84 protein-coding genes, 2 tRNA genes and 2 pseudogenes (1 of these 88 only partly in view) are annotated in these 106,368 nt (G+C 59.1%); 54 read left to right on the top strand and 34 right to left on the bottom strand.

Annotation, left to right across the window (positions count from 1 at the left end):
- On the bottom strand, positions 1-129 hold a 129-nt coding region (locus AC13DJ_RS17025; protein ID WP_417501988.1), incomplete at its 3' end, for a transposase.
- Between the two features lie 136 nt (positions 130-265).
- The gene (locus AC13DJ_RS17020; RefSeq protein WP_199457227.1) at positions 266-685 is read right to left on the bottom strand and encodes a MerR family transcriptional regulator; all 420 of its coding nucleotides are present in this window, start codon (positions 683-685) and stop codon (positions 266-268) included.
- 605 nt (positions 686-1,290) lie between these two features.
- On the opposite strand from AC13DJ_RS17020, the pseudogene AC13DJ_RS17015 reads away from it, so the two are divergent.
- The 5 genes and pseudogenes from AC13DJ_RS17015 to AC13DJ_RS16995 all read left to right on the top strand — a co-directional run.
- Positions 1,291-1,983: pseudogene (locus tag AC13DJ_RS17015) on the top strand (acyl-CoA dehydrogenase family protein); the annotation flags it as partial.
- A 32-nt stretch (positions 1,984-2,015) separates the two neighbouring features.
- Complete coding sequence (gene bktB / locus AC13DJ_RS17010; protein WP_232903048.1) at positions 2,016-3,203, top strand: beta-ketothiolase BktB; 1,188 nt, start codon at positions 2,016-2,018, stop codon at positions 3,201-3,203.
- Between the two features lie 104 nt (positions 3,204-3,307).
- Positions 3,308-4,069, top strand: coding sequence for a 3-hydroxyacyl-CoA dehydrogenase (locus AC13DJ_RS17005; RefSeq protein WP_474541185.1), 762 nt, complete (start codon positions 3,308-3,310; stop codon positions 4,067-4,069).
- A gap of 32 nt (positions 4,070-4,101) precedes the next feature.
- Positions 4,102-5,250: an acyl-CoA dehydrogenase family protein gene (locus AC13DJ_RS17000; protein WP_482933865.1), complete on the top strand. Its 1,149-nt coding sequence runs from the start codon at positions 4,102-4,104 to the stop codon at positions 5,248-5,250.
- 535 nt (positions 5,251-5,785) lie between these two features.
- The gene (locus tag AC13DJ_RS16995) at positions 5,786-6,964 is read left to right on the top strand and encodes a thiolase family protein (protein ID WP_482933864.1); all 1,179 of its coding nucleotides are present in this window, start codon (positions 5,786-5,788) and stop codon (positions 6,962-6,964) included.
- A gap of 543 nt (positions 6,965-7,507) precedes the next feature.
- Here AC13DJ_RS16995 and ilvD read toward each other — a convergent pair.
- From ilvD to ilvG, 3 genes are all read right to left on the bottom strand, one after another.
- A complete protein-coding gene (ilvD, locus tag AC13DJ_RS16990; RefSeq protein ID WP_482933863.1) occupies positions 7,508-9,184 on the bottom strand; it encodes a dihydroxy-acid dehydratase in 1,677 nt (558 codons plus the stop codon).
- Between the two features lie 316 nt (positions 9,185-9,500).
- On the bottom strand, positions 9,501-9,779 hold the full coding sequence (locus AC13DJ_RS16985) for an ACT domain-containing protein (protein WP_482933862.1): 279 nt from the start codon (positions 9,777-9,779) through the stop codon (positions 9,501-9,503).
- Positions 9,776-11,476, bottom strand: coding sequence for an acetolactate synthase 2 catalytic subunit (ilvG, locus tag AC13DJ_RS16980; RefSeq protein ID WP_482933861.1), 1,701 nt, complete (start codon positions 11,474-11,476; stop codon positions 9,776-9,778). Before ilvG ends, AC13DJ_RS16985 begins: the two co-directional genes overlap by 4 nt.
- A gap of 295 nt (positions 11,477-11,771) precedes the next feature.
- Here ilvG and AC13DJ_RS16975 point away from each other — a divergent pair, with 295 nt between their 5' ends.
- From AC13DJ_RS16975 to AC13DJ_RS16960, 4 genes and pseudogenes are all read left to right on the top strand, one after another.
- Positions 11,772-12,854 carry an efflux RND transporter periplasmic adaptor subunit gene (locus tag AC13DJ_RS16975; protein WP_474541142.1) on the top strand — a complete coding sequence of 361 codons (1,083 nt, stop codon included), beginning with the start codon at positions 11,772-11,774 and terminating at the stop codon, positions 12,852-12,854.
- A gap of 5 nt (positions 12,855-12,859) precedes the next feature.
- Positions 12,860-15,937, top strand: coding sequence for an efflux RND transporter permease subunit (locus AC13DJ_RS16970; RefSeq protein ID WP_482933860.1), 3,078 nt, complete (start codon positions 12,860-12,862; stop codon positions 15,935-15,937).
- Complete coding sequence (locus AC13DJ_RS16965) at positions 15,937-16,674, top strand: pseudouridine synthase (RefSeq protein WP_474543944.1); 738 nt, start codon at positions 15,937-15,939, stop codon at positions 16,672-16,674. Before AC13DJ_RS16970 ends, AC13DJ_RS16965 begins: the two co-directional genes overlap by 1 nt.
- A 33-nt stretch (positions 16,675-16,707) precedes the next feature.
- Positions 16,708-16,851 (top strand): annotated as a pseudogene (locus tag AC13DJ_RS16960) (hypothetical protein); the annotation flags it as partial.
- Here the strand turns inward: AC13DJ_RS16960 and AC13DJ_RS16955 are convergent.
- The 4 genes from AC13DJ_RS16955 to AC13DJ_RS16940 form a co-directional block, all read right to left on the bottom strand.
- The gene (locus AC13DJ_RS16955) at positions 16,841-18,301 is read right to left on the bottom strand and encodes an amidase (RefSeq protein WP_482933859.1); all 1,461 of its coding nucleotides are present in this window, start codon (positions 18,299-18,301) and stop codon (positions 16,841-16,843) included. The pseudogene AC13DJ_RS16960 and the gene AC13DJ_RS16955 sit on opposite strands and share 11 nt — an antisense overlap.
- A gap of 73 nt (positions 18,302-18,374) precedes the next feature.
- The gene (gene djlA / locus AC13DJ_RS16950; protein ID WP_474539540.1) at positions 18,375-19,157 is read right to left on the bottom strand and encodes a co-chaperone DjlA; all 783 of its coding nucleotides are present in this window, start codon (positions 19,155-19,157) and stop codon (positions 18,375-18,377) included.
- Between the two features lie 50 nt (positions 19,158-19,207).
- A complete protein-coding gene (locus AC13DJ_RS16945) occupies positions 19,208-22,009 on the bottom strand; it encodes an HD domain-containing phosphohydrolase (RefSeq protein WP_482933858.1) in 2,802 nt (933 codons plus the stop codon).
- Positions 22,010-22,079: 70 nt separating this feature from the next.
- Positions 22,080-23,360 carry an MgtC/SapB family protein gene (locus AC13DJ_RS16940; RefSeq protein WP_022989416.1) on the bottom strand — a complete coding sequence of 427 codons (1,281 nt, stop codon included), beginning with the start codon at positions 23,358-23,360 and terminating at the stop codon, positions 22,080-22,082.
- 192 nt (positions 23,361-23,552) lie between these two features.
- Here AC13DJ_RS16940 and AC13DJ_RS16935 point away from each other — a divergent pair, with 192 nt between their 5' ends.
- From AC13DJ_RS16935 to AC13DJ_RS16925, 3 genes are read left to right on the top strand one after another with little or no spacing between them, the layout of a single operon-like run.
- A complete protein-coding gene (locus tag AC13DJ_RS16935; RefSeq protein WP_482933857.1) occupies positions 23,553-25,043 on the top strand; it encodes a SulP family inorganic anion transporter in 1,491 nt (496 codons plus the stop codon).
- A gap of 2 nt (positions 25,044-25,045) precedes the next feature.
- Positions 25,046-25,921 carry a universal stress protein gene (locus AC13DJ_RS16930; RefSeq protein WP_482933856.1) on the top strand — a complete coding sequence of 292 codons (876 nt, stop codon included), beginning with the start codon at positions 25,046-25,048 and terminating at the stop codon, positions 25,919-25,921.
- Positions 25,922-25,933: 12 nt separating this feature from the next.
- The gene (locus AC13DJ_RS16925; RefSeq protein WP_482933855.1) at positions 25,934-27,484 is read left to right on the top strand and encodes a phospholipase D family protein; all 1,551 of its coding nucleotides are present in this window, start codon (positions 25,934-25,936) and stop codon (positions 27,482-27,484) included.
- A 5-nt stretch (positions 27,485-27,489) separates the two neighbouring features.
- On the opposite strand, the gene AC13DJ_RS16920 is transcribed toward AC13DJ_RS16925, so the two are convergent.
- From AC13DJ_RS16920 to AC13DJ_RS16910, 3 genes are read right to left on the bottom strand one after another with little or no spacing between them, the layout of a single operon-like run.
- Positions 27,490-28,680 (bottom strand): BaiN/RdsA family NAD(P)/FAD-dependent oxidoreductase, encoded by a 1,191-nt coding sequence (locus AC13DJ_RS16920; RefSeq protein ID WP_482933854.1) that lies wholly within the window; start codon positions 28,678-28,680, stop codon positions 27,490-27,492.
- Between the two features lie 43 nt (positions 28,681-28,723).
- A complete protein-coding gene (locus AC13DJ_RS16915) occupies positions 28,724-29,371 on the bottom strand; it encodes a response regulator transcription factor (RefSeq protein ID WP_058341075.1) in 648 nt (215 codons plus the stop codon).
- A complete protein-coding gene (locus AC13DJ_RS16910; RefSeq protein WP_482933853.1) occupies positions 29,361-30,866 on the bottom strand; it encodes a sensor histidine kinase in 1,506 nt (501 codons plus the stop codon). The genes AC13DJ_RS16915 and AC13DJ_RS16910 overlap by 11 nt, the downstream gene beginning before the upstream one ends.
- 147 nt (positions 30,867-31,013) lie before the next feature.
- On the opposite strand from AC13DJ_RS16910, the gene AC13DJ_RS16905 reads away from it, so the two are divergent.
- The 4 genes from AC13DJ_RS16905 to AC13DJ_RS16890 all read left to right on the top strand — a co-directional run bounded on the left by AC13DJ_RS16905 (position 31,014) and on the right by AC13DJ_RS16890 (position 36,468).
- Complete coding sequence (locus tag AC13DJ_RS16905; RefSeq protein WP_482933852.1) at positions 31,014-32,642, top strand: acyl-CoA synthetase; 1,629 nt, start codon at positions 31,014-31,016, stop codon at positions 32,640-32,642.
- A 94-nt stretch (positions 32,643-32,736) separates the two neighbouring features.
- On the top strand, positions 32,737-34,107 hold the full coding sequence (locus tag AC13DJ_RS16900) for a solute carrier family 23 protein (protein ID WP_482933851.1): 1,371 nt from the start codon (positions 32,737-32,739) through the stop codon (positions 34,105-34,107).
- A gap of 239 nt (positions 34,108-34,346) precedes the next feature.
- Positions 34,347-35,297 carry a DegV family protein gene (locus tag AC13DJ_RS16895; protein ID WP_289101644.1) on the top strand — a complete coding sequence of 317 codons (951 nt, stop codon included), beginning with the start codon at positions 34,347-34,349 and terminating at the stop codon, positions 35,295-35,297.
- Positions 35,298-35,436: 139 nt separating this feature from the next.
- Positions 35,437-36,468, top strand: a complete 1,032-nt coding sequence (locus AC13DJ_RS16890) for a hypothetical protein (RefSeq protein WP_482933850.1) — start codon at positions 35,437-35,439, stop codon at positions 36,466-36,468.
- A gap of 83 nt (positions 36,469-36,551) precedes the next feature.
- On the opposite strand, the gene fdxA is transcribed toward AC13DJ_RS16890, so the two are convergent.
- The gene (fdxA, locus tag AC13DJ_RS16885; protein WP_022989403.1) at positions 36,552-36,875 is read right to left on the bottom strand and encodes a ferredoxin FdxA; all 324 of its coding nucleotides are present in this window, start codon (positions 36,873-36,875) and stop codon (positions 36,552-36,554) included.
- Between the two features lie 163 nt (positions 36,876-37,038).
- Positions 37,039-39,663: a DNA mismatch repair protein MutS gene (mutS, locus tag AC13DJ_RS16880; protein WP_482933849.1), complete on the bottom strand. Its 2,625-nt coding sequence runs from the start codon at positions 39,661-39,663 to the stop codon at positions 37,039-37,041.
- A gap of 103 nt (positions 39,664-39,766) precedes the next feature.
- On the opposite strand from mutS, the gene pncC reads away from it, so the two are divergent.
- From pncC to AC13DJ_RS16860, 4 genes are all read left to right on the top strand, one after another.
- On the top strand, positions 39,767-40,267 hold the full coding sequence (gene pncC, locus AC13DJ_RS16875; protein ID WP_289101641.1) for a nicotinamide-nucleotide amidase: 501 nt from the start codon (positions 39,767-39,769) through the stop codon (positions 40,265-40,267).
- A gap of 124 nt (positions 40,268-40,391) precedes the next feature.
- Positions 40,392-41,435, top strand: coding sequence for a recombinase RecA (recA, locus tag AC13DJ_RS16870; protein WP_058341159.1), 1,044 nt, complete (start codon positions 40,392-40,394; stop codon positions 41,433-41,435).
- 22 nt (positions 41,436-41,457) lie between these two features.
- Positions 41,458-41,919, top strand: a complete 462-nt coding sequence (locus AC13DJ_RS16865; RefSeq protein ID WP_473802095.1) for a flavodoxin family protein — start codon at positions 41,458-41,460, stop codon at positions 41,917-41,919.
- Between the two features lie 24 nt (positions 41,920-41,943).
- A complete protein-coding gene (locus AC13DJ_RS16860; RefSeq protein ID WP_473802096.1) occupies positions 41,944-42,249 on the top strand; it encodes a hypothetical protein in 306 nt (101 codons plus the stop codon).
- Here AC13DJ_RS16860 and AC13DJ_RS16855 read toward each other — a convergent pair.
- Positions 42,246-42,623 (bottom strand): PilZ domain-containing protein, encoded by a 378-nt coding sequence (locus tag AC13DJ_RS16855; RefSeq protein ID WP_036219667.1) that lies wholly within the window; start codon positions 42,621-42,623, stop codon positions 42,246-42,248. The two genes, AC13DJ_RS16860 and AC13DJ_RS16855, sit on opposite strands and share 4 nt — an antisense overlap.
- A gap of 236 nt (positions 42,624-42,859) precedes the next feature.
- Here AC13DJ_RS16855 and AC13DJ_RS16850 point away from each other — a divergent pair, with 236 nt between their 5' ends.
- The 3 genes from AC13DJ_RS16850 to AC13DJ_RS16840 are packed head-to-tail and all read left to right on the top strand — an operon-like array spanning position 42,860 to position 47,550.
- On the top strand, positions 42,860-45,268 hold the full coding sequence (locus AC13DJ_RS16850; protein ID WP_482933848.1) for a Lon protease family protein: 2,409 nt from the start codon (positions 42,860-42,862) through the stop codon (positions 45,266-45,268).
- Between the two features lie 38 nt (positions 45,269-45,306).
- Positions 45,307-45,927 (top strand): response regulator FixJ, encoded by a 621-nt coding sequence (gene fixJ / locus AC13DJ_RS16845; RefSeq protein WP_058341163.1) that lies wholly within the window; start codon positions 45,307-45,309, stop codon positions 45,925-45,927.
- 51 nt (positions 45,928-45,978) lie between these two features.
- Positions 45,979-47,550 carry a response regulator gene (locus AC13DJ_RS16840; RefSeq protein WP_482933847.1) on the top strand — a complete coding sequence of 524 codons (1,572 nt, stop codon included), beginning with the start codon at positions 45,979-45,981 and terminating at the stop codon, positions 47,548-47,550.
- Positions 47,551-47,554: 4 nt separating this feature from the next.
- Here AC13DJ_RS16840 and AC13DJ_RS16835 read toward each other — a convergent pair whose 3' ends face one another.
- Positions 47,555-48,427, bottom strand: a complete 873-nt coding sequence (locus AC13DJ_RS16835; RefSeq protein WP_482933846.1) for a MaoC/PaaZ C-terminal domain-containing protein — start codon at positions 48,425-48,427, stop codon at positions 47,555-47,557.
- Between the two features lie 177 nt (positions 48,428-48,604).
- On the opposite strand from AC13DJ_RS16835, the gene AC13DJ_RS16830 reads away from it, so the two are divergent.
- Complete coding sequence (locus AC13DJ_RS16830) at positions 48,605-49,636, top strand: AraC family transcriptional regulator (RefSeq protein WP_482933845.1); 1,032 nt, start codon at positions 48,605-48,607, stop codon at positions 49,634-49,636.
- 119 nt (positions 49,637-49,755) lie between these two features.
- A tRNA-Asp gene (locus AC13DJ_RS16825) sits at positions 49,756-49,832 on the top strand.
- Positions 49,833-49,884: 52 nt separating this feature from the next.
- On the opposite strand, the gene AC13DJ_RS16820 is transcribed toward AC13DJ_RS16825, so the two are convergent.
- On the bottom strand, positions 49,885-50,928 hold the full coding sequence (locus AC13DJ_RS16820) for an AraC family transcriptional regulator (RefSeq protein WP_474540320.1): 1,044 nt from the start codon (positions 50,926-50,928) through the stop codon (positions 49,885-49,887).
- Positions 50,929-51,066: 138 nt separating this feature from the next.
- Between AC13DJ_RS16820 and AC13DJ_RS16815 the strand changes: the two genes are divergently transcribed.
- The 21 genes from AC13DJ_RS16815 to AC13DJ_RS16715 all read left to right on the top strand — a co-directional run bounded on the left by AC13DJ_RS16815 (position 51,067) and on the right by AC13DJ_RS16715 (position 77,792).
- Complete coding sequence (locus AC13DJ_RS16815; RefSeq protein ID WP_474540319.1) at positions 51,067-53,130, top strand: oxidoreductase; 2,064 nt, start codon at positions 51,067-51,069, stop codon at positions 53,128-53,130.
- A 133-nt stretch (positions 53,131-53,263) separates the two neighbouring features.
- Complete coding sequence (locus AC13DJ_RS16810; protein WP_482933844.1) at positions 53,264-54,514, top strand: DNA repair protein; 1,251 nt, start codon at positions 53,264-53,266, stop codon at positions 54,512-54,514.
- A gap of 83 nt (positions 54,515-54,597) precedes the next feature.
- On the top strand, positions 54,598-55,482 hold the full coding sequence (locus AC13DJ_RS16805; RefSeq protein ID WP_022989386.1) for an NAD(+) kinase: 885 nt from the start codon (positions 54,598-54,600) through the stop codon (positions 55,480-55,482).
- Positions 55,483-55,484: 2 nt separating this feature from the next.
- Positions 55,485-56,474: a metallophosphoesterase gene (locus tag AC13DJ_RS16800; RefSeq protein ID WP_482933843.1), complete on the top strand. Its 990-nt coding sequence runs from the start codon at positions 55,485-55,487 to the stop codon at positions 56,472-56,474.
- Positions 56,471-57,166 carry a rhomboid family intramembrane serine protease gene (locus AC13DJ_RS16795; RefSeq protein ID WP_482933867.1) on the top strand — a complete coding sequence of 232 codons (696 nt, stop codon included), beginning with the start codon at positions 56,471-56,473 and terminating at the stop codon, positions 57,164-57,166. The genes AC13DJ_RS16800 and AC13DJ_RS16795 overlap by 4 nt, the downstream gene beginning before the upstream one ends.
- 176 nt (positions 57,167-57,342) lie before the next feature.
- A complete protein-coding gene (locus AC13DJ_RS16790; RefSeq protein ID WP_094625324.1) occupies positions 57,343-57,642 on the top strand; it encodes a YeaC family protein in 300 nt (99 codons plus the stop codon).
- Positions 57,639-58,475, top strand: a complete 837-nt coding sequence (locus AC13DJ_RS16785) for a DUF2797 domain-containing protein (protein WP_482933842.1) — start codon at positions 57,639-57,641, stop codon at positions 58,473-58,475. Before AC13DJ_RS16790 ends, AC13DJ_RS16785 begins: the two co-directional genes overlap by 4 nt.
- Before the next feature lie 31 nt (positions 58,476-58,506).
- Positions 58,507-61,149, top strand: coding sequence for an aminopeptidase N (gene pepN, locus AC13DJ_RS16780; protein ID WP_482933841.1), 2,643 nt, complete (start codon positions 58,507-58,509; stop codon positions 61,147-61,149).
- A 210-nt stretch (positions 61,150-61,359) separates the two neighbouring features.
- Complete coding sequence (locus AC13DJ_RS16775) at positions 61,360-62,748, top strand: DUF1329 domain-containing protein (RefSeq protein WP_482933840.1); 1,389 nt, start codon at positions 61,360-61,362, stop codon at positions 62,746-62,748.
- 65 nt (positions 62,749-62,813) lie between these two features.
- Entirely contained in the window at positions 62,814-63,959 is a 1,146-nt protein-coding gene (locus tag AC13DJ_RS16770; protein WP_474540313.1) for a WD40/YVTN/BNR-like repeat-containing protein, read from the top strand.
- A 50-nt stretch (positions 63,960-64,009) separates the two neighbouring features.
- Positions 64,010-66,400, top strand: a complete 2,391-nt coding sequence (locus tag AC13DJ_RS16765; RefSeq protein WP_474540312.1) for an efflux RND transporter permease subunit — start codon at positions 64,010-64,012, stop codon at positions 66,398-66,400.
- Between the two features lie 183 nt (positions 66,401-66,583).
- A complete protein-coding gene (locus AC13DJ_RS16760) occupies positions 66,584-67,567 on the top strand; it encodes a TAXI family TRAP transporter solute-binding subunit (RefSeq protein WP_482933839.1) in 984 nt (327 codons plus the stop codon).
- Between the two features lie 81 nt (positions 67,568-67,648).
- Positions 67,649-70,249: a TRAP transporter permease gene (locus AC13DJ_RS16755; RefSeq protein ID WP_482933838.1), complete on the top strand. Its 2,601-nt coding sequence runs from the start codon at positions 67,649-67,651 to the stop codon at positions 70,247-70,249.
- 150 nt (positions 70,250-70,399) lie between these two features.
- Positions 70,400-72,325, top strand: a complete 1,926-nt coding sequence (thrS, locus tag AC13DJ_RS16750) for a threonine--tRNA ligase (RefSeq protein ID WP_482933837.1) — start codon at positions 70,400-70,402, stop codon at positions 72,323-72,325.
- The gene (gene infC, locus AC13DJ_RS16745) at positions 72,322-72,867 is read left to right on the top strand and encodes a translation initiation factor IF-3 (protein WP_081697581.1); all 546 of its coding nucleotides are present in this window, start codon (positions 72,322-72,324) and stop codon (positions 72,865-72,867) included. The genes thrS and infC overlap by 4 nt, the downstream gene beginning before the upstream one ends.
- A 95-nt stretch (positions 72,868-72,962) precedes the next feature.
- The gene (gene rpmI / locus AC13DJ_RS16740; RefSeq protein ID WP_007151842.1) at positions 72,963-73,154 is read left to right on the top strand and encodes a 50S ribosomal protein L35; all 192 of its coding nucleotides are present in this window, start codon (positions 72,963-72,965) and stop codon (positions 73,152-73,154) included.
- Positions 73,155-73,204: 50 nt separating this feature from the next.
- On the top strand, positions 73,205-73,558 hold the full coding sequence (gene rplT, locus AC13DJ_RS16735) for a 50S ribosomal protein L20 (protein WP_022989373.1): 354 nt from the start codon (positions 73,205-73,207) through the stop codon (positions 73,556-73,558).
- A gap of 138 nt (positions 73,559-73,696) precedes the next feature.
- Positions 73,697-74,695, top strand: coding sequence for a phenylalanine--tRNA ligase subunit alpha (pheS, locus tag AC13DJ_RS16730; protein ID WP_482933836.1), 999 nt, complete (start codon positions 73,697-73,699; stop codon positions 74,693-74,695).
- Between the two features lie 72 nt (positions 74,696-74,767).
- Positions 74,768-77,140: a phenylalanine--tRNA ligase subunit beta gene (gene pheT, locus AC13DJ_RS16725; RefSeq protein ID WP_482933835.1), complete on the top strand. Its 2,373-nt coding sequence runs from the start codon at positions 74,768-74,770 to the stop codon at positions 77,138-77,140.
- Positions 77,141-77,143: 3 nt separating this feature from the next.
- A complete protein-coding gene (ihfA, locus tag AC13DJ_RS16720) occupies positions 77,144-77,446 on the top strand; it encodes an integration host factor subunit alpha (RefSeq protein WP_022989370.1) in 303 nt (100 codons plus the stop codon).
- Entirely contained in the window at positions 77,427-77,792 is a 366-nt protein-coding gene (locus AC13DJ_RS16715; protein WP_022989369.1) for a MerR family transcriptional regulator, read from the top strand. Before ihfA ends, AC13DJ_RS16715 begins: the two co-directional genes overlap by 20 nt.
- A gap of 174 nt (positions 77,793-77,966) precedes the next feature.
- Here the strand turns inward: AC13DJ_RS16715 and AC13DJ_RS16710 are convergent, their stop codons facing one another.
- Both AC13DJ_RS16710 and AC13DJ_RS16705 read right to left on the bottom strand, forming a co-directional pair.
- Positions 77,967-79,106: a glycerate kinase gene (locus AC13DJ_RS16710; protein WP_474543867.1), complete on the bottom strand. Its 1,140-nt coding sequence runs from the start codon at positions 79,104-79,106 to the stop codon at positions 77,967-77,969.
- 1 nt (position 79,107) lies between these two features.
- The gene (locus AC13DJ_RS16705) at positions 79,108-79,560 is read right to left on the bottom strand and encodes a winged helix-turn-helix transcriptional regulator (RefSeq protein ID WP_022989365.1); all 453 of its coding nucleotides are present in this window, start codon (positions 79,558-79,560) and stop codon (positions 79,108-79,110) included.
- A 201-nt stretch (positions 79,561-79,761) separates the two neighbouring features.
- Here AC13DJ_RS16705 and putA point away from each other — a divergent pair, with 201 nt between their 5' ends.
- From putA to AC13DJ_RS16685, 4 genes are all read left to right on the top strand, one after another.
- Positions 79,762-83,391, top strand: a complete 3,630-nt coding sequence (gene putA, locus AC13DJ_RS16700; protein ID WP_482933834.1) for a bifunctional proline dehydrogenase/L-glutamate gamma-semialdehyde dehydrogenase PutA — start codon at positions 79,762-79,764, stop codon at positions 83,389-83,391.
- Between the two features lie 191 nt (positions 83,392-83,582).
- Positions 83,583-84,779 carry an MFS transporter gene (locus AC13DJ_RS16695; protein WP_482933833.1) on the top strand — a complete coding sequence of 399 codons (1,197 nt, stop codon included), beginning with the start codon at positions 83,583-83,585 and terminating at the stop codon, positions 84,777-84,779.
- 114 nt (positions 84,780-84,893) lie between these two features.
- On the top strand, positions 84,894-85,457 hold the full coding sequence (locus tag AC13DJ_RS16690; protein WP_339649924.1) for an NADPH-dependent FMN reductase: 564 nt from the start codon (positions 84,894-84,896) through the stop codon (positions 85,455-85,457).
- The gene (locus AC13DJ_RS16685) at positions 85,454-86,257 is read left to right on the top strand and encodes a DODA-type extradiol aromatic ring-opening family dioxygenase (RefSeq protein WP_482933832.1); all 804 of its coding nucleotides are present in this window, start codon (positions 85,454-85,456) and stop codon (positions 86,255-86,257) included. Before AC13DJ_RS16690 ends, AC13DJ_RS16685 begins: the two co-directional genes overlap by 4 nt.
- A gap of 77 nt (positions 86,258-86,334) precedes the next feature.
- On the opposite strand, the gene AC13DJ_RS16680 is transcribed toward AC13DJ_RS16685, so the two are convergent.
- A tRNA-Pro gene (locus AC13DJ_RS16680) sits at positions 86,335-86,411 on the bottom strand.
- Between the two features lie 111 nt (positions 86,412-86,522).
- Positions 86,523-88,166 carry an FMN-binding glutamate synthase family protein gene (locus AC13DJ_RS16675; RefSeq protein ID WP_482933831.1) on the bottom strand — a complete coding sequence of 548 codons (1,644 nt, stop codon included), beginning with the start codon at positions 88,164-88,166 and terminating at the stop codon, positions 86,523-86,525.
- A 272-nt stretch (positions 88,167-88,438) separates the two neighbouring features.
- Between AC13DJ_RS16675 and AC13DJ_RS16670 the strand changes: the two genes are divergently transcribed.
- Positions 88,439-90,031, top strand: coding sequence for a BCCT family transporter (locus tag AC13DJ_RS16670; protein WP_482933830.1), 1,593 nt, complete (start codon positions 88,439-88,441; stop codon positions 90,029-90,031).
- A gap of 71 nt (positions 90,032-90,102) precedes the next feature.
- Here the strand turns inward: AC13DJ_RS16670 and AC13DJ_RS16665 are convergent, their stop codons facing one another.
- The 4 genes from AC13DJ_RS16665 to AC13DJ_RS16650 form a co-directional block, all read right to left on the bottom strand.
- Entirely contained in the window at positions 90,103-91,053 is a 951-nt protein-coding gene (locus AC13DJ_RS16665) for an alpha-L-glutamate ligase-like protein (RefSeq protein ID WP_474541083.1), read from the bottom strand.
- 1 nt (position 91,054) lies between these two features.
- Positions 91,055-92,572 carry an inactive transglutaminase family protein gene (locus tag AC13DJ_RS16660; RefSeq protein ID WP_482933829.1) on the bottom strand — a complete coding sequence of 506 codons (1,518 nt, stop codon included), beginning with the start codon at positions 92,570-92,572 and terminating at the stop codon, positions 91,055-91,057.
- Entirely contained in the window at positions 92,569-93,372 is an 804-nt protein-coding gene (locus AC13DJ_RS16655; RefSeq protein ID WP_482933828.1) for an ATP-dependent zinc protease family protein, read from the bottom strand. Before AC13DJ_RS16655 ends, AC13DJ_RS16660 begins: the two co-directional genes overlap by 4 nt.
- Before the next feature lie 124 nt (positions 93,373-93,496).
- Positions 93,497-93,883 (bottom strand): hypothetical protein, encoded by a 387-nt coding sequence (locus tag AC13DJ_RS16650; RefSeq protein WP_022989354.1) that lies wholly within the window; start codon positions 93,881-93,883, stop codon positions 93,497-93,499.
- 248 nt (positions 93,884-94,131) lie between these two features.
- Here AC13DJ_RS16650 and AC13DJ_RS16645 point away from each other — a divergent pair, with 248 nt between their 5' ends.
- On the top strand, positions 94,132-95,529 hold the full coding sequence (locus AC13DJ_RS16645) for a DNA recombination protein RmuC (RefSeq protein WP_473802132.1): 1,398 nt from the start codon (positions 94,132-94,134) through the stop codon (positions 95,527-95,529).
- A 4-nt stretch (positions 95,530-95,533) separates the two neighbouring features.
- Positions 95,534-96,415 (top strand): tetratricopeptide repeat protein, encoded by an 882-nt coding sequence (locus AC13DJ_RS16640; protein ID WP_473802112.1) that lies wholly within the window; start codon positions 95,534-95,536, stop codon positions 96,413-96,415.
- Positions 96,416-96,422: 7 nt separating this feature from the next.
- Here the strand turns inward: AC13DJ_RS16640 and AC13DJ_RS16635 are convergent, their stop codons facing one another.
- On the bottom strand, positions 96,423-97,442 hold the full coding sequence (locus AC13DJ_RS16635) for an AraC family transcriptional regulator (RefSeq protein ID WP_482933827.1): 1,020 nt from the start codon (positions 97,440-97,442) through the stop codon (positions 96,423-96,425).
- A 189-nt stretch (positions 97,443-97,631) separates the two neighbouring features.
- Between AC13DJ_RS16635 and AC13DJ_RS16630 the strand changes: the two genes are divergently transcribed.
- Entirely contained in the window at positions 97,632-98,690 is a 1,059-nt protein-coding gene (locus AC13DJ_RS16630) for a CaiB/BaiF CoA transferase family protein (protein ID WP_482933826.1), read from the top strand.
- Positions 98,691-98,762: 72 nt separating this feature from the next.
- Here the strand turns inward: AC13DJ_RS16630 and AC13DJ_RS16625 are convergent, their stop codons facing one another.
- From AC13DJ_RS16625 to AC13DJ_RS16590, 8 genes are all read right to left on the bottom strand, one after another.
- Positions 98,763-99,035 (bottom strand): hypothetical protein, encoded by a 273-nt coding sequence (locus tag AC13DJ_RS16625; protein WP_482933825.1) that lies wholly within the window; start codon positions 99,033-99,035, stop codon positions 98,763-98,765.
- A gap of 208 nt (positions 99,036-99,243) precedes the next feature.
- The gene (locus AC13DJ_RS16620; protein WP_482933824.1) at positions 99,244-99,672 is read right to left on the bottom strand and encodes a hypothetical protein; all 429 of its coding nucleotides are present in this window, start codon (positions 99,670-99,672) and stop codon (positions 99,244-99,246) included.
- A gap of 9 nt (positions 99,673-99,681) precedes the next feature.
- Complete coding sequence (locus tag AC13DJ_RS16615) at positions 99,682-99,996, bottom strand: hypothetical protein (protein ID WP_482933823.1); 315 nt, start codon at positions 99,994-99,996, stop codon at positions 99,682-99,684.
- Positions 99,911-101,344, bottom strand: a complete 1,434-nt coding sequence (locus AC13DJ_RS16610; RefSeq protein WP_482933822.1) for a reverse transcriptase/maturase family protein — start codon at positions 101,342-101,344, stop codon at positions 99,911-99,913. Before AC13DJ_RS16610 ends, AC13DJ_RS16615 begins: the two co-directional genes overlap by 86 nt.
- Positions 101,345-101,728 carry a diversity-generating retroelement protein Avd gene (gene avd, locus AC13DJ_RS16605; RefSeq protein WP_482933821.1) on the bottom strand — a complete coding sequence of 128 codons (384 nt, stop codon included), beginning with the start codon at positions 101,726-101,728 and terminating at the stop codon, positions 101,345-101,347. It abuts the gene before it with no gap.
- 58 nt (positions 101,729-101,786) lie between these two features.
- Positions 101,787-103,367: an SUMF1/EgtB/PvdO family nonheme iron enzyme gene (locus AC13DJ_RS16600; protein WP_482933820.1), complete on the bottom strand. Its 1,581-nt coding sequence runs from the start codon at positions 103,365-103,367 to the stop codon at positions 101,787-101,789.
- Positions 103,364-105,310 carry a hypothetical protein gene (locus tag AC13DJ_RS16595; protein WP_482933819.1) on the bottom strand — a complete coding sequence of 649 codons (1,947 nt, stop codon included), beginning with the start codon at positions 105,308-105,310 and terminating at the stop codon, positions 103,364-103,366. The genes AC13DJ_RS16600 and AC13DJ_RS16595 overlap by 4 nt, the downstream gene beginning before the upstream one ends.
- Positions 105,307-106,368: the final stretch of a hypothetical protein gene (locus AC13DJ_RS16590; protein WP_482933818.1), read on the bottom strand. 2,547 nt of this gene lie beyond the right edge of the window; the window shows 1,062 of its 3,609 coding nt (coding positions 2,548-3,609); its start codon lies off the right edge, out of view — the gene reads right to left on this strand; its stop codon occupies positions 105,307-105,309. Before AC13DJ_RS16590 ends, AC13DJ_RS16595 begins: the two co-directional genes overlap by 4 nt.

Here is a 106,368-nt window from a genome sequence, read left to right as displayed (position 1 = left end):
TAGCCGGTGTTGTTTATCGACTTCGCGCAGTAACAACACACCGGCATCCGAGGTGATATGGCCTCCGGAGAAATCGGCTTCAATCTGGCGGCGGGAGAGTGGCGAGAAGGTCAGTTTTTGAGGTACCATTTTGGATAGCGGTTGTTGGTGTTGATTGATGGTGTAAGGTCCTGAAATTTTAACACTTTCAGCCGCTTTCTTTTATCCCCTCATGAGAAATTCGGGCTAGTGCGTGTCGTTAAGCGGCCCGCTGCGGGTTGTTGCCCTAGTCGGCGGCCAGGCTTTGTTGTTCTTTCTTTTTCTGAAGTTCGTCCAGGGCTTCGCGGCATCGGGTTTCTGCGGTGTCTATTTCCATCTCCGCCTGCGCGATGTCGTCTTTTTGTTGTTCAAGGTGCGCGCGCCGGTCGCCCAGGATCTCGAGCATTTTCAGCAGCTGCTTTTCATTGCCGGTGAGAGTTTCATCCCAAAGGTCGAACAGCTCCTTGGTCTGGGCCAGGGAAAACCCCATGCGTTTGCCACGCAGGATCAGCTTCAGGCGGACCCGGTCTTTGTTGCTGAAGATGCGGGTCTGCCCGCGCCGGGTGGGGTTCAGAAGCCCCTGGTCTTCGTAGAAGCGGATGCTTCGTGTGGTTACGTCGAACTCCTGGGAGAGCTCGCTGATATTGAAGGTTTTCTTGTCGCTCATGTGCGGTCCGGAACGGTTGTGTTATTTTTGCTCAGGGTAATTCAAGTTTACGTTAACGTAAAGCATGGCTTATGGCTGGCTTGGGCTCCCAGACTTCCGGTTGTGCGGGCGGGTACGCGGGGTGTGGGGTATTTTTCTTCGGGGAAAAACAACTCGCTTCGCTCAGACATCTTTTTCCCTGTCAGAAAAATACCCCACACCCCCCTACCGACGGGCAGCACAGGAATACCAAGAAAAAAGCAACGAGAGCACCCAGAAATAGGTGTGAACGTTGCACTAGTCCCGATTAGGCACAAAAATACTGCTGCTGTTATCTCGCGACTACCCGCCAATGCCCGTCGGCGCGGGGTGGCTGTTGGATTTTTTGCCGGAAAAAGATGTCTGAGCGAAGCGAGTTGTTTTTCCAAAAAAAATCCAACAGCCACCCCGCAAGCCCGCCCGCACAACCGGAAGGCTAGGAGCCCAACCCAAGGCAGAGTGGACTTGTCCGAACGGGTCAATTTTTTGGGCCAGAAGGGTCATTCCAACAGGTCCTGCACCTTTGCCTTAATGGCCGGCAGCCGGTTACAACAACAAGGAAATGAGGTAAGCATGTCAGACTCAACAACGGCGCCAAGGTGTTTATCACCAACGGCTTGCATGCCGATATGGTGATTGTCTGCGCCAAGACTGATCCAAAAGCCGGGGCCAAGGGGGTGTCGCTGTTTCTGGTGGATACCAGCCTGCCAGGCTTTAGCCGGGGCAAGGGCATCAAGAAAATCGGGCAGCACGCCAGTGATACTGCCGAGCTTTTTTTCTCGGATCTGATTGTGCCCGAGGAGGCTTTGCTCGGGGAAGAGGGAAAGGGCTTCGCCTACCTGATGCAGGAACTGCCCCGGGAGCGGCTGGGTGTGGGTGCCCAGGCAATCGGTGCATCCGAAGGCGCACTGGCGCTGACGCTGGATTACGTGCAGCAGCGCCACGCCTTCGGCCAGCGCATTGCCGATTTCCAGAACACCCGGTTCAAGCTGGCGGAAGCCCGGGCTCGTATTGATGTGGCCCGCGCTTACCTGAATCAGTGCATCAGCAAGTATCATCAAGGCGCCATGACGGCGACAGACGCGGCCGTCCTGAAGCTGATGCTGACTGAAATGCAGTGCGATATTGCCCATGAATACCTGCAGCTTTTCGGCGGCTACGGTTATACCCTGGAATATCCCATTTCGCGGTTCTTTGTGGATGCCAGGGTGCAGACCATTTACGCTGGCACCTCGGAAATCATGAAAGAGGTGATTGCCCGCTCCATGCTGGGCAAATGAGCCTTTCTAACACTTATATTCAGGAGAAGAACATGAAACTGACAGACGTAGTCATTCTGGACGGTGCCCGCACCGCTATCGGCAGCTTTGGCGGCAGCCTGAGTTCACTGGCTCCGGCCGAGCTGGGCACCGCCGCCGCCCGCGAGGCTATCAGCCGCGCTGGCGTAGAAGCCGCGGATATCGACCATTCGGTATTCGGCCACATCATCACCACCGGCCCGCAGGACGCTTACCTGGCCCGGCACATTGCCCTGAATGTGGGTATGGAGAAAAGCTCTGCGGCGTTCAACGTAAACCGCCTGTGTGGCTCTGCCGTGCAGTCGGTGATCAGCGCGGCCCAGCTGATTGTGATGGGCGACAGCCGCATGGCGCTGGCTGGTGGTGCCGAATCCATGAGCCAGGGTGCTTACCTGTTGCCGAACGTTCGCAAAGGCCTGCGCATGGGCGATGGCCGGGCGGTAGACCTGACCCTGGGTATTCTGAGCGATCCGTTTGGCAGTGGCCACATGGGCATGACCGCCGAGCGTATTGCCGCAAATCAGGGCCTGACCCGGGAAGAACTGGACGCGTTTTCTGCGGAAAGCCACCGCCGGGCCGCGAATGCCATCGAGAAAGGTTATTTCGATGGCCAGATCGTGCCGGTTACCGTCAAACAGGGTCGCAAGGAAGTCGTGTTCGATAAAGACGAGCACGTACGCCCGGGCACCACGGTAGAAAGCCTGGCAGGCCTGAAACCTGCGTTCCAGAAAGACGGCATTGTGACCCCGGGCAATGCCTCCGGCCTTAACGACGGTGCCGCAGCCATGGTACTGACCAGTGCCGCAGAAGCCGAAAAGCGTGGCCTGAAAGCCCGCGCCCGGTTGGTAGGCTATGCCTTTGCCGGCGTAGATCCGGAAGTGATGGGCGTGGGCCCGATTCCGGCGGTTCGCCAGGTTCTGAAGAACACTGGTTTGTCTGTGGCAGACCTGGATGTGATCGAATCCAACGAAGCTTTCGCCGCCCAGGCCATGGCCGTCAGCCGCGAGCTTGGCCTGCCGGAAGACAAGGTGAATCCGAACGGCGGCGCGGTCGCTCTGGGCCACCCGGTGGGTGCGACCGGCTCCATCCTGATTATCAAAGCCCTGGCGGAACTGGAACGTACCGGTGGCCGTTACGGCCTGATCACCATGTGTATCGGTGGCGGGCAGGGTATTGCACTAATTGTTGAGCGCCTCGGCTGAAACGTGTGTTGTTTCAGCTAGGGTATCCGGGTTAAGTTTACGTAAACGTAAACTATGCGCGGCCAGTTTTCGGCCGCGCTAATACCAATAACAGGACACAAGTTATGGATTTCAAAAACACTCCCGCCATCGTCACCGGCGGTGCATCCGGCCTGGGTGAAGGCGCAGCGCGTGCCCTGGCGGCTGCCGGTTACAAAGTGGCCATCCTGGACCTGAACAAAGAGCGCGGTGAACAGGTGGCCGCCGAGATTGGCGGTGTTTTTATTGAATGCAACGTGGCCTCGGAAGAAAGCGCGGAAGCTGCACTGAAAGCCGCTCGGGAAGCCCATGGCCCCTGTGGTGTTGCGGTGAACTGTGCGGGCATTGCCCCGGCGTCGAAGATTCTGGGCCGCGAAGGCGTGATGCCGCTGGACAGTTTCAGCAAGGTGATCCAGGTAAACCTGATCGGCACCTTCAACATCCTGCGGCTGGCGGCAGCAGACATGGCCCAGCGCGAACCCAACGCCGACGGCGAACGGGGTGTGATCATCAACACCGCATCGGTTGCCGCCTACGAAGGCCAGATTGGCCAGGCGGCCTACAGCGCATCCAAGGGTGGCGTGGTGTCGCTGACCCTGCAATCGGCCCGGGAACTGGCCCGTGAAGGGATCCGGGTGAATACCATTGCTCCGGGCCTGTTCATGACCCCGATGATGGCTGGCATGCCCCAGGAAGTTCAGGACAGCCTGGCCGCCACCTTGCCGTTCCCCAAGCGCCTCGGTAAGCCGGAAGAGTTCGGCATGATGGTCGACCAGATGGTACGGAACCCCGTTCTGAACGGCGAAGTCATCCGGCTCGACAGCGCCCTGCGCATGGCGCCCCGATAAGGCACGGATAACAAGGATAAAAGGTGAGCGAAATGACCAACACCGTTGATCAGGAAGAACTGGCACTGTTCCGGGATGCCGTCATCAAGGCCCTCGAAACCGAAGTGGCGCCCCATTATGAAGCCTGGGAAAAGAGCGGCATCGTACCCCGGGAACTCTGGAACACCCTGGGCGCAGCCGGCATGCTGTGTGTCGACGTAACGGAAGACTGCGGCGGCTGCGGTGCGCCGTTCCAGTATTCGGTTGTGGTGGGCGAAGAACTGGCCCGGATGGGATTCGGTGCGCTGTCCACCAACGTGATGGTGCATTCCGACATCGTAGCGCCGTATCTCAGCCACATCGGCAACGACGAACAAAAGCAGCAATGGCTGCCGAAAATGGTCTCCGGCGAAGCCGTCGGCGCAATTGCTATGACCGAACCGGGAGCAGGCAGCGACCTGCAGGCCATCCGCACCAGCGCCGTGAAAGACGGTGACGACTACATCCTGAACGGTTCCAAAACCTTCATCACCAACGGCCAGCACGCCGACATGGTCATTGTCGCCGCCAAGACCGATCCCAATGCCGGCGCCAGGGGCATCAGCCTGTTCCTGGTCGACACCTCGTTGCCTGGCTTCAGCAAAGGCCGCAACCTGGACAAAATCGGCCAGCATTCCGGCGATACCTCTGAACTCTTCTTCTCCGATATGCGCATCCCCGCCTCCGCCCTGCTGGGTGAAGAAGGGCAGGGCTTTGTGTATCTGATGCGCGAACTGCCAAGGGAGCGACTGGTCATCGGCGCCTTGGGTGTTGCCGCCGCCCGTGGCTCACTGGACATGACCATCCAGTACACCCAGGAGCGGGAACTGTTCGGCCAGAAGCTCAGCCAGCTGCAAAACACCCGCTTCGAAATCGCCCGCATGGAAACCGACTACCGCATTAACAAGGCATTCGTCGACCAGTGCATCCGCGAATACGAAGACGGCAAGCTGGATGCGCCGACAGCGTCCATGGCCAAGTACAGCGCCACTGAGATGCAGTGTCGCGTGGCGGATGGATGTTTGCAGCTGTTCGGCGGTTACGGTTACACCACCGAGTATCCGATTTCCCGCAATTTCATCGATGCGCGGGTGCAGAGGATTTATGGCGGCACTTCGGAGGTTATGAAGGAGATCATTGCCCGTTCGGTGCTTGGGCGCTGACTTTGGTGCTTTGGTCTGGCTTGGGCTCCTAGCCTGTTGGTTGTGGGGGCGGGGTTCTGCTTGGGCTCCTAGCTTTCCCGTTGTGCGGGCGGGCTTGCGGGGTGGCTGTTGGATTTTTTTTTGGAAAAACAACTCGCTTCGCTCAGACATCTTTTTCCTGCAAAAAATCCAACAGCCACCCCGCGCCGACGGGCATTGGCGGGTTTTCGCTTGATAAGAGCAGCTGTACGTTTTGCGCTGAGAGCGGGTAGCGACCAGTTTGATGCAACGTTCAATAGTGCTTCAGGTTACTCTCGTTGCCTTTTGCTTTTTGCTTTTTACATTCAGCACTCCTGTGCTGCCCGTCGGTAGGGGGGTGTGGGGTATTTTTCTGACAGGGAAAAAGATGTCTGAGCGAAGCGAGTTGTTTTTCCCAGAAGAAAAATACCCCACACCCCGCGTACCTGCCCGCATCACCAGAAAGCTGGGTGCCCAAACGAGACCATACGGCCAGATAAGAACACCAACTCGATTCTGTTGAAGGAGAACAAAACTCATGAACAACGACATCGTTATTGCAGGCTCCGCCCGGACTCCGATGGGGGGAATGATGGGCTCGCTGAGCTCTGTGCGCTCGCCGGAACTGGGGGCGGTTTCCATTAAGGCAGCCATTGAACGCGCAGGGCTGCAGCCGGCGGACGTTCAGGAGGTCATTATGGGCTGTGTGCTGCCCGCGGGCCTGGGACAGGCGCCGGCTCGGCAGGCGTCTCGTGCGGCCGGGATCCCGGATAGCTCCGGGTGTACCACCATCAACAAAATGTGCGGCTCTGGGATGCAAGCCATTATCATGGCCCACGATCAGATCAAAGCGGGCACCAACAGCATCATGATTGCCGGTGGCATGGAAAACATGAGCCAGGCGCCGTACCTGCTGCCTAAAGCCCGCGCAGGCATGCGCATGGGTCATGGTCAGGTGATGGACAGCATGTTCCTGGATGGCCTGGAAGACGCCTACGAAGGCGGTCTGATGGGCGTTTTCGCACAGCGTACGGCTGATGAGTTCAACATCACCCGTGAAGCCATGGACGAATTCGCCATTGGCTCCCTGCAAAAAGCCCTGGCGGCTATCGAGAATGGCTGGTTCCGGGATGAGATCGTACCGGTGACGGTCTCCGGCCGTGGTGGAGATACCCAAGTCGACATCGACGAACAACCGGGCAACGCCAAGCCGGAGAAAATCCCCCAGCTGAAACCGGCGTTCGCCAAAGACGGTTCCGTAACCGCTGCCAACTCCAGCTCCATCAGCGACGGTGCTTCGGCCCTGGTGCTGACAACTGCTGAGGAAGCTCAGAACCGTGGCCTGACCCCACAGGCACGAATCGTGGCCCACGCAACCCACGCCCGCTTGCCAGCGGAGTTCACCCTGGCGCCGATCGGTTCCATCGAAAAGGTACTGAAAAAAGCCGGCTGGAGTCTGGATGACGTCGACCTGTTCGAAATCAACGAAGCCTTCGCAGTGGTTACCCTGGCGGCGATCAACGAACTCAAGTTGCCGGCTGAAAAGGTCAACATCCACGGCGGCGCCTGCGCTCTGGGCCACCCCATCGGCTCGTCCGGCTCGCGCATCATCGTGACGTTGATCAATGCACTGAAGCAGCGTGGCCTGAAGCGCGGCGTGGCGTCCCTCTGCATTGGCGGTGGTGAGGCGACTGCGGTGGCTGTGGAGCTGATTTAAGTCTGAGTTCCCGGGGCTCGGCTTGGGCTCCCGGACTTCCCGTTTGGTGGGCTGGCTGGGTTTGGGCTCCCAGACTTTCGGTTGTGCGGGCGGGCTTGCGGGGTGGCTGTTGGATTTTTTTTGGAAAAACAACTCGCTTCGCTCAGACATCTTTTTCCGGCAAAAAATCCAACAGCCACCCCGCGCCGACGGGCATTGGCGGGTTCTCGTTTGGAAAGACATTTTTGGGAAAACCTAGTGCCTACCCTTGTGAGTGGCAGCTAACCCACACAATCTTTGCCTTTGCCTTTGCCTTTGCCTTTGCCGGTATCTGAGTTTGTATCTTTCGCTTTGTCTTTAAACTTTCCTATTCCCTTTAGGCCCGTCGGTAGGGGGGTGTGGGGTATTTTTCTGGCAGGGAAAAAGATGTCTGAGCGAAGCGAGTTGTTTTTCCCAGAAGAAAAATACTCCACACCCCGCGTACCCGCCCCCAAAACCAATAGGCTAGGAACCCAAGCCCAACGGCCAGGAACCCAAGCCCGACGGCTGGGAGCCCAAGGCAGACTATGGCAAGTCAGTAACGGCCCCCGTAGAAGCCGAACTCACGGTGCGAGCATATTTCGCCAGCACACCCCGGCTGAATCGTGGCTCGGGCGGGGTCCAGGCTTCTCGCCGTTTGGTCATCTCCTCGTCAGAAATCTCCAACAAGATTGAGTTGCTGACCGCATCGATGGTGATGGTATCGCCGTCTTCCACCAGGGCAATCGGGCCGCCCACCGCGGCTTCCGGGGTAATGTGGCCTACCACGAAGCCGTGGCTGCCGCCGGAGAAACGGCCATCGGTGATCAGGGCGACGTCGCTGCCCAAACCCTTGCCCATGATGGCGGAGGTGGGGCTGAGCATTTCTCGCATGCCGGGGCCGCCTTTGGGGCCTTCGTAGCGGATCACCAGCACATCGCCGGCGACCACTGTGCCGTCGAGGATGCGTTCCTGGGCTTCTTCCTCGGAATGGAACACCCGTGCCCGGCCCGAGAAGTGGGTGCCTTCCTTGCCGGTGATTTTCGCCACCGAGCCTTCCGGCGCCAGGTTGCCGAACAGGATACGTAAATGACTGTCGGCTTTGATGGGGTTTTCAAAGGCGCGGATGATCTGCTGGTCTTCCGGGTAGGGGGTTACGGCCTCGAGGTTTTCAGACAGGGTTTTGCCAGTCACGGTCAGGCAGTCACCGTGCAATAAGCCCCTGTCCAGCAGCATCTTCATCAACGGCTGAATGCCGCCGATGGCGACCAGCTCAGACATCATGTAGTGACCGGACGGGCGCAGGTCGGCCAGTACCGGCACCTTTTTGCCAATGCGCACGAAATCCTCCAGCGACAGCTCAACACCGGCGGTACTGGCCATGGCCAGCAAGTGCAGCACCGCATTGGTAGAGCCGCCCAGGGTGATCACCACGGTAATTGCGTTCTCGAACGCCTCGCGGGTCATGATGTCGGAAGGCTTGATATCTGCTTCCAATAGCTTCAGCACGGCCGCACCGGCAGCCTCACAATCGGCCAGCTTGGTATCAGACACCGCATTCTGCGCCGAACTGCCCGGCAGGCTCATGCCCATGGCTTCGATAGCCGAGGCCATGGTGTTGGCGGTGTACATGCCACCACAGGAACCCGGCCCCGGAATGGCGGTTTCCTCGATCTGCTTCACCTCAATCAGATCCATATTGCCGCGGGCATGGGCACCCACCGCTTCGAACACCGAAATGATGTCGGTGTGATTCTCACCGGGCATGATGGTCCCGCCATACACAAACACCGACGGCCGGTTAAGCCGCGCCAGCCCCATCATGCAGCCCGGCATGTTCTTGTCACAGCCCCCGATCGCCACCAGCCCGTCAAAACCCTCACAGCCGGCCACCGTCTCAATCGAATCCGCAATCACCTCCCGCGACACCAGCGAATACTTCATCCCCTCGGTACCGTTGGCAATGCCGTCTGAAATCGTGATGGTGTTAAAAATCAGACTCTTGCCGCCCGCTGCATCTGCCCCCTTGGCTGCTTCCCGGGCCAGACCGTCAATGTGCATATTGCAGGGCGTCAGATTACTCCAGGTAGAGGCAATACCCACCTGCGGCTTCCGAAAGTCCTCATCCTGAAACCCCACCGCCCGCAACATCGCGCGACTGGCAGACTTGTTAATACCATCCACCACCGGTGCGGAATAACGACGTCGTTTATCCGTGGTCATAACAAAACCTCCCAATCAAAAGTCGTTAACGAAATCAGTCTCTCACCAGCAAAACCCACAAAGCCCCAAAGTGCAACCCTGTTAAAAAAGCGCCGCAGGCAAAAAGCAGCCCATACCAGAGTTGCCCGTCGGCAGTGGGGACAACTCAGGCCCGGTAAGTTTTCCTGTGAACCCGCCAATGCCCGTCGGCGCGGTGTGGCTGTTGGATTTTTTGCCGGAAAAAGATGTCTGAGCGAAGCGAGTTGTTTTTCCAAAAAAAATCCAACAGCCACACCGCAAGCCCGCCCCCACAACCGGAAGTCTGGGAGCCAGACCCTCAGGCAGAAACCGAACGAACAGCCGCCTGTTCCTGAAGGGCCACCTCAACAACCGTATGCAGCTTCTCCAGCTGCGAACGTAACATACCGATAGGCCGGCTGCCGGAGAGGGTCAGGGCGATGTCCAGATGGTCATCGGCGGCCTCCATAGACATGCGCGAAATCCGGAAACCCCGAACCCGAACCACCTGGCACAGGCGCTCCAGTGCAGCCGCTTCCTGATTCATGCGGCAGTTTAACGTGTAGCTTGGCATAGCCGTTTGGGATTGCGGGTTCATGCTACGTTCTCCTTGTTTGCAGTGCTGGTGCGCTTGGTTTCGTCGATCATGTCACGGTTGCTGCCGCCGGGTTTAACAATCGGCCATACGTTTTCTTCCCGGCTGATGGCCACGTGCAGCAGCATCGGGCCATCGTAGGCCAGGATGGTTTCTATGCCCCGGCGAATCTGGTCGGTGCGGTCTATGTGCAGGGCCGGGATGTCGAAGGCGCGGGCCATGGCTACAAAGTCCGGGTTGTCGTCCAGGTTTATGTGGCTTTCCCGGTTGTTGTAGAACAGCTCTTGCTGCTGGCGCACCATGCCCAGACACTGGTTGTCGAGGATGATCAGCTTCAGGGGCAATTTGTACCGGCGGATGGTCGCCAGTTCCTGGGCGTTCATCATGAACGAGCCATCGCCGGTTACGTTGATGACGGTGCTGTTCCGGTCGGCAAACTGCGCGCCGATGGCCGCCGGCAGGCCGAAGCCCATGGTGCCCAGGCCGCCGCTGGTGAGGTGTCGGCGGGGGTGGTCAAACTCGTAATGCTGGGCAACCCACATCTGGTGCTGGCCTACGTCACAGGCGATGACAGTGTCATCCGGGGCGGTGCGGGACAGCTGGCGGATGAAGGCCGGGCCGGTGATGGGGGCCATGGGCTCTTCGTTATCCGCGGCCTTGAAACCACCGGTGGTGTGCCAGGTCTGGCATTGCTTTTGCCAGTCGGCGATGGCCAGCGACTCGCTTTCCAGAGCGGCAATGAATGCCACCAGAATGGCGTTCAGGTCGCCGCGCAGGGCCAGGTCGGCTTCCCGCAGTTTATTGATCTCGGCGGCATCGGTATCGATGTGGATCATTCTCGCGTTGGGGGCGAAACCGTCCAGTTTGCCGGTGGCGCGGTCGTCCAGGCGGGCGCCGACTACGAACAGCAGGTCGCATTCGTCGACTGCCTTGTTGGCGGCGCGGGAGCCGTGCATGCCTAACATGCCCAGGTTATGGGGATTGTGCTTACCAGCGTTGCCGATGCCTTTAAGGGTAACAACGCCCGGCAGGCCGGAGGTTTCGGCAAAGGCGCGGAAGCTGTCTTCGGCCTGGGCCAGGGAAACGCCGCCGCCACTGTAGAGCAGGGGGCGCCTGGCTGAACGCAGCATGGCGAGGGCTCGGGTGATGTCCGGGCAGTGGGCGTCAGATGCGGGCGCAGTGGCCGGTGCGGCAGTCGCCACTTCCGTCAGCAGGACGTCTTTGGGAATATCAATCCACACCGGCCCCGGGCGGCCACTTTGGGCCAGCTGGATGGCTTCTTCCATGATCGCCGGCAGTGCTTCGGCATCGTCCACCAGGTAGCTGTGCTTAACGATGCCCAGGGTCATGCCCAGGATGTCGGTTTCCTGGAAGGCATCGGTGCCGATCATGCTGGTGGCTACCTGCCCGGTGATTACCAGCATGGGGATGGAATCCATATAGGCATTGGCAACGCCGGTGATCAGGTTGGTAGCACCGGGGCCGGAGGTGGCGATGCACACGCCAATCTCGCCACTGGCGCGGGCATAGCCGTCGGCGGACAGGGCGCAGGCCTGTTCGTGGCGGCACAGCACGTGCTCCACACCGACATCGTCCACCAGGGCATCGTATAGCGGCATGATGCAGCCGCCCGGATAGCCGAAAACGGTGTTGATGTTATGGCGGTGGAACGCTTCAAGAATGTGCTGTGCGCCGTTCATGGTCGTTTTTCCCTTTTTCTTTGCCGCAAAAAAGAAACCCCCGGGACCTTTCGGTGCCGGGGGTTTCTGGTGTTTGAGTCAGGTTGTCGCTATCTCACCCGCTTGTCCACGCAAAAGCCCCCGGACGGTACCACGACCACCAGGACTAGCTTTACAAGGACAATCACTGCGTTGAGATTCATAAAATCGGCAATCTGCTCTGAATTCGTAAAAACAATGTGTGTAGAATCTAACCCACGTTTTAAAGCGGTTGCAACCCTTTTATTGCCTCAAATACGGAAGTGATGAGCATTTCATGACAAAAGCAAAACTCGGATCCCTCGGTTTATCTCTTCTGGTTGTTGTTCTTCTGGTGATCTGGATGGCTACGGGTGAGCTCAAAGTGGCCAGTGATGATGCCCCGGCCGAACCCGGGCAGGAGCAGCGCCAGCCCACCCGGGTAGAGGTGGAAATGCTGGAAGCCACCAACTACCGGCCGGTACTGAAACTGCAGGGCCAGCTGCAGCCCTGGCAGTCGGTGATGGTGGGTGCGCGGGTGGCCGGAACGGTAGAGCAGTTGCACGTGCAGCTGGGGGATCAGGTAAAAGCCGGGGAGCTGTTGCTGACGTTGTCAACCGATGGCCGGGAGGCCGTGGTTGAGCGCTGGCGAGCCAATATCCGCAAGCTGGAAGCCGACCTTGCCGGCGCTCGCCGGTTGCGTTCGAATAACCTGGCTTCCGAAACCGAAGTGTTGCGGCTGCAGAGTGAACTGGCAGCCGCCAAGGCCGAGCTGACTGCCGCAGAACTGGCGTTGCAACACCTCAAACCGGCCGCTCCCTTTGATGCGGTAGTGAATCGTCGGGAAGTAGACCCCGGTACATTGGTGCAGGTGGGCACGCCCCTGTTCGAGCTGGTTCAGGTTGATCGCCTGAAAGCCACCGGGCAGATTCCCCAGCAGTCGGTGTCTGCGGTCGAGCCCGGGCAGGCGGTGGAGATCAAATTGCTGGATGGCACCGCCATGGCGGGTGTGGTCAGCTTTGTCGCCAGTGCGGCAGACCCGGAAACCCGCAGCTTTGCGGTGGAAATCCTGGTGGAGAACCCGGATTTACTGCGGGCGGCTGGCGGCACCGCTACCCTGAACATCCGCTTGCCGGAGCAAAAGGCCCAGTTCATTTCACCGGCCTACCTGACGCTGGACGACGACGGCCGGCCCGGTGTGAAGTACGTCAACGGGCAGGACCGGGTGATGTTCCAGACCGTCAAACTGCTCAACGTAGCCACCGATGGCGCCTGGGTGTCCGGCCTGCCGGATCAGATCCGGCTGATTACCCGGGGTGGCGGGTTTGTGGCCGAGGGTGAGGCCGTGCAGCCGGTCGACCGCTCAGACCAGCGGGGCTGACCAGCATGAGAGCACTGATCTCTGCGGCCATGGACCGCAGCCGCACCACGCTGCTGACCTTCCTGTTCCTGCTTCTTGGCGGCATGGCAGCCTACCAGGCGATTCCGAAGGAATCGAATCCGGACGTCACCATTCCCATGATCTATGTGTCCATGACACTGGATGGCATCAGCCCCGAGGATGCGGAGCGCCTGTTAGTGCGCCCCATGGAACAGGAGCTGAGGGCGCTCGAAGGCATCAAGGAAATGCGCAGTACCTCCGCCGAAGGCCATGCCTCGGTGATGCTGGAATTTGACGCCGGTTTCGACCCGGATAAAGCCCTGCAGGATGTGCGCGAAAAAGTGGACACCGCCCGCTCCAAGCTGCCGCAGGAGGCAGATGAGCCCCGGGTGCATGAAATCAACGTGTCCCTGTTTCCGGTGCTGTCCATCGGCTTGTCCGGCCCCTTGTCTGAACGGGAGCTGATCACCATTGCCCGCCGTTTGCAGGACGCCATTGAAGCCATTCCCGATGTGCTGGAAGTGGAGATTGGCGGCGACCGGGAAGACCTGCTGGAAATCGTGGTGGATGCCCAGGTGCTGGAAAGCTACGGCATCGATTTCGACCAGCTGGCGCAACTGGTTACCCGCAACAATCAGCTGGTGGCCGCCGGCTCGCTGGATACCGGCAACGGTCGCATGGCCCTGAAAGTACCCGGGGTCATCGAGAACATTGAAGATGTGATGTCCATGCCCGTGAAGGTGGATGGCGATACCGTGGTGACTTTCGGCGACATTGCCACGCTGCAGCGTACCTTCAAAGACCCCACCGGCTTTGCCCGGATTAACGGCGAGCCGGCGTTGGTGCTGGAGGTGTCCAAGCGCTCCGGGGCCAACATCATCGAAACCATCGAGCAGATTCGCACCCTGATTGATGACGCCCGCCCGCGGCTGCCGGAGACGCTGGAGATCCGCTACATCATGGATCAGTCCGAGGAAGTGCGGGACATCCTCTCGGACCTGCTCAACAACGTACTGACTGCCATTGTGCTGGTGATTATCGTGGTCATCGCCGCCATGGGCCCCCGTTCGGCACTGCTGGTGGGCCTGACCATTCCCGGTGCTTTCCTGACCGGCATCCTGGTGATCTGGGGCATGGGCCTCACCCTCAACATTGTCGTACTGTTCAGCCTGATCCTGGTGGCCGGCATGCTGGTAGACGGCGCCATTGTGGTGTCGGAACTGGCGGATCGAAACCTCAGCGATGGTCAGACGGTCAAGCAAGCCTGGGTAGAAGCCGCGTCCCGCATGGCCTGGCCGGTGATTGCTTCCACCGCCACCACCCTGGCGGTGTTTGTGCCGCTGTTGTTCTGGCCCGGAGTGGTGGGGGAGTTCATGAAATTCCTGCCCATGACAGTGCTGATCTGCCTGATTGCGTCCCTGGCTATGGCACTGGTGTTTCTGCCGGTGCTTGGGGGCGTTAGTGGTGGCAAGCGGTCGCACCATGATCCGGAAGAAAGCCGGTTTGTTCAGGGCTACCGCAAGGTGCTGGCGACCCTGCTCAAGCGCCCGGGGCTGACCCTGCTTGGTTCCCTGGTTTTGATAATCCTGATTTATGCCGCCTACGGCCGCTTCAATCACGGTGTGGAATTCTTTCCCAGTGTTGAACCGGATTCTGCCCAGGTGCAGGTGCGTGCCCGGGGCGACCTTTCCATCCGGGAGCGGGATGCCATTGTGCGGGAGGCAGAACAACGCCTGCAGAATATGCCGGAGGTGAAAGCGCTGTACGCCCGCTCCATGCTGTCGACCAGTACCCAGATGGCACCGGATGTTGTCGGTGTGCTGCAGTTCCAGTTCAATGACTGGTTCACCCGCCGGACGGCCACCGAGATCCTGGAGGATTTCCGTGAACGTACCGCAGACATTCCCGGGGTAGAGCTGGAATTCCGCAAACAGGAAGGCGGCCCCGCTGAGGGCAAGCCGGTGGAGTTATTGGTCAGCAGCATGAACAGCGGCGACCTGGACGGCTATGTGGACCAGATACAACAGCAAATGCGCGCCCAGGGTGGCTTTGTCGACATTGAAGACGACCGCAGCCTGCCCGGCATTGAGTGGCGCCTGAAGGTAGACCGGGAGGCCGCCGCCCGCTTTGGTACCGATGTGTTGAGTATTGGCAGCGCCGTGCGCCTGGTAACCAACGGCCTGATACTGGCCACCTACCGGCCTGAAGACGTACGGGACGAAGTGGACATTGCCGTGCGGGTGCCCAACAACTGGCGTGAGCTGGAGCAGCTGCAACGCCAGACCATCAACACGCCGAGGGGCCAGGTGGCGCTGTCCGAATTTGTGACCCTGGAGCCGGGCGACAAGACCGGAACCATTGTGCGGGTAGACGGCCAGCGTACCGTTACCATCAAATCCGATGTAGCCCCCGGGCAGCGGATGGATGAACTGCTGCGCACTTTGCAGGCAGAGATGCCGGAGCCGCCGGAAGGCGTCACCGTGCGCTTTGCCGGTGAAAACGAAGACCAGCAACAGGCCGCAAACTTCCTGGTGGCAGCCTTCCTGGTGGCGGTGGGGCTGATGCTGCTGATCCTGGTAACCCAGTTCAACTCCCTGTATCAGACCTTCCTGATTCTGTCGGCCATTGTGCTGTCCACCGCCGGCGTGTTACTGGGGCTGCTGTTCAACGGCCAGCCCTTTGGCGTGGTGATGGTGGGCATGGGCATTATTGCCCTGGCCGGCATTGTGGTGAACAACAACATCATTCTGATCGATACCTACAACCAGATGAAACAGGAAGGTAAAGCCGCCTATGACGCGGCGCTGGAAACCGGTTGTCTGCGTTTCCGGCCGGTGTTGCTTACCGCGATTACCACCATACTGGGGCTGATGCCCATGGTGCTGGGTATCAACGTGGACCTGCTGTCGCCGTCGCTGGGGCTGGGGGCTCCGTCGACCCAATGGTGGACCCAGCTCTCCAGTGCCATCGCCGGCGGCCTGGCCTTTGCCACCTTCCTGACCCTGCTGCTGACACCGGCCTTGCTGGTACTGGGTGACAAGGCCGGTGAGCGGTTCCGGGCGCTGATTGGCCGGGGGCAGTGATGGATTACCAGAACAACCCGCTTACGGAAATCTACCGGGACCCGTGGCTGCTGGCGGTACACAAACCCGCCGGCCTGCTGGTACACCGCAGCCCGATCGACAAGCATGAAACCGAGTTTGCCCTGCAGTACGCCCGGGCCCTGAACGGTGGCGAGCACGTGTACCCGGTGCACCGGCTGGACCGGCCCACCTCCGGTGTGTTGCTGTTTGCCCGGGACCCGGACACCGCCAGGACAGTCGGCCAGGCCATGATGGCGGGTGAGGTGAGCAAAACCTACCTCGCGGTAGTTCGGGGCTGGACGCCGGAATCTGGCACCATTGATCACCCGCTGAAGGACGAGCCGGAAGACCGGCGTTTGCGCGGAACCGAGCAGCCGGTAAGGGACGCGCTAACCCATTATCGCCGGCTGGCGACCACCGAAATCCCGGTGGAAATCGAACGCTATCCCACCAGCCGCTACAGCCTGGTAGAGCTGTATCCGAAAACCGGTCGCAAACACCAGTTACGGCGCCACATGAAGCACATTAACCATCCCATCATTGGCGACGCCAACCACGGCCGCGGCCGGCATAACCGGTATTTCGCCGAGCGTTTCGGGCAGGGGAGGTTGATGCTGGCAGCGACAGAGTTGGCGTTAACGCATCCGGTAACCGACGAGGAGCTGATCCTGAAAGCTCCGCCGGAGCAGAGTTTCATGGATGTTCTGTCCATCTTTCCGTCGCCGGGTGCCAGTTAAAGGCTCCCTGCCTGTCACTCTTTGAGGCGTCCTGTGCCCAGATTCTGTTTTGTCCTTGCGTTCATCACCGGCCTGCTGGCGCTGGCCGGGCTGTTTGTGCCTTACGAGCATATGATACTGTCTACCATCCTGGCGGCCTTTGTGGGGTGTTCCACCATGCTGGTGCTCAGTGTGGTGCGCTGGATAAAGCGTGATCCAGCCGCCCGCTATTACACCGTGGCCAGGGCTGTTCTGCTTCCAGCAGGTAGGCGAGCTCAAGCAGGGTGCGTTCATCCCCGTGGCGGGCCATGAACTGTACCGAAACCGGCAGGTTGTGTCCGGTCAGTGCCATGGGTACCGAGATCGCCGGAGCGCCTGTGGCGTTGGCCAGCGGGGTGAAGTTTACATAGCTGTTCAGCCGCTCGAACAGCAGGTCAAACGGCACCGTGGGGCTCAGATGGCCCAGTGGTGGGGTGGTCTGGCCCAGCACCGGCGTCAGTACCGCATCGTAGTTGGTCATGTGTCGGGCGTAGTCGTTCCATGAACGCTTAAGGCGCCAGATAACCGCAGGCAGGCGCCAGAAATGCTTCCGGAACATGGCATCCAGGCCATTGGTGAGGCCATCGGTTTTACGCTTGTCGAAATCCGGGTGCATCAGTTTGTGGCCCCGGGCTTTTACGCCGAAAGCCAGCATGGCCCAGTACAAGGCAAAGTCCTGAGGGAAGGATTTATTGATGGGCACCGCCATGGGTTCGATCAAATGCCCCAGTTTTTCCAGCAGGCGTGCGGTGTTCTCCACCGTGCTTCGGGTGACCGGGTCCGTCGGGTGACCATTCACCGAATCCAGTACCAGGCCAATGCGCAGTTGCCGGCCGGAGGGCCCGTGCACATGGCCGATTTCCTGCAACTTGCAATTGCGGAAGTAGTCTTCGGCATGGGCCAGGAAACCTGCGGTGTCCCGAACCGAGCGGGTAACCACGCCATCACTGACGATGTTGACCGGAAGATCCCTGGCGGCATCGTTATCCACCACCCGGCCCCGGGTGGGTTTCAAACCGACCAGTCCACAACAGGCCGCCGGAATGCGAATGGAGCCGCCGCCGTCGTTGGCGTGGGCCACCGGTACCACCCCGGCTGCCACCAGGGCCGCAGCACCACCGGACGATGCGCCGGAGGAATAGGCCGGATTCCAGGGGTTGCGGGTAGGCTCGGCGTGGGCCGGCTCCGTGGTGGCGTTAAAGCCGAACTCCGGCAGGGTGCTTTTGCCCAGGTTCAGGTAACCCTGGGCCAGCATCTGCCGGGCGAAGGCGCCTGTGGTCCTGGCAACATTGGCAGGCACCGCGGCAGAACCATGGCCGGTGGGCAGGCCGGCGACATCGGTATTGTCTTTGATAAACGTGGGCACGCCGGCAAACGGTGCGTCCGGGTCGGGCAGGCTGGCGGCCTGCTTCAGGGCCTGCTCATAGTTCTCTGCCACCACACCGTTCAGAACGGGCTGTGCCAGCCTTGCCCTTTGTACCGCTGCCCGGGCTACGTCTTCCGCTGAAACTTCGCCGCTGCGGATGCGGGCGGCAATCTCCGTGGCATCAGACTCGCCCATCGCATCATCGCGAAAACAGTGAAAAGGGGAAGAAGACGTGTGGGGCATGGTTCACTCCGGGCTTGTTGTTTGCCCTGAACCATACCGCACCTTCAAATGTGACGATATGTCATTTCGGGTATTAGCCGTTCCGGCTGCGGGCCGCCTTTACCACATCGTAGGCGTGGCTGATCTCCCGGGTACGCTCTTCGGCCATTTCCCGCATGCTTTCCGGCATGCCCCGGCCGGCCAGTTTGTCCGGATGGTTTTCGCTCATCAGCTTGCGGTAGGCCCGTTTCAGTTCGGCGTCCGACACCGAGGATGACACCCCCAGCACCTTGTAGGCATCGTCCAGTTGCTGGCTGGTGGAATAGTTGGATGCACCGCCCGCCTGGCCGGCATGGGCGCCCCGCAACATGGCTTCCAGCTGGTCTACCTGGCTTTCCGGCAAGCCCAGTTTGCGGGCAATGTGTACCAGCATTTCGTGTTCGGCCGGGTGCACCACGCCATCGGCGGCCACGGCAGAAACCTGAACCTGCAGAAACATCTGCAGGAAGGCGGGCTGCCGGCCGGTGCTGCGCAGGAACCGGTCCAGCTCGGCATCCAGGTCGAAATCCTCCGACTTGCCCCGGTTAAAGGCCTCCTTTGCCACGGCTCTCTGGGCTTCGTTGAGACGGAACCGGGCGAACATGGTCTCGGCCATGCGGATTTCATCCCGGGTGACCACGCCATCGGCCTTGCACAGGGCGCCCATCACCGCGAACATGGATTCGATAAAGCCGGACTGAAGGTTCTGAAGCTTGCCGATCAGGCGCTTTTTCATGCGCTGGAACAGGAAGGCACCGATGGCAGCCCCCACCAGAAATCCCGGAAAACGGCCAAAGGCATAACCGATCAGGCCACCAAAGATAATTGCAAACAGCATTCAGAGTTCCTTCGCTAGTAAATCAGTCCGTAGAATATACGGGTTTTTGGTCAAGGCTTCATGAACAGGCTTTCATCCACGGTGTCGACCTGGTCGGCATTCAGGTGCTGTTCGGCATAGTTACGCCAGACGCCGGAGCTTACAAACAGCCGGAAAACCTCGCCATCCAGGTGCCCGTTTTCAACCATGCCGGCCATAATGGTCAGGGATTCCGACAGGTTTTTACCCCGTTTGTAGGGTCGATCCGAGGCGGTCAGGGCTTCGAACACATCGGCAATGGCCATGATCTTTTCCGGAATGCCCATGTCATCGCCGGTCAGGCGGCAGGGGTAGCCGTTGCCGTCGGTCCGCTCATGGTGGGTGCCGGCCAGTCGTGGCACCCTGGCCAGGCGGTCGGGCAGGGGCAGGGCATCGAGCATGCAGATGGTTTGCACAATGTGCTCGTTGATCTTGAATCGCTCTTCTTCGGTCAGGGTGCCGTAACGCACCGTCAGGTTATGCAGCTCGCCCTGGTTATAGGCGTATTCCGGCAACGACATATCGAAGCCCCAGCGGTTTTCCGGGTCATCTTTGCGTACCGGTGGTACATGCTCGCCCCAGGCTCTCAGGTGGCCCGGTTTGTCGGCCAGCAGGGTTTCGGTGGCAGGCAGCGGGGGCTCAGGATGGCCTTTCAGGGCCTGTTGCTCTTCCTCTGACAGCCCCAGCCGGTCACTGAAATGGCGGGTCCAGGTTTGCCCGGCAATGGCGTGGATGCGTTCGATGTCAGCATCCTCCATGCTCTCGCTGCCCTGGTTAACGGCGGCCAGGAAGCGGAAGTCCTCCTGCAGGCGGGTCTGGGCAGCGGCTTTGTCCTGCTTCGCCTGTTCCGGATCCTCGCCGGCCAGGATGGCCTTCAGACAGGTGATTTCGGCATCCCGGTGCAGCACTTCAAACCGGGTGCGGATCTCATGGATGCGGTTGTAGATGGTCTCCAGTTTCACTGCTTTGTCGACTACGTATTCCGGGCTGGTGATCTTGCCGCAATCGTGCAGCCAGGCGGCCAGGTGGAATTCGTAGCGCTCGTCTTCTGTCATGCCGAAGCTGGCGAAAGCGCCTTCGGAACTCTGCTCCGCCTGTTCAACCAGCATCTGCGCCAGTTTGGGAACCCGCTCGCAATGGCCGCCAGTGTAGGGTGACTTGGCATCAATGGCGTTTGCTACCAGCCGGATAATGCCGTCCAGCAGGGCCTGCTGGCTTTCGATCAGTTCCCGGGTTTCGATGGCAACGGCGGCAGAGCCGGCAATTTCGTCGACAAAGGTAATCAGATCCTCGCTCAGGTCTGTCTGGTTGCCGTGTTCGATTTCGATAACCAACACGCCAATCAGCTTTCTGCGCCGGTTCCGGAGTACTGAAAAAACCGGGTGGCCGGTGATGTATCGGCGAAGTTCCTGAATAACGTCGTAGTCGCTGGCGTCCGGGGCGACCGGGTTTACAGCCTGTGGCAGCTCCAGTCCCCGGTTAACGGACAGTTCCAGTTTTTGCTCGCGACTGTTGAACAGATACACCGCACCCCGTTCCTGCCCGACGATGCTCACGAGCTGTTCGAGAATGTCGTTTAACAGCTGTTTGAGATCCTGGCCCCGGTTCAGCACGGTCGAGATACTCTGGAAGCTTCGAATGGTGTGGGCCATATCGTCCAGCGCGATGCTCAGCTCGGAGGCTTCGCGAATGTGGGAGGTCGACCGCATCGGCGTATCAAACCGGAACCTGGACAGCCGGCTGACCTGCTCGGTCAGCAGTTCAATAGGTTTGCCGACCTGCCTGCCCAGTACCCAGCCTGCCAGCAGTAACAGCAGGGCGATGGCCCCGGCGATCAGGGTTTGCCGGGTGAGGGCAGCCCAGACATCGGCCAGTAACTCGTTGGAAGGGATGGCGACAACAATGGACAATTCCTCGCCGGGCAGGGACTCAAGGGGTTCACTGATGCCGTACCAGCTTCGCCCGTCGCGGGTGAACTGGCTGATGCCGCTATGGCTTTCCGGTTGCAGGGCCTGGAGAACTACCTCGCCTGGCTCACTGCCCTGTGATGAGCTTGCCAGCAGCTGGCCCGAGGCGTTCAGGATGGCAATGCGGCTGCCGGGGGTTTGCTTCAGTTCCGCCAGCTGGGCACCAAGATCGGTTACCGTGACATCAATGCCCAGAACGGTTCCTGCCTTTTCGCTGGCACGCTGCGACAGGGTGATGCCGGTTTCCTGGGTGGTAAAAAACACATAGGGCGCAGATAACTCCAGGGTGCCTGATTCCCGGGCGGCCTGGTACCAGGGTCTTTCGCGCGGATCAAAGTTGTAACTGGTCAGGCCCCTTTGCTCAAGCAGATTCAGGTTGTGGTCATAGAAATGCCAGCGGCCTTGCTGATCGTTGCCGGTGCGAACCAGGCTTTGCAGCAGGTAATGACTGTTGGCCGGTGCATCCGGAAACTGCCTGGCGCTCGAATTCTGCAATTTCCGGAACAGGAAAAAGTCGCCGTTTTCATAGCCCGCGTATACGGCACTGACAATCTCGCTGCTGGCCAGGATGTCGGCCACAACCGGCAGGCGGTCCAGGCGTTGTTCCAGGGTATCGGCTTCGGTGAGTGGGTCGTGCCGGAGCACCGCAAGGGCGGTGGACGGGGGTTGGGTAATGGCCTGAATCCGGTCATCCACACTGATCGCCAGCTGCCGGGCGGTGGCCGTGGCTGCGGTGACCTTGGCTTGCTCCATGCCACGGAAACTCTGGCCCACCAGAACGATGGTCAGAATCAACATGCCCAGGGTAACTGCGGAAGCAATCAAAAAAGCCAGTGAAACCTGGGCGAGTTGACGGTGTTGCTGCATGGAGAGCCCTTGATGAAAATGGATGCCTACCGTCAGTTTAGACGCTTGCGCTGAAAATTCAGGCAGTTAGTTATTGAATCCACGCCACCAGCAAGCCGGCGCCCAGTGACAGCACCATGGGCCCGGCCACCAGCAGTCCGGTCTGCCGGTTGCCGATGCTCCAGGCAATACCGGACTTCACCAGGTTGTTCACCGCCGCTGCGATCACGATGCCCAGCACAGCGGTGTCCATCGCCAGTCCGTTGTTGGACATACGGGTGAGCGAGAGGGTAATCGCATCCACGTCTGCCACGCCGGACGTGGCCGCCAGCGCGAAGATGCCGGCATCGCCAAACGCATTTTTCAGGAATTCCCCCAGCAGCAGGATAGCGGTCAGCAGCAACCCGAACACCAGTGCGGAAGACAGATCCAGCGGGTTCTGGGACAAGCTGGGCTGGCTGACCTGCAGCTGTTTGGAGTTTTTCTGCCAGATATACAACGCCGGGCCGTAGAGCAGGATAGTCATAACCAGCACCGGCCAGACCAGGCTGGGCAGCAGGGCAGTGTTGATCACCAGGCAGTACACCAGGATGCGGGGGAACATGGTGCCGCAGGCAATCAGGATGCCGGCGGCAAACTGGGGGCTGAAGCCTTCGTTACTTCGGGACTGGCGGGCAAAGTGCAGGGTCAGGGCGGTGGACGAACTGAGGCCGGCAAACAGGCTGGTGAACAGAATGCCCTTGCGGGCGCCGGCTACCCGGATGGCGAAGTAGCCGACGAAGGAGATGGATGCAATCATCACCACCATCCACCAGATTTCCCGAGGGTTCAGCACACCGCCCGGGCCCATGCGCTCGTTGGGCAGCAGGGGCAGCATCACCACGGAGATCAAGAGCAGTTTAAGGGCCGCGTCCAGTTCATGGGCCTGGAGCTTCTGCACCCAGCCGTGAATTTCTTGCTTGTTGTCCAGGATAATGGCGGTGACCACCGCCGCTGCCGTGGCAATCACCGGGTCGACCGCGACCGCCACCGCACCAAAACAGAAGGTCAGCAGCATGCCCACCAGCCCGGTGATGCTGAAATTGCGAATGTGTTCGAGCCGCTCGCTGTAAGCCACCAGCCCCATGGCCACCACGCTGAGTAGCAGCACCGGGAATGCCCAAACTGTAATCTCCGAGGCCAGCACTGCCGAGATGCCACCGAGCAGCCCCACCAGCGAGAAGGTGCGGATACCGGCGATTCGCTCCCCGGACTTCTGCTCCCGGGCATCCCAGCCCCGCTCCAGGCCAACAATCGCGCCCAGCAACAGGGCCACGGCCAGGTTAATGGTGGTCTGGTTAGAGGCAATAAACTGGCTGGCTACGTCATCCACAGGCCGCGTGTCCCTGAAAAAATAGATTTGCCTTGCATTCTAGGCAATTATCGGTGGCCAGGTCACCCTTTAGCCGGTTAGCAACATCGTAGCCGGTTAGCAACATCGCGCTGCCATACTTTTCAGGCGGTTTCTGGTAACCTGCGCGGCCCCGATATGACCTCCCAATAAGTTAAAGCGATATTTCCTGCCATGATAAATGCACTCAAGCAAAACTGGTTCTCGAACATTCGTGGCGACCTGCTCGCCGGTATTGTGGTGGCGCTGGCGTTGATCCCGGAGGCCATCGCGTTCTCCATCATTGCGGGCGTAGACCCGAAAGTCGGCCTGTATGCCTCTTTCTGTATTGCCGTAATCATTGCCTTTGTTGGCGGCCGGCCGGGGATGATCTCTGCAGCCACCGGCGCCATGGCGTTGTTGATGGTTACGCTGGTGAAAGAACACGGCCTGCAGTATCTGCTGGCGGCTACCCTGCTGACCGGTGTCATCCAGATTGCAGCCGGCTACCTTAAATTGGGTGGGTTGATGCGCTTTGTGTCGCGCTCGGTGGTTACCGGCTTTGTGAACGCGCTGGCTATCCTGATTTTCATGGCCCAGCTGCCGGAACTGACCAACGTAACCTGGCACGTCTATGCCATGACGGCTGCGGGCCTGGGCATTATCTACCTGTTCCCCCTGGTGCCTGTTGTCGGCAAGCTGATCCCTTCTCCGCTGGTGTGTATTGTGGGTTTGACGGCCGTGGCCATGATTGCCGGGCTGGACATCCGCACCGTTGGAGATATGGGTGAGCTGCCCGATACCCTGCCGATTTTCCTGTGGCCGGATGTGCCCCTGACCCTGGAAACCCTGATGATCATCCTGCCGTACTCCCTCGGCCTGGCCGTCGTGGGCCTGCTGGAATCGCTGATGACCGCCACCATCGTGGATGACCTGACCGATACCACCAGTGACCGCAACCGAGAGTGCAAAGGCCAGGGGATTGCCAATATCGGTTCCGGCTTGTTGGGTGGCATGGCCGGTTGCGCCATGATCGGCCAGTCCATTATTAACGTGAAATCCGGCGGCCGTACCCGGCTCTCGACGCTGACGGCCGGCGTGTTCCTGCTGATTCTGGTGCTGGTTCTGGACAAGTGGCTGGTACAGATTCCCATGGCCGCCCTGGTGGCGGTGATGATTATGGTATCCATCGGTACCTTCAGCTGGGATTCCATTCGTAATCTTCGGGAGCATCCTCTGTCCACCAACATTGTCATGCTGGTGACGGTGATTGTGGTGGTGGCCACCCATAACCTGGCATTCGGCGTGCTGGCCGGTGTTTTGCTGGCAGCCCTGTTCTTCGCCAACAAGGTGGGCCATTACATGCTGGTGACCTCCGAACTGGACGAGCAAACCGACACCCGTCGCTACACGGTTGTAGGCCAGGTATTCTTCAGTTCTTCGGAAAAATTCCTCGAATCCTTTGACTTCAAGGAAGCGGTGGATAATGTTGTGATAGACCTGAGCCGCGCACACTTCTGGGATATTACTGCCGTAGGTGCGCTGGACAAGGCGGTCATCAAGTTCCGCCGTGAGGGTGCAGACGTTGAGGTAATCGGCCTGAACGAAGCCAGTGCCACCATCGTTGACCGTTTCGGGGTGCATGACAAGCCCGAAGCCGTTGACCAGCTGATGGGAGGGCACTGACCATGAATCAGAAAGGCGAGGCGAACATGTTACGAGTAGTGGCCTGTATCGACGGTTCCCGGGCAGCCCCCGCGGTGTGTGATTACGCCGCCTGGGCCAGCCGGCACATGGAAACACCGCTGATGTTGCTGCACGTTCTGGATGAAGAGCGCTACCCCGCGGAACCGGACCTGGCTGGTAGCATCGGGCTGGGTAGCCGGGAGCACTTGCTGGACGAGCTGGCAGACCTTGACCGGAAACGCTCCAAACTGGCCCTGGAGCACGGCCACCACATGCTGGATGAAGCCGAAGCGCGGGTACAGAAGGCCGGTATTGCCGAAGTGGTAAAGCGCCAGCGCCATGATAATCTGACCGATTCGCTGCTGGCCCTGGAGAAAGAAACCCGCCTGTTCGTGATGGGTCTGCACGGTGAAAGCAGCTCCGACCGGGATATTCACATCGGCAGCCAGCTGGAAACCGTGATCCGCAGTGTTCACCGCCCGATTTTGCTGGTGCCCGACGAGTTCACCCAGCCCAAGAGCGCCATGTTGGCCTTTGACGGCAGCGAAACCGCCTTCAAAGGCGTGGAAATGGTGGCCGACAGCCCGGTACTCAAGGGCATGCCCCTGCACCTGGTGATGGTGGGTGCCGATACGGCAGACCGTTGGGAACAGCTACGGAAGGCCGAGAAAATGCTGGCAGGCCTGGATGTGGAGATCACGCTCGCCATCCGCGCCGGCGATGTGGAGCCCACGCTCCATGCCTATCAGGACGAGCACGACATCGACATGCTGGTAATGGGCGCCTATGGCCATTCCCGCATTCGCCAGTTCCTGGTGGGCAGTACCACAACCACCATGCTGAAAACCGCGAAGAAGCCCCTGGTTATCCTTCGCTAGGGAGCCCAGCCTATGCCCGATCAGCGATCGCTTTCGCTTGTCGCCAGCCTCTGCGCCTTGCTGATGCTGGCCGGGTGCTCCACCGCCCTGAAACCGGTCGTGCATGAACCGGATTTCCGGCTATCCTCGGTGAAGGATTCCTTCATAGCGGACCAGCGCCGGATGCACCTTGCCACAGACTCCCCGAACACCGGCTTCCAGCTGCTGGACAGTGGCCGTGATGCCTTCCTGGTGCGGGCTGCGCTGATCGAAACCGCCGAACAGTTTATCGATGCCCAGTATTACATCTGGAATAACGATGCCACCGGGCGCTACCTGGCCGGCCGCCTGGTAGCCGCTGCAGACCGTGGCGTTCAGGTGCGCCTGCTGCTGGACGACATTAACGTGGCTGGCAAGGAGCCGCTGTTTGCCGCTATGGCCACCCATCCCAACATTCGCGTGCGTATCTTCAACCCGGCCCGTTCCCGCAGCGGGGTGGGGCGTTGGTTGTCGCTGATTACCGACTTCGACCGCATCAACCGGCGCATGCACAACAAAACCTTTGTGGTGGACGGCCAGGTGGGCATCGCCGGCGGGCGTAACATTGGCGACGAATATTTTGACGAACATCCCAGCCTGAATTTCCGGGACCGGGATGTGATGGTTCTGGGGCCGCTTGCCGAAGACATGACCGCCAACTTCGAGGCCTATTGGAATAATCAGTGGGCCTATCCGCTGGCTACCCTCTATGACCTGCCAGACAACCTCGCTGGTCGCGATGCACTGTCGCAACTGCTCAGGGAAACGGCGGCTGATCCGGGTATCCGGGCCGTTCCGCACCAGGAACAGGACGCGGCGGAAACCTATCTGAGGGGCTGGTTTGCCGGTATGGTGCAGGCCCCAGGCGAACTGGTGTTCGACCCGCCACCGCAAGATCCGCAGGTTCCGGCGGATTCCCCCCAGAACACCGCCCGGGCCTTGTACGGACTGGTTCAGGCAGCGCAATCCGAAATCCTGATTGAATCCGCTTACCTGGTCCTGGCAGACAACCAGCTCGACAACCTTGGTGCGCTGGATAACCAGTCGCTGAAAGTGGCGGCGTTAACCAATTCCCTGGCAACCAACGACCTGGTGACCAACCACTCCGGCTATGCCCGCTGGCGCCGGGAAATGCTGGAGCAGGGCATTGAACTTTACGAACTGCGCCCGGATGCGCCGGCCTGCCAGCACTGGGTTGCCAGCCGCGCGGCCTGCGAACAGGGCGCTGTCAGCCTGCATTCCAAGGCAGTGGTGTTTGACCGGGAAACCCTGTTCATCGGCTCGTTCAACGTCAATTTGCGCTCGATCTACCTGAATGGCGAAACCGTGCTGATTATTCATAGCCCGGAACTGGCGACTGCTGTTGCCGAAGACATCCGTTATGCCATGGCCCCGGAAAACAGCTGGCAGGTTTCGCTGGACGAGCAGGGCGATCTGGTCTGGCAGTCTACGGGCGAGCAGGTTGGCCATGAGCCGGGCGTCGGGTTCTGGCGGCGGGCGACGTCGCGGTTCCTGTCCTGGTTACCCATCGAGAAGTATCTGTAACCGGCTCAGGCCTCGTTGCCTGCCGCCACGCCGGAAGCCCACGCCCACTGAAAGTTATGCCCGCCCAGGTGGCCGGTCACATCCACTACCTCGCCAATAAAGAACAGGTTTGGCTGCTCCAGCACGGCCATGGTTTTCGAGGATAACTGTCGGGTATCCAGGCCGCCCAGGGTCACTTCGGCGGTCCGGTAACCTTCGGTGCCGGCGGGTTTGATGGTCCAGTTGCCCAGGGTGTCGGCAATCCGCTCGATATCCTGGTTACGGTACTCCTGCAGCGGCCGGCTCCAGCCCTGCAGTTCATTAAAGGCCTGGGCGAAGCGTTTGGGCAGGTGCTGGTTGAGGTACTGCGCCATGGTGGACTGGGGCTTCTGCTTGCGCAGGGTAAACAGGTCGTCCTGGATGGCTTGTGCCGGCAGCAGGTTGATGTGCAGTTCGTCTCCCGGCTGCCAGTAACTGGATACCTGCAGCATGGCCGGCCCGCTCAGACCCCGGTGGGTGACCAGCATGGGCTCGCGAAAATGCTGTTTGTGGCAGCTTGCGTCCACGGGGCAACTGACACCTGCCAGTGGCGCGAGTTGTTGCTTCAGCTCCGGGTGCAGGGTGAAAGGTACCAGCCCGGCGCGGGTGGGTAATACCCTTAGCCCGAACTGCTTAGCCAGTTCGTAGCCGAAACCGGTCGCGCCCATGGTAGGAATGGACAGGCCGCCGGTGGCAACCACCAGTGATTTGCACTTCAGGCTGCCGGCACTGGTTTTGACGGTATAGCCGGAACCGGAGGCCTGAACGCCGGAAACGGAGGTGTTCATACGGATTTCTGCACCCGCCCACTCGCACTCGGTTAACAGCACATTGAGAATGTCTTTCGCGCTGTCTTTGCAGAACAGCTGTCCTGGCGCTTTTTCTTCGTACTTCACCCCATGGCGGTCCACCAGTTCGACGAAATCCTGCGGGGTATAACGCTTCAGGGCCGAGATGCAGTAGTGAGGATTGTCCGAGAGGAAGTTCGCCGGCGTACTGTTCAGATTGGTGAAGTTACAGCGGCCACCGCCAGACATCAGGATCTTCTTGCCGGGCTTGTTAGCGTGGTCAATCACCAGCACCTTTCGCCCGCGATAGCCGGCGGTGGCCGCGCACATCAGCCCGGCGGCACCGGCGCCGATGATGATCACGTCATACTGGGATGTGGATACTGCCATTGCCTGCCCGCCGCTGATAGAAAACCGGCGGGCAGTATATCAGCTACGCCCGCAGGTGCACCGGGTCCAGCAACCCTGCCGCGATGGCAATGCCGGTCACATCCGGCAGGCGTTCGGCGCCCAGGCGCTTCATCACGCGGGCCCGGTACAGGTCGATGGTTTTTACGCTGACGTCCAGTTGCTCGGCAATTTCCTTGCTGGTGTAGCCCTGGGCCAGGGGAAGGAAAACGTCTTTTTCCCGTCGGGTAAGGGTGGCGATCAAGGCTTCGGTATCGCCATTGGCGGCCATCTTGCCGGTGACATCACCAGTGTCTTGCAGGGCCTGCTGCACGCTGTCCAGCAGCAACTGCTCGTTGAATGGCTTTTCGATGAAATCGAAGGCGCCGGATTTGAATGCGCGCACCACAATGGGCACATCGGCATGGCCGGACACGAAGATGATGGGAATCTCCAGCCCGCGTTTCTGCAGTTCTTCCTGCACGTTCAGGCCGCCGAGCCCGGGCATGCGGATGTCCAGCACCACACAGCCGGGGCGGTTTTCGGCCACATCGTTCAGAAACTGGCGGCCGTCGCTGTAGGCCCGCACCTGTAATCCAACCGATTCCAGCAGCCATTGGGTGGACTCGAGCATACCGGCATCGTCGTCTACCACGAACACGGTGTTGGCTTCGGCAGGAGTGCTAGCGGACATCAGGGGGTCTCTCCGTATTGTTGTTGGCGGCGGTCATTCTAGAGCCCCCGCGGCTGTTGTTGAAGGAAAGGTTGGCCGGAAAGCGGCAAATCAGTGACAGGCCGCCGGTGTCGGCGTGAATGGCATCCAGGAAGCCGCCAAAGCCTTCGATGATGGAGCGGCTCATGGACAACCCCAGCCCCAGGCCTTTGGCTTTGCTGGTGTAGAACGGCTGGAACATCTGGCGAATGCCTTCGTCGTCCAGCCCGGGGCCTTCGTCGGTGACCTGGATCAGGGTTTCCTGCTGGTCGTTGATGCAGGTGCATACGGTAATGCGGGACGGTTCCCGGCTCTCGCCCTGGCTGGCAGCTTCCACGTTGGCTTCAATGCCGTTACGAATCAGGTTAATCAACACCTGCTCCAGCAAAATCGGGTCTGCGGTGATCACCGGGGAATTCTCCGCCAGGTTCTCTTGCAGCTTCACGCCGTTCTTTTCACCTTCCCACTGGCACAGGCGCACCACGTCGCTTACCACGGCGTTCAGTTGTACCGGGGCCATCTGTTTCTGGCCCTTGCGCAGGAAGGCCCGCAGGCGCTTGATCACTTCCGAGGCCCGGTTGGCGTGGTGCACGATCTTCTGCAGGCCATCGTCTACCTTGGCCAGTTTCTCCGGGCGCTTGTCGGCTTCTTTCAGAAAGCGCTGGCTGGCGCTGGCGAAATTCACAATCGAGGCCAGCGGCTGGTTCATCTCATGGGCAATGCTCGAGGCCAGTTCGCCCAGGGTGGCCAGCCGGGCGGTGTGGGCCAGCTCCTCGGCCAGCAGGCGATTCTGTTCTTCCTGCTCGATGCGGGGCGTGATGTCGCGGGACACGCTGATCACTTCCACCACAGCGCCTGTATAGGTTTCCCGGATGGCCCGGCTGGCAATCTCGAACCAGCGGCGGCTGCCGTTGCGGTGCTGGATTTCCAGGGTCAGGGTGGCGTAGCCGTCTTCCTGCAGGCGATTGCGGGTGTGAGTCAGTTGTTCCGCCACCTTGTCGTTGCCGAAAACCTCTTCAAGGGATTTGCCCCTGAGCTCTTCCGGCCAGTAGCCCAGCAGCCGCCAGGAGGCCGGTGTGGCGTCGATAAACCGGCCGTCCGGGGCGTGGCGGGAGATCAGGTCTGTGGTGTTCTCGGTAATCAGCCGGTAAAGGCGGCTGGAACGCAGGGCTTCTTCCTGGGTGAGTACATCGGTGGTGGCGTCTCGCCCGCGAATCATGACCTGCTGCTTGTCGGAGTCCGGAATGAACGTCCAGAGGCAGATCTTGTCGGCAAACCGGGATTCCACGTTCTCGATGGCCCGGTCCTGGTTCAGGGCCGAGGCAGCAAGGGCCGGGGCGTTTACCGGCAAGAGTTCCCCGGCCTCTGCCAGGCGTGCGGCTTCCATCAGCTGGCGGGCGGCGGCATTGCAGCTTAAAACCCGGGCATCGGCGCTGGTCACGAGAGTGGGCTGGGGGTCTTTCTGAGGGATTTTCATAGATTATAGTAACGTTCCCATAATACCATGGTAGAGTTTCTAGTATTGATTTCGTTAACTACCATGGTTGTTAATGCAAAGTATAGCTGCTTTGGCGTTTCTACTGAACACGCATAAGAACAACATAAGCATACGAGGACCACACCAATGACTTCGATCTTTGATCAGGGCCTTGAGCCCCGGAACGCAAATTACGCGGTCCAGTCCCCCATTGATTTCATCGAACGTACCGCCAGTGTTTACCCGGATTATCCGGCCATTATCCACGGTGCCATCCGTCGCAACTGGGCCGAAACCTACAATCGCTGCCGCCGGCTGGCCTCTGCCCTGAAGGGGCGCGGAATCAGCCGTGGTGATACCGTTGCGGTGATGCTGCCGAACATTCCGGCCATGGTGGAATGCCACTTTGGTGTGCCGATGATTGGTGCGGTGCTGAACACCCTGAACGTGCGCCTGGATGCCGAAGCCATTGCCTTCATGCTGGAACATGGTGAAGCAAAGGTGGTGATTGCCGACCGTGAATTCGGCCAGGTGGTCAAAGATGCTGTTCGTCACCTGGAACACAAGCCGCTGGTGATCGATGTTGACGATCCCGAGTACGGTGAAGGCGTTCAGGTAAGCGACCTGGATTACGAAGCCTTCCTGCAGGAGGGTGACCCCGAGTACCAGTGGAACTTCCCCGCCGACGAGTGGGATGCCATTTCCCTGAACTACACCTCCGGCACTACCGGCAACCCCAAAGGCGTGGTGTATCACCACCGCGGCGCCTATATCAATGCGCTGGGTAACCAGACCGTGTGGTCGATGGATATGCACCCGGTGTACCTGTGGACCCTGCCGATGTTCCACTGCAACGGCTGGTGTTTCCCCTGGACCATCACCGCCATGGCCGGTACCCACGTGTGCCTGCGCCGGGTAGACCCGGAGAAAATCCTAAAGCTGATCCGCGACCACCAGGTCACCCACATGTGTGGAGCGCCGATTGTCCTGAACGCGCTGCTGAATGCGTCTCCGGAAGCCAAGGCCGGTATCGACCACGAAGTGAAGTCCATGACCGCCGGTGCTGCGCCCCCCGCGCAGGTGATCGGTGCCATTGAAGAGCTGGGCATTCAGGTAACCCACGTATACGGCCTGACCGAAGTGTACGGCCCGGTAACCGTATGTGCCTGGAAATCCGAGTGGGACAAGCTACCGCTGCGTGAGCGTGCCCAGATCAAAGCGCGCCAGGGCGTGCGTTACCACACCCTGGGCGGCACCATGGTGGCAGACCCCAACACCATGCAGCCGGTGCCGAAAGACGGCAAGACCATCGGCGAGATCTTCCTGCGTGGTAACACGGTGATGAAGGGCTACCTGAAGAACCCGAGTGCCACCGAAGAAGCCTTCCGGGGCGGCTGGTTCCACACCGGCGACCTGGCGGTATGGCACGAAGACGGTTACATGGAAATCAAGGACCGCCTGAAAGACATCATCATCTCCGGTGGCGAGAATATCTCCACCATCGAAGTTGAAGACACCCTGTATCGCCACCCGGCGGTAATGGAAGCCGCGGTGGTTGCCCGGCCGGACGAGAAGTGGGGCGAGACACCCTGCGCCTTCATTACCCTGAAACCGGAAGCCGGCAACGTAACCGAGGAAGACATCATCAGTTTCTGTCGCGAGCACCTTGCCCGCTTCAAGGTTCCGAAAACCGTGGTGTTCTCGGAGCTGCCGAAGACCTCTACCGGCAAGATCCAGAAGTTCGTACTGCGGGACCAGGCCAAAGAACTGAACTGATCCGGCAAGGCTGCGCCGCCGAGCGCAGCCACACCTCTTTCCACAAAAACAACATTGACTGGCACCCGACACCGGTGTGCCCGGAGGTACTGTTATGCAAATGTTCCACAGAAAAAACGGTGAAGAACAGCCGTTCTGGCCGGCTGGCCCCTTCAAAATCCGTCTTCCGTTTGTCCACTATCGCTGGGAATTTGCGGAGATGGTGCAGGCCCTGATCATGTTCGTGGTCAGCCTGGCGATGATTCCCCTGCTGGAAAAATACCTGGGCGTTCCCTACGACGTGGCCCTGGCCTACGTTGTGGTGTGTGGTATCGGCTTCATGCTGCCGGCCCTGCTGGGTGTGCCGCTCGTGCCCGGCTGGATTACCCCGGGTATCCCCGTGGTGTTGCTGTTCCTTTCAGACTACGAACCCGGCCCCGAGGCCATCCAGGCGCTCTTTGCCCTGCAATTCCTGGTGTTCCTGATCTTCCTGGTTCTGGGTGTTACCCGCCTGGGCAGCAAGCTGGTGGAGTGGATTCCCCGGTCCATGAAGGGCGGTATCATCATCGGTGCCGGTATTGCCGCGCTGATGGGTGAAATCGAAGCCGGTGGCCGCCTGGCCAACACACCGATCTCCCTGATTGTGGGTGGCCTGGTGTGCCTGTACCTGATGTTCTCCGTTTCCTTCAAAGGTTTTGTGGACAAGAGCAGCATTGCCCGCAAGATTGCCAACTACGGCATGGTGCCGGGCATGGTGGTGGCCATCCTGGTGGGCTTTGCCGTTGGCGAGTATGAAGTCCCCGACGTACAGTGGGGCATTACCAAGCCGGCCTTTGACCAGCTGTGGAACTACCTGCCGTTCAGCGTGGGTTTCCCGGACCTGAACATCTTCCTGTATGCCATTCCGACCGCGGTGATCGCCTATGTCATCGCCTTTGGTGATATCGTGGTGGGGCAATCCCTGATGAGTCGTGTCGACCACCTGCGCAAAGATGAAGACATCGACAACAGCATCGACCGTGCCCACCTGGTGACGGCGATCCGGAACGGTGGCCATGCCTTCTTCGCACCATACCCTGGCCTGGCCGGCCCAATCTGGACCGCCGTAACCGCTACTATGGCCGAGCGCTACAAGTATGGCCGTAATGCCATGGACTCTATCTACAGCGGTGGTGGCACCTTCTGGATTACCGGTTTCATTGCGCTGTTCGTGCTGCCGCTGGTGAGCTTCTTCCAGCCGGTGCTGCCGATTGCCCTGTCGCTGACCCTGCTGCTGACCGGCTACATCTGTTTGATGGTGGGCCTGGAGCAGCTGGAGAACAACACCGAGCGTGGCATTGCCGGCACCATGGGTGTGGTACTGGCGGTGTACGGCGCGGGCTGGGGCCTGGCTACGGGTGCCATCCTGTACTACCTGATCGAGCGTACTCACTTGTTGAAGTTTACCTCTGACCCGGAAGCGCCGGGCGCCGAGAAGAGCGAATAATTCTGAACCCGGTGCCGCTGAACTGACAGCGGCACCAACCCACTGTGTGTCCTTGGGAGGCTTCGGCCTCCTTTTTTTTGTTTTCGGTTACCGGATTTGTTGTCGTGGGCCTTTTTGTTAACGGCTTCACAGGGCGGCTGAAATTCTTGTCGTCATGTGTAAGACTTGTGTCTCCAGAATAATCACAAGAAAGGGTGCTCCCGCCTGAGGAAACACCCGAACCCCGGAGGCCTTTGCACATGCGAGTTGGTTTGATCGTTGATTCCGCCTGTGATCTACCCTATGAGTTTTCCCGCAAACACGATCTGTTTGTGCTGCCGGTAACGGCCATTATTGATGGCCAGACCTACATCGATACCCACGATCCTGTGCGTACCCAGGAGTTCTACCAGAGCGGCCTGCTTGATAAGGGCCACCAGGCGGAAACCGAAGCCTTTTCCGCAGAACAGATCCACAACCTTTTCATGGAAAAGATTGTCACCCAGTTTGACGTGGCCATCTGTGAAACCGTCACCCGAAGCCGTAGCCAGATTTTCGATCACGCCTCCGAAGCCATGAACACCGTAATGGCTAACTACGAAGGCGCCCGCAAGGCCGCTGGACGGGAAGGCAAATTCTCCATGCGGGTCATCGACAGTAAGCAGATCTTTGCGGGCCAGGGATTGCTGGCGGCCCACACCCTGCGGCTGATCAACCAGAAAGTCTCCAAGAATACCCTGCGCCACGAGGTGGAAACCTTCACCGACAAGATCTACACCTGCGTGATTCCCCGCGACCTGCATTACATCCGTGAACGGGCCCGGCGCCGCGGCGACAAGAGTGTGTCTGCGATGGCCGCCTTCATGGGCAAGGTGCTGAACATCAACCCGGTGATCTTCGGGCAGGGCGTTGAAGGCAAGCCCGTGGCCAAAACCCGCGACTTCAACGTGGCGGTCGAGAAAGTGATGAATTACGCCATCGGCCGCCTGGAAGCCGGTTTGCTGACACCCTATGTGAGTTTGTCCTGCGGCCTGAGCTGGACTGAGATCGAAGAACTGCCGGGCCTGAATCGCCTGCGCGATGCCTGTGAAAAGCACGGTGTAGAGTTGCTGTTGTCGCAAATGGGCATTACCAGCTCCATCTACGTTGGCCCCGGCAGCCTTTGCCTGGCGCTGGCGGCGGAACCCCACGAGTTTTCAGACTTCCAGTGACCGTCTGTTTCTGTCGGGCTGGTCGCCGGACTGGCCCATAATCACGGGTTCGCCGGTAATTCCGGCAAACCCCAGCTGCCTGCTTCCGTGTTAGCCTCACCGGCATACTTCAGGAATTCAGCCAAAGGATGCCAGCTCTATGAGCAAAACTGCCCCCAGTCTTGTCGATACCCTGTTTGAAGCCCACGTAAAGCACGAAGTGGCCGCCCTCAAAGGCGCCAAGCTGAAGAAGTTCCCGGAACAGGAAGTGGATGAATTGCTTGGCTATGCCGAAAAAGTCCCGCTGGGCCGGCTGATCAGCCCCGAGCAGGTAATGGGCGTGATCAAGCGCATCGCCGTGAACATGGAGCTGGATGCCGGCATTCCGGAACTGGCTGCGGAGATGGCGGCAGAAGTGCTCAAAGCGCCGGTTCAGGCAGACACCACGCTGGGCGAAATCCTGTCACGGGAGCAGGCCAGCGGCTTTATCGAAGAGGCCCTGGAGCTGCGCCAGCAGCGGGAGCGGATCATCAGCGAGATCATGGCGCACCCGGTGTACCAGGAGCTGGTGTCGAACGTGGTGTACCACGGGCTGGTGAATTACCTGTATGAAGACAACCTGATTACCCGCTCGGTGCCGGGAGTGGGTTCGGTGATGAAGTTCGGCAAGAAAATGGCCAACAAGGCCGTGCCGGGGCTGGATGAAACCTTCGAACGTCGCATCAAGGCCTGGCTGGCAGAGAGCTTGCCGGGGCTGATTGTACGCAGCGAGCAATTCCTGCACCGGGCACTGACCGACGATGAATTGCGCGACAGCGTGATGGCGGCCTGGGTGTCGCTGGAGAACCAGACCATTGCCGAGTTCCAGGACGGCCTGGGCGAGGTGGAACTGCAGGAGTTTGTGGTACTGGGTTATGACTTCTGGCTGAACTTCCGCAAAACCGCCTACTTTGAAGGCTGCGCCCGGGCGGTGGTAGAGCACCTGTTTGCCAAGTATGGCGACCGGCCGGTGATGGACCTGCTGAATGATATCGGAGTGACCCGGGACGTGATTGTTACGGAAATTGCCGAACTGGGCCTGCCGATTATCGATGTGCTGCACAAGGAAGGTTATGTGGAGGCGTTGGTGCGCAGAAGGCTGGGCAGCTTCTACAAGTCTGCTGCCGCGAAGAAGTTGCTGGCAGAGGGCTAAGCCGGGCTGCACGGGCCTGAAATAAAAAAGCCGGAAGAGGATCGCTCTTCCGGCTTTTTTGTAGCTGCTGACAGCTTTTGGCCTCAGCGCTCCAGGTACTGGAGCTTGTCGGGCTGGCCGTCCCACTCGTCGGCGTCTGGCAGCGGGTCTTTCTTCTCGGTGATGTTCGGCCACTTGCCGGCCAGGTCCGCGTTGATCTCAACGAAGGCTTCCTGGCCTGCAGGCAGTTCGTCTTCAGAGAAGATGGCTTCCGCCGGGCACTCGGGCTCGCACAGGGCGCAATCGATGCACTCGTCCGGGTCGATCACCAGAAAGTTGGGGCCTTCATAGAAGCAGTCTACCGGACACACTTCCACGCAGTCGGTGTATTTGCACTTGATGCAGTTATCAGTAACGATAAACGCCATAGTCAGATCCCTGGTTCGTAGAACATTCAGTCTCATCAGGAGCCCTGAAAATCCGGCCCCATCTATAATTTTGTGCGCGATATTGTAGGGAGCGGCCCCCGAAGCCGCAAGCGTTGGGCTGCTATAACCTTATTACACAGATCAAGTTTGGCCCAGTTTTCTGTTATTTCTTCAATAATGCCCGCAGTTCATACAGCTGGTTCAGGGCCTCCCGGGGCGACAGGCCATCAACATCCAGCTGCTGTAAGGCCTCTTCTACCGCGCTTGGCTCCGCCATGGCGAACATATCACCCTGATAAACCGTTTCCGCGCTGGTCGGTTGTTTGACGGCTTTCGGCGCCGGTTCATGCACATGCTCCGGGGCCGGCGCTGAGGGGCTGGCACTGCCTTCCAGGTGTGCCAGCTGGGCCTTGGCGTTACGGATAACATCCTGTGGCACGCCGGCCAGCTTGGCCACCTGCAAACCATAGCTCTGGCTGGCGGGGCCGTCATGCACATTGTGCAGGAACACGATGGAATCATCATGTTCGGTGGCGGTCAGGTGCACGTTCACCGCATGTTCCAGGTCATCCGCCAGTTGCGTCAGCTCGAAGTAGTGGGTGGCGAACAGGGTGTAGCAGCGAATGTCCTTCGCCAGGTGCTCTGCCGTGGCCCACGCCAGGGACAGGCCGTCGAAGGTGCTGGTGCCACGGCCTACTTCGTCCATCAGCACCAGGCTGTGTTCGGTGGCGTTGTGCAGGATGTTGGCGGTTTCGGTCATCTCCACCATGAACGTAGAGCGGCCACCGGCGATGTCGTCGGAAGAGCCCATGCGGGTGAAAATCCGGTCTACTGGCCCCAGCACCGCCCGGTTGGCGGGCACGAAGCTGCCGGTGTAGGCCAGCAGGGCAATCAGGGCGGCCTGGCGCATGTAGGTGGACTTACCGCCCATGTTCGGGCCGGTAATCACCAGCATCCGGCGTTTGGTGTCCATCAGCAGGTTGTTGGGCACAAAAGGCTCGTCCAGCAGTTGCTCCACCACCGGGTGGCGGCCTTCTTCCACATCAAAACCGGGCTGGTCAGTAAACTCCGGTGCGGTAAAGCGCAGGCTGGTGGCGCGCTCGGCAAAGTTGCTGAGCACATCCAGCTCGGCCAGGGCCTGGGCGGCATCCTGCAGCGGCGCCAGTTGTTCGGCGACGGTTTCCAGAACGTCGTCATACAGGCCTTTTTCCCGGGCCAGGGCGCGGCTCTTGGCACTCAGGGCCTTGTCTTCGAATTCTTTCAGCTCGGGCGTAATGAAGCGCTCGGCGTTTTTCAGGGTCTGGCGGCGGATGTAATCCACCGGCGCCTGGGCAGACTGGGCCCGGCTGATTTCAATGTAATAGCCGTGTACCCGGTTGTAGCCCACTTTGAGGGTGGAAATGCCGGTGCGCTCCCGCTCCCGGGTTTCCACATCCAGCAGGTACTGGCCTGCGTTCTCGCTGATGTTGCGCAGCTCGTCCAGCTCTTCATCGAAGCCCTCGGCTATCACGCCCCCCTCGCGGATCACCACCGGCGGGTTTTCGATGATGGCCCGCTCCAGCAAGTCAGCAAGCTCCGGGTATTCGCCAATGGTTCCGGCCAGCTGTGCTACATGGCTGGAATTAACCGGCTTCAGGGCTTCCTGAAGCTCTGGCAGGGTCTGGAAAGCATCCCGCAGGCGGGCGAGGTCCCGGGGCCGGGCCGAGCGCAGGGCTACCCGCGCCAGGATCCGTTCGATGTCGCCCACACGCTTGAGCAGGTCGTGCACCGGTTCATAGTGAAAACCGTCCAGCAGGGCCGAGACTGACTGCTGGCGTTGCTGGACCACCTCCACATTCCGCAGCGGGCGGTTCAGCCAGCGGCGCAATTCACGGGCACCCATGGCGGTGGCCGTGCGGTCCATCACCCAGGCCAGGGTGTATTGCTGGCCGCCCATCAGGTTGGTGTCGATTTCCAGGTTACGGCGGCTGGCAGCATCCAGGATGACCGCGTCTTCCCGGCGCTCCCGGGTCAGTTTGCGAATGTGGGGCAGGGCGGTACGCTGGGTTTCCCGGGCGTACTGCAGCAGGCAGCCAGCGGCACAAATGGCCAGGTGCAGGTCTTCGCAGCCAAAACCGGTGAGGTCACGCACCTGTAGCTGCTGGGTAATCACCCGCCGGGCCGAATCCAGCTCGAACAGCCAGGGGCCTTGCCGGCGGACACCGGTGAAGCCTTCCAGCAGGTCACCGAAAGGGAAGTATTCGCTGATCAGGATCTCGGCCGGGCGTAGCCGCTGCAGTTCCCCCTGCAGGGCTTCCAGGCTGTCCAGTTCAGACACCGCAAAGCGACCACTGGAAATATCCAGCGAGGCAAAGCCGAACTGCTCTTTATGGCTGAAAATAGCCGCCAGCAGGTTGTCGCGGCGGTCTTCCAGGAAGGCTTCATCGCTGAGGGTGCCGGGGGTAACAATGCGCACCACCTTCCGTTCCACCGGCCCCTTGCTGGTGGCCGGATCGCCAATCTGTTCGGCAATGGCAATGGATTGACCCGCGCGCACCATGCGGGCAATGTAGCCTTCAGCGGCGTGGAAAGGCACGCCGGCCATGGGAATAGGGTTGCCACCGGACTGTCCCCGGGCGGTCAGGGTAATGTCCAGCAACTCGGCCGCTTTTTTGGCATCGTCATAAAACAGCTCGTAGAAGTCACCCATGCGGTAGAACACCAGCTCGTTCGGGTGCTCCCGCTTGATCTTCAGGTACTGCTGCATCATGGGAGTATGCTTGGAAAGATCGGTCTGGGTTGCAGGCATGGAAGCGTCCGGTTGATCGTGCGTTTGGGTCAAAGCGGGGATTGTAAGAAAATAACGCCCGGGATGAAACGAAGGGTTTGGCAACAGAAGCTTGGAGACGGCTATGCAAGCAACCGATCAGCAACTGGAAACCGCCGGCAATGCGCTGGGAGACTTGTTGATGCAGCAGGGCAGAACCATGGCCACCGCTGAAAGCTGCACCGGTGGCTGGGTGGCCAAGGTGCTGACAGACAGGGCGGGTTCCTCTGCCTATGTGATGGCCGGGCTGGTGACCTACAGCAACGAGGCCAAACAGGCCATTCTGGGCGTGGAAGAAAAGGCGCTGGCCGAACATGGCGCTGTCAGCGAACCGGTGGTGCGCCAGATGGTGGCCGGTGCCGTTCGCGCCACCGGTGTGGATGTGGCCGTGGCCATCAGCGGCGTTGCCGGCCCCGGCGGCGGCAGCGTGGAAAAGCCTGTGGGCACGGTATGGTTTGCCTGGGGTACCGGCCCGGACAACACGCAAACCCGTGTTCAGCACTTTGACGGCGACCGGGAACAGGTACGCCGGCAATCGGTTTTGTATGTGTTGCAAGGGGTTACGGAGTTTCTGAAAACACTGTGATGTTTTTCACCCCGGCAGGGGTTGGTCTGTGCCAAGGCTTATGTTTTAATACTGTTCAAATATACAGGAAAACACTGGATACACCTCCGGTGTCGTCATATCGAATAGTGAGGGGCAGGTAACAATGGAAGACAACCGCAAGAAAGCACTCAGCGCAGCACTGGGCCAGATTGAACGTCAGTTCGGCAAGGGCGCCGTGATGAAAATGGGCGACCAGCCCCGTGAAGCCATTCCTGCGGTATCCACCGGCTCCCTGGGGCTGGACGTGGCCCTGGGTATTGGTGGCTTGCCGTATGGCCGGATTGTAGAGATCTACGGCCCGGAAAGCTCCGGTAAAACCACCCTGACCCTGCAAGTTATCGCCGAAGCGCAGAAAGCCGGTAAAACCTGTGCCTTCATCGACGCCGAGCACGCACTGGACCCTATCTACGCTGAAAAGCTGGGCGTAAACGTCGACGACCTGCTGGTCTCCCAGCCGGACACCGGCGAGCAGGCCCTGGAAATCGCGGATATGCTGGTACGCTCCAATGCCATCGACGTCATCATCGTCGACTCGGTAGCGGCCCTGACTCCGAAAGCGGAAATTGAAGGCGAAATGGGCGACAGCCACGTAGGCCTGCAGGCCCGTTTGATGTCCCAGGCGCTGCGTAAGCTGACCGGTAACGTGAAGCACGCCAACTGTCTGATGGTGTTCATCAACCAGATTCGTATGAAGATCGGTGTGATGTTCGGCTCGCCCGAGACCACCACCGGTGGTAACGCCCTGAAATTCTACTCTTCCGTACGCCTGGACATCCGCCGCATCGGCGCGGTGAAGGACGGCGACGAAGTGGTAGGTAACGAAACCCGCGTAAAAGTCGTCAAGAACAAGGTGTCTCCGCCGTTCAAGCAGGCCGAGTTCCAGATCATGTATGGCAAGGGCATCTACCACATGGCCGAAGTTCTGGACATGGGTGTGAAAGAAGGCTTCGTCGACAAATCCGGTGCCTGGTACGCCTACAACGGCGACAAGATCGGCCAGGGCAAGGCCAATGCCTGCAAGTTCCTGGAAGAGAATATGGACATCGCCAACGAAATCGAAGCCAAGGTTCGTGACAAGCTGATGCCCAAGCCGGTGAAGAAAGAGGCGGCAGAAGCGCCGGTGGAAGCGAACGGTGAATTGCTCTAAGTAAGAACCCGGGAGGCGTTACATGAAGCGACTGTTGATCGTAGCCCATGCACCGTCTCCCAATACCCTGAGGTTACGGGAGGCCGTCGAAAAGGGCGCCCGTAACCCGGATGTTGAAGCGGTGGAAGTGGTGGTAAAAGCGCCGCTCGAAGCCGGCCCCGAAGATGTCCTCGCCTGCGACGCCATCATCCTCGGCACCACCGAAAACCTCGGTTATATGTCCGGTGCCCTCAAAGACTTCTTTGACCGTAGCTATTACCCCTGCCTGGAAAGAACCCAGGGCCTGCCTTTTACTTTCTATATCCGCGCCGGGCACGACGGCACCGGCACTCGCCGCGCCATAGACAGCATCACCACTGGCCTGCGCTGGAAACTTATTCAGGAACCCCTGCTGTGCCGGGGTGATTACCAGCCGGAATTTGCCAACCAGTGTGAAGAGCTGGGGCTGTTTGTGGCGGCCAGCCTGGATGCCGGAATTATCTGAAAGCCCCGGCGCAACGGCGTTTAATTGCTGCTGGCCAGCGTATCTCTCATCGGGCTGCGCGGGGCAGCAGGGCGGTTGTATGCCTTGCTGGCCGGTTGTTTCGGCCTGGCGATTGGCTCCTATGCGGTGCTGGCGAATGTTCGTCGGGGTCTGATGGGTCGGCCGGGCGGTCTGGTTGAAGGTTTTTCGCTGATTGCCGGGTTGTTTTGCCTGGGGTTTGGCATCGCGTTGATCATCCTGGCGCAGCGTGATTCAGGCAAACCGTTCATGCTGCGGCGAGACGGCGTAGTTGCTGGGGTGGCTGGCGTATTTGGGCAGGCGGTGGCCTAGCCGGCCAGGCGGCTGTAAAAGCCTTCAATGCGTGACAGGGCATTGTCGACGGCCCGGGAATAGCGTTTCTGGTCCAGGCAGTAACTGAACTGAACGCTCACCCGGAAGCCGGTGCGCCATGGCTGGCAGCGGACTACGCGGGCCGCTACGCGGGGTTCGTTTATGTATTTGCCGCGGATTTGCAGGTACAGGCGGGCGCCGGGTTCAACCGGCCGGGGGCACTGAACCGCCATGCCGTAGCGGTTCATATCCAGGCAGTTCACCGCCACCGGGTTCTTGCCACGGCCAAAAAAGCCGCGTTCACTGAGCTGCACGTTCAGGCAGGTGGCGGGAAACCGTTCCTTGATTCGGCGATCTGAGGGCTTACTTGCCATGGCTGCATCCACTGTCTTTTTGTCTTTGTTGTTTCCGGAAGCCATCCGGACCCTCAAGTGTAGCCAGCACCGGGTTGTCTGAAAATTGATCAGCATGAAAAGTGTGACCGGCGTCTCACCCGGCAGTCGCTCCGGCCTGATCGGATAAAACCGGAACCGGTAGGCGACAGTCTGTCTGGCAAACACTACAATGGCGGGTTCAAAACCATTCAAACCGATGTCGACGGGAAGCAAACTTGAAGTCATTGCCGCTGCACCAACTCTACAAATCCTGTGTTCTGAAAGAGCTGCCATTCAAAACCACCCGGCAACTGGAGCCGCTGGCTGAGATCGTCGGTCAGAACCGTGCCCAGGAAGCCGTGCGCTTTGCACTGGCCATGCCCCACGGTGGTTACAACGTGTATGCGGTAGGCCGGAACGGGTTGGGCAAGCGCACCATGATGCTGCGCTACCTGGAGCACCATGTAGACACCGAACAGCAAAGCCATGACTGGTGTTACGTGGCCAATTTCGAAGAGCCCCGTAATCCGAAGTTGCTGAAGCTGCCCTCGGGCAAGGGCACCCAGCTGAAGCAGGACATGGAAAAGCTGATGGCCCGGCTGGTGAAGATGATTCCCCAGACCTTCGAGGGCGACAGCTTTCTGGAGCGTGCGGAGCAGCTGAAGAACGATTACGTCAAACTGCAGGAAGATGAACTCGAAAAAGTAGCCAACCAGGCCAAGCGCAAGAAAGTGCGCCTGACCATCAGCACCCCCGGCGGATACCGGCTGGTGGCTATGAACGGCGAAGAGCCCCACACGGCGGAAAGCTTCCAGGCCCTGACCCAGGAGCAGCGGGACAAGTTCGAGGAAGTCATCAACAAGCTGGAGAAGAAACTCCGGCAGGTACTGCGCAAGCTGGCAGACTGGGAGCAGGAATACGCCGAGAAACAGCAGGCCCTGAACCAGGAAACCCTGGAAGGCATCTCCGGCCACCAGATTGACGAACTGAAAGAAAAGTATAAAGAGCTACCAGACGTAACGGCCTACCTGGAAGCGGTGCGCAAAGACCTGGCTGAAAACCTGGATATCTTCCTGGAAGACGACGAAGAACAGGCGGCCATTGCCTATGCGTCGCTGGACAAGAAAACACCCCGCCGCTATATCGTAAATGTGCTGGTACACCAGACCAGCAACGAAGTACCCGTGGTGGTGGAAGATAACCCCACCTACCACAATCTGTTCGGTTACGTGGAAAACGTCACATACAAGGGCACGGTGTTTACCGACTTCTCGCTGATTCGCCCCGGCAGCCTGCACAAGGCCAACGGTGGATACCTGCTGATGGATGCCATCAAGGTGCTGGAGCAGCCCTTCGTGTGGGATGGCCTGAAGCGGGCGCTGCGCTCCCGTACCCTTCAGATCAACTCCCTGGAGCGGGAACTGACCCTCTCCGGGACCATTTCCATCGAGGCGGAATCGGTGCCGCTGGATGTGAAGATTGTGCTGTTCGGGGACCGCGAAACCTGGATGCTGCTGCAGGAATACGATTCCGAGTTTGCCGAGCTGTTCCGGGTAACGGCGGACTTCGAGAATGAAATGTACCGCACGGCGGAAAGCCAGCTGCAGTACGCCAAGTTTATTGCCAGCCTGGTGGTGGAAAAGAAACTGCTGCATTGCAACACCAGGGCGGTGGCACGGGTAATTGAACACAGCGCCCGTATGGCCGACCACCAGGACCGGTTATCGCTGCATGCCGCGGATATTGCCAACCTGCTGCGGGAATCGGATTTCTGGGCCCGCCAGGCTGGTGCCCGGTTGATTACCGAGGTGCACGTGGAGCGGGCGCTGGAAAGTGCCCGTTACCGCAGCAGCCGCATTCGTGACCAGTTCTACGATTCCATTCGCGACGGCACCACACTGGTTACCACCTCCGGCACCTGTGTGGGGCAGGTGAATGCGTTGTCTGTGCTGTCTACCGGCGGTTTCGAGTTCGGCTTGTCTAACCGGGTAACGGCAACCTGCTACTATGGTGATGGTGCCGTGATGGATATCGAGCGGGACGTAAAGCTGGGTGGCAACATTCACTCCAAGGGCGTGATGATTCTCAGCTCCTGGCTGGCGTCTTACTTTGCGGTGAACGACCCCATGCACCTGTCTGCCAGCCTGACCATGGAGCAGAACTATGGTGAGGTAGACGGCGACAGCGCATCGCTGGCGGAGCTGGTGGCGCTGATCTCGTCGTTGTCCGGTGTGCCGGTGCGCCAGGACCTGGCCATTACCGGTTCAGTGAACCAGTTTGGCGAGGTGCAGCCCATCGGCGGTGTGAACGAGAAAATTGAAGGCTTCTTTGCCACCTGCGAGCTCAAGGGCGGTTTGACCGGCACCCAGGGTGTGATCATTCCGGAAACCAACGTGCAGAACCTGATGCTCGACAGTGAAGTGGTGCAGGCTGCGCGCAATGGCAAGTTTGCGGTTTACCCGGTAAGCCGGGTGGAAGAGGCCGTTACCTTGCTGCTGGACAAGCCCGCCGGCAAGGCGAATGACAAAGGCCGGTATCCCAGGCAGAGTGTTTTTGGCATTATTCAGCAGCGGCTTGAGAAAATGCGGGAACACGAGCGGCAGGAACACGCGCGGGACGAGCACAAAGACCCGTCCATCCACTGACCGGGACCATAATAAAACGGACAGGAGAATAGAGATCCATGACTGATATCCAGCAAACTGTGTACGTGGTAGAAGACGACGAAGCCGTCCGCGACTCCCTGGAGTTGTTGCTGAAATCCGATGGCAAGCCGGTGAAGACCTACGAAAGCGCCAACGCATTTCTGAAGGACTACTCCGATAAAATGGCCGGCTGCATTGTGCTGGATATCCGTATGCCGGGTATGGACGGCATGGAGCTGCAGAAGAAGCTGAACGAAAAGCATTCGATTCTGCCCATCATCTTTGTGACCGGTCACGGCGACGTGCCGATGGCGGTAGACGCCATGAAAGAAGGCGCGGTGGACTTCATCCAGAAGCCGTACCGGGAAGAAGCCCTGCTGGAAAAGATCGAGGCGGCCCTGGAGCAGGACCTCGAGCAGCGCAAGACCCTGGACGAAAAACAGGAAATTATCCGCCGGGTGAAAAGCCTGACTCCTCGGGAAGCCGAAATCATGGACCGCATGATTGCCGGCCAGGCCAACAAGGTGATTGCCATCGAGCTGGAGATCAGCCAGCGCACCGTGGAAATCCACCGTTCCCGGGTTATGCACAAGATGGGTACACATTCCCTTGCACATCTGGTGCGTATGGTTCTGTCCGTAAAGGACCTTATCGACTAAGCCGGTTGCTGTGGTCATCATGCCAGAACGTTTATAACCGGCCACGCTTGTATGACTGAAGTTGTCAGTGAGAACTCAGAGGTGACGGTCCTGCTGGTTGATGACAACCCGCAGAACCTGAAAGTCCTCTACGAGACCCTGAAAGACAAAGGCTACCGCCTGCTGATTGCCAACGAAGGCGAGAAAGCACTGGACCTGGCCCACCGTCACCACCCAGAAGTGATCCTGCTGGATATTATGATGCCGGAGATGGATGGCTATGAGGTGTGCGAGCGCCTGAAGGCCGATCCGGAAACCGCCGACATCGCCGTGGTATTCCTGTCCGCCCTGGACGACCTGCAGGCCAAGGTGAAGGGTTTTTCCCTGGGTGGGGCCGATTACATCTCCAAGCCGTTCCAGTCCCTGGAAGTGATCGCCCGGGTGAAAACCCATGCCCGGGTTATCCGGCTCGAACGTGAGCTGCAGGCCCGTAACCGGGAACTGCAGGGCGACCAGGCCCGCATTCTGGATTCCATCAGCGAAGGCATCTACGGGCTGGACGAAAACGGCCTGATCGAGTTTGCCAACCCGGCTGCCGCCGCGATTGCCGGCCGCCCGGTTGAAGACCTGATCGGCAAATGTTTCTTTGACCTGCACTTTGCCACAGCTGACGAATGCCGTGACAGCCTGCCGGTGATGGCGACCTGTAACAAAGGTGTGCCCGAACACCAGCGGGATATCCAGATGCTGCGAGTCGATGGCAGCAGCTTCCCTGCAGAATACCGGGCCACCCCGAAGCTTGATGGCGATGAGCTGCATGGCGCTGTGGTGGTGTTTCACGACATTACCGCCGAGCTTGAAAGCGAGAAAGCCCTGGAAGAAGCCCGGGAGCTGGTGCAGGAGCAGCGCGATCAGCTGGCCCACACCTCCCGCCTGACCACCATGGGCGAGATGGCCGCCGGCTTTGCCCACGAGGTAAACCAGCCGCTGACCGCGATTTCCAACTACGCCCGGGTTTCCAAGCGCATGATGGCCAAGGACGAGCCTGACCTTGAGCTGCTGGGTGAAACCCTGGATAAAATCGATGCCCAGTCCCACCGGGCCAGCGAGATTATCCGCCGCATCCGCCGCTTTATGAAAAAGCCTGCCACCGGTAAGGAAGAATTGTCGGTGCCCGAGTTGCTGGAAGACACCCGGCAGTTTGCCGAGGTGGACATGCGCAACAATGAGGGCGGCATTGAGGTGCGGATAGACGACGATCTGCCGGGTGTACTGGCAGACCCCATCCAGGTCCAGCAGGTGGCCCTGAACCTGATCCGCAACGCCCTGGAGGCAACCCGCAGTGCCGGTTCGTCCCAGCCTGTGGAGGTTTCAGCACGGCGTTGTGGTGAGCAGTGCGTTCGGGTAGAGGTGCGTGACCACGGTGTCGGTGTGCCGGAAGAGGCCGAGGACAAGCTGTTCCACCCGTTCTACACCACCAAGGAAGATGGCATGGGCATTGGCCTTGCTACCTGTCGCTCGCTGATGCAGGCCCAGGGTGGCGATATCGGGTACCAGCGCCCGGAAGGCGACGGTGCCTGTTTCTGGTTTGTGTTGCCCATTGCAGGCGCCGAGGGCGCGCCCTGCACCCCCGACGAAGCCTGACCCCTTATAGCCAGTCTATGCGCCCGGTAAGGTGGGGCGCGTCTCCCTTGGCATTCAGAATCTGATAGTCCCAGCCGTCTGCCCCGGTGCGCCAGTTCAGCTGCGCGGTGCCGGGCAGGAACAGCGGCTTCTTGAACTGGCAGCTGACTTTCACCGGCCCTGACTGCCAGCCTTCCTGTTGTTCCAACGGCGCCAGTGCGTGGGCCTTGCTCCACATGCCATGGGCAATCGCCCGCGGAAAACCGAAAGCCCGGGCACTCAGGGCGTGCATGTGAATAGGGTTACGGTCACCGGATACCTTCGCATATTGCCGGCCGATGCTTTCCGGCGCCTTGATGGCTTCAAAGAACGGGTAATGGTCCGGTTGTGGGGGATTCTTCCTGCCTCCGGAGGTTCCCTGGCCGGACATCCGGAACAGGTTAGTGCTGGTTTCTTCCCAGATCAGCTTGCCGGCGGCCCGGGCTTCGGTAATCAGGTCGAACTCCATGCCCCTGTCTGTGCGCTGCTGGTTGCCCAGCGTTACCCGGATATCCAGGTTTTCGCCGGCACTGACCGGGCGATGCTGGATGATGGTGTTGCGCAGGTGCACCAGCCCCAGCAAGGGCAGGGGGAAGGATTTTTCCGTCAGCAGCTTCAGGTGCAGGGGAAACGCCAGGATGTGAGGCCAGGTAATAGGGGCCCGGGAGCCAGGCTTGAACCCGCATATGCGCTGATAGGTTTTCAGGGCCGGCGTGTTGGTGGCAATTCCCAGCAGGTCTGCCTGCAGGTCCGGAATGCGGGTTTGCTCGCCCGGCTTGTGTTGTTTGGGCAGCAGGGCCTTGCCATACAGTGGCAGCAAGGCCGGCGGTGCGCTGTGGTAGACCAGTGAATCCGGCATTAAGGCTTGCTCCCGATTATTAATGGTTTCAGGTACAACTGTGCGTGCGTGGCCTGATATGCTCTAATGTACGACGAAAGTCTGGCAAACCCGGCCAGAGGTGGCATTGACCCGGCGTGCTCCGGACCCTGTCCGGTGGGTCAAAGTGGTAACTGATAAATAAAAAAGCGGGACTCTATGCAGGAACTACGTGATGCGGGCGTGATGCTGCGCCTGATTTATGAGGCGATGAAGAAAAATGGCATTGATACCAATGCCATTTTCAGCCGTCTGGGTGTAGACGAGCAGTATGTTTATACCGATCAGCTCCGAACCCCCCACAATGCCCAGCTGTATTTCTGGCAGGCGGTTGAAGATGTATCCGGCGATGAAGATATTGGCCTGCACCTGGGGCCACTGTTGCCGGCCTACAAAGGGCAGGTGCTGGAATACCTGTTCCTGAGTAGCTCCACCTTCGGCGAAGGCCTTCGCCGGGCCCAGAACTATCAGCGCCTGCTGAGTGATGCGGCCAATACCGATTTCTTTGTGGAAGGCGACGAAGCCTGCATGGTGCTGGATGCAGCCTCGGAAGAAGTCAGCCGGCTGCGGCACTTCAACGAGTGTTTTGTGCAGGGCTTGATTACCTTCTTCAAATCCATCACCGATGGCCGTTTTTATCCCTCCCGCATCGAGTTCGAGCATGAGCGGGAAAAAGGTATCGACCACGCAAAGGAAGTGCTCGGTTGTGATGTGGTGTTCGGCGCCCGTGAAAACCGTCTGTACTTCCCGGTGGAAATTCTGTCCTATGCCTCGCCCCATGCCGAGCCGGAACTGCTGGCCCTGCACGAGCGTTTTGCCAGTGAGCAGGTAGCCAGGCTCGAGAAGAAAGACATCGTAGGGCAGGTGGAACGGATTATTGCCGAGCTGCTGGACAGCGGTGAGGTGACACTGGATGCGGTGGCCGAACGGCTAGGCATCAAACCCAGAACCCTGCGCACCCGGCTGACCGAAGCTGAAACCAGTTTCAACCAGGTACTGGCGGATTTCCGGTACCGGCTGGCCCGTCAACTGCTGGCAACCACCGACGAGTCCATCGACGAGATTGTGTATCTGACCGGTTTCTCCGAGCCCAGCACCTTCTACCGTGCGTTCAAGCGCTGGTCCGGCATGACGCCGATCGAGTACCGTAAAACCGCCCAGACCAAGGATGTGATGGTCGACGCCATGTAAGGCGGTTTTCTGAAAAATCTGAAAAAAGTTCTTCAAAAGCGTTGACATAAACGGGGGCGTCTTTATAATGCGCCCTCGTTGTCACAGAGCAGTCGCAAGACAGCTCAGGCACGCCGCGCGGAGCGGTAGTTCAGTTGGTTAGAATACCGGCCTGTCACGCCGGGGGTCGCGGGTTCGAGTCCCGTCCGCTCCGCCATTTATCTCCTCCCCCTTGTTTTCGATATCCCCTTTTTATTTCCAGCTTTTTCTCAGCTATCTGACCTGATTTGTTTTCGCCGTTCGCCCGGGCTTGTTCCGTGCCAGCGCTGGTATGCCTTGTGAAAGGCCGGCGGGTTGGCAAAGCCCAGCAGCCAGGCAATTTCCGCCAGTGATGTATCGGTTTCCTTCAGGTAATCCTCTGCCAGTTGTTTGCGGGTGTCGTCCAGCAGTTGCCGGAACCCGGTACCCTCGGCGCTCAGTTGCCGTTGCAGGGTCCAGGCCGTGGTGCCCAGCCGGGCCGCCAGTGTTTCCAGCGTAGGTGTTTCACCCCGCAGCAGGGGGGTTAACAGATGGCGCACCCGGTCGGCCACGCTCCAGCCTTTGCGGATTTGCCGCAGCTCCCGTTCACAGACTCCTGACAGCTTCTCGTACATGCCCTCATGGGCCTGGGACGGGCTTTGTCGCCACACGCTTTCCTTGAAGCGGATGGCGTTTTCCCGGGCGCCGAACTCTACCGGGCAGCGAAACCAGCTTTCGAACACGTCGTCCAGGCCAATGGATGGATACTCTATCCATACCTTTTCCAGCACGTCGTAGCGGCCGGTGATATGCCGGGCCAGTTGGGTCCAGGCGGCCAGTATGGAATCCACCACAAAGTAGTTGTACGGGTTGTAGGGCTGGATCGAGTAGAAGCGCACGGTACGCTGCAATTCATCGACCGAGGGTTCGCCCCGGGAATTCTGGCTGGTGAGCAGGGAATAGCGAATCAGGCTACGGAAGGCCTGGCGCACCGAGCTGGCAGTTTCTGCGGCCAGTCCGGCCATGCCGGCGTCCACCGGCCGAGTCAGGGCGCCCATGCGCAGGCCCAGGGCGGGATTGCCGGTTGCGGTGATGGCAGCATGGCCAAGGCGCATAAAGCGGGGGATGCTGATGCGGGCGTCAGCCGAGGCCAGAGCGGCATCATCCAGCCGGAACCTGGCTTTCAGTTTGTCGATATTGCCGCCTTCAGCCTCGGTTGCGCGCAGCAGTACTGCCGCATACAGCAGGCTGATATCGCCGAGGGCGTTCTGCTTAGGGGGTGTATTTTCAGGCATGCCGGTATTATTGCTGTTATTTAAAGATAATAAAATGTTTGGTTTGGATATTGTTGGCGCCTTCGGTGCTGGGTAGTGTAGGCCCATAACAACGGGAGCCTCGACATCCCGCCTGATAATCCGATGAGGAGCACCGCAATGACCGCAACACCTGGCACCAGCAAGTACCCGCACCTGCTTGAGCCCCTGGACCTGGGCTTTACCAAGCTTCGCAACCGCACCCTGATGGGCTCCATGCACACGGGCCTTGAGGAAGTGAAGGGTGGTTTCGACCGGCTGGCGGCATTCTATGCCGAGCGTGCCCGTGGCGGCGTCGGCCTGATTGTGACCGGCGGCATTGGCCCCAACAGCGAGGGCGCGGTGTTCCAGCACGCGGCCAAGATGAGCACCGAGGAAGAGTCCGACAAGCACAAGGTGATCACCCAGGCCGTGCACGAGGCCGATGGCAAGATCTGTATGCAGATCCTGCATGCTGGCCGTTATGCCTATTCTCCGGAGCTGGTAGCGCCCTCTGCTATCCAGGCACCCATCAACCCGTTCAAGCCCAAAGAACTTGATGAAGCGGGTATCCAGAAACAGATTGACGACTACGTGAACTGTGCCGCCCTGGCCCAGCGCGCCGGCTACGACGGCGTCGAGATTATGGGCTCCGAGGGTTATTTCATTAACCAGTTCATCGTCAATCACACCAACCACCGCACCGACCAGTGGGGTGGCAGCTATGAAAACCGCATTCGCCTGCCGATTGAAATCGTGCGCCGTGTGCGTGAGCGGGTGGGCGAGAACTTTATTATTGTGTACCGCCTGTCCATGCTGGACCTGATCGAAGACGGCAGCACCTGGGAAGAAGTGGTGCAGCTGGCCAAGGAAATCGAAAAAGCCGGCGCCAGTATCATTAACACCGGTATCGGCTGGCACGAAGCCCGCGTGCCGACCATTGCCACCTCGGTACCCCGCGGTGCCTTTACCAAGGTAACCGCCCACCTGAAAGGCGAGGTAAGCATTCCGCTGGTGACTACCAACCGGATCAATATGCCGGATGTGGCCGAGAAGATCCTGGCCGAAGGCGATGCCGATATGGTCTCCATGGCCCGGCCGTTCCTGGCCGATGCCGAGCTGGTACTGAAAGCAGCCGAAGACCGTGCCGAGGAAATCAACACCTGCATCGGCTGTAACCAGGCCTGCCTGGACCATACCTTCAGCGGCAAGCTCACCACCTGCCTGGTGAACCCGCGCGCCTGTAACGAAACCCTGCTGACCTATGTGAAAACGGCTCAGCCCAAATCCATCGCGGTGGTGGGTGCCGGCCCGGCAGGCCTCGCCTTTGCCAGCGTAGCCGCAGAGCGTGGCCACAAGGTGACGGTGTTTGATGACGGCAGCGAGATCGGCGGCCAGTTCAACGTGGCCAAGCGGATTCCGGGTAAGGAAGAGTTCTACGAAACCCTGCGTTATTTCCGTGTGATGCTCGACAAGCACGGCGTGGATGTCCGCCTGAACACCCGGGTCAGTGCAGACGACCTGAAAGCCGGTGGCTTCGATGAAGTGGTTATGGCCACCGGTGTCGAGCCCCGCACCCCGGATATCGAAGGTATCGACCATCCGAAGGTGATCGGCTACCTGGATGCCCTGATGGGTCGCAAGCCGGTGGGCCAGCGTGTCGCGGTAATCGGTGCTGGCGGTATCGGCTTTGATGTGTCCGAATTCATCGTGCATCAGGGTGAATCGCCGTCCCTGAACACCGAACACTTTATGAAAGAGTGGGGTGTCGACCTGACCGTGGCGCATCGTGGTGGTATTCAGGGCGTACAGCCGGAAGTACCGGCCCCGGCCCGTGAGGTGTTCCTGCTGCAGCGCAAGGCTTCCAAGGTCGGCAAGAACCTGGGCAAGACCACCGGCTGGATTCACCGTACATCTCTGAAGAACCGCAATGTGCAGATGGTTCCGGGTGTGTCTTACCGCAAGATTGACGACGAAGGCCTGCACATCACGGTTACGCCCAAGGGCGCGGAGCAGGGCGAAGACAAGCTGCTGCCGGTGGATACCATCATCGTGTGTGCCGGTCAGGAGCCATTGCGCGAACTGCAGGCAGGCCTTGAAGCCGCAGGCCTGCCGGTGCACCTGATTGGTGGTGCCGATGTTGCCGCCGAGCTGGATGCCAAGCGGGCGATTGATCAGGGCAGCCGCCTGGCAGCGGAGATCTGATCACAAATCGTTGCAGTTTTTCTCTGTGTTTTGGGGCCGGTCTGGCTAGACTATGGAAATCCGGCAAGGGGGTAGGGAACCCTCGGGCCGGCCCTGTCGTTCGAATAACAAGTTACAAGCATGGAGAAGGTTGATGGTCAGTGCCGCCCAGGCAGCCGAGGGTAACTCAGCTGTCTTCTTGATGGATGGTAGCCAGGTTTCCCGGCAGATGCGTTGGTCGGAGTTTGGTGCCTTTCTGGATGGCTATGTTGGGCTTTCGGACCTTGCCGAAACCGATGTGCGCGCCGTGCTGGTCAATCTCAACCCTGACCTGACGGTGGCCTCCCTGGTGTTCTTCCGGATCTGGTTTGACGAAGAAGGCCGCGCAGACAGCAGTTGGAACGTGCCCATCGAAGCGCTGGCGGAAAAGGGTGCCAAGGGCCCAGACCTGGGCGGTGGCGCAATCCGCCTGGTTTGCCGCAGCCAGTGTCCGGACCCTGCTTTTGCTGAGGAACTCTGGGACCCGGATATGACCCCGGGCAGCAACCATTTCCACTCGATTCGCAAGGCTGTTGAAGCCAATACCCTGCATTTCCGCCAGGCCGAGCCGGCAGAAGAGAATATCCCTGTTCTGGTAAATTCGTCGTCTGCCGCCACCGACGAGCGTGTCCATATCGAACGCGCCCGCCTGGCCCAGGTGCTTCGGGAGCAACGGCTGCGTATCAAAACCCTGCAGAGCGTGCACCGGGATGCGGTGTCTGACCTGCAGCGTGATCATCGCCTGGAGATGCAGTCTTTGCGTTCGGAGATGACCGAGCTGGACCAGAAGTACGAACGGCTTCGGGTCAGTAAGGAGCAGCTCAAGAATCGCCTGCAGGAGCGTAATGAGCAATACCTCGCGCTACAGGAGCAGCTGGGTAAAGAGGCTCCGGCCGATCCGGAAGCAGGGACCGATGTTGAGGGCGGAAAATCGGATGCCGAAACGGTCCTGCTGAGAGAGCAGCTGGAGCGCAAGGAGCGGGAGCTGGAGCTGCGGGAGGAAAGGCTGGTTGCCCTGGAGCAGGAAAACCAGGAGCTCAGAAATCGCGAGGTGCCGGAAGATTCGCTGCTGGAACAGTTGCGAAACCAGGTGGTGTTCCTGGTGGCTTATCACCCGGGTGTCGGCCACATCACACTGCCGTATGATGATATCGAAACCTACTTTGCCAATCCCCAAGCCTACGCCGCTGACCAGTGCGGCATGAACGAGGCCGCCTACCGGGAGTGGCTGGCCCACTATGAAAACCCGGTGTGCAACCATGCCGATACCGACGGCAATGCGTGCGGTGAACCGATCATGAGAGTGTCCCAGCCGGCGGATTTCGAGGCCGGCAAAGACGACCGCTGCGAACAGCATAAAGCCTGATCCCGCGAAGTTTTTTCAGTATCCGCCCGAGTTTCGTTAAACTGTGGGTCTGTTCGTCTCATTCAGACACCACGGGATACTTCATGGACCAGTTCAGGAATATCGGGATTATCGGGCGCATGGGCAGCGTCAAGGTAGTTGAGTCGCTGCGCCAGCTGAAACAGTACCTGACCGCAAACAACTACCACGTCATTATCGAAGAAGACACCGCGACCATGATTCCGGGCCACGGCCTGCAGGTGGCCAGCAAGAAGCTCCTGGGTGAAATCTGTGACCTGGTAATCGTGGTCGGTGGTGACGGCAGTTTGCTGGGTGCCGCCCGGGAAATGGCCAAGGCCAAGATTCCGTTGCTGGGCGTTAACCGGGGGCGCCTCGGATTTCTGACTGATATCTCCCCCAACGACCTTGAAGAGCGGCTGGCCCAGGTGCTGGCCGGTGACTACATCGAAGAGTCCCGGTTTCTTCTGGACGGCCACGTAGAGCGCAACGGCCAGCCTCTTGGCTATGGCTCTGCCCTGAACGACGTGGTGCTGCACCCGGGCAAGTCTACCCGGATGATCGGCTTCGACCTGTTTATCGACGGTCACTTCGTTTACAGCCAGCGCTCTGACGGCCTGATTGTGGCCACGCCCACCGGTTCGACGGCGTATTCACTGTCTGCGGGCGGTCCGATTATGCATCCCAAACTGGATGCGGTGGTGCTGGTGCCCATGTTTCCCCACACCCTCAGCAGTCGCCCGATCGTGGTGGATGGCAAGAGCGAGATCAAGCTGGTGATCGGCGAGACCAACGAAACCTATCCGCAGATCAGTTTCGATGGCCAGATGAACATTTCCTGTGCGCCGGGTGACATCATTCGCATCACCAAGAAGCCCTTCAAGGTTCGGCTGATTCACCCCACCGACCACAACTTCTACGCCACCTGCCGTGACAAGCTGGGCTGGGCAAGCACAATTACAGCGAGTTGAGTATGGCGGGTTACGACATTATCGGCGACATCCACGGTTGCGCTAATACGCTGCAGCGGCTGCTGGATCAGATGGGCTACCGCAAGGTGAACGGGGTTTACCGGCACCCGAAGCGGCAGGCAATTTTTATTGGTGACATTATCGACCGCGGCCCGCGCATCCGCGAGGCCCTGCACCTGGTGCGGGATATGGTGGAGCATGGCGCTGCCCGTATTGTCATGGGCAACCATGAGTACAATGCGCTGGGTTACTGCACCCGGGCCCGCCCGGGCAGTGGCAAGCAGTTCCTTCGGGAGCACAACCCGCGGCACGACCGGCTGATCAAGGAAACCCTTGAGCAGTTTGATGCGTATCCTCATGAGTGGAATGAATTCCTGGAATGGTTCTATACCATTCCGCTGTTCATCGACGATGAGGATTTCCGGGTGGTGCATGCGTGCTGGGACCAGGACCTGATCGACAAGTTCAGGCAAAACCAGGGCGGAGCCTGCATTGATGAAGACTTCCTGCATGCCTCTGCAGCCATCGAGTCGTTTGCCGGGCAGGTGATGGATACCTTGCTGCGGGGAACCGACCTGCGCTTGCCGGAAGGCATGTCGATTACCGGCAAGGACGGTTATGTACGGGAATTCTTCCGCACCAAGTTCTGGGCCGATGATCCGAAAACCTACGCCGACGTGGTGTTCCAGCCAGACCCGCTGCCCCCGGAAGTGGCCCGTATGGAGCTGACGGATGCCGAGTACCGGCAGCTGATCACCTATCCGCTGGATGCGCCCCCGGTGTTTGTGGGCCATTACTGGATGGATGGCAAGCCGGCGCCGCTGAAGGCCAATGTGGCCTGTATCGATTACAGTGCGGTGAAGTACGGCAAGCTGGTGGCGTACCGGATGGACGGCGAAGACGTGCTGTCGAAAGACAAGTTTGTCTGGGTGGATGTAGACCGGCCGGAACAGCCGGATTATCCCACCAGTGAAGACAGTGTGGCACGCTGAGACGGGGAGAGCAGGTGGATAACGAAAGGTCTTACCCGATTACCCCGGACGGCCGCTGGCAGCCCGCGCCTCGCCACGCCCCGTTTGTGATCGCAACCATAGTGATCGCGGTGGTGATGGTGTGGTTTACCGGCATGGGCCAGAACGCCCTGGCGGCAAACCTGATGTTTGTGGATCCCCGGCCATTCAGCTGGGAGGTGTTCAGCTCGCTGACTGGCCGCCTGGAGGCGCTGTCGGCGTCCCTGGCCAGTGGCCAGGTGTGGCGGCTGATTACCCCGGATTTCCTGCACTTCAGCTGGACCCACATCATCTTCAACTCGGTGATGTTGTGGTTTCTGGGCAGCCAGATTGAGTGGATAGACGGCCGTGCCCGGCTGGCGGTGCTGTTTCTGGTGGCAAGCCTGCTGTCCAATGGCCTGCAGTACCTGGTGTCCGGCCCGCTGTTTGGCGGCTTGTCCGGTGTGGTGTACGGCATTCTGGGTTACTGCTGGATGAGCCAGCGCAGGCGCCCGCGTTTCCAGTTCCCGCCGGCACTGGTGACCTTTGCGCTGGTGTGGATGGTGATCGGCTTTACGCCGTTGCCGGAAATGCTTGGCCTTGGCCGCATGGCCAACGAAGCCCATCTGGGCGGTTTTGTGGCAGGGTTGCTGGTGGCCGCGTTGTCGCCCTTGCGGGGCAAGCGCTGGCGATAAACCAAAAAAAAGCCCCACCGGAAGGTGGGGCATAAAAAGAGCGTTTTAGCTCCTGATGAGAGAGACCAAATGATACGACCGTCTGTCATTTGGTGAAGTAATGATAATTGTTATCATTTGCGTCTGTCAAACGGATTTGCCGATTTTTCAATGAACAAATTTTCAGGAGGTGGGCAATGACCTACGAAGAGTTGATCGAGCGGCTGGATCCGAACGTGTACCGCAATCTGAAACAGGCCATTGAGCTGGGCAAGTGGCCGGACGGCCGTGCCCTGACCCGTGAGCAGCGGGAAATCAGCCTGGAAGCGGTGATCTATTACGAAGAAAAGCACAAGGTGCCGGAAGAGCAGCGTGTCGGCTACCTGGACCGGGGTGAAAAGGCGGGTACCGCCTGTGACCCGTCTGTGCAGTTCCGCAAGGATCGCCAGGGCAACGATGATGTCGATCCGGATCAGTTTGTAGAGGTCAAGGTTTGAGCGACTCCATTGATGTAACCGGCCGTCTTCGCAAGATGCCGGCCGAAGCCGGCGACCCGGTAGCCTATACCCTGGCGGTGGGTGATGCCCGCATTGCCCTGAACGACCTGATGGGGCGAAAGGTAAGGATCGATTTCGAGGGTGTGATTCGCTGTATCCATTGTGATCGCACCACCAAGAAGAGTTTCAACCAGGGCTATTGTTACCCCTGCTTCCGCAAGCTGGCGGCTTGCGACAGCTGCATCATGAGCCCGGAAAAATGCCATTTTCATCTGGGCACCTGCCGGGAGCCGGAATGGGGCGAAGCCAACTGCATGGTGGAGCATGTGGTGTACCTGGCCAATTCCAGTGGCCTGAAAGTGGGTATTACCCGGGGCTCGCAAGTGCCTACACGCTGGATTGATCAGGGCGCGGTGACGGCGATCCCGATGCTGCGGGTTTCCAGCCGCTACCTTTCCGGGCTGGTGGAAGTGGCGTGTAAGAGCCATGTGGCCGATCGCACCAACTGGCGGGCCATGCTCAAGGGCGATGTGCCGGAGCTGGACCTGGCCCAGGAGCGCCAGAGAATCCTGGAGCTGATCGAAGACGACCTGGCGCAATTGCGCGCAGAGCACGGTGAAGACAGCATCCGGATTGTGGACGAGGCCTCACTTGGGCTGGGTTATCCGGTTCAGGTATGGCCGGGGAAAGTGAAAACCCATAATCTGGATAAAACACCGGAAGTGGAAGGGCTGCTTGAAGGTATCAAAGGGCAGTACCTGATGCTGGACACCGGGGTGATCAATATCCGCAAATTTACCGGCTATGAAGTCCGGTTCCGGGTTCTCGACTGAGCCCGCCATGTCTTTTGTCTGGAGAGTATGAATGCGAACCAACCAGCCACAAACCATTTACCTGAGTGAATACAAGGTTCCTGCGTATCTGGTTGACCACGTGGATCTGCGTTTCGAATTGTTTGAAGACGGCGCCCGGGTGCACAGCACCCTGTCTGTGCGCCGGAACCCTGAGTCGGCAGACGCCGGTGCCCCCCTGTTCCTGCACGGCGACAGCCTGAAGCTGGAGTCGGTGGCCCTGAATGGCTCAGCGCTGGCTGCCGGTGATTTCGAAGACCGTGGCGATGCGCTGATCGTGCCTTCGGTACCGGAGCAATTCGAATTGCAGGTGGTTACCTGGATCGAGCCGCAGAACAATACCCGGCTGGAAGGTTTGTACAAGTCCTCCGGAATGTTCTGCACCCAGTGCGAGGCCGAGGGCTTCCGTTGCATCACTTTCTACCCGGACCGCCCGGATGTGATGGCCCGGTTCCGCACCCGGATTGAAGCGGATAGAGGCGCCTACCCGGTACTGTTGTCTAACGGTAACCCGGTAGAGCAGGGCGAGCTCGAAAACGGCCGTCACTTTGTCACTTGGGAAGACCCGTTCCCCAAGCCGGCTTATCTGTTCGCGCTGGTTGCCGGAGACCTGGTAGAGAAAAAAGACACCTTCACCACCTGTTCCGGCCGTAACATTGACCTGCGAATGTACGTGGAGCCCCGCAACGCGCAGAAGTGCGATTTCGCCATGGACGCCCTCAAGCGCTCCATGCGCTGGGATGAAGACGTCTACGGCCGCGAATACGACCTGGATATCTTCATGATCGTGGCGGTGGATGACTTCAACATGGGGGCCATGGAAAACAAGGGCCTGAATATTTTCAATTCCTCCTGCGTGCTGGCCAGCCAGGACACGGCGACCGACGCCACCTTCCAGCGCATCGAGGCCATCGTCGCCCACGAGTATTTCCACAACTGGTCCGGCAACCGGGTCACCTGTCGTGACTGGTTCCAGCTGAGCCTGAAGGAAGGCTTTACCGTGTTCCGGGATTCCCAGTTCTCCGCCGACATGGGATCGCCAACGGTCAAGCGCATTGAAGACGTTACCCTGTTGCGCACCGCACAGTTTGCGGAAGATGCGGGCCCCATGGCCCATCCGGTGCGGCCCGCGTCTTACATGGAAATCTCCAACTTCTACACCCTGACCATCTACGAGAAAGGCGCGGAAGTGGTGCGGATGATTCACAACCTGCTGGGCGATGAAATGTTCCGCAAGGGCAGTGATCTGTACTTCGAGCGCTACGATGGCCAGGCGGTGACCACAGACGATTTCGTCAAGGCTATGGAAGATGCCTCCGGCCGTGACCTGAGCCAGTTCCGGTTGTGGTACGAGCAGGCAGGCACGCCGGTGGTTAGCGTGGAAGACGACTACGATGCGGATAAGGGCGTGTATGGCCTGACCATCCGCCAGAATATTCCCGACACGCCGGGGCAGACCGGCAAGAAGCCTCAGCACATTCCGTTCGCCATGGGCCTGCTCGACAGCGAAGGCCAGCCGTTGTCGCTGAATACCAGCGCCGGCGAACAGGGCGGCCCGCTGGAGCGGGTGCTGGAGCTGACTGAGGGCGAGCACCGTTTCGAATTTCACGGCCTGGCCGAACGGCCAGTGCCGTCACTGTTGCGGGATTTCTCGGCGCCGGTGCGGGTGCAGTATCCGTGGAGCCGGGAACAGCTGTTGTTCCTGATGAGCCACGATCCGGACGGCTTTAATCGCTGGGATGCGGGCCAGCGCCTGGCCGTGGATGTTATCCAGTCTCTGGTGGGTGCGCCGGAGAAGGCTGAAGTTGAGCCGCGGCTGGCGGCTGCCTACCGTAAATTACTGAACGATGCGTCTATGGACCAGGCACTGGTGGCCAAGATGCTGTTGTTGCCGTCGGAGGCCTACCTGGTAGAACTGGCGGAGCAGGCCGATGTGCCGGCTATCCATGCGGCCCGGGAGCGGGTGTTGAAGCACCTGGCGCAAGAGCTGAAAGACGACCTGCTGGCTTGTTACCAGCGCAACCGGCAGCAGGGCGATTACCAGCTGGGCCCGGATGCCATTGCCCGTCGCAGCCTGTGTAATACCGCGCTGGGCTGGTTGATGAGTATTGACGATGAGCGGGCCCGGGAGCTGGCGTTAGAGCAGTTCCGCAGTGCAGACAACATGACGGACCGCCTGGGTGCCTTGCGGGCGCTGGTCAATTCCGGCTTTGCAGCAGATCGTGAACAGGCCCTCGAGAGCTTCTACCAGCGCTTCAGCGATGATCCGCAGGTGGTGGAGCTCTGGTTCTCGGTACAGGCGTCCAGCGGCCAGGCCGGCCAGTTGCCGCACATCCTGAAGTTGCTGGAGCATCCGGCCTTTGACTGGAAAAACCCGAACAAGGTGCGCTCGGTAGTGGGTGTGTTTGCCGGCCAGAACCTGGCGGCCTTCCATAACCCCGATGGCAGTGGCTATCAGTTCCTGGCTGGGCAGGTTTGCCGCCTGGATGACAGCAACCCGCAGATTGCCTCCCGCCTGGTAACGCCGTTAACGCGCTGGCGGAAGTTCGCACCTGCCTACTCCAGCCAGATGAAAGCGGCACTGGAAGGCATCCGGGACAAAGATAACCTGTCCCGTGACCTGTACGAAGTTGTGCATAAGAGCCTGGCAGGCTGACCTGCTGGCGGGGCCCGAGCCAGGCGCACGGGCCCGCGCTGGCTGTGTATCGTTTTGTGTTTTTTCAACCGTCGTCACAGCCTGATACAAAATCGCACTTTCGGTCGATAGACAATGTTGCTCAATCGGCTAATCTGTTGGAAAGTCTGCGATTGCATCAGACCATAACAATAAAGCCCGACAGAGGCTTCCAGACGGAAAGGTTGCACAATGAGATACAACAAAAACGTTCTTTTGGGTGGGCTGCTGGCAGCTTCCTTCGCCGCATCCCCCGTTTACGCAGCTGTGTCTGCTTCAGAGGCAGCGCGGCTGGGTAATGATTTAACCCCTTTCGGTTCGGTCAAGGCCGGAAACGCCGATGGCACCATCCCGGCGTGGGGCGGCGGCCTGACAGAGCCCCCGGCTGGCTATCAGGGCAGTGGCCAACACCATATCAACCCGTTTCCGAACGACCAGGTGCTGTTCACCATCAATGCGTCCAACATGGACCAGTACAGCGAGCACCTGACCGATGGCCAGAAGGCCATGTTTGAAACCTACCCGACGACCTTCCAGATTCCGGTTTACCAGTCCCGCCGTACCCATGCGGTTCCTGACTGGGTTGCCGAGAACACCCGCAAGAACGCGGTGAATGCGGAAATTGTGGGTGAATCCGAGGGCCTGGAAGGCGCCTTCGGTGGCTATCCTTTCCCGATCCTGCATGGCAATAACGAAGAAAAAGCCTGGCAGGTGATCTGGAACCACCTGACCCGCTGGCGCGGTATATCCCTTACCCGTCGTTCCAGTGAAGTGGCCGTGCAGCCCAACGGGGATTACGGCCTGGTGACGTCCCAGCAGGAAGCCTTTTTCAACTTCTACAGCCCTGAAGGCAGTGAAAAAGATCTCGATAACATCATTTTCTACTACCTGTCTTTCACCCAGTCTCCGCCCCGCCTTGCCGGTGGTGCGATCCTGGTTCATGAAACCCTGAACCAGATCGTCAGCCCCCGTAATGGCTGGGGTTATAACGCCGGGCAGCGCCGTGTGCGCCGGGCACCCAACCTGGGTTACGACTCCCCGATCGCGGCGGCCGATAACCTTCGGACGGCCGACGACACCGATATTTTCAACGGTGCCATGGATCGCTATAACTGGAATTACGAAGGGATGCGGGAAATCTACGTGCCCTACAACAACTACAAGATTGGCGAAAAGGGCACTCCGTATTCCGAGATTCTGGGTATTTCCCACCTGAATCCTGACCTTACCCGCTGGGAATTGCACCGGGTGCACGTGGTTGAAGCCACCCTCAAGGATGGTGAGCGCCACATCTACGCGAAGCGTCGTTTCTATGTCGATGCCGACAGCTGGAACACTCTGCTGCTCGACCAGTACGACGGCCGTGGTGAGCTCTGGCGCGTAACCATGGGTATCGCCAAGAACTACTACGACATGCCGGGTGTGTGGACAGCACTGGACGTGTACCACGACCTGCAGGCCCGTCGTTACCATGTTCTGGGCCTGGATACCGAAGAACCCAACACCCGAGTGTTCACTGACGACGTGCCCAGCAAGCGTTACTTCTCGCCGGCTTCCCTGCGCAGACGAAGTGTACGCTGAGTTTTGGCGCGGGCTCAGGCCCGCGCCGGCAGCTTTCTGATCTAACCAACGTAAAGGCAATCTGAATGGCTAATAGGTTCATGTGCGAGACACTGGGTTCTGCCTGTCTTGGTCTGTCCATGGCATTGGCAGCACCTGCGGCGTTTGCGCTGACAGATATCATCGAGACCCCGGCTTTAATGTCGGACCTGGCTCCGGAATCCCTGCTCAACGATGCCACCCGTGCGGGTGACCGCATTGTTGCCGTTGGCGAGCGCGGGCATGTGATTTACTCCGATGATGAAGGGCAAACCTGGACCCAGGCCGAGGTGCCTGTATCGGTGACACTGAACGCCGTGGATTTTGGCAGCGACAGCAGCGGCTGGGTTGTTGGCCACAGTGGTGTGGTGCTGCATTCCGGGGATGCCGGGGCTACCTGGCAGCTGCAGTTCGATGGCCTGCAGGCGGCTGAGCTGGTGATCGAAAGCCGGGAAGAGCAGATTGCTGCGATGGAAGAGCGTATCGAACAGGCTCCGGAAGCCGAAAAGGGCGACCTGGAATGGGCGCTGGATGACCTGTTCTTTGCCCTGGAGAACGTGCAGGCAGACATGGAAATCGGCCCGGTTAACCCGTTACTGGATGTGTGGTTTGAAAACGACCAGCACGGTTTCGTGGTGGGTGCCTACGGCATGGTCCTGCGCACGCAGGATGGCGGTGAAACCTGGGAAGACTGGGGCCCGCAGCTTAGCAACCCGCAGAACTTCCATTTGAACAGCGTAGCCCGGGTAACCGGTGGTGCGCTGGTGATCGTGGGCGAAGCCGGCCAGGTGCATGTATCCGTCGATAACGGTGACACCTGGGAGCGGCGCGAGAGCCCCTACGATGGCTCACTGTTTGGCGTGATGGGTACCGGCAAGGTGAATGAAGTGCTGGCCTTCGGTCTTCGCGGCAACACCATGTTATCGACGGATCTCGGCCGCAGCTGGACCATGGTTGCTAACGAAGGCGGCACCACCCTGAACAACGGTTCGGTTGCAGACGATGGCCGGATCACCCTGGTGGGTAACAGCGGCGCGGTGCTGATGAGCAGCAACGGTGGTGAAAGTTTCCGCGCGCACTTCCGGAACGACCGGGAGGGTGTCATGGGTGTGGTTCCACTGAGCGGAACCAATCTTCTTCTGGTAGGCGAGGGCGGTGTAATGATCACCGATTCCCGCGGCCGGGACCTGTAATAACGCCCTGGTGTGGCATCAACGGATTTAATGGATAGAGGGGTTTTTTAATGTCTGACCCGATGCATGACAGGGGTGAACATTACCTGACAACGCCCAAGGCGGAGCCGTTCCTTGAGCGTTTGATTTTTAATAACCGGGCGCTGATTCTTATCGCGTTCTTTGTGCTGACGCTGTTCCTCGGCTACAACGCCGTGAAGATCCAGCCAGACGCCAGCTTCGAGCGGATGATTCCGCTCGAGCATCCGTACATTGTGAATATGCTCGAGCACCGGGACGACCTGGAAAACCTGGGTAACTTCGTGCGTATTGCGGTTGCGGTGGAAGACGGCGATATCTTTACCGCCGAATACATGGAAACCCTGAAGCAGATTACCGACGAGATGTTCTACCTGAACGGTGTTGACCGTTCCGGCCTGAAGTCTCTCTGGACCTCCAACGTGCGTTGGGTGGAAGTGACCGAGCAGGGCTTCCAGGGTGGTACCGTGATTCCGGACACCTACGACGGCACTCGCGAGAGTCTTGAGCAGTTGCGCCAGAACGTACTGCGTTCGAACGAAGTAGGCCGCCTGATTTCAGACAACTTCCGTTCCACGATTGTGTACGCGCCGCTGTACGAGACCAACCCGGAAACCGGCGAGCCGCTGGATTACGCCGCGTTCTCCAAGGAGCTGGAAGAGAAGATTCGCAGCAAATACCAGGAGCAGAACCCGGAAATCAGCATCCACATCGTTGGCTTTGCCAAGAAAGTGGGCGACCTGATTGAAGGTATCGGCTCCATTGCCTGGTTTGCCGGCATCACCATCCTGCTGACTACGTTGCTGCTGTTCTGGTATTCCCGTTGCATCGCCGGCACGCTGATCCCGGTGCTGACCTCCATCATCGCTGTGTTCTGGCAGCTGGGTACCCTCCGGCTTCTGGGCTATGGCCTGGACCCGTACTCGGTGCTGGTGCCGTTCCTGGTGTTTGCGATCGGTATCAGCCACGGCGTACAGATTGTTAACGCCATGGCTGTGGAAGCGGCCAAGGGCTTTGATGCTGTAACTGCAGCCCGCCTGGCATTCCGTGCCCTGTATATCCCGGGCATGCTGGCGCTGATTTCCGACGCCATGGGCTTCCTGACCCTGGTGTTCATCGAAATCGACGTTATCCGTGACCTCGCCGTTGCCGCCGGCCTGGGTGTGGCCTTTGTAATCATCACCAACCTGGTGCTGCATGTACTGATCATGTCTTACATCGGCATTTCCAAGGGTGGTGTGCGTCATGTGCAGAACCACGGCGACAAGCAGGACCGCAAGTGGCGGGTTATGTCTTACTTCTCCCATCCGGGTGTGGCACCGATTTCCCTGTTGATTGCCGTGATCGGCCTGGGCCTTGGCTTGTACTACAAGCAAGACCTGAAAGTAGGTGACCTTGACCAGGGTGCGCCGGAGTTGCGTGCAGATTCCCGCTACAACAAGGACAACGCCTACATTATCAACAACTACTCCACCAGTGCCGATGTATTGGTGGTGATGGTGAAAACCCCGGAAGAGCAGTGCACCCAGTACAACGTGCTACGCGCCATGGACAGCCTTCAGTGGCAGCTGCAGAACACCCCGGGCGTGCAGAGTTCCGCATCCCTGGCAGATGTTTCCAAGCTGGTGACCAAGGCCCTGAACGAGGGTAACTGGAAGTGGTTCGAGATTTCCCGCAACCAGACCATCATCAATGCGTCTATCCGGGATGCGCCGGCCGGCCTGATCAACACCAGTTGCGACCTGACTCCGGTGCTGGTGTTCCTGGAAGATCACAAGGCGGAAACCCTGGAAACCGTGGTCGAGCGCGTTGAAGCCTTCGCCCAGACCAACAGCAACGAAGAGCACACCTTCCTGCTGGCGGCCGGTAACGCAGGTATCGAGGCGGCCACCAACGAGGTAATTTCCAGCGCCAAGGATATGATGCTGATGCTGGTTTACGGTGTTGTGAGCTTGCTGTGCTTCCTGACCTTCCGTTCACTTCGTGCGGTGGCCTGTATCGTAATTCCGCTGGGCCTGACCTCCATTTTGTGTGAGGCGATCATGGCGGTGTCCGGTATCGGTATCAAGGTAGCGACCCTGCCGGTAATCGCGCTGGGCGTGGGTATTGGTGTCGACTACGGTATCTACATCTACGCCAAGCTCGAGAAGTTCCTGCTGGAAGGCAAGACGCTGCAGGAGGCTTACTACGAAACCCTTCGTTCGACCGGTAAGGCCGTTATCTTCACCGGCGTGACCCTGGGCCTTGGTGTAGTGACCTGGATCTTCTCGCCGATCAAGTTCCAGGCGGATATGGGCTTCCTGCTGTTCTTCATGTTCCTGTGGAACATGGTGGGAGCGATCTGGCTGTTGCCAGCACTGGCCCGGTTTCTGCTGAGACCGGACAAAATGCTGGCGAAAGCCCGCGCAGCCAAGTCTTACTGATTGGCGAAAGCCCCCGAAAGCCCGCGTAAGCGGGCTTTTTTCTTGAATACTCAGCTGGTTAGCGAACTAATCCTTTCTTTATTTATCGCCCGAAGTGTTCTATGTTTTAAAACGAATCGGATGTTTGTCCGTATTTCTGGGCGGGCAATTGATTACAACGACCAAGAAAAAGGAAGAACACACATGACACTGAAGCTCAAAGCGTCCGCTTTTGCCATGGCTGCAGCGGTTTCTCTGGGAGCGGCATCGACTGCAGTTTCTGCCCAGGAGCAGCGCTTCGTCACCATCGGCACTGGCGGTGTAACCGGCGTTTATTACCCGGCGGGTGGCGCGATCTGTCGTCTCGTGAACATGGATCGTAAGGAACACGGTATCCGTTGCTCGGTAGAGAGCACCGGTGGTTCTGTCTATAACCTGAATGCCATCCGTGCCGGCGAACTGGACCTGGCGGTCGCCCAGTCTGACTGGCAGTACCATGCCTACAACGGCACCAGCGAGTTCACTGACGCAGGCAAGAATGAAAAGCTGCGCGCGGTATTCTCCATACACCCGGAGCCGTTCACCGTTGTTGCCAGCAAAGGCTCCGGCATCAAGAACTTCGAAGACCTGGAAGGCAAGCGGGTTTCCGTGGGTAACCCGGGTTCCGGCCAGCGCGCGACCGCAGAAGTTCTGATGAAGGAAATGGGCTGGGAGATGGACAAGTTCTCCCTGGCGGCCGAAATCAAGGCGGCAGAGCAGTCCCAGGCCCTGTGTGATGGCAACATCGATGCCTTCTTCTATACCGTTGGCCACCCCTCCGGTGCCATCAAGGAAGCCACCACTTCCTGTGACAGCGTACTGGTGAACGTGGATAACGCAACCACCAAGAAGCTGATCGACGATAACCCGTACTACCGTAAGGCGGTTATCCCCGGCGGCATGTACCGTGGTTCCGACGATGACGTAACCACTTTCGGTGTGGCAGCTACCTTTGTGTCTTCCACCGATGTGCCGGACGACGTGGTATACGAAGTGGTCAAGGCGGTATTCGAGAACTTTGACAGCTTCAAGCGCCTGCACCCTGCGTTTGGCAACCTGAAGAAGGAAGAAATGGTCTCTGATGCCCTGAGTGCACCGCTGCACCCGGGTGCGGCCAAGTACTACCGTGAAGCTGGTCTGATCGACTGATCAGCCGGGTAGAGAGCAGAGCGGGCGCCAAGCCCGCTCTGTTGATTCAGTCAGACTGTTTTTTATTTGCAGGAACGTTCTATGGCAACGAATGACCCGGTCACCGGGGCAGGTGCGGATGCCGCAAAGGTAAGTGAGGTGCTGCAGACCGAAACCGGTGGCCGTGCCCTGCAGGGCCCAGCAGCGGTACTCCTCTTCATCATTCCGGTATGCTGGTCTTTGTTCCAGCTCTGGATCGCATCACCCCTGCCGTTCATTCTGAACTTCGGTATCTTCAACTCGACAGAAGCCCGCTCCATTCACCTGGCGTTTGCGGTATTTCTGGCGTTTTCGGCATTCCCCATGATCAAGGGGGTTCATGCCAACAAGGTGCCCATCTATGACTGGGTGCTGGCCCTGGCCGCGGCCTTTGCGGCGTCTTATCTCTACGTTTTTTACGATCAGCTGGCGACGCGACCGGGTGCCCCTATCACCGCAGATCTTTGGGTGGCGCTGTTTGGTCTTGTGCTGTTGCTTGAGGCAACCCGGCGGGCGCTGGGTCTGCCGTTGACGATTGTTGCAGCGGTGTTTATAGGCTATTCCCTTGCCGGCCCCTATATGCCGGATGTCATCTCCCACAAAGGGGTCAGCCTGAATAAGCTGGCTTCACACCAGTGGCTGGGCACAGAAGGCGTGTTCGGTGTTGCTCTCGGGGTTTCCACCAGCTTCGTCTTCCTGTTCGTGCTCTTCGGTGCTCTGCTCGAGCGGGCGGGCGCCGGTAACTATTTCATCAAGGTGGCCTGCGCCATGCTCGGCCATATGAAGGGCGGCCCGGCCAAGGCGGCGGTGGTGTCCAGTGGCCTGAGCGGTGTGATTTCCGGGTCTTCCATTGCCAACGTGGTGACTACCGGTACCTTTACCATTCCGCTGATGAAGCGGGTGGGTTTCCCGGCTACCAAGGCCGGTGCGGTTGAGGTGGCTGCGTCCACCAATGGTCAGCTGACCCCGCCGATCATGGGTGCTGCGGCGTTCCTGATGGTGGAATATGTGGGCATTTCCTACCTGGAAGTGATCAAGCATGCGATTCTGCCGGCGCTGATTTCCTATGTGGCATTGATCTACATCGTGCACCTGGAAGCCTGCAAGCTGAAGATGCACGGCATTGAGCGGCCGAACCGTCCCTCCCTGGCCCAGCGCATGCTGAACTGGGTGGTGGTACTGATCGGGCTGATTGTGCTGACCTTTGCCGTCTATTACGGCGTTGGCTGGACCAAGGGTGTGCTTGGAGAAGCGGCACCCTGGGTACTTGGCCCCATCCTGGTTGCCATCTACGTGGCGTTGATTGGCTATGCCACCCGCTTCCCGGAGCTGGAGGAAGATGATCCCGACAAGGCCATGGATGAACTTCCGGAAGTCGGCCCTACGGTGAAAACCGGGTTGTATTACCTGCTTCCGGTGGTGGTGCTGGTCTGGTGCCTGACGGTTGAGCGTTTCTCGCCCCAGCTGTCGGCGTTCTGGGCCACCCTGTTCATGGTGTTTATCGTCATCACCCAGCGCCCGCTGAAGGCGTTTTTCCGCAAGCATAGCGGTTTCATGGATGAGTTCACCGGTGGTATCGGTGATCTGTTCCACTCCCTTGCCACCGGAGCCCGGAATATGGTGGGTATCGGTGTGGCAACGGCCACTGCGGGCATCGTGGTGGGTACGGTTACCCTGACGGGTATCGGGCTGGTGATGACCCAGTTCGTGGAATTCCTGTCTGGCGGTAACTTACTGCTGATGCTGATGTTTACCGCGGTGATCAGCCTGATCCTAGGCATGGGTCTGCCCACTACGGCCAACTACATTGTGGTGTCCACCCTGATGGCGCCGGTGATTGTGACTCTGGGGGCCCAGAACGGCCTGCTGGTGCCGTTGATTGCGGTGCACCTGTTTGTGTTCTACTTCGGCATACTGGCGGACGACACGCCGCCCGTGGGGCTGGCCGCCTACGCGGCGGCGGCCATATCCGGGGCAGACCCCATACGCACGGGTATTCAGGGTTTTACCTACGATATCCGGACCGCGATCCTGCCATTCATGTTCATCTTCAACACCCAGTTGTTACTGATCGGGCTGACTGGCTGGGTGGATCTGTTGATTACAGTCTTCAGTGCGGTGACCGCCATGCTGGTTTTTTCTGCGGCTACCCAGGGCTACTGGTTTACCCGCAGCTACAAGTGGGAAACCGTTTTGCTGCTGTTGATTACCTTCACCATGTTCCGGCCCGGCTTCTGGTGGGATATGGTTTATCCGCCATATGAGGAACGCCAGGGCGAAGCCATCATGGAGTACGTCGAGCAGGCTGAGCCAGACGAGAAAGTGGTGTTTCGTGTTTCCGGTATGGCACTGGATGGCAGTGACACCACCACTTACACGCAGCTGGAGATTCCTGCTGGTGATTCGGCAGTCGAGCGGTTGTCTGCTGCAGGCTTGGAAGTGTCTGTCAGTGGCGATATGCTGGCAGTCGACTTCGTGAACTTTGGCAGTGCCGCGGAAGAAGCCGGTATCGATTTCGGCTGGAACATCGAAGCGGTGCAGGCCAAGCTCGAAAGGCCGCCGAAGGAAGTGATGTTCATCCCGGCCCTGTTGCTGCTTGCGTTGGTGGCCTTTGGCCAGCTTAAGCGAAAGGCCAGGGAGGATGCCCGGCCCCAGGCTGCGTAACCTGAATCGGCGTTCGTACAAACCCGGCATTGTTGCCGGGTTTTTTTCTGTTAAACTCGCCTCCAAACCGACCCGCGGTTTGTATCGCGGCAGCCGGCCACCATGTGATCTTTGGTATAGATCACCGCTGAGAAACCACAGGAGAGCATCATGCCCGTTATTACTCTGCCCGATGGCAGCCACCGTAGTTTTGCCGAACCCGTAACCGTTCACGACGTTGCCGCCGATATTGGTGCAGGCCTGGCGAAAGCCGCCCTGGCCGGAAAGGTGAATGGCAAGCTGGTCGACACCAGTTTCCTGATCGAGAACGACAGCGAGTTGGCCATCGTAACGGAACGTGATGAAGACGGCGTGGATGTTATCCGCCATTCCACCGCTCACCTGATGGCGATGGCCGTACAGGAGCTGTTCCCGGGCGCCCAGGTGACCATCGGCCCGGTAATCGAAAACGGCTTCTATTACGACTTCAAATACGAGCGCCCGTTCACCAACGAAGACCTGGCGCGTATCGAAAAGCGCATGGAAGAGCTGGCCAAGCAGGATCTGCCGGTATCCCGTTCTGTGATGTCCCGGGAAGACGCGGTCAAACTGTTTGAGAAAATGGGCGAAGAGTACAAGGTGCGCATCATCGAGGATATTCCCGGTGAAGAGGACCTGTCGTTCTACAGTCAGGGTGACTTTATTGACCTGTGCCGGGGCCCCCATGTGCCCAGCACCGGCAAGTTGAAGGCCTTCAAGCTGACCAAGGTTGCCGGCGCATTCTGGCGCGGTGACCAGAATAACGAGCAGCTGCAACGGATTTACGGTACCGCCTGGGGCAACAAGAAAGAGCTCAAGGCCTACCTGAACCGGCTGGAAGAAGCCGAGAAGCGGGACCACCGCAAGATCGGCAAGAAACTGGGCCTGTTCCATATGCAGGAAGAAGCACCGGGCATGGTGTTCTGGCACCCGGATGGCTGGTCTCTGTACCAGGAGATCGAGCAGTACATGCGGGCCAAGCAACACCAGCATGGCTACCAGGAAATCAAGACTCCGCAGGTAGTGTCCCGTACCTTGTGGGAGAAATCCGGGCATTGGGACAAGTTCAAGGACGGCATGTTTACCACCGAGTCCGAGAAACACGACTATGCCATCAAGCCCATGAACTGCCCTTGCCACGTGCAGGTGTTCAACCAGGGCCTGAAGAGCTACAAGGATTTGCCACTGCGCCTGGCGGAATTCGGTTCCTGCCACCGGAATGAAGCTTCCGGTGCGCTGCACGGCCTGATGCGGGTGCGTGGATTTACCCAGGATGATGCGCATATCTTCTGCGAAGAAGACGCGATTCAGCAGGAAGTGTCGGCATTTATCGAAATGCTGCACGAAGTGTATGCAGACTTCGGCTTTAACGAGATTCTCTACAAGTTGTCTACCCGCCCGGAAAAGCGCGTAGGTTCTGATGAAGTCTGGGACAAGGCCGAGGCCGCCCTGGAAGAAGCCCTGAATCGCGAAGGCGTTGACTGGGAATTGTTGCCGGGTGAGGGTGCTTTCTACGGGCCCAAGATCGAGTTCTCCCTGAAAGATTGTCTCGGTCGGGTGTGGCAGTGTGGTACCATTCAGGTCGATTTCTCCATGCCGGGTCGCCTTGGCGCCCAGTATGTGGCCGATAATTCCGAGCGGAAAACGCCGGTTATGCTGCACCGGGCGGTGCTCGGGTCTTTTGAGCGGTTTATCGGTATACTGATCGAAGAATACGAAGGGGCTTTCCCCACCTGGCTGGCACCAACGCAGGTTGCGATCCTGAATATCACCGATAATCAGCGTGACTACTGTCAGAAACTGGCCGAAAAGTGGGATTCTTTGGGATATCGGGTTAATGCTGACTTGAGAAACGAGAAGATCGGCTTTAAAATCCGCGAGCATACTCTTAACAAGGTTCCCTATCTTGTCGTTGCGGGCGACAAGGAAATCGAAAACAACGCCGTTGCCGTACGTACTCGCAAAGGTGAAGATCTGGGAACCTTATCGCTCGAAGCGTTTGAACAGCTGCTGGCTGACGACATTCAACGCAAGGGCAGAACCAAGACGGAGAACTGATTATTAAACAGCGAACGAATCGGGGTGGGCGCACTCCTAAAGCGCCTATCAATGAGAATATTGACGCAACTGAAGTCCGCCTGATCGATGCCGAAGGCAACCAGGTAGGTGTTGTAGCAATCGAGGAAGCCCTCCGGATGGCGGAGGAGGCAACCCTGGATTTGGTACAGGTTACGGATTCCGATCCGATCGTCTGTAAGATAATGGATTACGGCAAGAAGATCTTCGACGAGAAAAAGGCGAAGGCTGCTGCCAAGAAGAAACAGAAGCAGACGCAAGTCAAAGAGCTTAAGTTCCGTCCAGGAACTGAAGAAGGGGATTATCAGGTAAAACTACGCAACCTGGTACGTTTCCTTGAGAACGGGGACCGCGGCAAGATCACGATTCGGTTTCGCGGCCGTGAGATGGCACACCAGGAACTTGGTATGAAGCTCATGGGCCGGATTGAAGCCGATATCGAAGAGATTGCAACGGTTGAAATGCGGCCGAAAATGGAAGGCCGTCAGATGACCATGATCGTGGCTCCCCGCAAAAAGAAGTGAACCTGATCCTCTGACGGGTCCCCCGCATTGGCGGGGGATTTGTCGTTCAGGGACACAATTTGTTTTATTTAAAAATAGAATGCGGAGTTTTAAAAATGCCGAAGATGAAAACCAAGAGCGGAGCTACCAAGCGGTTCAAAAAGACCGCCACTGGCTTCAAGCACAAGCAGTCCTTCACCAGCCACATCCTGACCAAGAAGAGCCCGAAGCGTAAGCGTCAGCTGCGCGGCACCAAGCTCATCGCCAAGTCAGATGTTGCATCTATCAAGCGCATGACCGCGTGCTGATCCAGCCGCGCGAAACGTTCCTTAGAAAGTAAAGGTAGAAGGATTATAGTATGGCTCGTGTAAAGCGTGGCGTGGTAGCACGTCGTCGTCACAAGAAGATTCTCAAGCAGGCCAAGGGTTACTACGGCGCTCGTAGTCGTGTATTCCGCGTTGCCAAGCAGGCGGTTATCAAGGCTGGTCAGTACGCCTACCGTGACCGTCGCAACCGTAAGCGCGCGTTCCGTGCACTGTGGATTGCCCGTATCAACGCTGGCGCCCGTGCAAACGGTCTGTCTTACAGCCGTCTGATCGCTGGCTTGAAGAAAGCGAATGTTGAAATCGATCGTAAGGTTCTGGCTGACCTGGCCATGAACGAGCAGCAGGCGTTTGCCGCTGTTGTTGAGAAGGCCAAAGCGTCCCTGTGATCGCTTAAGCTCTTTCATCGATGACTGATCGATCCGGGTGCTTCATGTCATCGTGAATGCACCCTCTGATAGGGGAAGGGCACGCTCTTCCCCTATTTTTGTTTTAACCTACCCCATTTCTGGTTTGGAGCAGGGTCAATGGAAAACCTGGAGCAATTGGTTCAGGACGGGTTGAACGCCGTTGAAAAGGCAGACAACCTTCAGGCACTTGATCAAATTCGCGTGGAATACCTCGGCAAGAAGGGCGTGATCACCCAGCAGGCAAAGACCCTGGGCAAGCTCTCGGCAGAGGAACGCCCTGCGGCCGGTCAGAAGATCAACGAAGCCAAGGGGCAGGTTGAACAGGCCATCAATGCCCGCCGTGCGGATCTCGAGAAGGCGGCCATCGAAGCCAAGCTGGCCAGCGAATCCATTGATGTTACCCTGCCGGGCCGTGGCCAGGACCTGGGTGGCCTGCACCCGGTAACCCGCACTCTGCAGCGTATTGAAGAGATTTTTGCCCGCGCCGGTTACAGCGTGGAGCAAGGGCCCGAGATCGAAGACGATTACCATAACTTCGAGGCCCTGAATATTCCCGGGCACCACCCGGCCCGCGCCATGCACGATACCTTCTACTTCAATCCCGGTACCCTGCTGCGCACCCATACCTCTCCGGTCCAGATCCGTACCATGGAAGCCGGCAAGCCGCCGTTCCGTATGATCTGCCCGGGCCGCGTTTACCGCTGCGATTCCGACATGACCCACACTCCCATGTTCCACCAGGTGGAAGGGCTGCTGGTTGAGAAGAACGTCAGCTTTGCGGATCTGAAAAGCACGGTGGAAGAATTCCTGCGGGTGTTCTTCGAGCGTGACCTGAAAGTACGTTTTCGTCCGTCTTATTTCCCGTTCACCGAGCCATCCGCCGAGGTGGATATCGAGTGGGGCCGGGAAGCAGATGGCAGCATCAAGTGGCTGGAAGTCATGGGCTGCGGCATGGTGCACCCGAAAGTGTTCGAGCATTGCGGCATTGATGCCGAAGAATATCGTGGCTTTGCCTTTGGCCTGGGCGTAGAGCGCCTGGCCATGCTTCGCTACGGCGTGAAAGACCTGCGCATGTTCTTCGAAAACGACCTGCGTTTCCTGCGCCAGTTCCGGTAAGCCCCAGGGCAGAACGGCGTACGCAGAGCTCAGAATCAACCGCACAAATCGCATCAGGACAAGGCAAGAACGATGAAATTCAGTGAACAGTGGCTGCGCGAATGGGTTAACCCGAATCTGGGATCCCAGGAATTGATGGACCAGATCACTATGGCCGGGCTGGAAGTGGACGGCTTCGAACCGGTGGCTGGCGAATTCACCGGCGTGGTGGTTGGCGAGGTGATCTCCGCCGAACCCCATCCGGATGCTGACAAGCTGCGCGTGTGCCAGGTGAGCGATGGTACCAACACCGTGCAGGTCGTGTGTGGTGCGCCCAATGTGCGTGCCGGCCTGAAAGTGCCGTTCGCGGTTGTCGGCGCGGTGCTGCCTGGCAACTTCAAGATCAAGAAAGCCAAGCTGCGCGGCCAGCCTTCGGAAGGCATGCTCTGTTCCGAGTCCGAGCTTGCATTGTCCGAGAACCACGATGGCCTGATGGAGCTGCCTGCCGATGCCCCTGTCGGCCAGTCCGTGGCGGATTACCTCAAGCTGAACGACATCACCATTGATGTAGATCTCACCCCGAACCGCAGTGACTGCCTGTCCATCAAAGGCCTGGCTCGTGAAGTGGGTGTTCTGAACAGCCTGCTGGTGAACGCGCCGGCTATCGAGCCGGTTGAAGCCCTGCATTCAGAGGTTCCTGACATTCGTGTGGAAGCTCCCGCCGGCTGTCCCCGCTATCTGGGCCGAGTACTGCGCAACGTGAACCTGCAGGCGGAAACTCCGCTGTGGATGCAGGAAAAGCTGCGTCGCTCCGGTATCCGTTCCATTGACGCGGCGGTGGATGTCACCAACTACGTCATGCAGGAACTTGGCCAGCCCATGCACGCGTTCGATCGCGAAGAGATCCAGGGCGGCATTGTGGTGCGCATGGCAAAGCCCGCTGAAAAGCTGGTGTTGCTGGATGGCCAGGAAGTGGAACTGACCGAAGATACCCTGGTGATTGCCGATCACGAGAAGCCGGTGGCCATTGCCGGTGTGATGGGTGGCGAGCACTCTGGTGTGAGCGCCAAGACCCGGGACCTGGTGCTGGAGTCTGCCTATTTTGACCCGATCACCCTGGCAGGTAAGGCGCGCGAGTATGGCCTGCATACCGATGCTTCCCACCGCTTCGAACGTGGCGTCGACTACGAGTTGGCCCGGGATGCCATGGAGCGGGCTACCCGACTGTTGATGGACATTGTCGGCGGTGAGCCTGGCGAGATTGTTGAAGTATACAGCCAGAAGCATTTGCCAAAGGCACGTGAGATTGACCTGCGTGAGCAGCGCCTGGCGGATGTCCTTGGCCTGGCGATTGATCGCACCACCGTTGAAGAAATCCTCACTCGCCTGGGCCTGCGAATTGAAAAGCTGCTGAAAGACGGCTGGCGCATCAGTGTGCCCAGCTTCCGCCCGGATATTTCCATCGAGGAAGACCTGATCGAGGAAGTGGGCCGGATTTATGGTTACAACAACCTGCCGGTTACCGAGCCGACCGGTTCCCTGGGTCTTCGTGCACGGGAAGAAGCGGTTCGCCCGCTGTCTGCTATCCGCAATTTCTTTGTGGCGCAGGGTTACCAGGAAGCAGTCACCTACAGCTTCGTAGACCCGAAGGTTCAGCAGCTGCTGGACCCCGAGCGTGAGGGCATCGCCCTGGCGAACCCGATTTCCGCCGATCTTTCAGTCATGCGTACCACCCTGTGGAGCGGCCTGCTGAAGACAGTTGCCCATAACCAGAACCGTCAGCAGCCACGGGTTCGCCTGTTCGAGACTGGCCTGCGCTTTGAGCAGAATGGCGATGCCATCGATCAGCAGCCGATGCTGGCTGGTGTCGTGGTAGGTGACCAGGTACCGGAAAACTGGGTAAACGGTCGCAGAACTGCCGACTTCTTTGATGTAAAAGGGGAGTTGGAGAGCCTGTTCAAAGTGCTGGGTATCGAGATTCAGTTCCTCGCCAGCCAGCACCCGGCTCTGCACCCGGGCCAGACCGCCGAATTGCTGCGCGACGGCGAGCATGTGGGCTGGTTGGGTACATTGCACCCGCAAGTGCAGAAAAATCTTGAACTTAATGGCACGATCCTGATGTTTGAGCTATTCTTGAATTCGATCGTTACCGGATATGTGCCTAATTTCAAAGATATTTCGAAATTCCCGGAAGTTCGTCGGGATTTGGCTATTATTATCGGGAGCGATGTGGCGTTTGCTCAGGTTGAAGAAGTCGCCCGCAAGCATGCCGGCGAGCACCTGACAGCGATGCGTGTGTTTGATGTCTACGAAGGCGAAAGCCTGGGCGAAGGCAACCGCAGCCTGGCGGTCAGCCTGTTCTGGCAGCATCCGGAGCGCACGCTCAACGAAGACGAAGTGCATTCGCTCTTCAACGGGGTCATCGACGCCCTGAAGGAAGAGTTGGGGGCAACACTGAGGAGTTGACAGATGGCGGCTTTGACGAAAGCGGACATGGCGGAACGTTTGTACGAGGAATTGGGTCTTAACAAACGGGAAGCCAAGGAAATGGTAGAAGCTTTCTTCGATGAGATCAGGGGTGCACTCAGCCATAATGAACAGGTGAAGTTGTCGGGATTCGGCAACTTCGACCTCAGGGACAAGAAGCAGCGGCCGGGACGGAACCCGAAAACGGGTGAGGAAATCCCTATCAGTGCCAGGCGTGTCGTGACTTTCCGGCCAGGCCAGAAACTCAAGCAAAAAGTAGAAACGTATGCTGGAACCGAGTCATAACAACGAACTCCCCGCCATTCCGGGGAAGCGCTACTTCACCATTGGTGAAGTAGCCGATCTGTGTGCGGTGAAGGCCCATGTACTGCGGTACTGGGAGCAGGAATTCCCGCAGCTGTCGCCGGTGAAACGCCGGGGCAACCGCCGCTACTATCAGCGTGCAGATGTTATCACCATTCGCCAGATTCGCAGCCTGCTTTACGATCAGGGCTACACCATTGGCGGTGCCAAGCAAAAGCTCAGCAGCAGTGAGGTGAAAGACGATACCTCCCAGTACAAGCAGCTGATCCGCCAGATGATTACCGAACTGGAAGAAGTACTGGATGTGCTGAATTCGCCGGCGTCCTGAGGCGAATATCCCGCAGTAAGGTACTGTAACGAAAAGGCCGTGGCATTTTGCCCCGGCCTTTTTGCGTTAAGGCTGAGCCAGGGCTTACTTGTTCTTGCAGGTTTTGATGCCGAAGATAGGGGCCAGGTTGGCCTGGCCCGCGGCAAGATTGAGCTGATAGGTCTGAAGAAGCGGTCAGCGACGGCCTGACAGGCCATGAAGCAGTCGGGCCAGTTGCTCGGCGGATTGCTCCAGGTTGGCCTCAGCTTGCTGGTAGGCTTGTTGGAGGTCCATTGGGGCAGGTGTGATCGAGAACGCAGCGGTCAGGCCGAGCTGGTGTAGCTCCCCCAGTTCCGCGCCCAGCTTGCCGGCCAGGCCGATCACCGGAACGCCGTATTTGCTGGCAAGGCCGGCTACGCCGGCCGGTGTTTTGCCGTAGGCGCTCTGGGCGTCGATGGCCCCTTCGGCCGTGATCACCAGGTCTGCACCTTTCACATGGCTTTCCAGTTCGACGGTTTCCATCACCAGCTCGATGCCCGGGCGCAACTGTGCGCCAAGTATTCCGGCCACCATACCGCCAATACCTCCGGCCGCACCGCTGCCCGGAAAACTCGCGATATCAAAGCCCTGCTGTTGCACCAGCGCGGCAAAGTGCCCCAGATTGGCATCCAGCTGCACAACCTGTTGGGCATTGGCGCCTTTCTGGGGCCCGAAAACGGCGGCAGCGCCGTTAGGGCCCAGCAGGGGATTATTCACATCGCATGCGACGACCAGACGCACTCCGGACAGGCGGTCAATAGCCGGCATGAGATCTACACTGGCCAGTTGCTCCAGGCCGGTTCCGCCGGCAGGAATGTCCTGGCCCCGGGCGTCCAGCAGCCGGGCGCCCAGTGCCTGAAGAATTCCCGCACCGCCGTCGGTGGTGGCGCTGCCACCCAGCCCCATGATCAGGGTTTTGGGCCGGTGAGCCAGTGCGGCAAGCAGCAGCTCTCCGGTGCCCCGGCTGGAGGCGGCCATGGCATCCCTGGCGTTGGCGGGCACACAATGCAGGCCGCTACCTTCAGCCACCTCCACAATCGCCGTCTCGCCATCATTCACCAGCCCGTAGCGGGCAGTTACCGGCTGTCCGAGCGGGCCGGTGACCGTCACCTCATGCAGTTCACCCTTACGCGCCTCGGTGAGTGCAACGGTAGTACCCTCACCGCCATCGGCCAGTGGTACTTCAGTAATCTGGTCCTCCGGCGCCGCCTGGCGCCAGCCGCGGGCGATGGCACTGGCTACCTGCTCGGCAGCCAGGCATTCCTTGAATGAGTCCGGGGCGATGACGATGCGCATGTTATAACCCCCGATCCTTTACATTCTCCATCACCGCAAACGAGCTGGTCTGCAGTACATGGGGCAGGCTGGAAATCTGTTCGCCCAGTACCTGGCGGTATTCGGCCATGTTCTTTGTTCTTACTTTCAGGAGGTAGTCGAAGTTGGCGGCCATCATGTGACATTGCTCCACCGCCGAGATCTGTTTGACTGCAGTGTTGAACGCCGCGAGGGCTTTGCTGGACGTGTCGTTGAGGGTTACCTGGGCGAAGGCGACGTGGGACTGGCCCAGCTTGGTCTGGTTCACCATGGCGCTGTAGCCGGTGATATAGCCCTGGTCTTCCAGCCGGCGCATGCGCACCTGGCAAGGGGTTTTCGACAAACCCACCCGCGAGGCCAGCTCGGTGACGGTGATCCGCCCGTTTTTCTGGAGTTCCCGGATGATGGAAAGGTCGATCCTGTCGAGATCTGACATGGCTGCTATCCTTGAAGGAGGTGGCTGGCTTTCATTGGTTTGGTGAATATGGCTGATTTTAGTAAATTTGTGGGCGAAACGGTAATTTTTATCGTATCAGAAAAGGAAAATATTTCGGTGTTTCGCGCTGTATTAGGTAAATAGCATATTCCCCGTTGGCTACAATGCGGTCAGTAATCAAAATAATCAGGAGGTACATCCATGAGTCTGCAGCAATCCGTGTCCCCCGGGCTTCAGGACATTCGCCAGGCCATCCGCAACAACTACCTGGCGGATGAGTATGAAGTGATTCACCGGCTGATTGAGCAGGCTCAGCTTTCCGAGGAAACCCGCAAGGCGATTTCCGCCCGGGCAGCCGACCTGGTGCGTGATGTGCGCGAAAGCGCCAGGCCTACCATCATGGAAAAGTTCCTGGCGGAATACGGCCTGACCACCAAAGAAGGCGTGGCCCTGATGTGCCTGGCCGAGGCCCTCTTGCGGGTGCCGGATAACCTCACTATCCAGGATCTGATCGAAGACAAGATCACTTCTGGTAACTGGGGCGCCCACGTGGGTAAAGCCAAGTCCGGCCTGATCAACTCGGCCACGCTGGCCCTTCTGATGACCAGCAACCTGCTGAAAGACTCCGAGCGCCAGAGCGTGGGTGACACCCTGCGCAAGATGGTGAAGCGCCTGGGTGAACCGGTGGTGCGTACCGCCGCTGGCCAGGCCATGAAAGAAATGGGCCGGCAGTTTGTGTTGGGCCGTACCATTGAAGAAGCCCAGGATCGCGGCAAATCCCAGGAAGAGCAGGGCTACACCTATTCCTATGACATGCTGGGCGAAGCGGCCCGTACCGATGCCGATGCCGAGCGTTACTTCAAGGCCTATTCGGATGCCATCGACAGCATCAGCAAGCGTTGCGAAGGCGATGTGCGCACTAATCCCGGCATTTCCGTAAAACTGTCTGCCTTGCTGGCCCGTTACGAATACGGCCAGAAGGAACGGGTGATGACCGAACTGGTCCCCCGCGCCCTGACACTCGCCAAAAAAGCCGCCGCGGCCAATATGGGCTTCAACATCGATGCCGAAGAGCAGGACCGACTGGACCTGTCTCTGGACGTGATTGAAGCTATCCTCTCAGACGAAGAACTCAAAGGTTGGGACGGCTTTGGCGTGGTGGTCCAGGCCTTCGCCAAGCGGGCTTCCCAGACCCTGGACTGGCTGTATGCCCTGTCTGAAAAACTCGACCGCCGTATCATGGTGCGACTGGTAAAAGGCGCCTACTGGGATGCCGAGATCAAGCGGGCCCAGGTGATGGGGCTGGACGGCTTCCCGGTGTTTACCCGCAAGGCCTGCAGTGACGTGTCTTACCTGGCCTGCGCTCGCCAGTTGCTGGGCATGACTGATCGGATTTACCCGCAGTTTGCTACCCACAACGCCCACTCGGTGTCTGCGGTATTGGAACTGGCGAAAGACCTGGGCCGGGACAAGTTTGAGTTCCAGCGCCTGCACGGTATGGGTGAATCGCTGCACGACCAGGTACTGGAAGACAGCAAGGTGCCGTGCCGTATCTACGCTCCGGTTGGTGCCCACAAAGACCTGCTGGCGTACCTGGTGCGCCGCCTGCTGGAAAACGGGGCCAACAGCTCCTTTGTAAACCAGATTGTCGACACCAGCATTACGCCGGAAGAGATCGCCAAAGACCCGATCGACGTGGTGATGCAGCTGGGCCATGACATTTCCAGCAAGGCCATTGTGCCGCCGGCGAAGATCTTCGGTGACCAGCGTCGTAATTCCAAGGGCTGGGACATTACTGATCCGGTGACGGTGGCGGAGATTGACGCCGGCCGTAACCAGTACAAAACCCATCAGTGGCAGGGCGGCCCGGTGCTGGCGGTGGAATCCACCAGTGATGAAGTGGTGGAAGTGCGTAACCCGGCCGATCCGGATGACCTGGTGGGCCATATTACCTACACCTCCGAAGCCGACATCCATGCGGCCATGGACGCCGCCCGGGACGGCTTCAGCCAGTGGTCGGCAGTGCCGGCGGAGCAACGGGCCGAGATGATCCGCAAAGTCGGTGACCTGTACGAAGAGAATGTGCACGAGCTGTTTGCGCTGACCACCCGTGAAGCCGGTAAATCCCTGCTCGATGCGGTGGCGGAAATTCGCGAAGCCGTCGACTTTGCCATGTACTACGCCAACGAAGGCATCCGCTACAAGGACGATGGCCAGGCTCGGGGTGTGATGTGCTGTATCTCGCCATGGAACTTCCCGCTGGCGATTTTCACCGGCCAGATCCTGGCGAACCTTGCCGCCGGTAACGCGGTGCTGGCCAAGCCGGCGGAACAGACCTCGCTGCTGGCCGTTCGTGCGGTGGAACTGATGCACCAGGCGGGTATTCCGAAAGCCGCCGTGCAGTTGCTGCCGGGCACCGGTGCAACCGTGGGCTCAGCGCTGACCTCAGACGCTCGGGTAACCGGCGTGTGCTTCACCGGCTCTACCGCCACGGCACAGCGCATCAACAAGGCCATGGCAGAAAACATGGCGCCGGATGCCCCGCTGGTGGCAGAAACCGGTGGCCTGAATGCCATGATTGTGGATTCCACGGCGCTGCCCGAGCAGGTGGTGCGGGATGTACTGGCTTCGTCATTCCAGAGTGCCGGCCAGCGCTGTTCCGCCCTGCGTATGCTCTACGTGCAGGAAGACATCGCCGAGAACCTGCTGGAAATGCTCTACGGTGCTATGGAAGAGTTGGGCGTTGGCGACCCGTGGCTGCTGTCTACGGACGTGGGTCCGGTGATCGACGAGAATGCCCGCAAGAAAATTGCCGATCATTGCGATAAATTTGAGCAGCAGGGCAAGTTGCTGAAGAAAATGTCGGTGCCGGAGAAGGGCCGGTTTGTGTCGCCTGCAGTGCTCAAGGTTAGCGGCATCGAGGAAATGGAAGAGGAAATCTTCGGCCCGGTGCTGCATGTGGCCACCTTCGCCGCGAAGGATATCGACAAGGTGATCGATGCTGTGAACGCCAAGGGCTACGGCCTGACGTTTGGTATCCATAGCCGTGTTGATCGCCGCATTGAGCACATTTCCAGTCGTATCAAGGTGGGCAACACCTACGTTAACCGTAACCAGATCGGCGCCATCGTGGGCTCCCAGCCGTTCGGCGGCGAAGGCCTGTCCGGTACCGGCCCGAAAGCCGGTGGCCCACAGTATGTGCGCCGGTTCATCAAAGGCGAGGTGGTTGAAAAGGCGGCCCCTGCCGATGCCAAATCGGTTACGGCCAGCAAGGTGCAGAAGCTGATCGACCAGCTGGCGAAGGTAGATGCTCCGGTCGCAGAAGTCCGGCAGCAGGCGCTCAAGCCGTACTTTGGCGACCTGCCCGCACCGCTGGATGTAGGCTACGAGGAAATGCCTGGGCCGACTGGCGAGCAGAACCATCTGTCCTGCCATGCCCGTGGTGTTGTGCTTTGTCTTGGGCCGGATGCGGAATCTGCGATAGAGCAGGCGGGCACTGCATTGTCCCAGGGCAACAAGGTGGTCGTGATCGCACCGGGTGTTGAAAAGCTGCTGGCCGACGCCATCAAAGCCGGCCTGCCGGTGGCCGCCGCAGGCGGCCTGCTGGAGCCCGACGCGCTGCTTCAGCTCAACGGTTATGAAGCGGTTACCAGCGTGGCTGAAAAGCCGCTGCTGAAGCAGTACCGCCAGGCCCTGGCCAAGCGCGATGGTGCCTTGCTGCCGATCATCACGGAGCACAAGCTGGACCAGCGCTACGTGATCGAACGCCACCTGTGCATCGACACCACCGCCGCCGGCGGCAACGCCAGCCTGATCGCCTCAGCCGAATAAGCGGGCGTCAACCCCGGGGTCAGACCCGGGGTCTGACCCCGGGGTTGAAAGGCCTGAGATGACAGGCTTGATCATTAAGGTCAGCTTCCGAAAGGGGCTGGCCTTTCTTTTACGGGCGTGGATTTCACCCCGCTTGCCGGCCGCGTTAAGATAGTCGCCTAACCATCCGCCAGGCCCTGCAGGACGATTCCTTGCCTTCATCTATAAGCCCCGACGCTGCCCGAAACTTTTTTGCAGTCTGCCTCTCGCTCACCTTCTGCTTTGTGGTTTATTCCATGCTGATTGTGGCGGTGCCGGTTTACGGCTTGCAGTTGGGCGCTTCGCCGCTGGTACTGGGTGCGGTGCTCAGTACCCAGTATCTGTTGCCGTTGTTGCTGGCGATTCCCCTCGGGGGCGTGGTTACCCGTTACGGTGGCCGTGCCACATTGATCGCCGGCGGAGTGTTGATGGTAGCGGGGCTGTTGTCCATGCACTTCTGGTATGGCTATGGCGGCCTTGTGCTGGGCCAGTTGCTGGTGGGGCTGGCGCACCTGCAGATGGTGCTGTCCGCCCAGACTATTATTTCCAACCTGGGCACCGGGCCCACGCTGGAGAAGTATTTCGGCTGGTATTCCACCTGGCTGTCTGGCGGGCAGGTGGTGGGCCCCTTGCTGGCCGGGGCACTGCTGGCAAGCGAAACCGGCCGGGGGAATGTCTTTCTGGTGATGGCGCTGTTTGCGGTGCTGGCAGCCCTGTCTGGATTACTACTCACCGGCCAGGCCCGGGAGCGGATGGCGATCACCCGAAAACAGGCGGGCTTCCGGGCCCAGTGGGCGTTAATGAAGGCTAACCGGGGCGTCCAGCTGTCGGTGCTGGTTACTGTGCTCGGGATGTTTGCCCTGGGGGTGTATGGCAGCTACCTGCCGGTTTACCTGGAAAGCCTGGCCATGACGCCGGTGGTGATTGGTGTGCTGGTCAGCCTGCGGGCCGGTGTGTCAATGCTGATTCGGCCTTTTATGGCGCGCATGATTGCCTTGGCTGGCGGGCGCGAGAATACGGTGTTGCTGTCTCTGGGAACCCTCGCCGCAGGCATTGGCCTGCTGGGCCTGTTCGAACACATGGTTTTACTGGGACTGCTGGCGGTGCTGGTGGGTATTGGGTCCGGCCTCACCCAGCCACTCTCGATGGTTATCCTGGCCGAAAGCGTGGAGCGGGAAAAGCGCTCCGGTGCACTCGGGATGCGCCTGATGGCCAATCGCACCATTCACTTCCTGGCGCCGCTGATGTTCGGCGCCTTGCTGGAGTTGGGTGGGTTTGTGTTGGCTTTCGGGCTGTCCGGCGCACTGATCGCGGTTGCCCTGGTGCAAATGCGCAAATTGTTCGACACGGGGTCAGACCCCGCCCTTTGATGCCTTGATCAGACAAACTGAATAAGCTTTGCTGATTTCTCCGTTTTCATTCCGCGCTTGTTGTTTCTATAGTCATTAGTCAAACGGGATACCCTTAAAAAAGGATTGAATGATATGTCTCTGAAGCTCCAAACCATTATTTGTAGTACCCGTCCGGGCCGTAAGGGGCCCTCTGTTGCTGAATGGTTTAGTAACCATGCCAATGAACAGGGAAGCTTTGAAAGCGAGCTGGTGGACCTGGCGGATTTCAATCTCCCCGTCTTCGACGAGCCCAACCACCCGCGCATGCAGAAATATGAGCATGCCCACACCAAGGCGTGGTCTGAAAGCGTGGCCAGTGCCGACGCCTATGTATTTGTCATTCCGGAGTACAACTACTGCCCACCCCCTTCATTCGTGAATGCACTGAACTATCTCTACAACGAGTGGAACTACAAGCCGTGCGGCTTTGTAAGCTACGGTGGCGTGTCTGGTGGTTTGCGCTCCGCCCAGAACGCCAAGCAGCTGGTAACCACCCTGAAGATGATGCCGATGGTGGAAGGCGTGATGGTGCAGATGCCATGGGAGCACATGGACGATGCCGGTAAGTTTCAGCCCGCGCAGCCCCATTCCGAGTCCGCAACGGTCATGCTCGAAGAAATGGCCAAGTGGGCGCAGGCCCTGAAGGCGATGCGGTGAGCAGGGTGAACCTGTTTTACCTGTCCCACGGCGGCGGCCCCATGCCGCTGCTGGGGGATCCCGGGCATCGTCAGATGATAGAAAGCCTGCAAGCTGCTGCGAAGCGGTTGCCCAGACCGTCTGCCATTCTGGTGGTGAGTGCCCATTGGGAGGAAGGGGTGCCCACGCTCACCTCCGGTGCTAATCCGCCACTGATTTACGACTACTACGGGTTCCCGGAGGAGTCTTACAGTATTGAATACCCCTGCCCGGGGGAGCCGGTGTTGGCGGATAAGGTGCGGGCAGCCCTGAAACAGGCAGGCATAGACTCGAAGCTGGATGGCGAGCGTGGCTTTGACCACGGCCTGTTCGTGCCCCTGAAACTGATGTACCCGGATGCCGATATTCCCTGCGTGCAGCTGTCGCTGGTGAACTCCCTGGATGCCGGGGCGCACCTGGCGATTGGTCAGGCCTTGGCTGATCTGGACTACGACAATCTGCTGGTAATCGGCTCAGGGTTCTCATTCCATAACATGCGGGCGTTCTTTGATCGCTCCGATACCGAAGCGGATACGAAAAACGCGCAGTTTCAGGACTGGCTGGCGGAGACGTGTGCCGGTGCCGACCTGACTGAAGCCGAGCGTACCGAACGTCTGGCCCGTTGGGACGAAGCGCCCTTTGCGCGCTACTGTCATCCGAGGGAGGAGCACTTGTTGCCTCTGCACGTGTGCTACGGCATGGCCGGGCGAGCTTCAGATGACATGGAACCGGTAACGGTGCTGGGGAAGGATTCCCGGATGTTCTACTGGTTTGCGAGCTGAATACTCTGTCCTGAAATCCGAGAACCAGAAACAACAAAGCCCGGACCTTTCGGCCCGGGCTTTGTTGTAGGGAATTCTGGTCGGGACGGTAGGATTTGAACCTACGACCCCCTGCACCCCATGCAGGTGCGCTACCAAGCTGCGCTACGCCCCGTACACTGCTGTCCACCAAGAAAAGAGGTTTATCTCAGTGGCTTAGCGGGAGCGAAGTCTACACCAGCCCACGGTAAAAATAAACAGGGGGCTGGCGATTTTCTTCGCGGAATTACCGGAGCTTGGTTTCCCGCAGTTTCAGGATGAATTCCGGCGGCTCGAAGGTGTCGGGCCGGGCATCGTCCCAGTATTTGTCGAAAACGGTCAGCCCGGTTTTGCCTTCCAGCAGGGCGCCGGGTTCCAGGAAGGGGAAGAGATCCAGGTAGCTGTGTACCTCGGTTTTGGAAACCCTGCGAACAATATGTTCCGGCCCCAGTTCAGACGGGTGCTTCAGGCCGGAGGCTTCCAGCAGGTTCTGCAGGGCATCCAGGGTGTTCTTGTGGAAGTTGTACACCCGCTCGCTCTTCAGGGGGACATCCAGTTTGTTGCCCCGGCGGGGGTCCTGTGTCGCAACGCCGGAAGGGCAGCGGCCGGTGTGGCAATTCAGGGCCTGGATACAACCCAGGGCAAACATATAACCGCGGGCAGCGTTACACCAGTCGGCGCCCAGGGCCAGGGTGCGGGCAATGTTGAACGCAGACGTGATCTTGCCGGCGGCACCAATGGCGATATCTTCCCGCAGGTTGGCGCCAACCAGAGTGTTATGAACCAGCAGAAGGGCTTCGGTCAGCGGCATGCCCAGCCGGTTGATGAATTCCAGCGGTGCGGCACCGGTACCACCTTCACCACCATCCACCACAATAAAATCCGGTTTCTTGCCGGTTGCCAGCATGGCTTTGACGATGGCAAACCATTCCCATGGATGGCCGATCGCGAGCTTGAAGCCCACCGGTTTGCCGCCGGAGAGTTCCCGCAATTGGTCCAGGAATTCCAACAGCTCAACCGGGTTGGAAAAGGCGGAATGGCTGGCCGGTGATATGCAGTCTTCCCCCATTTGAACGCCACGGGCTTCGGCGATTTCCCGGGTGACTTTTTCGCCGGGCAAAATACCTCCGTGTCCGGGTTTTGCCCCCTGAGATAGTTTGACCTCTATCATTTTCACCTGTTCCAGCGTGGCATTCTGCCGGAACATGTCCGGGTTGAAACTGCCGTCCGGATTGCGGCAGCCAAAGTAGCCTGAACCGATCTCCCAGACCAGGTCACCACCGGGTTCCCGGTGGTAGCGGGATATCGAGCCTTCGCCGGTGTCGTGGTAGAAGCCGCCTTTGCGGGCTCCGGCGTTCAGGCTGAGGATGGCATTGGCGGACAGGGAGCCAAAACTCATGGCGGAAATGTTGAACACACTGGCGCTATAGGGTTTCGCGCAGTTTCTGCCAATCACAATGCGGAAGTCGCTGTTATCCAGCCGCGTCGGGGTGAGGGAGTGGTTCATCCACTCGAAGCCTTCCTCGTACATGCTTAGCTGGGAGCCGAAAGGGCGCTTGTCGAGAACCTGCTTGGCGCGCTGGTAAACGATGGTGCGCTGTTCCCGGGAGAAGGGGCGCTCCTCGGTGTCGGACTGGATAAAGTACTGGCGGATTTCTGGCCCCACAGATTCGAACAGGTAGCGGAAGTTCGCCATGATCGGATAATTGCGGCTCACCGTATGACTGCGCTGCAGTAAGTCCCAGGTGCCCAGGGCGGTCAGCGCCGCGAAGATCACCGGTATGAGATACCAGCCGCCAAGCCACAGGGTAACGGGCAGGGAGATGACCAGCCCGGCAATGCTGATGGCGTAGGCGGAATAACGAACTGGGAAGGTGGTGGTTTTCGCCATAGTGACCTCTGGGGGGACGAGCGGATGTGTGAAGCCTGCGGCTACAAAACCTATCTTACGGAAACCTTGCCGGGTTGGAACCGCTGATTGTGAAAGTTTTCAGGCACTTCCTGAACGTTTGTCTATGCTTATGGTTAGTGGCGTGATCGTTTTGCTGCTTTGATATTTTGAGTTCAAAGTAATAAGATGACGCGCTCGTAACGTTTGAATATCCATTCACGCGTCTGAATCCGGAACTGTCAAAAATCACACCAGAATCAGGAGGCTCCAACGTGGGCGAGGTAGTGAAAGACGAGTATCAGACGGACTACGTCGCAGGCCAGGATAATATCAGTCCGTTTGGTCTGGACCTGCATAACTGGGTGTTCCCGGTAACAGCAGTCATTGTAGTTCTGTTTGTTATAGCCACTCTGCTGTTTCCGGCTATGGCCAAGGAAACGCTCGATGGTGCAAAGTGGGGAATTATTGCCAGTTTTGACTGGTTTTTCCTGCTCAGTGCCAACATCTTCGTGATTGTCAGCCTGGCGCTGATCTTCATGCCGGTGGGCAAAATCCGCCTGGGTGGCCAGGAGGCCAAGCCGGAATTTACCACTATGTCCTGGTTTGCCATGCTGTTCGCGGCGGGTATGGGTATCGGCCTGATGTTCTGGGCCGTCGCCGAGCCGGTTGCCTACTACACGGGCTGGTACGAAACGCCGTTCAATGTCGAGGCGAACACGCCCGCAGCCCGCGACCTGGCGATGGGTTCAACCATCTACCACTGGGGCCTTCACCCCTGGGCAATCTACGCCATTGTGGCTTTGTCCCTGGCGTTCTTCGCCTTTAACAAGAACATGCCACTGACCATCCGCTCGGCGTTCTTCCCGCTGCTGAAAGACCGCGTATGGGGTTGGCCCGGGCACATCATTGATGTGCTGGCGGTTGTTGCGACTATCTTCGGCCTGGCAACCTCCCTTGGCTTCGGTGCCCAGCAGGCAGCCTCCGGCCTGGATTACCTGTTCGGCCTGGGTTCCGGAACCAACGTGCAGATGGCGATCATTGTGGGTGTTACCGCAGTGGCCCTGGTCTCGGTTCTGCGCGGCCTGGACGGCGGTGTGAAGGTGCTGAGTAACATCAACATGATAACGGCTGGCGTACTGCTGTTCTTCATCCTGTTCGCCGGCCCCACCATGACCATCCTGGAAACGATCTGGGTAACGTCCTCCAGCTATGTGACCAATGTGGTGCCCCTGAGCAACCCGTTCGGCCGTGAAGATTCCGCCTGGATGCAGGGCTGGACTGTGTTCTACTGGGCCTGGTGGATTTCCTGGTCACCGTTCGTAGGTATGTTTATTGCCCGTGTGTCCAAGGGCCGTACCGTACGCGAGTTTGTGACTGCTGTGCTGATTATCCCCACCGTGATCACTACCGTGTGGATGAGCGGCTTTGGTGGCACCGCGCTGGAGCAGATCCAGCAAGGCGTTGGCGTACTGGCAGAGAACGGGCTGACTGAAGTGTCCCTGGCCACCTTCCAGATGTTTGAAGGCCTGCCGCTGACCGGCATTATCTCCTTCGTCGGGATTATCCTGGTGCTGGTGTTCTTCGTAACCTCATCGGATTCCGGTTCGCTGGTTATCGACAGCATCACTGCTGGCGGTAAAACCGATGCACCCACTGCACAGCGCGTGTTCTGGGTGGTTATGGAAGGTGCCATTGCCGCGGCGCTGATCTTTGGCGGCGGTGATGATGCCCTTGGCGCCATTCAGGCCGTGGCCATCAGTGCGGGCTTGCCGTTTACGGTGATCCTGCTGATCATGACCTGGGGCTTGCTCAAGGGCCTCACCCATGAGCGGAAACTGCTGCTTCAGCGGGGCGAATTGCTCTGATCAGCTGAAGTAACGGAATAAAAAACCGGGGCTGTGAAAGGCCCCGGTTTTTTTATGGCTGAAGAAAACGTTCAAAGTTTGCCGAACGTCTCCATGGCATAGTGCACCCGTTCCCTCGGGCTGAAGTGGGGCCGCTTCAGGGCTTCGATATTCTTCAGGCGGGGCAGCAGGCCGCAGCCATTTGCCATCTGGATAGCCAGCCCGGGCCGGGCATTAAGCTCCAGCAGGAGCGGGCCCTGATGGGCATCTACTACCAGGTCTACACCCATGTAGCCGAGGTCCGTCGCTTCATAGCAGCGGGCGGCCATTTCCAGCATGTTTTCCCAGTCGTCAATGCGGATGTTTTCCAGGGCCAGGCCGGTATCCGGGTGCAGGATAATCGGGCGGTTGAATTGCACGGCATTCAGGCTCTGGCCTTTACCGATGTCCAGGCCGACGCCGACCGCACCCTGGTGCAGGTTGGCCTTGCCGTCAGAGGCCTTGGTGGCCAGCCGGAGCATGGCCATTACCGGGTAGCCCTGGAAGATGATGATGCGGATATCCGGCACGCCCTGATAGGAATATTTCGCCAGGGCAGGGGAGGATTGCACCAGGTCTTCGACAATGGCCACATCCGGCGTGCCGGCCAGCGAGTAAAGGCCGGCCAGGATGTTGGTCAGGTGCCGCTCCAGCATGGCCACGCTGATGCGGGCACCGGAGGCTTTTACGAAATCGTCGCCATCGCGCCCGGTGATCACGGTAATGCCTTTGCCTCCGGAACCCTTGGCCGGTTTGATGGCAAAGCCGTCCAGGTCTTCGGCCATTTCCCGGAAGTGGGAAATTTCATGCTGCTGGCGCACAACCTGGAGAAGCTTCGGGGTTTTTACCCCGTATTCGCTCACTGCCAGCTTGGTTTTCAGCTTGTTGTCGACCAGCGGGTAAGACGAGCGCTCGTTGTACCGGGCAATGTAATCCACATTGCGCCGGTTCATGTTCAGCATGCCAAGCCGGGTGAGCCTGCGCGGAGATATCCAGCCGCCCATATCAGTCGTAGGCCTTCATGGGGGTGAATCGGCGCAGTTCGCTGAGCTTGTAGCCGGTGTACTGGCCCATCAGCAGGATCAGCCCCAGAATCACCAGGTGCAATTCCGGGAAGTTGAACGTGAGATGGCCGGCCAGCGGCAGGCTCATGACCAAATAGGCGCAAATCGCCACAAACAGGCTGCCGGAGCCCTGCACCAGAACTTCCCGGGCACCTTCCTCCTCCCAGAGAATGGACATGCGTTCGATGGTCCAGGCAATGATCACCATGGGGAAGAAGGTTACCGTCATGCCGGTGTTGAAGCCCATCTGGTAGCCGATAATGCTCAGGCCGGCGGTAATAAAGATCACCAGGATGATCAGTGCGGATATCCGAGAGACCAGCAAAAGGTTCAGGCTCGACAGATAGCCCCGCAGCACCAGGCCGATGGCCACCACAGACAGGAAGGCTATCAGGCCGGGCACCAGGGTGGTCTGCACAAAGGCCACCGCAATCAGCACCGGCATGAAGGTGCCGGAGGTGCGGATACCGATGACAATCCGCATGAACGCGACAATCAGTGCGCCCAACGGCAACAACAGCAGCATGCGGAACATGCTTTGTTCTTCGATGGGCAGCTGGTAAAAACCGAGCACACCCAGCCCGTTCTGGTTGGCCTCCAGCGTGGCCAGTTGTAGTGCCGGCACGGTTTGCCGCAACATGGAGAAGCTCACCTGGGAGTTGTCGCCACCAAGAACATCCAGCAGGGATTCCGAGCCCTGGCGCCACAGCAGCAAACTTTCCGGTACGCCTTGCTCGCCGGTGCGGGGGTCAAAGGTCAGCCAGCGTTCACCGTTGTATATTTGCAGGAAGGGCACCAGCTGCTGGCGCCGGCGGGCATCTTCCAGCTTTAGCGCATCGGCGGTGCGGGCGGCAATGCCCGCGTGGTTGAGCATGCGCACCATCAGCTGCAGGTAATTGTCTTCAGAGACCAGCAGGGTGGTGTTCTGGGTGCGGGTGTCTGGCTGCATCAGGCGGATCAGTTCCCGGGTCATGCTTTCCGGGCTGCTGGAGCGTTCCATGGCCTGGTCCAGCAGTTCACGAACCGCGGTGGCCTGGGGTTCTTCCCAGAATACCGCCTGGGGCCGGGGCGTGCGCACCGGCGTTTGCTCGGTAACATCTTCATCCGGAACGAACTGGGCCTTGAAATACAAGGTCTGGGGGCCAGATACTTCACGCTTGGTCCATTCCGCCCGCCGGCTTCTGGGGGATTCGAGGATGGAGAAGCCGTAGCCGGGAGAGGCCGCCTGTTCGGTCAGAATACGAAAGCCGGGCGGCTGCTCCGGAATGTGCAGGCTGACCTCGGCGGCTTCACCCAGGGCGTCGAAATCCACTCGGGCTTCAATCATCCATACCGGGCGCTGTTCACCGGTCATCCAGGGAATGCCGAGTTCCAGGTGGCGCCAGGTGGCAATAGAAATCCCCGCCGCAATCAGCAGGAAGACAAACACATAGAACGGAGCTCGTGAGCGGGCGGTCATTCATTGCCTCCGCTTTCAGCATTTTCGCGGTAGGAGGCCGGCAGTTCCGTGGCGTATTCCTTGCCAACGTCAATCAGCATGACATCCCTCAGTATGTTGCGGCCGATCAGCACTTCGTGGGTCAGGTTGGTGCGATCTGCCAGGGTGAACTCCGCCACTTGCTGGTGGTCGCCGATGGCAAACTGCAGTTCGACCACAACGCGGCGTTCGGCTTCATCGGCGGCCGACTGGATGATGCGTACCCGGCGAGAGATTTCCCGTTCCAGGGTAATCCACTGTTCGTAGTCGGTGCCCGGCACCGGCACGTCAAAGCGTACCCAGTTGCTGCCATCCCGTTCGAAGCGTTTGATGTTTTGGGCGTGGATAGAGGAGGTTTCGGCGCCGCTGTCGATGCGGGCGGTGTAAATCAGCCCCGGGTCCGCCAGATAGAATTTTTCCACCTCGCCCACAACCACCTTGCCCTTCAACCGGTCTGCGCGGCCGGTGTCTTTGGGGATGGGAGGGCATGCTTTTTCTTTAACCGGCGGGCACACAGGTTTTTCAACCTGGGTGGCGATGGCATCGAGGATGGTCTGGGTAGACTGGCGGTTATCGGTAAGCAGCTGGTTGTGCCGAACGTTGGCGTTTTCTTCCATGGTAACGAGCGTAGCGCGCTGGGTTTTTACCGTGGCGCGAACGTCTTCAAGCCCATCCTTGGGAACCATAAGATAGCGGTCTGTGGAGCAGCCCGCCAAGGCTACAGCGAGCCCGGTAATGGCCAGAAAGGTAAGTGTACGGGCTTTCGGAAACCTGTAACCCATGAATATCCCCTGAAACGGCTGCCCGCCGGTGGTCATAGAGCGGTAGCGCTGGATGTGTTGTCGGTCAGGCGGGGAAGTATACTACAAGCATCTGTGTGTTGACTTTACAGATGGTTAAGGCGCATTAGCCGGCAAAAAACGGACCCTGACCGAGCGGGGTTTCCGCCCTCAGGTATTCCTGGATCACCGGCGAACAGTTGAGGTAGAACAGCAGCAATTCCCGCTGGATATCCTGGTCCTGGGTGCGTGCTGCAAAGCTGATCACCTGCTTGAGCGACTGGTCGCTGGCGGCGGTGTCGTCCGGCACAACAAAGCTTTTGCCGTAGCGCGCACGCAGCAGCGTGGTCAGGCGCTCCAGGTGGAACTCCCCGGTGTGGGTAATGTGAGGCAATAGCCGTACACCGTGAGATACGCCTGCACCGCCGGGATACAAGCCGTCGCTGCGCTGGCCATCGGCGCCATCGCTGTGCAGAAATTCTGCTCCCAGTTTTCTCCAGAGTTCCTTCAACATGCTCCTGTCCTTGCCAGTGAGCGCAACACGAGAAAGGTTTTGATTAACCGTTAATCCGTTTTAGATGAATTTACGGCGGGCGTCCAGCAACAGATCAATACAATTCCTTTAATTGCCAAACAGTCGATACCCGATTTGCGTGGTGGTTCCGCCACCGTAACAAGCTTGTGGCAATCAGGTACACTGTCGGGTTTGATGGTTCCCGTATCAAGGAGTTCAATCTTGTGACAGACGTACTCATCCGGGCAATGGCTGATCGCCCCGAGTGGATGGCGGGCTGGTTTCTGGGGCTGATTGCGGCCTGCGTTGTTCTGCTGGTGCTGACGCTGTGGGCGCTGTTCAGGCTAAAAGCCGGGCAGCAGCATGCTGGCGCCCTTCACAGCCAGCAGGTTCAGCACCTGGAGCAGTCGCTGACAGAGCAGAGAACGCGGTCGGCAAAGCTGGAAGCGGCGATTGAAGGCTGGCGTAACCAGGTAACCGAACTGAAAGCCGATCTGCGGGAGCAGCAGGTAACCCTGGATAAGGAACGCCGCAATGCCAATGAAAAGCTGGAACTGCTGGAACGCAACCGGGATGCCCTGAAACAGGAATTCGAGAACCTGGCCAACCGCATTTTCGACCAGAAGAGCGAGCGCTTCAGCCAGCAGTCCAGAACCAGCCTGGATTCCTTGCTCAACCCGTTCCGCGACCAGTTACAGGACTTCCGCAAACGGGTGGAGGACGTTTACACCACCGAAACCCGCGACCGCCAGGCCCTGCGCAGCGAGATCAAATCCCTGCAGGAGCTGAACCGGCAGATTACCGAAGAAGCCGCCAACCTGACCCGGGCCCTGAAAGGGGACAAGAAAGTGCAGGGCAACTGGGGTGAGCTGATTCTGGAGCGGGTGCTGGAGCGCTCGGGCCTGCGCAAGGGCGTGGAGTATGAAACCCAGGGCAGCTACCGGGATGACGACAACCAGCTGCTGCGCCCGGATGTGATTGTGCACCTGCCAGACCAGCGCAACCTGGTGATCGACTCCAAGGTTTCGCTGGTGGCTTATCAGCAATGGGTGGTGGCAGAGGCGGACAGCGCCCGTGAAGAGGCCCTTAAACAGCACGTAGAAGCCGTGCGCAACCACATCCGAACCCTGAGCGAGAAAGACTACAGCCAGCTGAATGGCCTGCATTCACCGGACTTTGTATTTTTGTTCATGCCCATTGAGCCGGCTTTTGTGGCAGCATTCCAGCAGGACGAGAACTTGTTCGCGGAAGCCTTCGAGCGAAAGATTATTGTGGTGACACCCACCACCTTGCTGGCCACCCTGCGGACAATCGAGAACATCTGGCGGTACGAACGGCAAAGTCAGAATGCCCGGCGCATTGCCGACAGGGCCAGCGCGGTGTACGACAAACTGCGGGTGTTTGTGGAAGCTATGGAGCGTTTGGGCAGCCAGCTGCACACCGCGCAGGGCACCTACGACAACGCCATGAATACCCTGACCCGTGGCCGCGGTAACTTGATTTCCCAGGCCAACCGGTTTGTGGAACTGGGCGTGCGGGTTAAAAAAGAGTTGCCCAAAAGTATTACGGAACAGGCTGAGGTAGATGCGGACGACCCTTACGAGCCCGATGAGCCTGAAGACAGCACAGAGAAGACTCAGGAGTAGCAGAATGTTGGTATCGAACAAGCGGCAAACGCTGGCAAAGCGTTCATGGCTGGCCGGCCTGGTGCTGTCTTCCGCGCTGGCGGCCTTTTCCGGACAGGCGTTTGCCCTGGAGCCCGAGCATGAAATCCGCCGGCTGATGCTGGCCACCGAAGCGGCCGTGCAGGCTGACAACTGGGCCGAGGCCGGCGAGTTCCTGAACCGCCTGCAGGCGATGGAAGGTGAGAAACCGGCGGAGTACCACTATTATCGCGGCCGCGCAATGCTCAAGGCCAATCACCTGAATGAAGCCCGGGCGGCACTGGAAACCTACGTAAGTCAGGCGGGCGCAGAAGGCCAGCATTATCAGGAATCCCTGAAGCTGATTACCGATATCGAGAAGGTAAACCGGGATAACGTACGCGCTCTGGCTGAAGGCGCTGCGCAGGTAGCAGAGCCGGTTGCCGTGATCGAACCGGCCGGACAGGAAAGCCTGAAAACCCTGCGCCAGCTGTACCTGGCCAGAACGGACCGGGAAGCGCTGGTTATTCACCTGAATGCGGTGCTGGATACCGCAGGCTGGCGAAGGGACAAAACCGTGGTGCGGCTGGACCGGCCTGCCGACATTCAGTACCAGGTGACGATTGATAACAGCAACGTGAATGTCCAGGAGATTCGCCGGGAGCTGGATAACAGCTTTGTGCGTAAAACCGGCGTGTTGCCTGTGTTCGGTGTAAACCCTCAGCTGCGCTGGGATTGCGAGCCCGCTGTCGCCGCCTGCTGGGTATACGACCCGAGGGACGGCTCCCGCCTGTTCCAGATGGCCCAGAACCAGGACAAAGCCCGGGAGGCGGCCCAGACCCTGGGTAGGCTAATTCGTAACCTGCAACAGGGCCGTTCTGGCTCCTGAGCGGGCATTATTGCACCAGGTCGCCCCGTTCGCCTTCCCGCCAGGCGCCCGGGGTAACCCCGGTCCACTTCTTGAAGGCCCGGTGGAAGGTGGAGGGCTCGGTAAAACCCACTCTCTCGGCAATATCGTTAATCGGCAACTCCTGATGGCTCAGGTAGTAGATGGCCATATCCCGCCGCAGTAAATCCTTGATCTCCTGAAACGACGTGTTTTCCTGCTTCAGCCTTCGGCGCAGGGTTTGCGGGCTGGTGTGCAACTCCTGGGCAATCCAGTCGAAATCCGGCATGGGCCTGGAAAAATCCCGGCCAATCAGGCCCCGGATGCGGCCGGTCCAGGTGTTGCTTTCATCCGGCCGGGATAGCAGGTCCGCAGGGGAAGTTTTCAGAAATTGCCGCATCTCCGGCTTGTCCCGGATCACCGGGGCAGACAAAAAGCGCTTGCTGAAGGTGAGGGCGGTGCAATCAGAGTCAAAGCTCAGCGGGCAGTGGAAGATATGGCGGTACTCATCGCCATGCTCCGGCCGCGGGTAGTTGAACTCGGCTTTCTCCAGTTCCACCGGCTGGCCGATCAGCCAGCTGCCTAAGCGGTGCCAGATCACCAGAATGCTTTCCCGAAGGTAGTAGTCCGGATCGTGTATTTCACCTTCGATTCGCGTCACCAGCCGGGCGCTGTCTTCGCCCACTTCCAGCTCCATGGCCACCATGGGTTCGAACAGGCGGGAGAACTGGAATGCCCGCTGATACACCTCTTCCAGGGTTTGGCAATCGATCACCAGCGCACACATGGTGGCAAAGGTGCCTGAGCGGGCCCGGCGTGAACCCAGCCCCATAAACTCATCGCCGGTGCGGCTCCAGATTACCTGCATCAGGGTGCTGAACTGATCACTACTGACCCGCGCTTTCTCGATACGCAACAAATCCGGCGAGATACCGGCTTCCTGCAACAACTCGTGCACATCCAGCCCCAGCCTTTGTGCGCCGGACAGGGATGCTTCAACAAAGTGTTTGGAAACCGTGAGGGTAGACATAACCTGGGCCAAAATTAAAAACGTGTTTCATCATAAGTGGCCGGCGCCACAATGCAACCACATGATTTGCCGGCCATTGGAAGAAACTGCCAATCGGAATGAAGTAACCGGCAGTTGGCCCCGCCGGCAAAACACGGCAGCATGATGCACAGTAACCCTATACCCATAACAACGAGAAGGAGCACCTCCATGCCCTGCCCACTGAGTACCCTGAAAGTCCTGGATTTCAGCACCCTGCTGCCCGGCCCCTACGCCACCATGATGCTGGCTGACATGGGCGCCGAAGTGCTGAGGGTAGAAGCCCCCGACCGGGTAGACCTGGCCAAGGTAATGCCGCCCTTTGATGGCAAGTTCAGCACCACGTTTTCTTACCTGAGCCGTGGCAAGCAAACCCTGGAGCTCAACCTGAAGCAGCCGGAAAGCGTGGAGAAGATCAAGGAACTGGTGAAGGACTACGACATCGTGGTGGAGCAATTCCGTCCTGGCGTAATGGACCGCCTTGGGGTGGGTTATGAAACCCTGAAAGCCATCAATCCGAAGCTCATCTACTGCGCCATCACCGGCTATGGCCAGACCGGCCCCTACAAAGACCGCGCCGGCCACGACATCAACTACCTGGCCATCTCCGGCGTTGCCAGCCACTGCGGCCGCGCCGACAGCGGCCCGCCCCCCATGGGTATCCAGATTGCCGATGTTGCCGGGGGCTCCCATCACGCCGTGATGGGTATCCTCGCCGCCGTGATCCAGCGCCAGCAAACCGGGCAGGGCGCTTTCATCGACATCAGCATGACCGACGCTGCCTTCGCCCTCAACGCCATGGCCGGCGCCGCCGCACTGGCTGGCGGTGTGGAGCAGAAACCCGAGGGCGGCATGCTCAATGGCGGTACTTTCTACGACTACTACCAGACCAGCGATGGCCGCTGGTTGTCTGTTGGTAGCCTGGAACCGCAGTTCTCGGCACGGCTGTGCGACACGCTGGGCATCAGCGAAATGAAGAGCTTTGCCTTGAGCCAGAACCCGGAGCATCAGCAAAGGCTGAAAGCGGCGATTAAAGAGAAGATTGCCGGGAAAACGTTTGCCGAGTGGCGGGAGGTTTTTGCAGAGGTGGATGCCTGTGTGGAGCCGGTGTTGACGATTGAGGAGGCTGCAGAGCATCCGCAGATTGTGGCGCGGGGGATGGTGGTTGAGAAAGACAGGGGGGATGGTTTGGGGCAGAGGCAGTTGGGGTGCCCGATACAGAAATTCTGAGTTTTTGATCGATGAAAACAAGAAACCCCGGATCAAGACCCGGGGTTTCTTGTTATTGCTTTAGTTTCAGAATTACGGAGCGGCTGTACCAAGTAGCGTCAGCGTCTCTATCACGATCTGCGCAAAGGCCGGATCAAGCGGTGACACCGGGCCGGAGTGGGTACCCACATTGATTGTGGTCACCGGGGTGCCGGTCAGTGCCAGAGGCTGGGAACCTGCTAGTGGTGCGTTGAAGCTGTTGACCGTGAGGCTTACGCTGCCGTCCGGCGAGGTGAGGGTGCCCGTGAGTGGCGCACCACCCCAGATGGCATCCGCCGAGTTCGGGATGACCGCATCATCGAGCACCTCAACCAGAGCCAGATCCAGTGGGGTTGTCAGGTTCGCAATGTTGTCAGCAAAGTTGATGGGATCTGCTGTGTCTGTAGCGCCGCGACGGACTTGGCACCGTGAGGCGTCATGTTTGGCACAGTGTAGAGCGTTAGATTTACGGCTTAAAGCGGGGATTCGCCACCCCAAAACCCGAACTCTAACGGGCAAGGGTGGCGGCGTTAGATTAGGGCAAGGCTACCCAGAGATCGCGAGGCGTTACACGGTTCGACGGGAGCCTGTCTGGCAGCATGCCACCGCACACCATCAAGGCCTCATAGACCAGCTCGCTGCAGAACCACGCTTCATGACTTTGCCAGCTGCCACGGAACGGAAAGGCCAGAATTGCCTTCCAGTCGTAGGGTTTGCCAAGCTGCATGCTGAGAAACTTGTACAAAGTAAGGGGCTCAGCCACCTCCACCTCAACGCTTGCAACACGATGCCAAGACTTTGCGAACTGGCTATAGGGCCTGCGAATGACTCCGCCCCAGGAAACGGCCTCGTAAACCGCATCCCCAACCTGAATCGCCACGTGATTCCACTTGCTCATCAAGAACAGGCGCAGGATGCGCCCGCCCAAATCTTCACTCTTACAGAAATGAACGATTACCTTCACGGCCGCCTCCTACTTAATCTTTGCAGCAGCAATGAACAGCTCATCCAGCTGCTCAGGCGTCAGATCCAGCTGAGCGCCGACGTAATCAACGAACGCAGACCTGCGAATGAACCCGGCTTCCTGCCAGGCAATCTTCAGCTGCGGATCATCGCTGGCCGCCACAATCGCTTCGCACTGATCCAGCAGACCAGCATCCAACAACGCCGCTTTCGCTTGATACCGTGTTACCTGCATGCGCTCACGCCGCTTTCTTAGTGCCCACTCTTCGTGGGTTTCTACTACTGTTTCTTCTTCCAGCATCGGGTCCTGGTTCTCGGTATCCATCAGCGGATCTCCTAAAGGTGGTTTTGTTGAGCATGCTGGCAATCGCCTGGACGGCGTTGCCGTGCCGGGCGTGATTCACCCAGCTGTGAAGGTTCTGGCGGATGTCGGCCAGATCTATCTCGCCGCCCGCGTAAGCGGCTTGCCATTGTTTGAGCTGACGCCCGAAACGTCTCAGGCTCGCCCTACGGAGCCGGCGGGCATTCGGCCAAAGGTGGTAGCCGAGGAAGTCCAGACCGCGACCGCCGCTATGAGATACCGGGAAAACGCTGGTTTTGTGATTGGTGCTCAGGTCGAGGTTGTCGGCCAGCCAGCGCTCAGCGTCAATTCTCAGCGCCTGCAGGTGGCGCTTGTCGGGATGAATGACCACGAAGTCATCCATGTATCGAATGTACCAATGCTCGCGCTTTCGGCACTTCATCCACTGGTCGAACGCGTCCATGTAGATGTTGGCGAACAGTTGGCTGGTCAGGTTGCCGATTGGCAAGCCTTTGCCTGGCGTTTCAGGCTCGCTGTAGCTTCGGACGATATTCTCAATAACGGCCATCAGACGGCGATCTGCCAGGCGCTTGCGCAGCAGCTGCAGCAGGATGTCATGGTCGATGCTGGCAAAGTACTTGCTGATATCAGCCTTAAGAACATAAACCCGGCCATGCTTCCGGAGGCACTCCTTCAGCATTTCCTGCGCCTTGTTGGCGCCCGCGTGGGTGCCCTTGCCAACCCGGCAGGCGTAGCTGTGCCCGACGAACCTGGCCTCCCAGATCGGCTCTATCGCGCTCACGATGGCGTGCTGAACCACACGATCGCGGAAGAGCTTCAGGGCAGTAATCTTCCGGCGCTTTGGCTCGGTGACATAAAAGCTGCGATACGGGCCGCACTGGTACTGGCCCCAGATCAGGTCGTTCTGCAGCTGAATGAGATTACCTTCCAGGTCTTTCTCGAAGTGCCGGCAGGGCCAGCTTTTCCGCTTACCCTTCCGGGCGCTGATATACCCCTGATACAGGGCGTCGAAGGTGATTATCTGTTCGAATATTCCGTTGAATGTCTTGGCCATTCTCGTTCCTTGTAAGGCGAGTACTGCAGGCCTCTCCGTGCTGGATACTACGCGCAGCACTCTAACTATTTTTCGGCTCCTGCCGTGGATCTGGCGTCCTTTCAGCTGGGCACTGGAAGCACGGCCGTAGCCGGGCAACTTCTGGCCACTCACGAGCTGAGAGCGGGGGCGAAACCCGATATTGTTGTTCGCATTCGTGCGCTCGTTGTTGAGGTTCAGCGCCGCAAGGCCGGCATTGCCGCCATTGTTGCGATTGCCGCCCCGGATCGGGAGCCACTTAACGCCAGAGCCTTCCATTTATCGTCCTTGTCCTTTCGAGGCAGCCTGACGCTTGGCCGCCTCCTGTTTCATCCACTGCATCCATCTACCCAGGTAGCGGCCGATCTGGTCGTTGTGGCGTGACCAGACCTCATACTGCCGAAACGGCAGGAAGCCGAGATCCTTGCTCAGGCGCACCAGTGATCGGAGCAGATCCAACTCGGAGTCCAGATCCTGCATGGTGGTCTTTTTGTAGTAACGGCGGTTACACACAATGACCAGGCGCAGAATCCGGTACATGCACTGGCGGATCTCCGCCGACAGCACATGCTTCTCGGACTTCGGGAACTGCCGCAGGGCGGCGTACCCGTAGTGGATCATCTCCTCCACTTTTAGCCTGATTTGCAGATCTTCCTGGTTCATGGGCCTCTCGTTCCTAACGCCCTGCTACCGCAGGGCAAACAGATTGCAGGGTTACGGATTACGGATTGCGAAAGCGGGGGCGAAACCCGATAGTGCTGCTCGCAGACGTGCGCTCGTTGTTGAGGTACAGCGCCGCAAGGCCGGCATTGCCGCCATTGCCGCGAGAGCCGCCCCGGATCGGGAGCCGTTCGCCTGTCAGATTCGTGTAGAGGTAGCCCAAGGGGTCATCCACACCTTTGGGCACGATCAGGGCGCGCTTGAGCGCTTCGCTGGCTCCCGTAGAATCCATTGCCGACCAAGTGCCATTGCCGGGGATGTCGAACAGCGAATCGGTGTACAGCGACTCATCCACGATGCCGTTATCCGGACTGAACAGCACCCGGCCAGCCACCATCTTCATGCCGACGAGCCACTCCCAGACGTTGCCCACCATATCCGCGATGCCCGCCATGGTCTGATCGTGACGCCACTGCACCGGGCCGGAGCCGGTGAGCGTATTGCCGACTCCAGCGCTCTCGCCGGGCGTGCCGTTGTCCTGCCGGGTGCCGGTCTCCCAGCGATTATCGTGGTGGCGGCCATAGTTGGTGTTTCCGCGAGGCTGGACGCCGTTGGCCATGCACCAGAGCGCGATCGCAGCCCAGTCCCAGATTGTGGCGCTATCAAAGCCTGGACCGCAGGCTTGGCAGTATGCTCTCTGCTGGTCGTAATTAACGCTAACAGTGGGAGGCAGCCCCGGCTGGCTGACCCCTTCACCGTTTATCACAGCCCCCTGATAAGCGCCTACCCAGATCTCGGCATCCTCTACACCGTTAAATAGAAAGGCCTCATGCACACCTGTGCCAAGCTCGCCGCCGGGGGCGATGTCCTCACACAAAAACTTGCCTTGACGGACGAAGTAGCTGGGCTGGCCTTTGGCGGTGTAGAAGACGGTCATTCGGCCACCGCTGGACGCTTCGACGGACCGGCGCAGGCCATCGAGCATGGCCGGGGCCTTGCTCAAGGTGTTGCCGATGTTGTCCCAGTCGGCGTTAGAGCTGCTCGGTTCGGAGGCGGTGATATCGGCGATATCCGCCGTGAGCTGCCAGTACTGATCGTTGTGCAGCACGGTTGTTGGCACGGTGGCCGCACCGGTCTGGGCAGACCAGAGACCGATGAAGTTGGCTGCCGCCTGGGCTGCGTTTCTGGCGGTTACGGCATCATCCCGGGCCAGCTCAGCAGCCACCACAACGCCGTCACTGGCGGAGGTGCGCTTCAGGGCGGCGGATCCCGCCTCGTTCTTGAACAGGTCCAGGTAGCCGGTGTTTTCGGTTGAAGGGACTGTGAAGTACTCGCCCTCGCCAGTGGCCGCCAAGCCGTCACCGACATTGTCGTAAGTTCGGGCCGCGCCTTCTGCTGCCCGAACCGCTTCTGCTGCTGCGGTCTTTGACTCGGCCGCCTGAGAAGCTGAACCGGAAGCGGCCTGGGCGGAGTCGCTCGCCTCGCCAGCCTTCGCGTTAACAAACACCGCAACCGCATTGGCCCCTTCCCGAAAGGGAATAAAATCAGCCACAAAATCATCAGCTTTTTTGGTGTAGGTGATGCCGTCATCCAGCTTGCTGGGCGGCTCGGACATTTCTGGGATCTGAGGTACTTCGCTCATTGCGCTAAACTCTCCGCTTGGATTGAACACTCTGAATAAATCGGCCCCTTCCGCACCAGGCTGAAACTTCGGTAGAAGCCGTACAGGAAGGTTTCCGGGGCCGACTCATCGCCGATAAACACGAACTTTCTGCCGCGCAACCGGGTTAGGATCTGGCGAACGCCGAGGATTCGGGCGCTGCGAATGCTGACTGGGTAGCGAACCCGATTGCTGTACTGCCCCTCAATCAGCCGCACCACGCCAAATTCGTCACGATCTTTGCGGCTGAAGTCGAGGATCCCGGTGTCAGCACCGAACTCCAGGTCGCCCAGGTCTCGCACCCGGCCAGCCACAAGCTCGCCAACCCGGGCGGTGCCGCCCAGCCCCTGCACAGTGATTCGAATAGTGGCGCCACGATACGGAGGCAACGCCGTCTGCACAGCATCGGTCTGCCAGGCGGGCTCGTCGTTGAAATAGGAGTACCAACCGTGCACCCCAGACACATCAATGAGGGAGATCTCACCGGTACTGAAAACCGGCTCGCCGGCGTCATCCAGCAGCTCAATCTGGTAACTGGCAGCCGTTAGATTGAACAGGCCGATGCCGTCCACCAGCTCGGACGGAGCAACCAGGATCTCCAAGTAGTCCGGAGCCTCGGTGTACGTTCCGATTGTTTCGTCGATCATTCGAAGGCGATTAATGGCGCCCAGGTCCAGCCAGGTCGGCGACTCCAACACAACGCCATCCTCGGGTCGGTCGCTGTTTGGCAACAAAACCTCGTACAGCCGCTGGTTGCGCGTGTAAATACTCCCCGGATACACCTGAGGGTTAGCCGACTCAACTGCCGAAAAATTTGCCTTTGATAGCAAGCCAAACCCATTGCTGACCGTTCGGGTGACATAGTGATCGGCAGACTCAGAGTCCAGGTCAATGGGCGTTGCAGGGTTTAGCGGCCCATCATTTGAATAGTCCGAGAGGTCAAACGTGGTGTGCAGCTCCACTCCAGAGCGCGCTCTAACGTACAGCTTCCCGCTATTAAGAACGATAATCGGGTCAGTGGCATAGCGAGATATCGTGGAAAATAGTGGGCGGTCTGACTGCACCGCCATCGATGACGCGGAGTATACCCGGCACTCAGCGCCCGTCGTGGCAATGATCTCCGAGCGCAGTTCGTTGAACACCAACAGGCTTTCGTTGCCGTCTGATACCACGGCAGAAACAGCCCCGGTACCGGCGGCAATTTTCAGCATGAAGTGCTCATTGCCCAAATAAGTCTGGGAGGAGGTGCCGGACACGTAAACGTAGCCGCCATCCGCTGACCAACATAGATCTCTGTAAGAATCATTTGCTGCCGGCTTAATGCTCACATCGCTACGGAAGTTAAACGGCGTCTGCTGGCTCTCAACGGCTGTCCAGGTGGATGTGTTGACCACATACACGTGAGCCCGCACACCGCCGTTCTCGGTGTTGCCCAGATCTTCCTTGAACGCCCAGAACGCGAACTTTGTCGAGTCTGGAGACCATGCCATCCCGCGGCGCACATCGGAGTCGCTGACACGGCCAGAGTTTGCGGTGTGGCTCCTTGAGTAAACCTTCAGGCCTGTGGCGAGCGAGTAGATGTTCATCGAATACCGCGTCGACCAGCCCGCAAAACTCGCCTCAACCAGAGCCAGATAATTGCCATTCGGGCTCACCAGCACCGAGGACAGCACACCCCCCATGCCATCAAGCTCCAGCGGCTCAGTCACCTGAGTGTCGGTGTTGTAAACCTTGATTGGGTCTTGGACGGCACTAGGGGTGTAGTCGATCGCATAAACCTTATTGCCTACTGCCGTCGTCATGATCTTGCTGCGCCCCTGATACAGGTCCACCCCCACTGGCTCCCACGGGATCGCCACATCATCCGGAGCATTGCTTGACACAACGCCCTCGCCATCCAGCCTCAGCGGTTCAATGATCTTCATTGTTCACGCACCCCAATCCCATAAACTTCGATGTACTCCAGAATCTCGGCGGTTTTTGCCGCATGCCTGCTGAGAGTTCGCTGGCTTTCTGCAAGCTCTGATCGAAGCAACTGGATCTCTCGCCGCACCTCGCCACCATCGGCCGGCGCAGACACACCGGAAACCCGCACAGCCGGAACGGACGAAGCAGCCACCGTTGGTGAGGCGCTACCACTTAACGTGCGCTCAATCTGCGTCAGCTCAGACACAATCGCCTGAGTGCCGGACTCAACCGCATCAAGCTGCCGATCCAGGCTGTCCAGCATTCGCTCTTCAACCGCCACCTGCTCATCTGTGATCGCCTGCAGATCTGTCAGCACGGCACCGGTGGCAGCCACGTCTCGTATGTAGTCCGCCATGGACCCGTAATCCCGAGCGCTAATGCTGGTAGCGGCGCTCAAGGCATCAGTGAATGTATCGTCGTAACTCACCGAGCCAGAGCGGGCCATGCCACGCAACAGATCAAGGGCACGCCCGCGCTCCGCCTGCTGGAATGCGGCAGAGGCAGGCAGCATGCCGCCCAGCGCATTGGCTATGGCACCGGAGGCCTGCTCAGCCTCTCGCAGCGCCGCCTGCACCTCGCTGCGCTGTTGGCCCAGCAACTCCCGCTGAGCGCCAGTCGCTTCCGCCTGAGAATCTTCCAGGTAGGTGTAGTACTCGTCTGCCGAGTCGCGCAGCTTCAGAAGTGTGGCGATATTTTTGGCACCGGCTTCCGTCGCGCCATTTTGTGCGCGCAGCAGCTCGTAATACCCTTCGCGGGTGGCTGGCATGGTCAGATTGGCCTGCCCAAGCGCGCGGCTGAGGTCTAACTGAGCTAGCTCGAACTGCCTGGCGTCGGAGGCGAAGGTGTCGATGAACCCCTCCATCGAGGCAATGAACTGCTCAACGCCGCCGGCGGCGTCCATCAGCCGTTCGGACGCTCTCACCAGCTCCTCACCGGTCAGGTCCGTGAACTGCACGCCCAGGCGGCTGACGGCCTCTTGTGTCACCAGCGTCTGGTTTGCAACCCGCGCCAGAGT

The sequence above is a fragment of the Marinobacter sp. L-46 genome (assembly GCF_056859535.1).
This window is presented reverse-complemented; position numbering and strand designations above follow the sequence as displayed.

Bases quoted from the DNA above. Each gene is read 5' to 3' on its own strand.
- AC13DJ_RS17020 (WP_199457227.1), bottom strand. From the start codon at position 685: ATGAGCGACAAGAAAACCTTCAATATCAGCGAGCTCTCCCAGGAGTTC.
- bktB (WP_232903048.1), top strand. From the start codon at position 2,016: ATGAAACTGACAGACGTAGTCATTCTGGACGGTGCCCGCACCGCTATC.
- AC13DJ_RS17005 (WP_474541185.1), top strand. From the start codon at position 3,308: ATGGATTTCAAAAACACTCCCGCCATCGTCACCGGCGGTGCATCCGGC.
- AC13DJ_RS17000 (WP_482933865.1), top strand. From the start codon at position 4,102: ATGACCAACACCGTTGATCAGGAAGAACTGGCACTGTTCCGGGATGCC.
- AC13DJ_RS16995 (WP_482933864.1), top strand. From the start codon at position 5,786: ATGAACAACGACATCGTTATTGCAGGCTCCGCCCGGACTCCGATGGGG.
- ilvD (WP_482933863.1), bottom strand. From the start codon at position 9,184: ATGACCACGGATAAACGACGTCGTTATTCCGCACCGGTGGTGGATGGT.
- AC13DJ_RS16985 (WP_482933862.1), bottom strand. From the start codon at position 9,779: ATGAACCCGCAATCCCAAACGGCTATGCCAAGCTACACGTTAAACTGC.
- ilvG (WP_482933861.1), bottom strand. From the start codon at position 11,476: ATGAACGGCGCACAGCACATTCTTGAAGCGTTCCACCGCCATAACATC.
- AC13DJ_RS16975 (WP_474541142.1), top strand. From the start codon at position 11,772: ATGACAAAAGCAAAACTCGGATCCCTCGGTTTATCTCTTCTGGTTGTT.
- AC13DJ_RS16970 (WP_482933860.1), top strand. From the start codon at position 12,860: ATGAGAGCACTGATCTCTGCGGCCATGGACCGCAGCCGCACCACGCTG.
- AC13DJ_RS16965 (WP_474543944.1), top strand. From the start codon at position 15,937: ATGGATTACCAGAACAACCCGCTTACGGAAATCTACCGGGACCCGTGG.
- AC13DJ_RS16955 (WP_482933859.1), bottom strand. From the start codon at position 18,301: ATGCCCCACACGTCTTCTTCCCCTTTTCACTGTTTTCGCGATGATGCG.
- djlA (WP_474539540.1), bottom strand. From the start codon at position 19,157: ATGCTGTTTGCAATTATCTTTGGTGGCCTGATCGGTTATGCCTTTGGC.
- AC13DJ_RS16945 (WP_482933858.1), bottom strand. From the start codon at position 22,009: ATGCAGCAACACCGTCAACTCGCCCAGGTTTCACTGGCTTTTTTGATT.
- AC13DJ_RS16935 (WP_482933857.1), top strand. From the start codon at position 23,553: ATGATAAATGCACTCAAGCAAAACTGGTTCTCGAACATTCGTGGCGAC.
- AC13DJ_RS16930 (WP_482933856.1), top strand. From the start codon at position 25,046: ATGAATCAGAAAGGCGAGGCGAACATGTTACGAGTAGTGGCCTGTATC.
- AC13DJ_RS16925 (WP_482933855.1), top strand. From the start codon at position 25,934: ATGCCCGATCAGCGATCGCTTTCGCTTGTCGCCAGCCTCTGCGCCTTG.
- AC13DJ_RS16920 (WP_482933854.1), bottom strand. From the start codon at position 28,680: ATGGCAGTATCCACATCCCAGTATGACGTGATCATCATCGGCGCCGGT.
- AC13DJ_RS16915 (WP_058341075.1), bottom strand. From the start codon at position 29,371: ATGTCCGCTAGCACTCCTGCCGAAGCCAACACCGTGTTCGTGGTAGAC.
- AC13DJ_RS16910 (WP_482933853.1), bottom strand. From the start codon at position 30,866: ATGAAAATCCCTCAGAAAGACCCCCAGCCCACTCTCGTGACCAGCGCC.
- AC13DJ_RS16905 (WP_482933852.1), top strand. From the start codon at position 31,014: ATGACTTCGATCTTTGATCAGGGCCTTGAGCCCCGGAACGCAAATTAC.
- AC13DJ_RS16900 (WP_482933851.1), top strand. From the start codon at position 32,737: ATGCAAATGTTCCACAGAAAAAACGGTGAAGAACAGCCGTTCTGGCCG.
- AC13DJ_RS16895 (WP_289101644.1), top strand. From the start codon at position 34,347: ATGCGAGTTGGTTTGATCGTTGATTCCGCCTGTGATCTACCCTATGAG.
- AC13DJ_RS16890 (WP_482933850.1), top strand. From the start codon at position 35,437: ATGAGCAAAACTGCCCCCAGTCTTGTCGATACCCTGTTTGAAGCCCAC.
- fdxA (WP_022989403.1), bottom strand. From the start codon at position 36,875: ATGGCGTTTATCGTTACTGATAACTGCATCAAGTGCAAATACACCGAC.
- mutS (WP_482933849.1), bottom strand. From the start codon at position 39,663: ATGCCTGCAACCCAGACCGATCTTTCCAAGCATACTCCCATGATGCAG.
- pncC (WP_289101641.1), top strand. From the start codon at position 39,767: ATGCAAGCAACCGATCAGCAACTGGAAACCGCCGGCAATGCGCTGGGA.
- recA (WP_058341159.1), top strand. From the start codon at position 40,392: ATGGAAGACAACCGCAAGAAAGCACTCAGCGCAGCACTGGGCCAGATT.
- AC13DJ_RS16865 (WP_473802095.1), top strand. From the start codon at position 41,458: ATGAAGCGACTGTTGATCGTAGCCCATGCACCGTCTCCCAATACCCTG.
- AC13DJ_RS16855 (WP_036219667.1), bottom strand. From the start codon at position 42,623: ATGGCAAGTAAGCCCTCAGATCGCCGAATCAAGGAACGGTTTCCCGCC.
- fixJ (WP_058341163.1), top strand. From the start codon at position 45,307: ATGACTGATATCCAGCAAACTGTGTACGTGGTAGAAGACGACGAAGCC.
- AC13DJ_RS16840 (WP_482933847.1), top strand. From the start codon at position 45,979: ATGACTGAAGTTGTCAGTGAGAACTCAGAGGTGACGGTCCTGCTGGTT.
- AC13DJ_RS16835 (WP_482933846.1), bottom strand. From the start codon at position 48,427: ATGCCGGATTCACTGGTCTACCACAGCGCACCGCCGGCCTTGCTGCCA.
- AC13DJ_RS16830 (WP_482933845.1), top strand. From the start codon at position 48,605: ATGCAGGAACTACGTGATGCGGGCGTGATGCTGCGCCTGATTTATGAG.
- AC13DJ_RS16820 (WP_474540320.1), bottom strand. From the start codon at position 50,928: ATGCCTGAAAATACACCCCCTAAGCAGAACGCCCTCGGCGATATCAGC.
- AC13DJ_RS16815 (WP_474540319.1), top strand. From the start codon at position 51,067: ATGACCGCAACACCTGGCACCAGCAAGTACCCGCACCTGCTTGAGCCC.
- AC13DJ_RS16810 (WP_482933844.1), top strand. From the start codon at position 53,264: ATGGTCAGTGCCGCCCAGGCAGCCGAGGGTAACTCAGCTGTCTTCTTG.
- AC13DJ_RS16805 (WP_022989386.1), top strand. From the start codon at position 54,598: ATGGACCAGTTCAGGAATATCGGGATTATCGGGCGCATGGGCAGCGTC.
- AC13DJ_RS16800 (WP_482933843.1), top strand. From the start codon at position 55,485: ATGGCGGGTTACGACATTATCGGCGACATCCACGGTTGCGCTAATACG.
- AC13DJ_RS16790 (WP_094625324.1), top strand. From the start codon at position 57,343: ATGACCTACGAAGAGTTGATCGAGCGGCTGGATCCGAACGTGTACCGC.
- pepN (WP_482933841.1), top strand. From the start codon at position 58,507: ATGCGAACCAACCAGCCACAAACCATTTACCTGAGTGAATACAAGGTT.
- AC13DJ_RS16775 (WP_482933840.1), top strand. From the start codon at position 61,360: ATGAGATACAACAAAAACGTTCTTTTGGGTGGGCTGCTGGCAGCTTCC.
- AC13DJ_RS16770 (WP_474540313.1), top strand. From the start codon at position 62,814: ATGGCTAATAGGTTCATGTGCGAGACACTGGGTTCTGCCTGTCTTGGT.
- AC13DJ_RS16765 (WP_474540312.1), top strand. From the start codon at position 64,010: ATGTCTGACCCGATGCATGACAGGGGTGAACATTACCTGACAACGCCC.
- AC13DJ_RS16760 (WP_482933839.1), top strand. From the start codon at position 66,584: ATGACACTGAAGCTCAAAGCGTCCGCTTTTGCCATGGCTGCAGCGGTT.
- AC13DJ_RS16755 (WP_482933838.1), top strand. From the start codon at position 67,649: ATGGCAACGAATGACCCGGTCACCGGGGCAGGTGCGGATGCCGCAAAG.
- thrS (WP_482933837.1), top strand. From the start codon at position 70,400: ATGCCCGTTATTACTCTGCCCGATGGCAGCCACCGTAGTTTTGCCGAA.
- rpmI (WP_007151842.1), top strand. From the start codon at position 72,963: ATGCCGAAGATGAAAACCAAGAGCGGAGCTACCAAGCGGTTCAAAAAG.
- rplT (WP_022989373.1), top strand. From the start codon at position 73,205: ATGGCTCGTGTAAAGCGTGGCGTGGTAGCACGTCGTCGTCACAAGAAG.
- pheS (WP_482933836.1), top strand. From the start codon at position 73,697: ATGGAAAACCTGGAGCAATTGGTTCAGGACGGGTTGAACGCCGTTGAA.
- pheT (WP_482933835.1), top strand. From the start codon at position 74,768: ATGAAATTCAGTGAACAGTGGCTGCGCGAATGGGTTAACCCGAATCTG.
- ihfA (WP_022989370.1), top strand. From the start codon at position 77,144: ATGGCGGCTTTGACGAAAGCGGACATGGCGGAACGTTTGTACGAGGAA.
- AC13DJ_RS16715 (WP_022989369.1), top strand. From the start codon at position 77,427: ATGCTGGAACCGAGTCATAACAACGAACTCCCCGCCATTCCGGGGAAG.
- AC13DJ_RS16710 (WP_474543867.1), bottom strand. From the start codon at position 79,106: ATGCGCATCGTCATCGCCCCGGACTCATTCAAGGAATGCCTGGCTGCC.
- AC13DJ_RS16705 (WP_022989365.1), bottom strand. From the start codon at position 79,560: ATGTCAGATCTCGACAGGATCGACCTTTCCATCATCCGGGAACTCCAG.
- putA (WP_482933834.1), top strand. From the start codon at position 79,762: ATGAGTCTGCAGCAATCCGTGTCCCCCGGGCTTCAGGACATTCGCCAG.
- AC13DJ_RS16690 (WP_339649924.1), top strand. From the start codon at position 84,894: ATGTCTCTGAAGCTCCAAACCATTATTTGTAGTACCCGTCCGGGCCGT.
- AC13DJ_RS16675 (WP_482933831.1), bottom strand. From the start codon at position 88,166: ATGGCGAAAACCACCACCTTCCCAGTTCGTTATTCCGCCTACGCCATC.
- AC13DJ_RS16665 (WP_474541083.1), bottom strand. From the start codon at position 91,053: ATGGGCGGCTGGATATCTCCGCGCAGGCTCACCCGGCTTGGCATGCTG.
- AC13DJ_RS16660 (WP_482933829.1), bottom strand. From the start codon at position 92,572: ATGACCGCCCGCTCACGAGCTCCGTTCTATGTGTTTGTCTTCCTGCTG.
- AC13DJ_RS16655 (WP_482933828.1), bottom strand. From the start codon at position 93,372: ATGGGTTACAGGTTTCCGAAAGCCCGTACACTTACCTTTCTGGCCATT.
- AC13DJ_RS16650 (WP_022989354.1), bottom strand. From the start codon at position 93,883: ATGTTGAAGGAACTCTGGAGAAAACTGGGAGCAGAATTTCTGCACAGC.
- AC13DJ_RS16645 (WP_473802132.1), top strand. From the start codon at position 94,132: ATGGCTGATCGCCCCGAGTGGATGGCGGGCTGGTTTCTGGGGCTGATT.
- AC13DJ_RS16640 (WP_473802112.1), top strand. From the start codon at position 95,534: ATGTTGGTATCGAACAAGCGGCAAACGCTGGCAAAGCGTTCATGGCTG.
- AC13DJ_RS16635 (WP_482933827.1), bottom strand. From the start codon at position 97,442: ATGTCTACCCTCACGGTTTCCAAACACTTTGTTGAAGCATCCCTGTCC.
- AC13DJ_RS16630 (WP_482933826.1), top strand. From the start codon at position 97,632: ATGCCCTGCCCACTGAGTACCCTGAAAGTCCTGGATTTCAGCACCCTG.
- AC13DJ_RS16615 (WP_482933823.1), bottom strand. From the start codon at position 99,996: ATGGATACCGAGAACCAGGACCCGATGCTGGAAGAAGAAACAGTAGTA.
- AC13DJ_RS16610 (WP_482933822.1), bottom strand. From the start codon at position 101,344: ATGGAAGGCTCTGGCGTTAAGTGGCTCCCGATCCGGGGCGGCAATCGC.
- avd (WP_482933821.1), bottom strand. From the start codon at position 101,728: ATGAACCAGGAAGATCTGCAAATCAGGCTAAAAGTGGAGGAGATGATC.
- AC13DJ_RS16600 (WP_482933820.1), bottom strand. From the start codon at position 103,367: ATGAGCGAAGTACCTCAGATCCCAGAAATGTCCGAGCCGCCCAGCAAG.
- AC13DJ_RS16595 (WP_482933819.1), bottom strand. From the start codon at position 105,310: ATGAAGATCATTGAACCGCTGAGGCTGGATGGCGAGGGCGTTGTGTCA.